At 56.5% G+C, this 115343-nt stretch carries 107 protein-coding genes and 2 tRNA genes (2 of these 109 running past the window's edge); 64 read left to right on the forward strand and 45 right to left on the reverse strand.

All coding sequences use genetic code 11. The features are described 5' to 3' along the window. The 4 genes from rpoD to rpsU all read right to left on the reverse strand — a co-directional run. Positions 1-518, reverse strand: the start of a protein-coding gene (rpoD, locus tag PHACT_RS10960) for an RNA polymerase sigma factor RpoD (RefSeq protein ID WP_070117804.1). 1354 nt of this gene lie to the left of the window's left edge; only the first 518 of its 1872 coding nucleotides appear in the window; its start codon is at positions 516-518; the stop codon falls past the left edge of the window. Positions 519-607: 89 nt separating this feature from the next. After that, positions 608-2476 carry a DNA primase gene (gene dnaG, locus PHACT_RS10965; RefSeq protein WP_070117805.1) on the reverse strand — a complete coding sequence of 623 codons (1869 nt, stop codon included), beginning with the start codon at positions 2474-2476 and terminating at the stop codon, positions 608-610. A 116-nt stretch (positions 2477-2592) separates the two neighbouring features. Beyond that, positions 2593-3051, reverse strand: a complete 459-nt coding sequence (locus tag PHACT_RS10970; protein ID WP_070117806.1) for a GatB/YqeY domain-containing protein — start codon at positions 3049-3051, stop codon at positions 2593-2595. A gap of 67 nt (positions 3052-3118) precedes the next feature. Continuing rightward, on the reverse strand, positions 3119-3334 hold the full coding sequence (gene rpsU / locus PHACT_RS10975) for a 30S ribosomal protein S21 (protein WP_070117807.1): 216 nt from the start codon (positions 3332-3334) through the stop codon (positions 3119-3121). Between the two features lie 168 nt (positions 3335-3502). Between rpsU and tsaD the strand changes: the two genes are divergently transcribed. The 3 genes from tsaD to folK (PHACT_RS10990) are packed head-to-tail and all read left to right on the forward strand — an operon-like array spanning position 3503 to position 5491. After that, a complete protein-coding gene (tsaD, locus tag PHACT_RS10980; RefSeq protein WP_070117808.1) occupies positions 3503-4552 on the forward strand; it encodes a tRNA (adenosine(37)-N6)-threonylcarbamoyltransferase complex transferase subunit TsaD in 1050 nt (349 codons plus the stop codon). 2 nt (positions 4553-4554) lie between these two features. Continuing rightward, positions 4555-4929, forward strand: coding sequence for a dihydroneopterin aldolase (gene folB / locus PHACT_RS10985; RefSeq protein ID WP_070117809.1), 375 nt, complete (start codon positions 4555-4557; stop codon positions 4927-4929). Positions 4930-4969: 40 nt separating this feature from the next. Beyond that, positions 4970-5491, forward strand: coding sequence for a 2-amino-4-hydroxy-6-hydroxymethyldihydropteridine diphosphokinase (folK, locus tag PHACT_RS10990; protein ID WP_070117810.1), 522 nt, complete (start codon positions 4970-4972; stop codon positions 5489-5491). Between the two features lie 51 nt (positions 5492-5542). Here folK (PHACT_RS10990) and PHACT_RS10995 read toward each other — a convergent pair whose 3' ends face one another. The 9 genes from PHACT_RS10995 to PHACT_RS11035 form a co-directional block, all read right to left on the reverse strand. Continuing rightward, complete coding sequence (locus PHACT_RS10995; protein WP_139141512.1) at positions 5543-6961, reverse strand: xanthine permease; 1419 nt, start codon at positions 6959-6961, stop codon at positions 5543-5545. A 125-nt stretch (positions 6962-7086) separates the two neighbouring features. Continuing rightward, entirely contained in the window at positions 7087-7845 is a 759-nt protein-coding gene (locus PHACT_RS11000; RefSeq protein ID WP_070117811.1) for a pteridine reductase, read from the reverse strand. Then, on the reverse strand, positions 7842-9125 hold the full coding sequence (locus tag PHACT_RS11005) for a multifunctional CCA addition/repair protein (RefSeq protein WP_070117812.1): 1284 nt from the start codon (positions 9123-9125) through the stop codon (positions 7842-7844). Before PHACT_RS11005 ends, PHACT_RS11000 begins: the two co-directional genes overlap by 4 nt. Positions 9126-9138: 13 nt before the next feature. Next, positions 9139-9963: a symmetrical bis(5'-nucleosyl)-tetraphosphatase gene (locus PHACT_RS11010; protein ID WP_070117813.1), complete on the reverse strand. Its 825-nt coding sequence runs from the start codon at positions 9961-9963 to the stop codon at positions 9139-9141. Further along, complete coding sequence (gene apaG / locus PHACT_RS11015) at positions 9963-10361, reverse strand: Co2+/Mg2+ efflux protein ApaG (RefSeq protein ID WP_070117814.1); 399 nt, start codon at positions 10359-10361, stop codon at positions 9963-9965. The genes PHACT_RS11010 and apaG overlap by 1 nt, the downstream gene beginning before the upstream one ends. 3 nt (positions 10362-10364) lie before the next feature. Then, positions 10365-11195, reverse strand: coding sequence for a 16S rRNA (adenine(1518)-N(6)/adenine(1519)-N(6))-dimethyltransferase RsmA (gene rsmA, locus PHACT_RS11020; RefSeq protein ID WP_070117815.1), 831 nt, complete (start codon positions 11193-11195; stop codon positions 10365-10367). 52 nt (positions 11196-11247) lie between these two features. Further along, entirely contained in the window at positions 11248-12237 is a 990-nt protein-coding gene (gene pdxA, locus PHACT_RS11025) for a 4-hydroxythreonine-4-phosphate dehydrogenase PdxA (RefSeq protein WP_070117816.1), read from the reverse strand. A gap of 41 nt (positions 12238-12278) precedes the next feature. Next, positions 12279-13613, reverse strand: coding sequence for a peptidylprolyl isomerase (locus PHACT_RS11030; RefSeq protein ID WP_070117817.1), 1335 nt, complete (start codon positions 13611-13613; stop codon positions 12279-12281). Then, positions 13606-16191, reverse strand: a complete 2586-nt coding sequence (locus PHACT_RS11035) for an LPS-assembly protein LptD (RefSeq protein ID WP_070117818.1) — start codon at positions 16189-16191, stop codon at positions 13606-13608. Before PHACT_RS11035 ends, PHACT_RS11030 begins: the two co-directional genes overlap by 8 nt. 137 nt (positions 16192-16328) lie before the next feature. Between PHACT_RS11035 and PHACT_RS11040 the strand changes: the two genes are divergently transcribed. The 4 genes from PHACT_RS11040 to trpE all read left to right on the forward strand — a co-directional run bounded on the left by PHACT_RS11040 (position 16329) and on the right by trpE (position 20438). After that, positions 16329-17438 carry an aminoglycoside phosphotransferase family protein gene (locus tag PHACT_RS11040; RefSeq protein WP_083264528.1) on the forward strand — a complete coding sequence of 370 codons (1110 nt, stop codon included), beginning with the start codon at positions 16329-16331 and terminating at the stop codon, positions 17436-17438. After that, positions 17435-18106, forward strand: coding sequence for an N-acetylmuramate alpha-1-phosphate uridylyltransferase MurU (gene murU, locus PHACT_RS11045; protein ID WP_070117819.1), 672 nt, complete (start codon positions 17435-17437; stop codon positions 18104-18106). The genes PHACT_RS11040 and murU overlap by 4 nt, the downstream gene beginning before the upstream one ends. A gap of 145 nt (positions 18107-18251) precedes the next feature. Continuing rightward, positions 18252-18923, forward strand: a complete 672-nt coding sequence (gene rpe / locus PHACT_RS11050; RefSeq protein WP_070117820.1) for a ribulose-phosphate 3-epimerase — start codon at positions 18252-18254, stop codon at positions 18921-18923. 24 nt (positions 18924-18947) lie between these two features. After that, positions 18948-20438, forward strand: a complete 1491-nt coding sequence (gene trpE, locus PHACT_RS11055) for an anthranilate synthase component I (RefSeq protein WP_070118362.1) — start codon at positions 18948-18950, stop codon at positions 20436-20438. A 365-nt stretch (positions 20439-20803) separates the two neighbouring features. Here the strand turns inward: trpE and PHACT_RS11060 are convergent, their stop codons facing one another. Continuing rightward, positions 20804-21970: an acyl-CoA dehydrogenase family protein gene (locus tag PHACT_RS11060; RefSeq protein ID WP_070117821.1), complete on the reverse strand. Its 1167-nt coding sequence runs from the start codon at positions 21968-21970 to the stop codon at positions 20804-20806. Between the two features lie 82 nt (positions 21971-22052). On the opposite strand from PHACT_RS11060, the gene PHACT_RS11065 reads away from it, so the two are divergent. Together PHACT_RS11065 and lipA are read left to right on the forward strand one after the other, a co-directional pair. Next, on the forward strand, positions 22053-22922 hold the full coding sequence (locus tag PHACT_RS11065) for a DMT family transporter (protein ID WP_070117822.1): 870 nt from the start codon (positions 22053-22055) through the stop codon (positions 22920-22922). A gap of 326 nt (positions 22923-23248) precedes the next feature. After that, the gene (gene lipA, locus PHACT_RS11070) at positions 23249-24298 is read left to right on the forward strand and encodes a lipoyl synthase (protein ID WP_070117823.1); all 1050 of its coding nucleotides are present in this window, start codon (positions 23249-23251) and stop codon (positions 24296-24298) included. 73 nt (positions 24299-24371) lie between these two features. Here lipA and PHACT_RS11075 read toward each other — a convergent pair whose 3' ends face one another. Continuing rightward, entirely contained in the window at positions 24372-25460 is a 1089-nt protein-coding gene (locus PHACT_RS11075) for a diguanylate cyclase domain-containing protein (RefSeq protein ID WP_070117824.1), read from the reverse strand. A gap of 186 nt (positions 25461-25646) precedes the next feature. On the opposite strand from PHACT_RS11075, the gene PHACT_RS11080 reads away from it, so the two are divergent. Beyond that, positions 25647-26564, forward strand: coding sequence for an alpha/beta hydrolase family protein (locus PHACT_RS11080; RefSeq protein ID WP_245730712.1), 918 nt, complete (start codon positions 25647-25649; stop codon positions 26562-26564). Beyond that, positions 26561-27805 carry a kynureninase gene (gene kynU / locus PHACT_RS11085; RefSeq protein WP_070117825.1) on the forward strand — a complete coding sequence of 415 codons (1245 nt, stop codon included), beginning with the start codon at positions 26561-26563 and terminating at the stop codon, positions 27803-27805. The genes PHACT_RS11080 and kynU overlap by 4 nt, the downstream gene beginning before the upstream one ends. Before the next feature lie 16 nt (positions 27806-27821). Here kynU and PHACT_RS11090 read toward each other — a convergent pair whose 3' ends face one another. Continuing rightward, positions 27822-28583: a DUF2306 domain-containing protein gene (locus PHACT_RS11090; protein ID WP_070117826.1), complete on the reverse strand. Its 762-nt coding sequence runs from the start codon at positions 28581-28583 to the stop codon at positions 27822-27824. 175 nt (positions 28584-28758) lie between these two features. On the opposite strand from PHACT_RS11090, the gene PHACT_RS11095 reads away from it, so the two are divergent. Continuing rightward, positions 28759-29403, forward strand: coding sequence for a response regulator (locus PHACT_RS11095; RefSeq protein WP_070117827.1), 645 nt, complete (start codon positions 28759-28761; stop codon positions 29401-29403). A gap of 47 nt (positions 29404-29450) precedes the next feature. Here the strand turns inward: PHACT_RS11095 and PHACT_RS11100 are convergent, their stop codons facing one another. Further along, complete coding sequence (locus PHACT_RS11100) at positions 29451-30923, reverse strand: cryptochrome/photolyase family protein (RefSeq protein ID WP_070117828.1); 1473 nt, start codon at positions 30921-30923, stop codon at positions 29451-29453. Positions 30924-31133: 210 nt separating this feature from the next. On the opposite strand from PHACT_RS11100, the gene PHACT_RS11105 reads away from it, so the two are divergent. The 3 genes from PHACT_RS11105 (at position 31134) to PHACT_RS11115 (ending at position 37283) form a co-directional block, all read left to right on the forward strand. After that, a complete protein-coding gene (locus tag PHACT_RS11105) occupies positions 31134-32111 on the forward strand; it encodes a radical SAM protein (RefSeq protein ID WP_070117829.1) in 978 nt (325 codons plus the stop codon). Between the two features lie 107 nt (positions 32112-32218). Then, complete coding sequence (locus PHACT_RS11110) at positions 32219-33205, forward strand: helix-turn-helix domain-containing protein (RefSeq protein WP_070117830.1); 987 nt, start codon at positions 32219-32221, stop codon at positions 33203-33205. Between the two features lie 139 nt (positions 33206-33344). Beyond that, positions 33345-37283 carry a beta strand repeat-containing protein gene (locus PHACT_RS11115; protein ID WP_070117831.1) on the forward strand — a complete coding sequence of 1313 codons (3939 nt, stop codon included), beginning with the start codon at positions 33345-33347 and terminating at the stop codon, positions 37281-37283. On the opposite strand, the gene PHACT_RS11120 is transcribed toward PHACT_RS11115, so the two are convergent. Next, complete coding sequence (locus PHACT_RS11120) at positions 37280-38065, reverse strand: helix-turn-helix domain-containing protein (protein ID WP_070117832.1); 786 nt, start codon at positions 38063-38065, stop codon at positions 37280-37282. The genes PHACT_RS11115 and PHACT_RS11120 overlap by 4 nt on opposite strands. A gap of 163 nt (positions 38066-38228) precedes the next feature. Between PHACT_RS11120 and PHACT_RS11125 the strand changes: the two genes are divergently transcribed. Continuing rightward, entirely contained in the window at positions 38229-38639 is a 411-nt protein-coding gene (locus PHACT_RS11125) for a hypothetical protein (RefSeq protein WP_070117833.1), read from the forward strand. Between the two features lie 10 nt (positions 38640-38649). On the opposite strand, the gene PHACT_RS11130 is transcribed toward PHACT_RS11125, so the two are convergent. From PHACT_RS11130 to PHACT_RS11140, 3 genes are read right to left on the reverse strand one after another with little or no spacing between them, the layout of a single operon-like run. Beyond that, the gene (locus tag PHACT_RS11130; RefSeq protein WP_070117834.1) at positions 38650-39162 is read right to left on the reverse strand and encodes an RNA methyltransferase; all 513 of its coding nucleotides are present in this window, start codon (positions 39160-39162) and stop codon (positions 38650-38652) included. Beyond that, positions 39159-40013 (reverse strand): crotonase/enoyl-CoA hydratase family protein, encoded by an 855-nt coding sequence (locus PHACT_RS11135; protein WP_070117835.1) that lies wholly within the window; start codon positions 40011-40013, stop codon positions 39159-39161. The genes PHACT_RS11130 and PHACT_RS11135 overlap by 4 nt, the downstream gene beginning before the upstream one ends. A gap of 18 nt (positions 40014-40031) precedes the next feature. Next, entirely contained in the window at positions 40032-40661 is a 630-nt protein-coding gene (locus PHACT_RS11140; protein ID WP_070117836.1) for a class I SAM-dependent DNA methyltransferase, read from the reverse strand. 122 nt (positions 40662-40783) lie between these two features. Between PHACT_RS11140 and PHACT_RS11145 the strand changes: the two genes are divergently transcribed. Then, complete coding sequence (locus PHACT_RS11145; protein WP_070117837.1) at positions 40784-41560, forward strand: SDR family NAD(P)-dependent oxidoreductase; 777 nt, start codon at positions 40784-40786, stop codon at positions 41558-41560. A 44-nt stretch (positions 41561-41604) separates the two neighbouring features. Here PHACT_RS11145 and PHACT_RS11150 read toward each other — a convergent pair whose 3' ends face one another. Then, positions 41605-42090 carry a hypothetical protein gene (locus PHACT_RS11150; protein WP_070117838.1) on the reverse strand — a complete coding sequence of 162 codons (486 nt, stop codon included), beginning with the start codon at positions 42088-42090 and terminating at the stop codon, positions 41605-41607. A 238-nt stretch (positions 42091-42328) separates the two neighbouring features. On the opposite strand from PHACT_RS11150, the gene PHACT_RS11155 reads away from it, so the two are divergent. From PHACT_RS11155 to PHACT_RS11170, 4 genes are all read left to right on the forward strand, one after another. After that, the gene (locus PHACT_RS11155) at positions 42329-42907 is read left to right on the forward strand and encodes an anthranilate synthase component II (RefSeq protein ID WP_070117839.1); all 579 of its coding nucleotides are present in this window, start codon (positions 42329-42331) and stop codon (positions 42905-42907) included. Positions 42908-42935: 28 nt separating this feature from the next. Further along, positions 42936-43967, forward strand: coding sequence for an anthranilate phosphoribosyltransferase (gene trpD / locus PHACT_RS11160; protein WP_070117840.1), 1032 nt, complete (start codon positions 42936-42938; stop codon positions 43965-43967). Between the two features lie 69 nt (positions 43968-44036). Next, positions 44037-44834, forward strand: a complete 798-nt coding sequence (gene trpC, locus PHACT_RS11165; protein WP_070117841.1) for an indole-3-glycerol phosphate synthase TrpC — start codon at positions 44037-44039, stop codon at positions 44832-44834. 77 nt (positions 44835-44911) lie between these two features. Continuing rightward, a complete protein-coding gene (locus PHACT_RS11170; protein ID WP_070117842.1) occupies positions 44912-45631 on the forward strand; it encodes a hypothetical protein in 720 nt (239 codons plus the stop codon). A 2-nt stretch (positions 45632-45633) separates the two neighbouring features. On the opposite strand, the gene crp is transcribed toward PHACT_RS11170, so the two are convergent. Continuing rightward, positions 45634-46269, reverse strand: a complete 636-nt coding sequence (gene crp, locus PHACT_RS11175; protein WP_070117843.1) for a cAMP-activated global transcriptional regulator CRP — start codon at positions 46267-46269, stop codon at positions 45634-45636. A 135-nt stretch (positions 46270-46404) separates the two neighbouring features. On the opposite strand from crp, the gene PHACT_RS11180 reads away from it, so the two are divergent. Next, a complete protein-coding gene (locus PHACT_RS11180; RefSeq protein ID WP_070117844.1) occupies positions 46405-46824 on the forward strand; it encodes an OsmC family protein in 420 nt (139 codons plus the stop codon). Between the two features lie 5 nt (positions 46825-46829). Here the strand turns inward: PHACT_RS11180 and PHACT_RS11185 are convergent, their stop codons facing one another. The 10 genes from PHACT_RS11185 to PHACT_RS11230 form a co-directional block, all read right to left on the reverse strand. Further along, the gene (locus tag PHACT_RS11185; protein WP_169819447.1) at positions 46830-47657 is read right to left on the reverse strand and encodes an HvfC/BufC family peptide modification chaperone; all 828 of its coding nucleotides are present in this window, start codon (positions 47655-47657) and stop codon (positions 46830-46832) included. A 2-nt stretch (positions 47658-47659) separates the two neighbouring features. Beyond that, positions 47660-48532 (reverse strand): MNIO family bufferin maturase, encoded by an 873-nt coding sequence (bufB, locus tag PHACT_RS11190; protein WP_070117846.1) that lies wholly within the window; start codon positions 48530-48532, stop codon positions 47660-47662. A 26-nt stretch (positions 48533-48558) separates the two neighbouring features. After that, on the reverse strand, positions 48559-49080 hold the full coding sequence (locus PHACT_RS11195; protein ID WP_070117847.1) for a hypothetical protein: 522 nt from the start codon (positions 49078-49080) through the stop codon (positions 48559-48561). A 164-nt stretch (positions 49081-49244) separates the two neighbouring features. After that, on the reverse strand, positions 49245-49874 hold the full coding sequence (locus PHACT_RS11200; RefSeq protein WP_070117848.1) for a ubiquinone biosynthesis accessory factor UbiJ: 630 nt from the start codon (positions 49872-49874) through the stop codon (positions 49245-49247). A 14-nt stretch (positions 49875-49888) separates the two neighbouring features. Continuing rightward, positions 49889-50689: a bifunctional demethylmenaquinone methyltransferase/2-methoxy-6-polyprenyl-1,4-benzoquinol methylase UbiE gene (gene ubiE / locus PHACT_RS11205; protein ID WP_070117849.1), complete on the reverse strand. Its 801-nt coding sequence runs from the start codon at positions 50687-50689 to the stop codon at positions 49889-49891. Between the two features lie 5 nt (positions 50690-50694). Continuing rightward, positions 50695-51147 (reverse strand): DUF971 domain-containing protein, encoded by a 453-nt coding sequence (locus tag PHACT_RS11210; RefSeq protein WP_317622263.1) that lies wholly within the window; start codon positions 51145-51147, stop codon positions 50695-50697. Continuing rightward, positions 51144-52514, reverse strand: a complete 1371-nt coding sequence (gene hslU / locus PHACT_RS11215; protein ID WP_070117850.1) for an ATP-dependent protease ATPase subunit HslU — start codon at positions 52512-52514, stop codon at positions 51144-51146. Before hslU ends, PHACT_RS11210 begins: the two co-directional genes overlap by 4 nt. Before the next feature lie 65 nt (positions 52515-52579). Beyond that, on the reverse strand, positions 52580-53122 hold the full coding sequence (gene hslV, locus PHACT_RS11220; RefSeq protein ID WP_070117851.1) for an ATP-dependent protease subunit HslV: 543 nt from the start codon (positions 53120-53122) through the stop codon (positions 52580-52582). Between the two features lie 101 nt (positions 53123-53223). Then, the gene (locus PHACT_RS11225) at positions 53224-53958 is read right to left on the reverse strand and encodes an SPOR domain-containing protein (protein WP_070117852.1); all 735 of its coding nucleotides are present in this window, start codon (positions 53956-53958) and stop codon (positions 53224-53226) included. Between the two features lie 68 nt (positions 53959-54026). Then, positions 54027-56177: a primosomal protein N' gene (locus PHACT_RS11230; protein WP_083264529.1), complete on the reverse strand. Its 2151-nt coding sequence runs from the start codon at positions 56175-56177 to the stop codon at positions 54027-54029. Positions 56178-56399: 222 nt separating this feature from the next. Between PHACT_RS11230 and PHACT_RS11235 the strand changes: the two genes are divergently transcribed. Continuing rightward, positions 56400-56720, forward strand: a complete 321-nt coding sequence (locus PHACT_RS11235) for a chorismate mutase (protein WP_070117853.1) — start codon at positions 56400-56402, stop codon at positions 56718-56720. Between the two features lie 152 nt (positions 56721-56872). Beyond that, positions 56873-57085, forward strand: a complete 213-nt coding sequence (rpmE, locus tag PHACT_RS11240; RefSeq protein WP_070117854.1) for a 50S ribosomal protein L31 — start codon at positions 56873-56875, stop codon at positions 57083-57085. A gap of 148 nt (positions 57086-57233) precedes the next feature. Here the strand turns inward: rpmE and PHACT_RS11245 are convergent, their stop codons facing one another. After that, a complete protein-coding gene (locus tag PHACT_RS11245; protein WP_070118375.1) occupies positions 57234-59681 on the reverse strand; it encodes a penicillin-binding protein 1A in 2448 nt (815 codons plus the stop codon). A gap of 158 nt (positions 59682-59839) precedes the next feature. Here PHACT_RS11245 and pilM point away from each other — a divergent pair, with 158 nt between their 5' ends. The 9 genes from pilM to PHACT_RS11290 all read left to right on the forward strand — a co-directional run bounded on the left by pilM (position 59840) and on the right by PHACT_RS11290 (position 68313). Further along, positions 59840-60790: a type IV pilus biogenesis protein PilM gene (gene pilM, locus PHACT_RS11250; RefSeq protein WP_070117855.1), complete on the forward strand. Its 951-nt coding sequence runs from the start codon at positions 59840-59842 to the stop codon at positions 60788-60790. Then, positions 60787-61413 carry a PilN domain-containing protein gene (locus PHACT_RS11255; protein ID WP_070117856.1) on the forward strand — a complete coding sequence of 209 codons (627 nt, stop codon included), beginning with the start codon at positions 60787-60789 and terminating at the stop codon, positions 61411-61413. Before pilM ends, PHACT_RS11255 begins: the two co-directional genes overlap by 4 nt. 122 nt (positions 61414-61535) lie before the next feature. Further along, positions 61536-62270, forward strand: a complete 735-nt coding sequence (locus PHACT_RS11260; RefSeq protein ID WP_139141513.1) for a hypothetical protein — start codon at positions 61536-61538, stop codon at positions 62268-62270. Continuing rightward, positions 62267-63631, forward strand: coding sequence for a type IV pilus secretin PilQ (locus PHACT_RS11265; protein ID WP_070117858.1), 1365 nt, complete (start codon positions 62267-62269; stop codon positions 63629-63631). The genes PHACT_RS11260 and PHACT_RS11265 overlap by 4 nt, the downstream gene beginning before the upstream one ends. A 117-nt stretch (positions 63632-63748) precedes the next feature. Then, the gene (aroK, locus tag PHACT_RS11270; protein WP_070117859.1) at positions 63749-64291 is read left to right on the forward strand and encodes a shikimate kinase AroK; all 543 of its coding nucleotides are present in this window, start codon (positions 63749-63751) and stop codon (positions 64289-64291) included. A 63-nt stretch (positions 64292-64354) separates the two neighbouring features. Next, positions 64355-65452: a 3-dehydroquinate synthase gene (gene aroB, locus PHACT_RS11275; RefSeq protein ID WP_070117860.1), complete on the forward strand. Its 1098-nt coding sequence runs from the start codon at positions 64355-64357 to the stop codon at positions 65450-65452. A gap of 94 nt (positions 65453-65546) precedes the next feature. Continuing rightward, positions 65547-66611, forward strand: a complete 1065-nt coding sequence (gene hemE, locus PHACT_RS11280) for a uroporphyrinogen decarboxylase (RefSeq protein WP_070117861.1) — start codon at positions 65547-65549, stop codon at positions 66609-66611. Then, on the forward strand, positions 66583-67092 hold the full coding sequence (folK, locus tag PHACT_RS11285) for a 2-amino-4-hydroxy-6-hydroxymethyldihydropteridine diphosphokinase (RefSeq protein WP_070117862.1): 510 nt from the start codon (positions 66583-66585) through the stop codon (positions 67090-67092). The genes hemE and folK (PHACT_RS11285) overlap by 29 nt, the downstream gene beginning before the upstream one ends. A 216-nt stretch (positions 67093-67308) precedes the next feature. Beyond that, complete coding sequence (locus PHACT_RS11290; protein WP_070117863.1) at positions 67309-68313, forward strand: hypothetical protein; 1005 nt, start codon at positions 67309-67311, stop codon at positions 68311-68313. 29 nt (positions 68314-68342) lie between these two features. Here PHACT_RS11290 and bioA read toward each other — a convergent pair whose 3' ends face one another. After that, positions 68343-69671 (reverse strand): adenosylmethionine--8-amino-7-oxononanoate transaminase, encoded by a 1329-nt coding sequence (bioA, locus tag PHACT_RS11295; RefSeq protein ID WP_083264532.1) that lies wholly within the window; start codon positions 69669-69671, stop codon positions 68343-68345. Between the two features lie 6 nt (positions 69672-69677). After that, positions 69678-70451, reverse strand: a complete 774-nt coding sequence (locus tag PHACT_RS16250) for a ComF family protein (protein ID WP_139141514.1) — start codon at positions 70449-70451, stop codon at positions 69678-69680. Between the two features lie 296 nt (positions 70452-70747). On the opposite strand from PHACT_RS16250, the gene bioB reads away from it, so the two are divergent. From bioB to PHACT_RS11320, 4 genes are all read left to right on the forward strand, one after another. Further along, positions 70748-71803: a biotin synthase BioB gene (gene bioB, locus PHACT_RS11305; RefSeq protein WP_070118386.1), complete on the forward strand. Its 1056-nt coding sequence runs from the start codon at positions 70748-70750 to the stop codon at positions 71801-71803. Further along, complete coding sequence (gene bioF / locus PHACT_RS11310) at positions 71803-73059, forward strand: 8-amino-7-oxononanoate synthase (protein WP_070117865.1); 1257 nt, start codon at positions 71803-71805, stop codon at positions 73057-73059. Before bioB ends, bioF begins: the two co-directional genes overlap by 1 nt. Further along, on the forward strand, positions 73046-73750 hold the full coding sequence (gene bioD / locus PHACT_RS11315) for a dethiobiotin synthase (protein WP_070117866.1): 705 nt from the start codon (positions 73046-73048) through the stop codon (positions 73748-73750). Before bioF ends, bioD begins: the two co-directional genes overlap by 14 nt. Positions 73751-73834: 84 nt before the next feature. Next, entirely contained in the window at positions 73835-75625 is a 1791-nt protein-coding gene (locus PHACT_RS11320) for an acyl-CoA dehydrogenase C-terminal domain-containing protein (RefSeq protein ID WP_070117867.1), read from the forward strand. A 75-nt stretch (positions 75626-75700) separates the two neighbouring features. Here PHACT_RS11320 and PHACT_RS11325 read toward each other — a convergent pair whose 3' ends face one another. Both PHACT_RS11325 and PHACT_RS11330 read right to left on the reverse strand, forming a co-directional pair. Then, on the reverse strand, positions 75701-76429 hold the full coding sequence (locus tag PHACT_RS11325; RefSeq protein WP_070117868.1) for a DUF3379 family protein: 729 nt from the start codon (positions 76427-76429) through the stop codon (positions 75701-75703). A 39-nt stretch (positions 76430-76468) separates the two neighbouring features. Then, positions 76469-77041 carry a sigma-70 family RNA polymerase sigma factor gene (locus tag PHACT_RS11330; protein WP_070117869.1) on the reverse strand — a complete coding sequence of 191 codons (573 nt, stop codon included), beginning with the start codon at positions 77039-77041 and terminating at the stop codon, positions 76469-76471. Positions 77042-77171: 130 nt separating this feature from the next. On the opposite strand from PHACT_RS11330, the gene dapB reads away from it, so the two are divergent. The 4 genes from dapB to greA all read left to right on the forward strand — a co-directional run bounded on the left by dapB (position 77172) and on the right by greA (position 83202). Next, the gene (dapB, locus tag PHACT_RS11335) at positions 77172-77978 is read left to right on the forward strand and encodes a 4-hydroxy-tetrahydrodipicolinate reductase (RefSeq protein WP_070117870.1); all 807 of its coding nucleotides are present in this window, start codon (positions 77172-77174) and stop codon (positions 77976-77978) included. Positions 77979-78176: 198 nt separating this feature from the next. Further along, the gene (carA, locus tag PHACT_RS11340; RefSeq protein ID WP_211284393.1) at positions 78177-79325 is read left to right on the forward strand and encodes a glutamine-hydrolyzing carbamoyl-phosphate synthase small subunit; all 1149 of its coding nucleotides are present in this window, start codon (positions 78177-78179) and stop codon (positions 79323-79325) included. A gap of 33 nt (positions 79326-79358) precedes the next feature. Continuing rightward, a complete protein-coding gene (gene carB / locus PHACT_RS11345) occupies positions 79359-82574 on the forward strand; it encodes a carbamoyl-phosphate synthase large subunit (protein ID WP_070117872.1) in 3216 nt (1071 codons plus the stop codon). Positions 82575-82725: 151 nt separating this feature from the next. Continuing rightward, complete coding sequence (gene greA / locus PHACT_RS11350; RefSeq protein WP_070118389.1) at positions 82726-83202, forward strand: transcription elongation factor GreA; 477 nt, start codon at positions 82726-82728, stop codon at positions 83200-83202. Positions 83203-83270: 68 nt separating this feature from the next. Here greA and yhbY read toward each other — a convergent pair whose 3' ends face one another. Continuing rightward, complete coding sequence (yhbY, locus tag PHACT_RS11355; RefSeq protein WP_070117873.1) at positions 83271-83585, reverse strand: ribosome assembly RNA-binding protein YhbY; 315 nt, start codon at positions 83583-83585, stop codon at positions 83271-83273. A gap of 418 nt (positions 83586-84003) precedes the next feature. Here yhbY and ftsH point away from each other — a divergent pair, with 418 nt between their 5' ends. From ftsH to PHACT_RS11435, 16 genes are all read left to right on the forward strand, one after another. Continuing rightward, on the forward strand, positions 84004-85947 hold the full coding sequence (ftsH, locus tag PHACT_RS11360; RefSeq protein ID WP_139141515.1) for an ATP-dependent zinc metalloprotease FtsH: 1944 nt from the start codon (positions 84004-84006) through the stop codon (positions 85945-85947). Positions 85948-85986: 39 nt separating this feature from the next. Next, on the forward strand, positions 85987-86889 hold the full coding sequence (gene folP, locus PHACT_RS11365) for a dihydropteroate synthase (protein ID WP_083264534.1): 903 nt from the start codon (positions 85987-85989) through the stop codon (positions 86887-86889). A gap of 45 nt (positions 86890-86934) precedes the next feature. Then, on the forward strand, positions 86935-88299 hold the full coding sequence (gene glmM / locus PHACT_RS11370) for a phosphoglucosamine mutase (RefSeq protein WP_070117876.1): 1365 nt from the start codon (positions 86935-86937) through the stop codon (positions 88297-88299). Positions 88300-88416: 117 nt separating this feature from the next. Further along, positions 88417-89172: a triose-phosphate isomerase gene (tpiA, locus tag PHACT_RS11375; protein ID WP_070117877.1), complete on the forward strand. Its 756-nt coding sequence runs from the start codon at positions 88417-88419 to the stop codon at positions 89170-89172. 3 nt (positions 89173-89175) lie between these two features. Next, positions 89176-89556 carry a preprotein translocase subunit SecG gene (secG, locus tag PHACT_RS11380; protein WP_070117878.1) on the forward strand — a complete coding sequence of 127 codons (381 nt, stop codon included), beginning with the start codon at positions 89176-89178 and terminating at the stop codon, positions 89554-89556. 14 nt (positions 89557-89570) lie between these two features. After that, positions 89571-89657: transfer RNA gene (locus PHACT_RS11385), tRNA-Leu, on the forward strand. A 189-nt stretch (positions 89658-89846) separates the two neighbouring features. Next, a tRNA-Met gene (locus PHACT_RS11390) sits at positions 89847-89923 on the forward strand. Between the two features lie 415 nt (positions 89924-90338). Then, positions 90339-90788 carry a ribosome maturation factor RimP gene (gene rimP / locus PHACT_RS11395; RefSeq protein ID WP_070118391.1) on the forward strand — a complete coding sequence of 150 codons (450 nt, stop codon included), beginning with the start codon at positions 90339-90341 and terminating at the stop codon, positions 90786-90788. 63 nt (positions 90789-90851) lie between these two features. Beyond that, the gene (gene nusA / locus PHACT_RS11400) at positions 90852-92336 is read left to right on the forward strand and encodes a transcription termination factor NusA (protein WP_070118393.1); all 1485 of its coding nucleotides are present in this window, start codon (positions 90852-90854) and stop codon (positions 92334-92336) included. A 59-nt stretch (positions 92337-92395) separates the two neighbouring features. Next, a complete protein-coding gene (gene infB / locus PHACT_RS11405) occupies positions 92396-94993 on the forward strand; it encodes a translation initiation factor IF-2 (RefSeq protein ID WP_070117879.1) in 2598 nt (865 codons plus the stop codon). A gap of 11 nt (positions 94994-95004) precedes the next feature. After that, positions 95005-95493 carry a 30S ribosome-binding factor RbfA gene (gene rbfA / locus PHACT_RS11410; RefSeq protein WP_070117880.1) on the forward strand — a complete coding sequence of 163 codons (489 nt, stop codon included), beginning with the start codon at positions 95005-95007 and terminating at the stop codon, positions 95491-95493. Positions 95494-95498: 5 nt separating this feature from the next. Then, a complete protein-coding gene (truB, locus tag PHACT_RS11415; RefSeq protein WP_070117881.1) occupies positions 95499-96425 on the forward strand; it encodes a tRNA pseudouridine(55) synthase TruB in 927 nt (308 codons plus the stop codon). A gap of 73 nt (positions 96426-96498) precedes the next feature. Further along, complete coding sequence (rpsO, locus tag PHACT_RS11420) at positions 96499-96768, forward strand: 30S ribosomal protein S15 (protein ID WP_070117882.1); 270 nt, start codon at positions 96499-96501, stop codon at positions 96766-96768. Between the two features lie 105 nt (positions 96769-96873). After that, on the forward strand, positions 96874-98994 hold the full coding sequence (gene pnp, locus PHACT_RS11425) for a polyribonucleotide nucleotidyltransferase (RefSeq protein WP_070117883.1): 2121 nt from the start codon (positions 96874-96876) through the stop codon (positions 98992-98994). A 61-nt stretch (positions 98995-99055) separates the two neighbouring features. Beyond that, the gene (locus PHACT_RS11430) at positions 99056-99697 is read left to right on the forward strand and encodes a tRNA-uridine aminocarboxypropyltransferase (RefSeq protein ID WP_070117884.1); all 642 of its coding nucleotides are present in this window, start codon (positions 99056-99058) and stop codon (positions 99695-99697) included. A 130-nt stretch (positions 99698-99827) separates the two neighbouring features. Further along, positions 99828-102458: an EAL domain-containing protein gene (locus PHACT_RS11435; protein ID WP_169819448.1), complete on the forward strand. Its 2631-nt coding sequence runs from the start codon at positions 99828-99830 to the stop codon at positions 102456-102458. An 8-nt stretch (positions 102459-102466) separates the two neighbouring features. On the opposite strand, the gene PHACT_RS11440 is transcribed toward PHACT_RS11435, so the two are convergent. Beyond that, entirely contained in the window at positions 102467-103189 is a 723-nt protein-coding gene (locus PHACT_RS11440; RefSeq protein WP_070118395.1) for a YebC/PmpR family DNA-binding transcriptional regulator, read from the reverse strand. Between the two features lie 148 nt (positions 103190-103337). On the opposite strand from PHACT_RS11440, the gene PHACT_RS11445 reads away from it, so the two are divergent. The 5 genes from PHACT_RS11445 to phnE (PHACT_RS11465) all read left to right on the forward strand — a co-directional run bounded on the left by PHACT_RS11445 (position 103338) and on the right by phnE (PHACT_RS11465) (position 107490). Next, on the forward strand, positions 103338-103883 hold the full coding sequence (locus tag PHACT_RS11445; protein WP_070117886.1) for an AAA family ATPase: 546 nt from the start codon (positions 103338-103340) through the stop codon (positions 103881-103883). Positions 103884-103992: 109 nt separating this feature from the next. Continuing rightward, positions 103993-104955: a phosphate/phosphite/phosphonate ABC transporter substrate-binding protein gene (gene phnD / locus PHACT_RS11450; RefSeq protein ID WP_317622264.1), complete on the forward strand. Its 963-nt coding sequence runs from the start codon at positions 103993-103995 to the stop codon at positions 104953-104955. Between the two features lie 53 nt (positions 104956-105008). Further along, complete coding sequence (phnC, locus tag PHACT_RS11455) at positions 105009-105827, forward strand: phosphonate ABC transporter ATP-binding protein (protein WP_070117887.1); 819 nt, start codon at positions 105009-105011, stop codon at positions 105825-105827. Beyond that, positions 105824-106678 carry a phosphonate ABC transporter, permease protein PhnE gene (gene phnE, locus PHACT_RS11460; RefSeq protein ID WP_070117888.1) on the forward strand — a complete coding sequence of 285 codons (855 nt, stop codon included), beginning with the start codon at positions 105824-105826 and terminating at the stop codon, positions 106676-106678. Before phnC ends, phnE (PHACT_RS11460) begins: the two co-directional genes overlap by 4 nt. Beyond that, positions 106678-107490: a phosphonate ABC transporter, permease protein PhnE gene (gene phnE, locus PHACT_RS11465; protein WP_070117889.1), complete on the forward strand. Its 813-nt coding sequence runs from the start codon at positions 106678-106680 to the stop codon at positions 107488-107490. The genes phnE (PHACT_RS11460) and phnE (PHACT_RS11465) overlap by 1 nt, the downstream gene beginning before the upstream one ends. 4 nt (positions 107491-107494) lie before the next feature. On the opposite strand, the gene PHACT_RS11470 is transcribed toward phnE (PHACT_RS11465), so the two are convergent. The 3 genes from PHACT_RS11470 to PHACT_RS11480 are packed head-to-tail and all read right to left on the reverse strand — an operon-like array spanning position 107495 to position 110448. Continuing rightward, positions 107495-108673 carry a sensor histidine kinase gene (locus tag PHACT_RS11470; RefSeq protein WP_070117890.1) on the reverse strand — a complete coding sequence of 393 codons (1179 nt, stop codon included), beginning with the start codon at positions 108671-108673 and terminating at the stop codon, positions 107495-107497. A 34-nt stretch (positions 108674-108707) separates the two neighbouring features. Continuing rightward, entirely contained in the window at positions 108708-109082 is a 375-nt protein-coding gene (locus PHACT_RS11475; protein ID WP_070117891.1) for a VOC family protein, read from the reverse strand. Positions 109083-109125: 43 nt separating this feature from the next. Then, positions 109126-110448, reverse strand: a complete 1323-nt coding sequence (locus tag PHACT_RS11480; RefSeq protein WP_070117892.1) for an amidohydrolase family protein — start codon at positions 110446-110448, stop codon at positions 109126-109128. Between the two features lie 169 nt (positions 110449-110617). Between PHACT_RS11480 and PHACT_RS11485 the strand changes: the two genes are divergently transcribed. Further along, on the forward strand, positions 110618-111472 hold the full coding sequence (locus PHACT_RS11485; RefSeq protein ID WP_070117893.1) for a mechanosensitive ion channel family protein: 855 nt from the start codon (positions 110618-110620) through the stop codon (positions 111470-111472). Positions 111473-111481: 9 nt separating this feature from the next. Here the strand turns inward: PHACT_RS11485 and PHACT_RS11490 are convergent, their stop codons facing one another. Together PHACT_RS11490 and PHACT_RS11495 are read right to left on the reverse strand one after the other, a co-directional pair. Further along, positions 111482-112723: a sensor domain-containing phosphodiesterase gene (locus tag PHACT_RS11490; RefSeq protein ID WP_070117894.1), complete on the reverse strand. Its 1242-nt coding sequence runs from the start codon at positions 112721-112723 to the stop codon at positions 111482-111484. Positions 112724-112842: 119 nt separating this feature from the next. Continuing rightward, positions 112843-113703 carry a phospholipase A gene (locus PHACT_RS11495; RefSeq protein WP_211284394.1) on the reverse strand — a complete coding sequence of 287 codons (861 nt, stop codon included), beginning with the start codon at positions 113701-113703 and terminating at the stop codon, positions 112843-112845. Positions 113704-114014: 311 nt separating this feature from the next. Here PHACT_RS11495 and PHACT_RS11500 point away from each other — a divergent pair, with 311 nt between their 5' ends. Continuing rightward, a protein-coding gene (locus tag PHACT_RS11500; RefSeq protein WP_070117896.1) for a carboxylesterase/lipase family protein crosses the window boundary here: on the forward strand, positions 114015-115343 show its 5' portion. The gene runs 267 nt beyond the window's last position; only the first 1329 of its 1596 coding nucleotides appear in the window; its start codon is at positions 114015-114017; its stop codon lies off the right edge, out of view.

Raw genomic sequence — 115343 nt, forward strand, 5'->3', positions numbered from 1 at the left:
AGATAGCCGGTAATGACATCTGTCAGGCGGCGCTCTTCGGCAGTCACCTGATCGTATTCTTTCAGCACATGGGCAACCGTGCCCGGGAAGCTGGACATGGACTTCATCAGCTCGCGCAGGCCTTCTTCAATGCGCTTGGCAATGACAATTTCGCCTTCTCGGGTCAGCAGTTCCACTGTGCCCATTTCGCGCATGTACATACGCACCGGGTCGGTGGTGCGACCGGCCTCGTTTTCCACGGCGGCCAGCGCTGCAGCAGCTTCCGCCGCGGCCAACTCGTCAGTGCCGCTTTCGTCGCCATCGTTCAGCAATAAGGTATCGGCATCCGGTGCGGTTTCAAACACCTTGATGCCCATATCATTGATCATCTGAATGATGTCTTCGACCTGATCCGGGTCCGATATGGATTCGGGCAGGTGATCGTTGACTTCGGCGTAGGTCAGGTAACCTTGCTCTTTGCCTTTGGCAATAAGGGCTTTTAGGCCGGATTGAGGTGAACTCAGGCGCGAATCAGACATAGCTTCCCATTCGGTTTAGATGTAACCGCTTCGAAAATAAAAATCAGCCGGGCATTATAGCCCTTGTGCTGGATGGTTTCCAGTGACAGTCAGTCACCAGGGTCCTCGTTTTTTACTGACCGCAAACGTGGTTTGAGTCGTTCAAGCAACTGGCGGCGTTGATGTTGCTTGTCAGCTTCCTGTCGTAACTGGCGTAACACAAAGCTGAATTCTTCAGCCTGGCCTGCCGCCGGGGTGATTCTCTCGTTCTTTAGCAGTTGAGTCAGGCGTTTGCCGGGAGGAGTGCCATAACAGTGCCCCAGCAATGCGTAGGTAGTTATATCGGGGTCAGATTGCGAGAATTCAAGGAGTTCCAGCAATAAATCCACATCTGGGTCCTGTAGATGGCGCAAGGCCGTGAGATCGCCTTCAACCGTGGTGGCCAGTGTGGGCTGCTGCAGTAGTAATTCGATGGCTATCAGGCCGGCTGGTTTGTTGACGCGTTTGCCGCGTGGTGCCGGATCCGCGGGGGCTTGCGGCTGTCGTCGCTGGCCCGGGCCTGCTGTTGTTGTCGGCACGGCATGAGGTGGTTCGTCCCAGTCTGGTGGGGCGTCCCGGGCAGGAGCCTGCTCCTGCGGTGCTGGTGCAGCGGCCGGCGTCTGTTGCAGCAGGCGGTCAATGGTGTCGCGCTGACTGCCAGTGATCTGTGCCAACTGATCCAGCATGAGTTGCTGGAACAGGCCGCGCGGCAACAGTTTGATCAGCGGGATGCACTGGCTGAACAGGCGGGCTTTGCCATCCATAGTGGTGGCATCAATGTCCTGCTGCATGTGTTCAAAAAAGTAGTTGGACAGCGAGCCCGATCGGTTCAGGCGGGCAAGAAAACCATCGGCACCTTCTTTGCGCACCAGGGTGTCCGGATCTTCGCCCTCGGGCAGAAACAGGAAGCGAATCTGGCGACCATCTTCCATTGCCGGAAGTGACGCCTGAAGGGCGCGCCAGGCGGCAGTGCGGCCGGCGTTGTCGCCATCAAAACAGAATATGACTTCGGGGGCCAGGCGGAAGAGCTTTTCCAGGTGGCTGGTATTGGAAGCGGTGCCCAGTGTTGCCACGGCGAAGTTGATGCCGTGCTGAGCCAGCGCCACAACATCCATGTAACCTTCAACAATGACGAAACGTTCCGGTTTGCGGGCGGCCTTGCGGGCTTCATAGAGACCGTAAAGTTCCCGGCTTTTGTGGTAAACGGGCGTTTCCGGGGAGTTCAGGTACTTGGGTTTGTCATCGCCGAGCACGCGGCCGCCAAAGGCGATGACGCGACCGCGACTGTCACGAATGGGAAACATGATGCGATCGCGGAAGCGATCATAATGTGTGTCCTGACGTTCCTGTTGGCGCTCGGGGTCACGGGCAATGATCAGCCCCGCCTTTTCCTGGATCGGGCGCTTGATTTTGTATTCGTCCAGGTGTTTTAGCAGGTTGTCCCAGCCTGGTGGCGCCAGGCCGATGGCAAAGCGTTTGGCGACTTCGCCGGTCAGGCCGCGCGACTTCAGGTAGGCAACGGCCTTGTTGCGCGCCGGGTGCTGGCGCAACTGTTGCTGAAAGTAAACGTTGGCCTGTTCCAGCGAGCTGAGCAATTCGTTGTTTTCGCTGCTGCGTTGCTGGCCGGCGGCGCTCCGTTCCTCGCGCGGCACGCTCAGGCCGCAATCGGCCGCCAGGGTTTCCACGGCATCCGGGAATTCCTTGTGATCAAAATTCATCACAAAGCCCAGGGCGTTGCCGGCTGCGCCGCAGCCGAAGCAGTAATAGAACTGCTTTTCCGGCTCTACACTGAAAGAGGGGGTCTTTTCCTGGTGGAAGGGGCAGCAGGCGGAATAATTTTTACCGGTCTTGCGCAGTTTGACGCGTTTGTCGATGACATCAACGATGTCTACCCGGCTGAGCAGGTCATCAATAAAATTCTGCGGAATCAGGCCAGCCATGCACGGTAAACCCGGTAGTGATCGGTGGGGTGTTGGCTCAGTGTAACAAACTAGCGTTGCAAATTAATGCAACGCGACAGCCGATGATGGCCCGGGTCGAATACGATCGATGTTGATCAGGCCTGGCCGAGCTTGCTTTTGATCAGCTGGCCCACGGCGCCCATGTCGGCGCGGCCGGCCATCTGCGGCTTGACCGCAGCCATGACCTTGCCCATATCCTGGACGCTGCTGGCACCCGTGTCTGCCAGTGCCTGATTGACGATGGCGTCAATCTCGGAGTCTGACAGCGGTTGCGGCATGAAGGTTTGCAGCACTTCGATTTCAGATTGCTCGATGTCGGCCAGATCCTGACGCCCGGCACTTTCGTACTGGCGAATGGATTCCCGGCGCTGTTTGATCATCTTTTCCAGGATGCTCAGCACACGGGCGTCATCAGGCTCAATCCGTTCATCGACTTCGATCCGCTTCACCTCGGCCAGGGCCAGGCGCACGGTACCCAGGCGAGCTTTATCTTTTGCTCGCATGGCATCTTTCATCGCTTCAGTGAGCTGGAGCTTTAGTGCGCTATCGGCCATAGGGGTATCCAGGATCAGCAGAAACAGGTGCTGCGAAATCCAGTATCAGATCGGCAATCGTGAACAATCAATAGAAGCGCTTGGTCTTCTTGTTGTCGCGTGACAGCTTCTTCAGGTGGCGCTTTACAGCAGCAGCTGCTTTGCGCTTACGGGCAGCAGTCGGCTTTTCGTAAAATTCCTTGCGACGGACTTCGGCAAGAACGCCGGCTTTTTCGCAGGATCGCTTGAAGCGACGCAGAGCCACATCAAACGGCTCGTTTTCTTTCAGTTTTACCATTGGCATAGTGCAGAGACACCTTTGCATTCAATTTAAAAGGGCGCATATGGTAATGCGGCGCGCAGGAAAATGCAAAACCTAAATTGCCCAATCCGGCCAAATACTGGCTTATCCAAGGGGGCTGCCGTATTATTCACGTCTTTTTGCAGCATTTGAACAGGTCAGACAACTTTTATGCGTGTTTTGGGTCTTGAAACCTCGTGTGATGAGACTGGGGTAGCAATATACGACAGTGAACAGGGTTTGCTGGCGGACGCGCTGTACAGTCAGGTAGAGATGCACGCCGTCTACGGAGGCGTGATCCCGGAGCTGGCGTCACGCGATCATATTCGCAAGACACTGCCCATGATCCGGCAGTTGCTGGCAGAGAATAACGTGCCCGCTTCCTCCATTGAGGGGATAGCCTATACCGCCGGCCCCGGGCTGATCGGCGCCTTGCTGGTGGGCGCGGCGCTGGGCCGATCACTGGCCATGGCCTGGGATGTCCCGGCAGTGGGTGTGCACCACATGGAAGGCCACCTGCTGGCACCGATGCTGGAAGCCAATCCGCCCGCTTTTCCTTTTGTTGCCTTGCTGGTGTCCGGCGGGCACACGCAGCTGGTTGCGGTGCAGGGTATCGGGGAGTACACCTTGCTGGGCGAATCACTGGATGATGCTGCCGGCGAAGCCTTTGATAAAGTGGCCAAAATGCTTGGGCTGTCGTACCCGGGTGGTCCTCGCGTAGCCGCGTTGGCGACACAGGGCACCGCAGGAAGATTTGTATTTCCCCGGCCCATGACTAACCGGCCCGGACTGGATTTCAGCTTCAGTGGTTTAAAGACGTTTGTGCGCAACACCGTGGCCGAGCTCGAGGGTGCCGGGTCGGGGAATATCAGTGAACAGGATAAAGCCGATGTTGCGCTGGCCTTTGAAGGAGCCGTCGTGCAGACGCTGGTCATCAAATGTCGCCGTGCTTTGCAGCAGACCGGAATGCGTCGCCTGATCATAGCCGGGGGTGTCAGCGCCAATACCCATCTTCGCGCCGGCCTCGAAGCCATGGTGCAGGCGCAGCACAGTCAGCTGTTTTATGCGCAACCGCGCTTTTGTACCGACAATGGTGCCATGATCGCCTATGCCGGCTGCCAGCGTTTGCTGGCCGGTCAGCGCGAGGGGCTGGAGATCAGTGCCCGGCCTCGCTGGCCCATGGACACACTGCCATCACTCAAAAACCTGTCCGGAATCTGATTATGGATATTGTTTACATCAAAGAGCTGGAAATCAGGACCGTGATCGGGATCTACGACTGGGAGCGCGAAATAAAGCAGACGGTCAGTATCGATCTGGACATGGCGACAGACATCAGACCGGCCGCGGCAACCGAGGATATCAGCAAAACTTTAGACTACAAGGCGGTTTCCAAGCGCCTGATAGCGTTTGTCGAAGAGGCGGAATTTCTGTTAATCGAAACCATGGCAGAGCAGATGGCGGCGATCATTCTTTCCGAGTTTCCGGTTGGCTGGCTGCGCCTCAGGCTGGGCAAGCCGGGAGCGGTCACCGGTGCCCGGGACGTTGGTGTGATTATCGAGCGCGGTCAACAACCCGAGCGTCTCCCGCGGCTCTGACATTCTTTCGCGACACCCGCGATAAAATCTGGACTTTGTTATGTCATTACTTACGCTGAGCCTGGGCAGTAATCAGCAGGCGGATCATCATATCCGGGCGGCGCTGGATGCGCTGCAAGCAGATTATGGCACGCTGCAGATATCGTCCGTGTTTGAAAGCAGGGCGGTGGGGTTTGACGGCAATAATTTTCTCAACATGGTGGTGGCGGTTGACACCGATATGGCGCTGGCCACGGTCAGTGCCCGTATCAAAGCGCTGGAAGCTGAGCATGGCAGGGTCAGGGGCGGGCCACGCTTCAGTCCGCGAACATTGGACATTGATATCCTGACCTACGCAGATTGTGTCGGCGACTATGACGGCATTGTCCTGCCGAGGCCGGAAATTACTGAGAATGCGTTTGTGTTGTGGCCAATGTCACAGCTTTGTGGCGATCTGACTGATCCCCATACCGGGCTGTCCTACGCGACCCTGTGGCAGCAGTATGATAAATCCCGACAGGTGTTATGGCCCATCGATTTTGACTGGCAGGGCAGGCGGATTTCCAGCGCGGTCGACGCTTAACAAAGGCTGTTTCAGTGCCGGGCAGCGAGTGCTGCCCGGCACTGACGTCGATTACAGATCTTTGGCGACAGCCGCTTCAGCAGTCGCCTTGTCGGCAGCGTCTGCGGCTTCTTTCTTGGCGGTAAATACGCCCGGACCCACCACAACCAGGATGGTCGCCAGGCCGGCGAGCAAACCTGTCCATGGATCAAACAGCGAGAAGGCGATGGCTGTCAGGACCATGGCGCCGCGCTCGGTGCTGTCAGTTACCGTGGTCAGCGCAAGCGTGGCGCAGGCAAAACCCGTCAACAGCAATGTTACCGCCAGCGCGATGGGCAGTAATGGCTGCAGCATGGTGACAATGGGCAGCACAATGAACAGGACCGGGAACCCGTAAACATAGTAGGCCGAGATGCCATCAAAAATGGAATCCATCTTGTCGCGACCCGTGACCCAGCGTTTGAGTACAATGACCTGAATACCCGTCCACAGCACACCCTGAGTACCAAAGAACGGTGCCACCACTGCCATGGCGGCGTTGCGAATGCCGGTGGCCATGTGGGTACGGTTGCCGTTGACGTCGAGCTTCTCATCCGGCCGCATTGGCTGAGAATTCTTGATCATTTCATTGCCGGTGACCACATCACCAAAGAACAGGATATAGGTAATGAATGCCAGTGGCAGTGCGTTCAGGAACATGGTGACACTGGGCCAACCGATGTTCAGAGGCGAGGCTTTCTCCCACATGCTGGTCGCATGTGTCGGCACATCCAGCAGGCCTGATTGAATATTGAACTGCATCTCACCGGTGACCAGGCCGACGACGCCGGCGACAACAAAGGCCGGCAGCAGACCCAGCCCGGCAATTTTGGCCAGAATCGGCATTTTTGCGGCCTGGCGCTGGAACGGCTTGGAGAAAGTCAGGAACATGCACAATGCCAGCGCAGAAATGGCGGCAATCGGCGTTGAGTTCAGAGCGCTGGCCGCATCATTCTGGTCAAAAATACGCAGGAAGGCAGCAACCGCTGCCCCCAGGATAATCCCGCCCTTGAGCACATTGGGTACCCAGGCCACCAGTTTCGCCCCCAATCCGGTAATGCCGAGGAAGATCAGCAGGGCGGCGAAATTGAGCGATAGCGCAGTCATCAACTGAAATTGCTCTTCCGGCGTATTGCCTCCGCCCAACACAAACGCAAAGATGAACGGCAACGCCGGTGTCAGCCAGCCCGGTGCCAGCGGATCGCCAAAGATCATCCAGCCGGCAGAAATCAACATGGTGTGAAACATGGCCATGGTGACAGCTTCTTCGAAGCTGAGGCCGAATGAGGCGGTCATGACCGGTACCAGGGCCAGGCCAGTGGCACCGGCAACGCAGATACCCTGCAGAAACTCGGGCAATGCAAAGCGCATGTGGACAAAGGGAATACGGAAGACGAACGGGCCCCATTTGATACCTGGCTGGATCTCTCCCTCTCGGCGTTTTGACAGCATAGTCTGAGTCTCTTTTATTTTATAAGTTATTGACGGACTCACGAATCTTAACCAACAAGACACGACAGGGCAAAGCTATTCGTCGTTGTTTTGAATGCATTCATCATTTTTGCCCGATGACCTGCTCAAGCCAGGCTGCGGCCACCATCAACGCGGATGGTCTGGCCGGTGACATAAGCCGCATCACGCGCCAGAAACAGCACAGTCTGGGCAATCTCTGCGGGTGTGCCGAGACGTTTCAGGGGAATACCGGCAAGAATGCTGGCTTGTTCGGCGTCTTGCGTAGCGCCCTCTTCTGTGTGCTCGGGCCATAATATAGCGCCAGGTGACACAGCGTTGACCCTGACTGAGGGGGCCAGTTCGCGTGCCAGCGACCGGGTCATGGCGCCCAGTGCCGCCTTGGCCATGGTGTAGGCGGAAAAGTCGGCCATGCCGCGATTAACATTGATATCGGTGAGATTGACGATGCTGCCAGCGCTCTTGATGAGGGCAGGCGCCAGTTGCTGACTGAGGAAAAGCGCAGCGCGGGCATTGCTGTTCATCAGATCCAGCCATTGAGTCTGGGTCAGCGACGCCAGGGGGGTAGGGTAGAAGCTGCTGGCATTGTTGACCAGTGTGTCCAGTCGCTGATAGCAGGACAGAGCCCTGGTGCCCAGCGCTGCCAAGGCGTGTTCGTCATTGAGATCGGCCACCAGCACTGAGGCACTGCCGGCGCGATGGCGGTTTAGCTGCGCCGCCAGTGCTTCGGCATCGTGCTGGGAACGGCGGCAGTGAATAATCACGCAATAGCCGGCCTGGTGAAAGCAGCGAGCGATCTCGGCACCGATGCGTTTGGCGGCGCCGGTGATAAGCACCACCGGCGTTTGACCTGAGGGCTGCGTCATTGCTCCGCCCTGAGTCTGGCCAGCGTTTCCCTGACCCGGCCCAGCCGGGCCTGATGCAACATGTTGCGAATCTTTTCCCCTGCGTCGGGGCCGGGAGGCACCGGTTTTTGCTGAAGCAGAGTGGGCACATCAACTTCATCGGCGGCAACAAAACATTGCCAAAGCAGCTCAGCTTGTGGATAGGGCTGATCCTCAAGTCCGGTGCGACCGCGAGCGTCTGCTTCACATACCAGCAGAAATTTTTGCAGGCGCTGGGGGCGGCGAAATGCGTCCAGACCCTCCAGCGTCTTGAGTACGGTGGCGGGTTTCAGCACTTTCATTTGATGACAATGAGTGTGGTACTGGCTGCTCAGGCGGGCGAGGTCTGCGCACTCGGTGGGCACCTTCAGGCGTTGACAGGCGTCTGCAATCGGCGGCAGGCCCTTATGCTCGTGAGCGATGTGTTGTGGCCAGTGTTCACTGGGCGTCAATGCTTTGCCGGCATCGTGCATCAGTGCGGCAAAACGCACTGACAGATTGTCGCTCAGGCGACAGGCCTGCTGCAGACTCATCAATGTATGCAGACCCGTGTCGACTTCCGGGTGCCACGTTGCCGGCTGCGGCACACCAAACAGCTGGTCGATTTCCGGCAGCAATGTGGCCAGTGCGCCACAGTCATGCAATACCGAGATGAACACCTGAGCCTGGTCGGATTGCAGGGCTTTTTCAAATTCCCGCCAGACCCGTTCAGGCACCAGCGCCTCAAGTTCACCGCTGGCGCTCATGGCTTGCATCAGCGCCCAGGTTTCATCGGCGATACTAAAATTGTGATCAGCAAAGCGGGCGGCAAACCGCGCTACGCGCAGCACCCGCAGGGGGTCTTCGGCAAAGGCGGGCGATACATGGCGCAACACCCGGTCACGCAGGTCCCTGACGCCGCCCCAGGGGTCGATCAGATTGCCGTCGGTGTCCCGGGCAATGGCATTGATGGTCAGGTCGCGGCGCTGAAGGTCCTCCTCCAGCGTTACGTCCGGCGTGGCATAGACGGTAAAGCCTTTGTAGCCCGTGCCCGATTTGCGTTCCGTGCGCGCCAGCGCATATTCTTCTTTACTGTCCGGATGCAGGAATACCGGGAAATCTTTGCCCACAGGCGTGAAGCCAGCCTGGAGCATGGCATCCGGGGTGGCGCCAACGACGACCCAGTCGCGATCTGAGTCGGCAATGCCAAGCAGGGCGTCGCGCACGGCGCCACCGACAAGATAGGTTGCAAAGGAATTGATGTTGGCGCGTTGCTGTGTCATGCGCCAGAGTCTATCAGACGCTGAACAGTTTGTGATCTTGCAGGCGCATCATGGTGAGCTCCCGCCCCCAGACGCAGCCAGTGTCCAGGGCATGTACTCGTTCGCGCTGGGTAACTCCATCCAGAGCGGCCCAATGACCAAACAGAATGCTGGTGTCTTCGTTGGTAATCTGCTCGAACTCAAACCAGGGGCGATAGCCATCAGGGGCCTGATTGATACCTTCTTTGATAGTGAGATCGAGTTTGCCGCCAGCGTCACAAAACCGCATTCGGGTTAGATAGTTGGTGATCATGCGCAGGCGTTTTCGCCCGGTCAGCGACTCTTTCCAGCGTGTCGGCTTGTTTCCGTACATTTTATTCAGGAACTTGCGAAAGTCCGGCCCCTTGAGCGCAGCTTCGACTTCGGCAGAGCGGGCCAGGGTTGTTGGCAGATCCCATTGTGGTGGTGTGCCGGCATGAACCATCAGGTAGTTCTGCACGCCGCGGGAACCCAGCACGCTGTCATGATGGGCCAGAGGTTTGTGGCGCAACCAGTCTGCCAGCTCGTTGCAGTCAGGTGCAGCGAGCAATTCGTCCAGCGTGTGCCGACCATTGAGGGTGTCCGGTGTGCATTCATAATAGAGTGCCAGAAAGTGCAGGTCGTGATTGCCCAGTACCACCGTCGCTGAATCGCCAATGTCGCGCAGGTAGCGCAATGTGTCCAGCGACTTGGGGCCGCGATTGATGAGGTCACCGACACACCACAGTTCGTCGGCGCCAGGCTGAAACGCCACCGCCTTGAGAAGCTTGCGCAGGGGCTTGTAGCAGCCCTGGATGTCGCCAATCGCGTAAGTCGCCATCAGTGCACCGAGAGTGGTTGTGAAAGCAGAAATGCCGGTATGGCAGTGTCGAACTGACTGCCGTCGGCATGTTCCATGCGGTAACTTCCCTGCATGGTACCAAATTTTGTGGTGAGCACAGCACCGCTGGTATAGACAAATTTTTGCCCTGGCTGAATCAGGGGCTGCAAACCGACCACGCCGTCTCCGCGAACTTCCTCAACCTGGTCGTTGTCATCGGTGATCAGCCAGTGGCGGGTTAACAGCTTGACCGGGGTATCGCCAAGATTCTCGATGCCAATGGTGTAGGCAAAGGCATAACGGTCGTTGGCCGGATCGGATTGTTCGGTCAGATATTGGGTCTGCACGGAAATATCAATGTTGTGGTCAGCGTCGCCCCGGGTATCGGTCGTGGCCATTGATTACTGCTCCTGTCGTGCGGCACTGAGTGTGTTGCTCAGATTGACATAGTCGGTCAGGCTCAGGTTCTCTGGGCGTAGACTCAGGTCCACGGGCAGGTCGTCTGGCTTTATATCCTGTATCAATGTTTTAAGGCAGTTTCTCAGTGTCTTCCGTCGTTGTGAAAAAGCGGTTCGAACCACATCCTGCAACATGGAGGTGCTGGTCGCAACGAGTTTTTGCTCCCGATGGGGTGTCAGGCGGACAATTGCCGACGTGACCTTGGGCTGTGGGTGGAACGCGCCGGGTGGCACATCAAAAAGATGATCTACCTGGCAATAATACTGGGCCATGATGCCAAGGCGGCCATATTGATTGTCACCGACTTGTGCAGCCAGCCGTTGCACCACCTCCAGTTGCAGCATAAACGTCATTTCGTGAATCAGCGACTGGTATTTGAGCAGATGAAAAATGCAGGGTGTGGAAATATTGTAAGGCAGGTTGCCAACAATGCTGAGGCTGCGTTCACTCGTGGTCAGTGACGCCAGGTCAAATTTGAGGACATCGGCCTGATGCAGGCTGAATGTTGCCACATCGGCGAAACGCGATTGCAACCAGGCTGCCAGATCGCGATCGAGCTCAATCGCATCCAGGCGGGCACCACTGGCGAGCAGGGGTGTGGTAATGGCGCCCTGACCGGGGCCAATCTCCACGATATGCTGCCCGGCACCGGGGGCGATCGCCGCCACAATACGGCGGATAATATTGTCATCCTGCAAAAAATTCTGGCCAAACCGTTTACGGGCTCTGTGCTCTGGCAAGGCAATTGATTTGCCAGTATAGGATGGTGACATAGGGGATCTCTTGATGTTTACCGGATCGTCAATGGAATCGGTGAGTATTGGCTTAGCGCCGTCTGGCCATCTGGCAGGCTGTCTCAATGGCATTAAGCAGGCTGCCACCGTCAGCGCGGCCGGTGGCAGCCAGATCCAGCGCGGTACCGTGGTCGACAGAGGTGCGGATAATCGGCAGTCCCAGCGTGATATTGCTGGCGCGACCGAAGCCTTTGTATTTTAGTACCGGCAGACCCTGATCATGATACATGGCCAGCACCGCGTCACACTGCGACAGATACTTGTCAGTGAACAGCGTGTCGGCGGGCAACGGGCCGACCAGTTGCATGCCGGTGTCGCGCAACTGGTTTAAAACCGGTTCGATAACGTCGATCTCTTCGCGCCCCAGGTGGCCATTCTCGCCGGCATGCGGGTTCAGGCCGCAAACCAGTATCCGTGGGTTGGCGAGACCAAATTTCTCGCGCAGATCCTGATGCAGTATCGCCAGAATATCGCGCAACAAAGGCGCGGTGATGGCATCGGCGACATGACGCAAGGGCAGGTGTGTGGTGGCCAGTGCCACCCGAAGTCCCTCGGTGGCAAGCATCATCACGGTCAGGTCAACATGGCAGAATTCGGCTAGAAATTCGGTGTGGCCGGAAAACGCGATGCCAGCGTCATTGATGATGCCTTTGTGCACTGGCGCGGTCACCATTCCGTGCAGTTCTTTGTCTACGCAGGCCTGTGCAGCACAGCGTAAAGTCTGCAGAACATAGGTGGCGTTGCGGGTATCCGGGGTGCCGGCCTGGCAGGGTGCTGCCAGTGTCACTGGCAGCACATCTATGTGCGAGTTGGCGCGTTTTGTGGCGCTGCCGGGCTGCCAGACTGAGGTGTTCAATGGCAGGCCCAGCGCCGATGCGCGTTGGATCAGCAGGTCGGGGTCAGCAATTGCCACCAGCCCGCAGTCGTCAGGCAATTGACTGACGTTCTGCATCAGTTGAACAAGCAGGTCCGGACCTATGCCTGCCGGTTCGCCGGTCGTCACAGCTAATTGCAATGCCATAAGGTGATGCCGCTTGCGTCAGAGTGTGTGAGCCGAATGGGTCAATTAATGATTTTGACGTACGCTTCGTCGCGGATCTCGAGCATCCAGTTTTCCAGCTCTACATCGAATTTACGTTCACGCAGGGCGTTTGTTGCCTGTTGGCGGCGGTATTCGCGACTCAGATCCTGTTCGCGACGTCCGGTCACTTCGGCAACATGCCAGCCGAAACTGGTTCGGAACGGCTCGCTCAGTTCACCAATGTCCAGCTCGCTGACCACTTCCGCAAACTCCGGGGGCATGCCGCCGTCACTGACCCAGCCCAGATCGCCACCGGCAACCACGGATTGAGTATCATCGGATAGCTGCCGGGCGACGATATTGAAGTCTTCGCCGCCATCGATACGTTCGTAGACTTCCTGCGCCAGTCGGCGAGCCTGATCTTCGGTGCGGATCTCATTGGGCGCGATCAGAACATGGCGGGCCTCAGTCTGCTTGACCAGTCGGTTGGAGTCACCGCGCACATCACTGAGTTTGATCAGGTGAAAGCCATTGGAACTGCGAATAGGCTCGGAGACTGCGCCAGTCGTCATGTCCGGAACAATGTCGGCAAACAGCGTCGGCAAGCGATCCGCTTTACGCCAACCCAGTTCGCCACCACTGACGGCGAACGCCCGCGCTGACCCGGCAGCAGCAGCCTGCTGGGCCTGCATGCGTACATCAGCAAAGTCTTCACCGCCACCGATTTGTTGTCGCAGGTCGTTGGCAAAGGCTTCCTTGGCGCGCTCGACCTCGGGACTATCCGTTGCCAGCACCGGGATCAGAATCTGGTCGACCAGATAGTCGGGCGCCATGGCATCGCGGCCACTTTCCGAGTTCAGGTAATTGCCGATTTCCTGATCAGTAATATTGATGCGCCGGTTGACCATGCCGCGCTGAACTTCGTTGACGGCCAGTTCCTTGCGGATACGCTCACGTGTGGTCAGGTAAACGCCCTGTGATTCAAGCGCATCGACGTATTGCTCAAAGGTCATGTTGTTCTGGCGTGCCATGTCGGTCATGACACGGTTCAGGGTGTCATCATCAAACCGGATGCCAACCCGCTCGGCAAGCTGTAGCTGCAGGCTTTCGATAATCAGGTTCTCCATCACCTGTTCGCGCAACTGGGCAGGGGGCGGCAGCTGCATGTCCATTTCTTCGGCGCGTTGCAGAATTTCCTGCAAGCGTGCGTCATATTCACTTTGCAGTATGACGCCTTCGTCAACCAGAGCGATGACACGATCCAGCACCTGACGTTCCTGGGCAATGACGCTGCCGCTCAGCATTGCCAGAGTGGCGATGGCGCAGATGCTGACGGTCCTGCTGGCCGCTAAAATGTGACGGGTGTACTTATTCATTAACGTCTTGCTCCTTAAAGCCGGGGATGCTGTCTCTGATCAGGTTGCCCAGGCCGCCGCCGGTCAGGTCGCCCAGGCCATGCAAAGACAACTGAAAGAAGATGCCCCGGTTCTGCCTGGAATTCTGCTCAAAAAATTCGTAATCGTTGACCCAGTCGCGGGCGATGAGGCGCATGGTTGCGCAACAGTTACTGTATTCGACCCCGCCAAAGGTTTCAAGGTTCCTGCTATTGCTGTGGTCATAGTTCCATCGACCGAGCAGGCGCCAATTATCGTTCAACGGCCATACCGCCGACAGATCGATCTGTTTGATGCGGGGGTCCAGTAGCGGTGGCGCGTCCAGAAAGACGTCGGTGCGCTCCCGGTAGCGGAAGGCCGCGTTGAACAGCGCATTGTTGGAGGCCTGAAACTGCACCGCGAGGCTGCCTTCATCGATATTGCTGTTCTCCTGATCCCACTGCAGGTCGGCCAGCAGGCGCAAGCCGGGATGGGGCTCGGCGGCCGCTTCCAGCACCAGCGCCGAGCGCTCTGTGTCCAGCGGTTGCAACAACAGCCAGTTCTGCAACGGGCTGTTCAGGGAGACTTTTCTGTCCTCGAAATAGAATATCTGGCCGGCACTGAATCGGGCGCGCTCAATGCCATTGCTGCCAATAAAGCGGGTGGTGACAGCAGCGCTGATCTGGTTGGCATCACCCACCCGGTCAGGGCCGCTAAAGCGGTCGTCACGGAACAGCTGGGCAAAGTTGAAGTTCAGCTGTGCCGTGTCAAAGGTCGGAATCGTCTGCTGTTCTTCGTATTCGCTGTACAGGTAATACAGTCGCGGCTCCAGCGTCTGTGTCATGTTCTCGCTGGCGATGTTCACCGGTCGCTCAAAGATCAGGCCGCTGTCGAGGCTGAACACACCAATGCCGCGATCAGGCGCGTCATCCGTGCCTTCTGCCTGATGGTCAAGCATCCAGCTGGCGTAGCGGTACTTTGCCGTGGGCACAACAAACCAGCCCGGGCGGCGCACCGGCAGGCTGACATAGGGTTCGGCAACAAAGCGCTGACCGGTGACCAGCGCACCGCGCGAAATCTGATCGTCCGACAGTAACGAGGCGTTTAGCGAGCGATCGAAGTTGACGTGGCTGCTGTTAAATCCATAACGCAGGCGGTTGCCCGCCCGGTAATCGCCCTGCAGGCTCAGTTCGGGCAGACGGTCGAAGGGTTTGTTGATATCAATAGACGCGATGTAGCTATCAATAATTTCAATGCGTTGCACGCGCGCATCGGCCCGTAGCTCGTCATTCTGCCAGCGCAGTACGCCTTCCTTGTTCAGGTGGGTACGACTGTCCAGATTAAAGTCGCTGCTGCCCAGGTCGCGAAAATAATCGGCATCGCTGACCGCGTTGAAGTCAACAAAGGTCTGCCAATTCTCGCCCAACCGGCCTTCATGCTGTATGCCCATGAACCAGCGTTTTTCCTGCGGTGGCGTATCGCTACCCGGCTCGTCGGCGCGCGCCGGATCAAAGGTGTCATCCTTTGGCAGCAACGCCAGGTTGATGGTATTCATCGACCACGATGCCAGATAGCGCAGTTCGGCGCTGAGCATGGCACCACGTTTGGTTATGATGCGGGGTGTCAGGGTGGCGTCGTAGTGGGGAGCCAGATTGAAATAATACGGCACTGCCAGATCAACGCCACCATCGCGGCTGTTGCTCAGTGAAGGTGGCAGAACCCCGGAAACACGCTGATCACTGATGGGGAACTGCAGCGTATAGGGATAATAAAACACCGGTACGTCGCGGATGCGCAAGGTGACATCATTGGCATAACCAACGCCGCGTGCGTTGTCCAGGCGCAGGCCCCGGGCCTGCATGACCCAGAACGGATCCATGGGTTCGCAGCGACTGAACTCGCCATTCTCCAGCGTCAGCATGCCGCTTTCGCTGTTGTAGCTTAATTGCGAAGCGGAACCGTGAATCTGGCTGTCGTGGATGACATAGGAGGCTCGCTCGACTTCGTTGACCCCCGTGTTCTGATCAATCCGTGCGCCTTCGCCGGTCACCAGAAAGCCGGGCTCGCGGAACATGACATCGCCCTGCAGGGTCAGAATGTTGGTGGTTTCGTCCAGGTGCAGGCCTTCATCAGCCTGCAATGTCCGATAACCCTGCTGCACACTGACACTGCCATCGACATAAAGCTGGCTGGGCTCGGGCTGCCGGACCTGATTGGGGGTCTCGAGTTCGGTCGGTGACAGATCAGGGTCCTGATCGGAAAACTCGCCGGTACGAGGCGGTTCAACAAACATGCCGCAACACGCGGCCGGCATTTGCTGCTGTCGCGCTTCGTCGAGAGTTGCGCGCGTTTGCCAGTCTGTCAGAATGCCGGGGCTGTTCTCAGTCTGGTTTTGGTTTTGGTCTTGGCTCTGGTTCTGGTCTTGGCCTTGGTTCTGGTCTTGGCCTTGGTTCTGGGCCTGAACATTGACCGAGGCTGCCAGGATCAGGAACGCCGCCAACGCCGGGCCTGAGCGCACAGGTTTGAGCGGAAACAATGCCGCCGCCGGTCGCGAGGCTGATGGTTTTGTCTGCTGTAGCATTGGTGCGGGCGATCCGTGGCAATAGAATAGGGGTCGAACAAATTGGCGGCAGTCTGGATTAACAGCGTCCGCATGATAATTCATTGACGTTTTTATATAAAGCCAATACCGGCAACGCTCGTGGGGCAGGAGCTGACATGGAAAAAGCAGAGGCAAGGCAGCAGCAGCTACAGGACTGGGCTCAGGGAGCAATCCGGCGACAGTTCGGGGTAGACCCCGGTGTGGTGAAGGCCAACGGTCTGGGGGGCGACGCAAGTTTTCGGCGTTATTTTCGCCTCCACCCACAGCTGCCGGAGCTGCCATCCAGCCTGATGCTGGTGGATGCACCACCTGAACAGGAAAATAATCCGGCCTTTCTGCGCGCCGCCAGCGAATTCGGTGCCGCGGGTGTACACACGCCGCAGATCCATGCCCATGATGTGGAACAGGGTTTCATGGTGCTGGAAGACTTCGGTGACCAGTTGTTTCTACCCTGTCTGCAGCAGGCTCAGGCCGAACACGACAGGGTGCGCGTTGACGCACTGTATGGGCAGGCCATGCGTGCATTACTGGCACTGCAGGCAGACCCGGCGCCTACGTCACTGCCGCCTTATGACCGGACATTGTTACATCGAGAGTTGATCCTGTTCGACGACTGGTTCTGTGCCGGTATGCTGGATATGGAGCTGGATGACGACGAACGCGCCATGCTGGACACATGCTGGCGTGTACTCGAAGACGCAGCGCTGGCACAGCCCCAGGTGCGGGTTCATCGTGACTATCATTCGCGCAACCTGATGGTCAGGCCCGGCGATGACGGGGAACTGCATGAAGACCAGGCCCCGGGAGTCATCGATTTTCAGGATGCAGTCATCGGCCCTGTGACCTATGACCTGGTATCGCTGCTCAGAGACTGCTATATCGTCTGGCCGCAGCCGGATGTCGAGCGTTGGGCTGCGACCTACCACGAAAGTGCGCAGGCCCGTGGTATCGTGCCGTCTTCCTACAGTCTGTCCGAATTTATGCAGGATTTTGATTTGATGGGGTTGCAACGCCATATCAAGGTGCTAGGTATTTTTTGCCGACTGGCGTTGCGCGACAACAAACACCGCTACCTGCAGGATTTGCCGGTGGTTATGGACTATGTCTGCCGCGTGGCGGCAAGACACCCATCAATGAAACCGTTTCTGGACTGGTTTCAGGCCGGACCGATGCCGAAGATGCAGGCCCGGCTCGCCGAGTTTGGTTCAACGGAGGCGCAGCCGTGAAAGCCATGATACTGGCAGCGGGCCAGGGCAAACGCATGCTGCCGCTGACACAGACGACGCCCAAGCCATTGTTGCGGGCCGGTGGGCGCAGCCTGATCGAGTGGCACATCCTGCGTCTGCAGAGCGCTGGCGTGACAGACATTGTCATTAATCATCATCATCTGGGCGAGCAGATAGAAGCGGCACTGGGCGACGGCAGTGACTATGCCGTCCAGCTTCGTTATTCACCTGAGGCCGAGCGTCTGGAAACGGCCGGTGGCATCATTCGTGCTTTACCCATGCTGGGTGATGACAGTTTTATTATTGTTAACGGGGATGTCTGGACCGACTTTGATTTTGCTGCCCTGGCACCATTGGCCCCGGACAATGCGTTGGCGCATCTGGTGCTGGCGCCCAACACAGCGCATCATCCGGACGGGGATTTTGGCCTGACCGACGCTGGCCGCGTGTCAATGGATGTGGCGCCACGGCTGACCTACAGTGGTGTCAGTGTCTTGCATAAAGACCTGTTCGCCGGTTACCACGAACAATTTCTGGCGCTGGGTCCGTTGTTGCAGGACGCCATTAAACGTGGCCTGGTTACCGGCCAGCGTCATGATGGCGACTGGCAGGATATAGGCACGCCGGAAAAACTGGCGACGCTGGATGCCCGACTACGTGCAGAGTGACCGGGCCCGGCGTCGGCAAAATGCCGAAATGAACTGAGGCAAGAAAGCCACGCAATTTATGCAGATTGACGTTAAAATGCAGCCCTTGTGGCGTGTCTGTGCGCCAAAACAGACCTGAAAGCGATCAAATTCCGGGAAACTGATTATGAAAGACATGCTTATCGCCCCGTCCATTTTGTCTGCCGATTTTGCCCGTCTGGGGGAAGAAGTAGACGCTGTGCTGGCAGCCGGTGCCGACGTGGTTCACTTTGATGTAATGGATAATCACTATGTGCCTAACCTGACCATTGGCCCCATGGTGTGCAAAGCGTTACGCAACTATGGCGTGACGGCACCGATTGATGTGCACCTGATGGTGAGCCCGGTTGATCAGATGATTCAGGATTTCGCCAAAGCAGGTGCCACGTATATCAGCTTTCATCCGGAAGCATCATTGCATGTCGATCGTTCTCTGCAACTGATTCGCGATGCCGGCTGCCATGCAGGTCTGGTGCTGAACCCGGGTACCAGCCTTGAGTGTCTGGAGTATGTGCTGGACAAGGTCGATTTGATTCTGGTTATGTCAGTCAACCCCGGCTTTGGTGGCCAGAAGTTTATCCCGACAGCGCTGAAAAAACTGCAACAGGTACGTCGACTGATCGACGACAGTGGTCGCGATATTCGCCTGGAAGTTGATGGCGGTGTCACCGTCGACAATATAGCCGAGATCGCCGCCGCTGGCGCCGACATGTTTGTTGCCGGTTCGGCGATATTCAACAGTGACAGTTACCAGCAGACAATTTCAAAAATGCGTCAGCAGTTACAGACTGTTGCCTGAGCGCAGGGGAAAAGCATGACCCGCATGAGTGCCGAACAATTCCAGCAGCTGGCTGCCGAAGGTTACAACCTGATTCCGGTAGTGCGTGAAGTTCTTGCCGATTTTGAAACGCCACTAAGCACTTATACAAAGCTGGCCGATGGTGTACACACCTACCTGTTTGAATCTGTGCAGGGCGGTGAAAAATGGGGGCGCTACTCCATCATCGGCCTGCCTTGCCGCACTGTCATGCGCGTTATTGGCAACCGCATTACTGTCGAGACCGACGGGGAAGTGACGGAGAGCCACGAAACGGATGACCCGTTTGTGTTTGTGGAAGCGTTCAAGGCGCGTTACCGGGTGGCAGAGATAGCGGGTGTGCCACGTTTCAGTGGGGGACTGGTTGGTTACTTTGGCTACGATTCGGTGCGTTATGTGGAGCCGTCTCTGGGCGCCGCGCCGGGTAGCGATGAAATCGACACGCCGGACATCCTGCTGATGGTGTCTGAAGAAGTGGTGGTTTTTGATAATCTGCGTGGCACCATCGCCATCGTCTGCAATACAGATCCGACAGGTCCGGATGCATGGGCCGGGGCACAGGCGCGACTGGACAGCATCGAGGCAACACTGGCGAAACCGTTGGCGTTGCCTGCCGTCGATTCCTCGTCGTCGCCTGTCTTGCAGAGCGAGGAGCAGGATTTCAGATCGAGTTTTGATCAGGCGCCGTTTGAGAAAGCGGTCAACAGAATCAAGGATTACATCCTCGCCGGCGACGTCATGCAGGTGGTGCTGGCGCAACGTATGTCGGTTCCGTTCCGGGGCGACCCGATGCAGGCCTACCGGGCTCTGCGTTATCTGAATCCATCGCCCTACATGGTGTTCTTCAACATGGGTGATCATCACATCGTCAGTGCTTCACCGGAGATATTGGCGCGCGTTGAAGATGGCCTGATCACGGTGCGGCCGCTGGCAGGTACCCGCAAGCGCGGCGCTACCGAAGAGGAAGACCTGGCGCTTGAGCAGGAGCTGCTGGCTGATGCCAAGGAAATTGCCGAGCATCTGATGCTGATTGACCTGAGCCGCAACGATTCGGGCCGGGTGTCAAAGACGGGCACGGTGACGGTGCCCAAGAAGATGTTTGTTGAGCGTTATTCGCATGTCATGCACATTGCTTCTATTGTCGAGAGCGAGATGCGGGACGACAAAACGGCACTGGATGTGTTGAAAGCGACCCTGCCGGTCGGCACCTTGAGCGGGGCGCCCAAAGTGCGGGCGATGGAGATCATCGATGAGCTGGAACCGGTCAAGCGTGGCGTTTACGGTGGTGCCATGGGGTATATTGGCTGGGGTGGCAACATGGACATGGCGATTGCCATTCGCACTGCCGTGATTAAAAACTCGACTTTGTATGTGCAGGCAGGCGCGGGTGTGGTTGCTGATTCGGTGCCACAGATGGAGTGGGAGGAGACGCTGAACAAGGCGCGTGCGATTTTCCGCGCGGTGGCATTGGCTGAACAGGGTCTGCGTTTATCCTGAGGCCCACCAGTGCCAGTGGCAAGGTCTCCGGGACGGGGTAACTGTTTTCGGAGACGCCCACAAGTACATCCCTGTAGGGCTCTTCGGCGGACGTCCCTGTCCGCCGAAGCTCCTCAAACCAGTCACCCCGCCCCGAAGCCCCCTGGATCCGTGGCACTTCCTATCCATTCCCATTGCTGCTGAGTCTGGTACATGCCACTAATATGCCCGGCTTGGATGCTGCCGAAGCCGTCGGGGTGAGGGTGGCTGTTTGAGGAGCGTATGCGACCCTTGGACGGTCGCATCCGAGCCCCCCATGGATGGGTTTACGGGCGTTTCCGAAAGCAGCTACCCTCACGCCGGCGGCATTGCACTGCCCGTTTCACTCAGTAAGAGCGTGGTTGATCGAGGACTTTTTCGGCGATGAAGTTTTTGATCATCTCCTGGCTCACCGGCGCAATGCGCGGAATAAGCACCTCGCGGAATAACCTCTCGACATCATATTCTTTAGCGTACCCCATGCCACCCAGCGTCAACACCGCACGCTCGCATGCCTTGAATGCAGCCTCCGCGGCCAGGTATTTCGCTGAGTTGGCTTCGATGCCACAGCTTTGACCCGAATCGTACAGGCTGGCCGCTTTGCAGGTCATCAGCCATGCCGCTTCCAGCGCCATCCAGCATTCCGCCAGTGGGTGCGCGATGGCCTGGTTCTGACCGATCGGGCGGTCAAATACGATGCGTTCACGAGCGTAGCCAGCCGCTTTTTCCAGTGCGACCTGACCGATGCCGACAGCTTCGGCGGCGACCAGGATGCGTTCCGGATTCAGGCCGTGCAACAGGCAGCGCCAGCCGTCACCCTCGTCACCGATACGGTTGGCCACGGGCACTTCCAGGTTGTCTATGAAGAGTGCATTGGAGTCGACGGCAGCGCGGCCCATTTTGGGAATGCGGCGCACCTCAATTTTGTTGCGGTCCAGTGGTGTGTAAAACAGGGACAGACCGTCGGTGGGTTTTTTGCAATCTGCCAGCGGCGTGGTGCGGGTGATCAGCAGAATGTGAGTCGCGGTTTGTGCCGTGGTGGTCCACATTTTGCGACCGTTGATGATGTAGTGGTCACCGTCACGTTTAGCGCGGGTTTCCAGCGCCGTGGTATTGAGGCCGGCGTCGGGTTCAGTGACGCCAAAACAGGTGCGTTCGGTGCCGGCAATCAGCGGCGGCAGGAAGCGCTGCTTTTGTTCCTCGCTACCAAATACCACAATCGGGTGAGGGCCGAACAGGTTCATGTGGATGGCCGAGGCGCCGCTCATGCCGGCGCCGGAGCGTGTAATGCGGTGCGCCATCAACGCGGCTTCGGTGATGCCGAGGCCAGCGCCGCCGTAGGCTTCCGGCATGGCGATGCCAAGCCAGCCGGCTCTGGTGATGGCGGACACGAATTCTTCCGGAAAGCGGGCATCAGCATCGCAGTCGCGCCAGTACTTCGCGTCAAAGCGGGCGCATAGCTGTGACACGGCTTCGGCAATCTCACGCTGGTTCTCGGTCAGATTAAAGTCCACTGTGGTGTTTCTCCCGTCGATTTTTAGTATGCTGCAACTATCCCCCATCATAGTATGAATTGATTCAGAATTGGACGCCTAAATGCCTGCAGGAAGCATCACCAAAGCCATTGTTCTGTTGATTATTGGCAACGCGCTGGCAGTGGGGTCTGATGTCTTCGTCAAGGTCATGGGCGAAGACGTGCCGATTTTCCAGTTCATATTTCTGCGCAGCCTGCTGTCACTGCTGATATTGCTGCCGTTGTATCGCCGCTTTGATCTGGTCACGCCGTTTGCGGGTCTGCGTGTGCATGCCTTTCGTTCGCTGGCCGGTATGGCAGGCATTTTCTGTATGGTAGTGGCGTTGACGTCGTTGCCGCTGGCGACGGCCAATGCAGTGTTTTACGTGGCACCCATTCTGGTGATGCTGTTGGCGGTGGTGGTATTCCGGGAAAAACTGACAGTGCTCAGTGTGTTTGCGGTGTTCAGCGGATTCGCCGGCATTGTGGTGATCCTGCGTCCGGTGGAGTTCAACTGGGGTGCACTGGCGGCACTGGGCGGGGCGTTGGCATTGGCTGTCAATGCCGTCATGGTGCGGATGCTGCCGGCGCAGCACACCACATTGCATCGTCTGTTCATGAGTTATCTGCTGGTGCTGCCCGTAGCTGCCGCGTTTTTTGTCTGGGAAGGGCTGGCGCTGGAACCGCGCGTGTTGATGGGCGCCATTGGCTCGGGCGTACTGATTCTCGGATACAGCATCACGGTGTTGCTGGCATACCGGGATGTAGACGCCAACCAGGTGACCAGTGCGGAGTACACGGGGCTGATCTGGGCGGTGGCCATTGGCTGGGTGTGGTTTGCGGAGGTGCCGGATGTCTGGTTTGTGGCGGGCAGTCTGATGATTGTGGTGCCGCTGGTGTGGCTGGGGCTGGATCAGCGGCGGCGGGCGCTACGGTACCGGGTGCCGGAATAGGAACTATTTATGGGATGCGTTCTTTCGTCAGGTCGTCGGGGTGGGAGTGGCTGCTCTCGGAGTCGCCCGTAAACCCGTCCCTGGGGGGCTCGGATGCGACCGTCCAAGGGTCGCATACGCTCCTCAATCAGCCACTCCCACCCAGACGACCTTCGTGCAATGGAACCTTCAACTGCAGCCCCCCCGGCCCCGGCGGCGTGACATCTATCACTATCTCAAGAGCCGCAGCCCCACCCCGATGCCCATGGCGAAGGGACAGCCTTATGATGAGCGCTCAAATGCGGTATCATGGTGCATTGGTTTTTTGATCACAGGATCAGCAATAGATGAGTCAGCAGCGCCCACCCTCCATTCCCAGTGGCAGCAAGTTCCGCAGTGAACAAGGCTTTACCGCGATCAAGGATGGCGTGAAAAAGTCCGCTAGCGTCGTGGAACAGGTTGTGCCCGTGTCGCGCAAGCCCAAGTGGTTGCGGGCGCGTATGCCCGGTGGCGAGCGTTTTGAGGCGGTCAAGGCGAACGTGCGCGAGAACCGGCTGAGTACGGTTTGTGAGGAATCCCATTGCCCCAACATCGGCGAATGCTGGAATAACGGCACCGCCACCATCATGGTGATGGGGTCGGTGTGCACGCGGGCCTGCAAATTCTGCGCAGTGGATACCGGTAATCCCGGCGGCTGGCTGGATGTGGATGAGCCCGAGCACGTAGCGAAGTCGGTGGAACTGATGGGGCTGCGCTATATTGTGCTGACATCGGTGGATAGGGACGACCTTGAAGATGGCGGCGCGGCACACTATGCCGCGTGTGTGTCGGCCATCAAGGCGCGCACCCCGCAGGTGACTGTTGAAGCGTTGACGCCGGACTTCAGTGGCGACATGGAGGCGGTTGCCAGAGTCGTCGACTCCGGTCTGGAAGTGTTTGCGCAGAATGTGGAAACCGTTGAACGTCTGACGCACCCGGTACGGGATCCGCGTGCCGGTTATCAGAGAACGCTGGACGTGCTGGCGTTCGCCAAACAGCACCGGCCCACGGTGCTGACCAAAACCAGTCTAATGCTGGGGTTGGGTGAGACGGAAGCAGAAATCCTGGAGACCATGGATGCTCTGCGCGAAATAGGCGTCGACATCCTGACCCTGGGGCAGTATCTGCAGCCGACACGTAATCACCTGAAGGTTGAGCGGTTTGTCAGCCCGGAAGAGTTCAATCGTTATCGTGAGCTGGGGTTGGCCAAGGGGTTTATGGAAGTGGCGGCAGGGCCGTTGGTGCGGTCAAGCTATCGGGCGGACCGGGTATTCGAGAAGAATAACCTGGGGATTCCGTTGCCGGAGCTGCCTGCTCTGGCTGAGAACGAGAACCTGATTCCGCTCAAGGCTGTTTAATCCCTCAAGGCTGTTCATCTCGCTCAAGGCTGTTTGACCCGCTCAGGGCTGCTCGTCTTGCTCAGGGCTGTGTTCAGTGGCCGACAACGATTCTGTTGCGCCCTTCTTCCTTGGCAATGTAGAGGGCTTCATCGGCGCGCTTCAGAGTGGCCTCTATCCGCTCTCCGGGCTGGTAGATTGATACCCCTTGAGAGACTGTTATCCGTTCTCCGTCTGGCAATTCCGGAAAATGCAGATTGGCGACACAGTCCTTGATACGGTCGGCCGTGTGCTGGGCAGCTTCCAGGGTCGATTCGGGCAATATGACAATAAACTCCTCGCCACCAAACCGTCCCAGAAAATCACCTTGTCTCATGATTTTGCGCAACTCGTTGCTGATGCGGCACAAAATCGCGTCGCCGGTATCATGCCCCCAGGTATCATTGATTCGTTTGAAGTGATCCACGTCGAGCATGCTGACACAAAGCTCATGCTCATTGGCCGTGCGGCGCTCGAAGCGGGCGACTTCCTGGGACAATTGGTCCATCAGTGAGCGCCGGTTCGGCAATTGGGTGAGTGGGTCGCGTGCGGCCAACTCAGCCAACAGGACGTTCTTTTCCCGCAAGGTGTTGCGGATACTGGATATGTAGCTGCCCAGGTAGGCGACCGTTACCAGGACTGAGGCGTAGGTGAAAACGATAATGAGTTCAATGCGCCAGTCCATGCGTGACGGGGCAAACAGGTGTAGGGCGGTCAGCAGTGCCAGGTAGCTGGTCAGGATGAAGGCGCTCACTGCCAGCATGCTGCGGCGTGACAATGCGAACGAACCGAACATCAGGCCGCTGATTGCCGTCAACAGAAAGGCTGTCCGTGCCTGGGGGTCAGCGACAAAGTACATGAGAATGACAGCAGGCCAAATCGGTGCGACGATCTGCGCCGCGGTCATGCTGGGGTCTCTAAATCTAAGGTTGACGTTGGCCTTTATCAGTAAGGCAAAGACAAGATTGATGGTCAAAATCATCAGGAAATAGATAGCGGCAGGTAGCATTGGAACCATGCCAAACAGATACAGCCCGACGATGACCAGCCAAGTGCTGAACTGCGCGCCCAAACCCCAGGTCATGCGTTGCAGGCGCAATTTCTGGATTTTAGCGATTGAGTCAACTGCTTCCTGTTGAGCCATCTGATCCTCGTACTCTATATACCGACATACAATATCGGGTATTTTTATTCTTTTATTGGGGCCGTATAGTGTCTTGGCTGTGGCCGGAATTCAAGTGTGCTGACACAGGTACCATAGCCGCGAGCGTCCAAACCGGGATAATATTGAATGCGTTCACGGTTTGTCGTCCAATAGCAGGAATAGTTTATGTCTATAATCGTGCCATCTGATTGGCGTCGCGCGGGGCTGGTTATTGCGACGCTGAGCCTGCTGATATTGTCGATGCCGGCCTGTTCCGTGGCCGCGCAGATCGAATATGAGCCTTCAGCGCCCATCGAATATGAGCCTGTTGCTGCCAATATTGCTTTCAGCGAAGTCGCGGCGTTACCGGTGCGTCAGCCGGATGCCCGTATTGCCTATGGCAGTGATGTGCTACAGGTCGGGCTGTTATGGTTGCCAACAGTCGATACTGGCGATACCGGAACCGATGCCCGAGCGCCGGTAGTGATTCTGATCCACGGTGGGTGCTGGCTCAATGCCTATGATATCACCCATACCTATGCCCTGAGCACAGCGCTGGCGCAGGCCGGGTACGCAGTCTGGTCCCTGGAATACCGGCGCACTGGTGACACCGGCGGTGGCTGGCCGGGCTCGTTCAACGACATTATGGCGGGGACCCGTCACCTGCAGGCGTTGGGCGATCATGCTGTGGACACCGACCGGTTCGTCATTGCCGGGCACTCAGCCGGTGGTCATCTGGCTTTGCTCGCCGGCCGCGAAACGCCGACTGCATCGGCGGTACTGGGGCTGGCCGCGATAACCGACATCAATGCCTATGCGGCCGGCAGCAATAGCTGCGAAACTGCCACGCCGCTATTCATGGGCGGCACACCGCAGGAACGGCCAGATGCTTATCACGATGCCAACCCCAGCGCCCATCCTGCCCATGCCAACACGGTGCTGTTGCACGGAGCAGACGATACTCTGGTGCCGGTTAACCAGGCGCTGATGGTGGGTGCGCGCACGCTGTTTGTGGAAAGTGGCGGTCATTTTGACTGGGTACATCCCGGTACACGCAGCTTCAGAGTGCTATTGTCGACCCTGCAAAGCGTGTTGCCGCAATGACCGCCGGGAGCGAGGACACACTGGTACAGATGGACCGACAGGATCCGCTGGCCGCCAAGACTGCTGCGTTTGATGTCCCTGCTGAGCAGATCTACCTCGATGGCAACTCGTTGGGATGTCTGCCTGTGTCGGCTAAACAGCGTGCCAGGGAAGTTGTCGAGCAGCAGTGGGGGCAGGACCTGATCAAAAGCTGGAATCTGCATCAGTGGATCGATCTGCCGTTCAGTGCGGGTGAAAAAATTGCCAGACTGATAGGTGCGGCGCCAGGACAAACTATTTGTTGCGATTCGATATCCGTCAATATTTTCAAGCTGCTGAGCGCTGCATTGATGATGCATAACGAACGTCATGTGGTGTTGTCCCAGCAGGGCAATTTTCCGACTGATCTGTACATGGTACAGGGGCTTGCCAGGCAACTGGGAGAAGACAGGTGTTCATTACGCCTGGCCGCAGATGATGACATTGCGTCAGCGCTGACGGATGACGTTGCGGTACTGTTGCTCTCCCACGTCAACTTCCGCAGTGGTGCCCTCTACGACATGCAGGCGATCACCGAGCAGGCGCAGGCCAGAGGGATTCTGGTGATCTGGGATCTGGCGCACAGTGCGGGGGTTGTGCCTGTGCAGCTGGATGCCTGTCGCGCCGATTTTGCTGTCGGGTGCGGTTACAAATACCTGAACGGTGGTCCCGGTGCCCCGGCATTTCTGTACGTGGCCCGGCGGCATCAGGCGCAGGCCGCCCAGCCATTAAGTGGCTGGATGGGCCATATGGCGCCATTTGATTTCGACAATGCCTATCAGGCTGCGCCAGGCGTGGCGGGCTTCCTTACCGGTACGCCGCCGGTGATTTCCCTGAGCATTCTGGATGCTGCGCTGGATGTGTTTGCCGATGTGGATGTGGCGCAGTTGCGTCAAAAATCGCTGGCACTGGCTGGCGTGTTTATGCAGCGGGTAGCTCAGTCGCCATTACTGGCCGAGCTGCAATTGCTGTCGCCAGTTGATGAAGCACAACGGGGTGCCCAGTTGGCCTATCGGCATCCGCACGCGTTTGCCATTTGCCAGGCATTGATTGCTCACGGCGTGATCGCGGATTTTCGCGCGCCGGACATTCTGCGAGTTGGCTTCAGTCCATTGTTTCTTCGGTTTGCCGATATTGGGCGCAGTGTTGATGTGCTGAGCCGGATTATGCGGGATGAGCTGTGGCGCGATCCGGCCTATGCCGTCAGGCACAAGGTTACATGAGAATCGTCTCTTGAACTCAGCCAGGTTTGACAGTAAAGCGTTGGCGGTACTTGCGGCTCAGTCTGCCGATTGCGATGCCGCCGATGACGCCCGGCGACACCCAGAACACCACGCCCAGGCCGGCAAAACTGCCACCTTCAAGTAGTGGACCAAGCAGGCTGGCGGCGCCCACTACAAAAAATGCTGTGTAGGCGCCGATGCCTGAGGCGATCAGTGCGCCCAGGTGTTCCACCCACCATTCTCGCGGGTGGGCCAGTTCAGCCTTGAAGCCGTAGCGCAGGAAGCCCGCCGCTACCCAGGTCTCCAGAGCACCAAAGATCAGCATCAGGATATCGCCTCGGCGAGCACCCAGCACCAGTAACGTTACGCCAGCAGTCAGCAATGCCAGACATAACGCGACATGCACCGGTCTGCGCAGGATGCGACGATCCTCTTTGTGTTGAATGACCAGCCAGCCGTGGCGGGTGGTCGCCAGCACCAGGATGCTGAGCGAGAGCAGGAATGTTGCGGCGGCGCGGACCTCGGCACTGAAGGCGTCTATGGCTGCAGGCGTGGTCGTGACGGGGACTGGGTGCGTCACCAGCGGGCGCCACAGATCGAAGGACGTTATCAGTACGCCCGACCAGCCGACGGTGTACATGATGATGGCGAAGATGCGGCCGAAACGTTTGTGGTTAAGGGCACCTTTCTTGCTGATCGCCGGTACCCAGAAGATCACCAGCGCGATGACACCGGCAACAATATGCAGATACAGAGCGGATTGATGAAGCCAGAACATAATGTGAACCTCGGATTGGCAAAGTCGGATAAGGACCTTAATATTGGGGCTTGTCTGTCAACCGGCCTAGTGCCAAAAGCCACAATGATACGGATGACTTATGACCTAGTGATGCCGATTGCGGGTATGGCATACTGTGGTAAAGACTGATTGCTACTCTGCGTCGGAGCCGGAGATGAAAATACGTGTCATGTTGGCTGAAGACCAGAACCTTGTGCGTCTGGGTATCTGCAGTTTGCTCGAGCTCAGCAAGGACATTGAGGTTGTCGGCCAGGTCGAAGACGGTAGTCAGGTCGTCGACGGTATCGCCAGATTTCAACCGGACGTTCTATTGATAGATGTTCGCATGCCGAAGATGACCGGCATTGATGCGTTGCACGCCATGCGCGACGCCGGCTGTATGGTGCCCAGTATCATCCTGACCACCTTCGACGACAGTCAGCTGGTCATGGAAGGTATTGCTGCCGGCGCGCGTGGCTACCTGCTCAAGGATGTGTCACTGGACAGTCTGGTGGGTGCCATTGATACCGTTCACGCTGGCGGGACCTTGATGCAACCAGCGCTGACTGAAAGAATCCTCAAGGGGTTGTCGACCATGGAGCCCCGGTACGATGACACCGCTGCGGTGGAAGCACTCAGTGACAAGGAAATAGAAGTGCTGCGTCTGATGGCCGGCGGCTTCAGCAATCGGGAAATTTCCAACACCATTCACAAATCTGAAGGTACCATCAAGAATCAGGTGTCTTCCATATTGGAAAAGCTGGGCGTGCGTGATCGCACGCAGGCTGTGCTGCGCGCCATCAATCTGGGATTGTTGTGAGTGCAACGCCCGCGCAAGTCGGGCATGCGCGATTCAGGCCGCGCGATTCAGGATAGTGATTTGAAGGCGGCCAGAGCAGCTTCGCGAGAGGCCTTCAAATCGACCACCGGGCTCGGGTAATTCTCATCAAGCCGGACACCGGCACTGCGCAGGATATCCGCAGGCGCCTCGAACGGGGCATGAATGTGTTTGTCAGGGAGCGACGCCAACTCCGGCACATAGCGCCTCAGGTAGTCGCCCGCCTGGTCAAATTTCCGGCTTTGCAGCACCGGGTTGAATACCCGGAAATACGGCGACGCGTCGGCGCCGCAGCCGGCGATCCATTGCCAGCTGGCGCTGTTGTTGGGCAGGTCGGCATCCACCAGACAGTCCCAGAACCAGTCTTCACCGGCGTGCCAGTGCAGAAGCAGATTCTTGACCAGGTAGGAGCCAACGACCATGCGCACCCGGTTGTGCATATAGCCGGTTTGCCAGAGTTCGCGCATGCCGGCATCCACCAGCGGCATGCCGGTATTGCCCTGTTGCCAGGCACGCAATCGGTCAGCGTTTTGTTCCCAGGGGAAGTTGTTGAAGCGTTTTTGAATCGCGACACGGGGCAGGTCAGGGTTGTGGTAGAGCAGTGAGTAGGAAAACTCGCGCCAGCCGATCTCTGACAGAAAATTGTCCAGGTCGTTCTCGAGCCCGCCGGTAGCACCTGCCAGTTGTGCTTCGTGCCATACCTGTCGCGGCGAAACCTCGCCAAAATGCAGATAGGGAGAAAGGCGTGAGACCTTGGCCCGGGCCGGGAAGTTGCGCCCTTCTTTGTACCCCTCCAGGCCTGTGTCCAGAAATTGCTGCAAGCGCTGCCAGGCTGCCTTTTCGCCAATCTGCCAGGTTGCTGCCATGGTTTTATCCCAGGGGATGGTGGGCAACAGGCCCAGTGCATCAATGCCTGAGGGACCTACTCGGCCTTTCAGCCAGGCGCCGCCGGAAATTGATGTTGCATCCACTACAGACTGTTTGAGTCGCCGGGGAGCCGGCAGCGGTTGTGCCGGTGGCTCTGCCTTGAGACAACCGCGTCGGTAGAAGGGTGTAAAGACGCGGTAGGGGGTTTGATCATCCTTGAGAATGCGCCAGGGTTCCCACAACAGTGAGCCATTGCTGCTGTAAACCACCGTGCCGTTGTCGTTCAGCTGTTTCTTGAGCTGACTGTCACGATTGATGCGCCAGGGTTCATAGCAGCGGTTCCAGTAAACATCATCGACCTGGAGGGCTTTTACCAGTCTTGGCATGAGGGTCAATGGGTCGCCCTTCAATACCAGCAGTTGATCCCCCAGTGATGCCGATAGCGCGCTCAGTGAATGGTGCAGCCACCAGCGGCTGGCGCCACCCATGGCCCATTCGCCACTGTTGCTGTCATCCAGAATGTAGACAGGGATGACCGCGCCATTATTGCAGGCCTCATAAAGTGCCGGGTTGTCCGCCAGGCGCAGATCCTGCCGCAACCAGACCAGGTTGATACGTTGTGCTGAAATGATCATGTCCTATGCAAATAATAGATTCGTTGATGGTACGTTGCCAGGGCGCGCAAGGATCATACGACAACCAACAAATCCTTGCCCGAATCTGTTATCTTTTGATTGATCAAGGCTCTGCTGACCGGATGCCCTGCAATCCAGGCGGGCCTTACCCGGGCGTGGTGGTGATAAGATGACCACCGCACGCAATACGGATGACGGAAGAGAGAAATCATGACTAGCACCGGCTTTGTACAGTCGCCCTCGAAGAACGCCAGGATCCCCGCGGTGAACATTGTGTCGCCACGTCATGTGGACAGTTGGACCCATACCCGCGGTGGTGACCCACGTGGATTTATCGACGCAACCCGGCTTCGCGAGTTGTGGATCCATACCGGCACCGCCTGCAATCTGGCCTGTCCGTTCTGTCTGGAAGGTTCCAGACCCGGTGATACCCGGATTCCGGCCATAACACTGGAGGAGCTCAAGCCTTTCATTCACGAAGCAGTGGACATGGGCGTTGAACAATTTTCGTTTACCGGTGGCGAGCCTTTTGTCATTCGCGATTTTGTCAATATTCTGGATTATGCCAGCCGTCATAAACCCTGTTTTGTACTGACCAATGGCACGCGGGTTCTGATGCAGCGTGCTCATCAGATTTTACCGTTACTCGACAATCCGTTTTCGGTCAGCTTTCGCATCAGCCTGGATTACCCGGACGCAGTCCGCCATGATGCCGGTCGGGGCGAGGGCAGTTTTGCCGAGTCCTTGCAGAGCATCCGCTGGTTGCACGAACAGGGCTTCAAGGTGTCAGTGGCGCGGCAGATGCAAGCTGACGAAAACAGTGGTGCGATAGAAGCCCAGTACCGGGATGTTTTTCACCAGCATGATATTCCGCAGGCCGTCGCTTTTACCGCCTTTCCGGATTTTGGGGTACCTGGCACTGAAGATGGCAGCCCGGAAGTGACGGAAAACTGTATGGAGAAATACCCGACCACACAAAGCCGGGAGCACTTCATGTGTACCCATACCCGGATGCTGATCAACACTGAGCGGGGCGTACGGGTGTACGCCTGTACGCTGGTGGATGACGACCCCGACTATGATCTGGGCGGCACGCTGGCTGAAAGCATGGAAACACGCATCATGCTTCGCCATCATCGTTGTTTCAGTTGTTACAGATTCGGCGCCAGTTGCAGCGCGCCGGTTTAAGATACCCGTTCAAGGACAAAGATCATGGTCGATCTCGACAATAGCTATGCGCTGGGGCAGGGGAAGGAAAGCGCCAATACCGGCAGCCATGCCGTGGTCTGCTGCTAGTGGAGCTCCCCGCGGCTGACGTCGCCCCTGATTTTGAGCACCTGAATACAGACGATGCATCGCTGCACGAAAACGCCCAGGCATGGCTTTCTGTCGAATATTCGCAGATTGACGCGGGCGAGTTCAGCGGCCGCATCACCCGTCGTGATCTGGGTCCGGTCACCATTTTTCTGGAATACCAGAACAAGGCGGTACACAAGCGGGCGCAGGTTCCCGCTAATCGTTGTACCATATCCATGATCGATCATGGTCACAATGCGGCTCGCTTCATGAGACACAGCATGGAGCAGAATGATCAGCTTTTTCTGATGCCAGCGATGACGGACTGTGATCTGGTCATTCCCGGTGGTGTCTCCTCGTGTTACGCGGTGATGAATGAAGGTGATCTGCTTGATGGCATCCGGGCGCTGGGTGTTGAGGGTTGGGAACAGGACATTGATGGCCTGCAGGTATACAACTCCAGTAGTAGTCGTCAATTGCTGGAACAATTTGCCAGTATCTCTCTTAATCAGGATTACCTGGCGCCGTCAGGGTCAGGCGATGGGGTTGCCACGGGCCAGCATTTGTTGCATCAACTGGCACTGATTATCCATCAGGCATCCGCCGTGGGCACCAACACTGACAGTGGCCAGTACCTGCGGGAACGCCGGCTGGAGGTGGTACGTAGAACCCGGGACTATATTCTGTCATGCCTGGATCAGCATACCAGCCCGAGCGTCGTGGATATTTGCAAGGGCATTGGGGTCAGCGCCCGTGTGCTGCAATACAGTTTTAATGATTTTATGCAGATCACGCCGGTCGCCTATTTGCGTATCCTTCGCCTCAATAAAGTCAGGCAGCAACTGCTGATGCCCGCCCATGCAATGGTGACGGTCACCGAAGTGGCTACCCGCTTCGGTTTCATGCATCTGAGCAATTTTGCCCGCGACTACGCGGGCCTGTTTGGTGAACGCCCCTCGGTCACACTGCAGCGCAGTCTGCGCTAAGCCTCGTACCATGCCTACTGTGCAGGTGCCAATACCTAAGCTCCCGTGATAAATGCGGAAATGTGATAGTCGTGCTTTCGCTCGGCGTGGATCATGTCTGGTCATTTGCTGATCATTCCTGCATCAAGGGTTCACCGCCATGTCCCGCCTCGTTTCCATATTCGCCTATCAAATCGCCAGAACCATTGTTGTTGGCGGCCTGTTGTTGACAGTTGCCGGCGTAGCATCGGCACAGGACCGGATTTACTGGGATGGCGGCAATACCACGCAGAATGGCGCCGTGGATGGCGGTGATGGCACCTGGGACGATGCTTCCACCAACTGGACCAGTCAAACTGGCGGCGTAAACTACACTGCCGATGGCCTTGGTGCCCTGCCTGACAGGCGGTTCAGCGGTGCGGGCGGCACGGTCAACGTCACCGCCACTACGCCGCAGGCAGGTCGGATGCAGTTCAGTAGCAGTGGTTATCGCCTGCAGGGCGCGGCAGTTGATGTGCAGGGGCGGCTGGTACTGAGCACCGGTACCACCACCACGATCGCAAACGCCCTGACCGCCGACGGTCTGGAGTCAGCCAGCACCGGTGTGCTGATCATCGATGCCACGGGCACGCTGCAAATAGACTCAGGCGAGTCGGTGGCGGCCATTGCCGGCAATATCACCAATAATGGCACGCTGGCGTTCAATCGCTCTGACGACCTCGTCTTGACCAACACTATCAATGGCACCGGCCTTATCCGGCAACAGGGCGCGGGTATCCTGACCTTTAATCGTGCGGGGGCGACTTACAGCGGCAATGTGGAAGTCGTCAATGCCACGTTCAGACCTAATAATGTTGAAATCCTTGGTGTCGTGACGCTGGATGGTGGCACATTGAGGAATCTTCAACCGGCAGATCCGCCCGCCGAAATAGCATTAAGAGCAGGTGGTGGAGCGATTTTTGTCGATGTCCCTACTTTTGGTACCGGCAACAACATCAGCGGCATTGGCAAGCTGACCAAAACCGGGGCCGGTCAACTGCGACTGAATGGCAACAGGACCTTCTCGGGCGGCATGGACATTAACGAGGGCGCGGTGATTTTTCGTGACTCATCTGGCGCGGTAACCACCCCGTTTGGTACCGGTCCGGTCACGGTGGCGGCAGGTGCCCGTCTTGATTTGAGTGACGCCATGACTGTGCCAAATGCAGTCTCGCTGGTAGCAACCAGCGACGTGCGAATAGCAACTTCTTATCCGATAACATTGTCTGGCAACATCAATTTTGGCGGTGGGTCTGAGGCAATAACATTGTTGGGAGGGACTACTGCTGATCAAACCGTGAATTTTTCCGGTGTATTATCCAACGGTGGTTTTCTTGTCGATGCGACTGCCATCAGCAGTGCTCGCACGTTGGAGTTCAGTGGCGCGGGCGCCAATACCTACACCGGCCTCACCCGGTTACAAACGGTCGCTGGTGCCGGTCTGCGTTTCCGCCTGAACAAGAGCGCCAACGTCACGGCGGTTCCCGCTAACCTGACCGTGGACACCGGTACGCAGGTCATTGTCGCTGCTCATGAACAAATAGCGGATACCGCCACCGTACAGCTGGACTCGGGCTCGACAATGACACTGGGTGATGCCGTTGCCGTTACCGAAACCATAAGCATGTTGAATGGTGCCGGTGCGTTGAACCTGAGCTCGCTCAGTGAACTCCGGCTGGGCAGTGGTTCGCTGAGTGGCGTGATCAGCGGCGACGGTGCGCTGGTGAAACAGGGTACCGGCTCCCTGTTGCTGTCGGGCACCAGCACCTATACCGGCAACACCTCGGTAACCGCTGGCCAATTGCAGGTCAGCGGCAGTCTGGTCAGCGCTGTGACAGTCAGCAGTGGCGCTACCCTGTCGGGCGCCGGCACAGTGGGCACGCTGCAGGTGAATGGCGGGGGCACTGTCGCCCCGGGCGCGAGCGCGGGCACGTTGAATACCGGTAGTCTGTCACTGGCTGCCACCGCCATTATCAACATGGAACTGGCTGCACCCGGGACCACCGGTGGTGGCGTTAATGACCTGATACAGGTCACGGGCAATCTTGTGCTTGATGGTGTGCTGAATGTCAGCGACCTGGGTGGACTGGCTGCGGGCACCTACACCCTGATGACTTACACCGGTGCGTTGACAGACAATGGCCTGACCGTTGGCACCACGCCGGCCGGGTTTGTTTACAGCCTTGATGTCACCCAGAGCAATGCCGTCAACCTGATCGTTGCTTCGCGGCAGGCAGCACTGACGCTGTCAGGGTCGGAACTGGATTTCGGCACCCGTAGCATCACCGCAGCAGCGAGTAGTCAGGTGCTGACGGTCACTAGTTCAGGCAATATTTCGACAGTCTTCGCCAGCCCCACAATCACGGGAACCCATGCCGCTGATTTTTCCATCTCGGCCGATACCTGCGCAAGCACGATACTTGTCGTTGCCGCCAATTGCACGATCACCATTACGCAGAGCGGCACAACCGCCGGTATGCGTTCAGCCGTGCTGAATATTCGCTCTGATGCGCACGACAACCCGCATGCCGTGACGTTGAGCGTGCGTAGGGTCGGCTTGCCGACATTGGCCGGTCTGAACGGCATCAGTCGGGACTTCACCACCGGTGCCGGTGCGCTGCGCCTGGATCAGGGCAATGTGACCGTACTGGGTGTGCCAGAGGCGTTGAATCTCGACGGTGGCACACTGCGGACAAGCATGGTGACTGGCGCGAACGCCGCTGAAGATGTGTTCTCATTTGCCAGCGTGGGCGGAGTCAGTCTAAGCGGCACCGCTGCCGGCAGCAACGTACTGGTGGATGCGACGGTGATCGGAACGCTTGAGAATGCAGTCGCTGCCGGCAACGTGCTGGGTGTCACATTCAACACCAATGCCACAGTGGCCAGGGCGCAGACCCTGATGCGTGCAATCACGTATCAGAATATCAATACTGGCAGTCCGGTCACTGGCGTCCGTGAAGCCGAAATCAGCCTGACCTATCTGGGGCAGTCAGTCACGGCCACCCTGTCCATTGATGTGAAAGAAGCGCCTGTTGTGGTGTTGCCCCCGGTTGAACCCTCGACTCCGCCGGTGGTGACCGGCAGTGTAGAGACTGATGTTGCCGGTAGTGTGGACGATCCGGTGACCATCCGGGATGCCACCGTCGATGGGGGTGTGACCCTGACCCATGTCATCATTGGTTCCGGCGTCACGCTGGCCCCCGGCGTGATTCTGGGTGAAGGTGTCATTTTCGAGGCACCCGGCCTGATCCAGGCGTTGCAGCTGATTCCTCCCTTTGGCGCTGATGGGGCCTCGCTGGAACAACTTGCCAACGGCCAGATTCGTATCACAGCCAGTGGCTACCGGGCCCTACTGTTGCCTTTTGCTACTATGCAGGCAAGCGCCGGCCAGTTGCCGGGTATTCACTACGGTGACAATGGCGAGGTCATCCTGATTGCCAGTGGTGGCATGGGTATTCGGCTGTATGCCTTGCACAATGACGGTGAGGCGTTGAGCAGCCTGTTGTCAGGTTCCGGCCTGCAACAGAACGTCACCTCCACCGGGCAGATGCAGGTGACGTCCGTGGTGGCCGGGTCGACGCCGTTGGCCAGTGGTGCCACGGTGGTGGCGCTGTCTGGTGAGGAGGTGTATTTCAGTGCCCGTGCCGATCTTGTTGCGGTACCCGCCGGTACCGCTGCCGTGGCGGGGATTGTTGAATATCCGGTGGCAGGACTGGGCACCGTACAGCAGTTGTCGTCGCTGTTCCTGCCTGAAGAGGGAGAGCTGATGCAGCAGGATCTGATGCCGGCGTCGGCAGATTGGCCGGCATTGCGCGACGCCCTGCTGGCGATGCCGGGCATCACGGCTGTGAGCCTGGACACGCGCGGCGTCATTGACGTCAGTGTTGATGGCATACAATTGCGCGGTGTAATGGATTACACGGTCGTCCGCTCGGCTGCCGGCAGTGGCGCCCTGGTGTTGGATGCCGCAGGGGACCTCACCGGTAACGGCATGGGTGACTACCGCGTGACTTACAGCAACGGTGATCAACAATATCTGTTTATTTATGCTGACAATTAGGCGGATTGGCTGTGTTCGAAAAATAGCCGGGTCTGCTCGTCCGCGGGAAAATAGCTTTCGATCATCAGTTCCTGCAGGCCGGCGTCCAGTGCCGTGCCGAAACTGCTGAGCGTGGAGAACACCTTCAATTGCTGGCCGTGAATGTTCAGCTCGGAGGTCAGCATGGGGCCTTCCCAGGAGTCAGGCGAAGGCGTCTGCCAGTCTCGTGGCGGGTCCATGCTCAGCAGTCTGTCCATCAGTGTCGCCAGCCCTGCCGTTGGTTGGGTACTCAACTGTAGCCGCAGGCGGCGTAGCAGCAAGCTTGCCACAGTATCCCAGTTGGTCAGATAGGCTCGCAGCCCTTCAGGATCAAACATGTGCTCCAGCAAATTGCTGGTTTGCTGCAATCGTTCGATTGGAACCAGCGCGGTCATCAGATTGTGCATAGCGGTATTGCCCATCAGCAGGTTCCATTCCAGATCCAGTACCGCCGCCGGGTAGGGATTGTGTTTATCCAGCATGATCTGCAAGGCATCTCGCACCGGCTGCATGGCGCTGTCATCCAGGGACATATCAGAAAACACTGCTGCATAGCCAAACGCATTCATCAACCGGTTGCAGTCGCGATGGCTCAGCCCCATGACCTCCGACAGCCTGAGCAGCATGTCGCGGCTGGGTTGGGCGCGGCCGGTTTCAATGAAACTGATGTGACGTGCCGAGACCTCAGCCTGCAAGCCAAGATCAAGCTGTGACAGGCGCCTGGCACGGCGGATTTCCGTCAGGACGTGGCCGGTGGCTGGCATGAGTTTTACCTCTCAATAACATTGATGCTGATTCTTGCGCATTAACCGACTCAAGACCATTACTTCCGAGGTAATTGAGTTGCATTGTCATCAGCGGGATCATGCTTTCAGCGTCGATCAAACCTGGTCGGCGTGTGTTCAACGTTGCTAAAGGAGCTCTGTCATGAAAATTCCGAGTCTGACCACTACACTGCTGGTTAATGTTATCTGCTCTGCTACCGCTGGTGCCGTGCTGGTGGTTGCGCCAACGACCATGGCTGGCATCATCGGTGAGGTTCCAGCATGGCTTTGTCAGTTTGTTGGTGTCGGGCTGATGCTGTTTGCCGGATGGGTATACTGGATTTCGCGAAAGTTACCGGAGGCGCGTGCCGGTGTTAGCTGGGTATTTGCGCTGGACATGGTGTGGGTCGTCGGTGTGCCGGTGGTCATGGTCGCATTCGCCAACTACCTGACTTTGTGGGGGCACCTGCTGCTGGGCGGTTCGGTATTGCTGGTGGCGGATTTTGCCTGGCTGGAGTGGTACTGGGTCAGACGCATGCCGCACGACAGTCGACTGCATGCCGGTGCCGCGTAGCCGCCTGATACTATCCATTAAAGACCAGTCGGTTGTTATTGTCGCGATTGTGCTTTATCGCCTCTTCGTTATTGATGTCCGCCATCAGTTTACATTGTCTGTCATACAGAACCACGTTGACCGACGCTGCCAGATTCATGCAGCCGATGGTGGGGACAAATACCACATGATCGGCTGCATCGATGATGGCCTGAGGCAGGGACCCATCTTCCGGGCCGAACACATAGAGAGCATGCCTGGGGTGCTCAAACTGTGGCAGCAGGGCGGCGCCCTCGGCAAATTCCACACAGACCACTTGAGTGTTCTCCGGCAGGTCACTCAGCAGATCAGTCATCTGGGTCAGTGGTATTGTCGTGTGCATGTTCTTGGTATCAGTCTGATATTTTACTGCACGCGAAAATCGCTCGCCGCTATAGCGCACCGAGTTGGCCTGATAGCATCCGGCAGCCCGCATGATGGAGCCCACATTCTCCGGGCTTTTAGGGTTATGTAGGGCGATGATGGTCCAGAGGCGTGTTGTCATTTCTGTCGCCTGTGGTCGAGTTCGCCACTGTCGGCGTCGGTGAACTCAGGTTCACGCTTTTCGAAATAAGCTTTCACCGCTTCGTTCTGGTTAGCCGAGCCAATCAGGCGGTGGATCTCCTGGCGTTCGGCAGCAAACTGTTCAGCAGCTTCCGCCTTGAGCTTGCGGGTTAACAGCCGTTTGGCGGCACGCACCGCATCGGGGCTGCGACTGGCAATCTCAGTGGCAAGCGATTGCGCAGCGACCAGAGGGTCTTCTGATAAATGGGTGATCAGTCCAAGTGCGTGGCCTTCGTCGGCCTGCAGAATTCTGGCGCTATAAACCAGTTCGCGGGCAACATCAGGACGTACCAGTTGTGACAGCATCAGCGTGCCGGTCATATCCGGGATCAGGCCCCAGAACACTTCGCGCACCGACAGCTGGGTGTCCGGGTGGGCAATGCGAATATCCGCACACAGCGCAATCTGCATACCGCCGCCAAGGGCGTGGCCCTGCAGTGCGGCAATAACCGGAACCGGCACCTCCTGCCAGACCCAGCACACCTGTTGGGCCAGGTGAGTCATGGCATCCTCGGCAACCATGGTACCAATGGTCGAGGTCTTGCCATCACGCTGCGACATGCCCTTAAACGAGCCAAAGTCCAGGCCGGCACAGAAGGATTCGCCTTCGCCGGACAACACCACGGCACGCAGGCCTGGCAAAGATGTCAGCGCGTCACCGGCAGCGGCCAGCGACTGGAACAGGGCGTCATCAAGGGCGTTGCGTTTGTCCGCGCGATTCAGGCGTACATCGGCAATGCCATTGTGCAGGTTGACGGTGACGCGGTTGTCCTTGATGCCATCAATGTGCATGGTGTCTCCTGGGGGCGCTCAGGCCAGTCTTGCATAAATAAAAACGTCTGTGGCGTCCGGTAAGTCGTCACTGGTAAACGCCTGACGGATCACCTCAATAATCTCAAACCCGCGCGATTTCAGGGTTTCGATCAACAGGTCGGTATTATGGTAGTAAGTGCAAACCCAGTCTATATTGTTTCTGCTTTGCAATCCTGAGTCGGTGTAATCGCCTTCCATAAAACTGATGTACAGAATGCCGCCGGGATTCAGCATGTCTTGCGCGTCGTGAATGAATTTTGCCACTTCTACCCGTGTCAGGTACGGGAAACAGAAGCCGGCGATAATGGCGTCATAGTGTCCTCCCAGTGAGGCGATCTGCCTGCAGTCCATCACTGTAAAGGTCGCCGTAGGGTTATTGCTTTTGGCAAGCTCGACCATCTTCGGCGACAGATCGATCCCGTGAAGCTTACGTTTGGGGAAATCCTTAAGCAGGAATCGGGCAATATTTCCGGGCCCACTTGCTGCGTCGAGAATCGAAGCCTCGGCAGCCAACAGATCTGACAACGGTCCGTACGTCTCAACGTAGGGGCCATGGTCCATATATTTGTTTTGGTACTCTGCGGCGTACTTGTCAAACGTCGCAATGGTTTGCTTCAGGTCGTCCATTGTTGTTCTCGGGTCAGGGTGGTATTGCACTCCAGGTCCGGTCAAATGACCTGACCGTAAAATAAATTTTGTATCCGGGCTATGCTACCATCAAATTCAACAATCGGAACGAAGGGTTAATCATGAGCAAAGGGTTGTTTGATCTGAGCGGCAAAGTGGCACTGGTCACGGGCGGCAATGGTGGCATTGGTCTGGGTTTTGCCATGGGTATCGCCCGGCAGGGCGGTGATGTGTGTATCTGGGGGCGTAATGCGGACAAGAACCGGGATGCGCTGGCGCAGCTCAAACCCTATGGTACCCGCTGTCATGCCATCAGCTGTGATGTTGTGGATGAAACCGTGGTAGATCAGGCCTTTGCCGAGACACTGGAAGAGTTCGGGCGAGTAGACGGGTGTTTTGCCAATGCCGGTGTCGGTGGCGGCGGTCGCTTTGATGAGCTGACACTGGCGCAATGGCGGCGAGTGATGGCAGTCAATCTGGATGGCCTGTTTTTGACCCTGCGGGCGGCGGCACGACACATGAAAGCACGGGCAGAAGCCGGGGACGCCGGTGGACGCCTGATAGGCACTTCATCCATCGGCGCAAAGCTGGGCATGGTCGGCGGTGAGGCCTATGCCGGCAGCAAGGGTGCGGTATTGTCGATCATGAAAGGGCTGGCTGTGGAGTACGCCCGCTACGGCGTGACAGCAAACTCCGTGCTGCCCGGTCATATCGAAACCGCGATGACCGAAGAAACCTATCAAAGCGAGAAATTCCACAATGCCATCATGCCGCGCGTTCCGGCGCGCCGCTGGGGGACGCCGGAAGATTTTGAAGGTATTGCCGCCTATCTGATGAGTGATGCCAGCCAGTACCACACGGGGGACAGCTTTGTTATCGATGGGGGTTTCATCATCTGACTATTTTGGTTGAGACCGTTGGTTGACACCGCCAGTGCTCGGGCCTACATCTCCCGTAGTGAGTTGTAGGCCTTGCTCATGGCAATGCGTTCTTTTTCTTCACCTGCCTGCAGGTCCGCGAACACATCACGCACTTCCGGCACGTTGCTGCCGTCGTGCAGTACCGTGAGTAATTCCTCGATGTAGCGCTCCGCACGCTGGCCCAGATCATAGAAGTCGTCAGGGTCCAGGTTGGCGGCTGCTTCCGGCTTCAGTTCAGCCTCCAGGTTGCTCAGGAAATCGTTGGGGTCCTCCGGGTACGATATCTGCAACATGGTATCCAGAATACGTTGCGGTGCTGTCTCCTGGTACGACGTCAGGGTTTCCACCAGGCGCAGCTCGCGACGCTGCATTTCTTCCGCCAGCAGTTTGGAGAACTTGTTCTCCATCATGGCGCTCAGACGACCATACATATTGGCCAGCTTCTGATGGAACCGGATCAATATGGTGAGAAGATGGGTCACTTTGTCGTAGCTGGGTACGCGAGTCATGAATTCTCCTTGTCCTTGTCGTGCGTTTCCAATGTGTCTGCCCAGCATACCGGTTTCATTGGCTTTCGTCAGCCCGCGCCAGCAGCGCTCCGGGCAGGTGCTGTACACAGCTTGTCGGTATGGAAAGCGTTGATAGTGGCATTGAGAGGTTTATGTCTGTGCGGTTTTAAGCGAAAATGCAGCACTTGCAGCACCGCTCGACGGCGGGATAGCTGGGTTTTTAGGGGACAGCGGCGATATGATCTTGATGATCGACAATTACGACTCGTTTACCTACAACATCGTGCAGTATCTTGGCGAGTTGGGGGCAGATGTGCAGGTATACCGGAATGACGCGCTTTCGCTGTCAGACATTGAGGCGTTGGCCCCGGCCAAAATCGTGATATCCCCCGGCCCGTGCTCGCCCAGTGAGGCGGGGATTTCCATTGATGTGATCAAACACTTCGCTGGCAACATCCCGATTCTGGGGGTTTGTCTGGGACATCAAAGCATCGGGCAGGCCTTTGGCGGCGACGTTATCAGAGCCCGACAGGTTATGCATGGCAAGCTGTCGTCCATATACCACAACAACACCGGGGTCTTCAGCGAGCTGCCCAGCCCGTTTACGGCGACGCGGTATCATTCTCTGGTGGTCGACAGCAAAACCCTGCCCGAGTGTCTGGAAGTGACAGCCTGGACACAGCTGGCTGATGGCAGCATCGACGAGATTATGGGGCTGCGCCATAAAACCCTGGCATTGGAAGGCGTTCAGTTTCACCCTGAGTCCATCCTCAGTGAACACGGCCATCAGCTGCTGAAGAGTTTTCTGCAACGTTGACATTACAACCAGAACGGGAACGTTTTTCATGGATATCAAACAGTCAATTCGCCGGTTAACCGACAGGCAGGACTTCACAGCGGACCAGATGACCGACTTGATGCGTGAACTGATGACAGGGAAATGTACTGACGCGCAGGTCGCCGCCGTATTGATCGCCTTGCAGATGAAGGGTATCCGGACGCCGGAGTTGCTGGGTGCTGTCCGTGTCATGCGCGAGTTGGCAACACCGGTTGCCGTGCCGCCGGATGCGCACCTGGTAGACACGTGCGGGACCGGTGGTACGGGTACCGACACCTTCAATATTTCAACGTCCGCGGCAATGGTTGCTGCCTGCGCCGGTGCCCGCGTGGCCAAGCACGGTAACCGCGGCGCCACCAGCAAAAGCGGCAGCGCCGACCTGCTGGAGACGGCAGGGGTGAACCTGGCCATCAGTCCGGAGCAGGTGGCAGCCTGTATTGAAGAACTGGGGGTGGGTTTCATGTTTGCACCCGGTCACCATAGTGCGATGAAGCATGTCATTGGTGCGCGACGTGAAATTGGTGTGCGCACGATCTTTAACATGCTGGGCCCATTGACCAATCCGGCGTCGGCACCAAATCAGGTGTTGGGGGTGTTTGACCCGGTCTGGATTGAACCCATTCTGGATGTACTGAAAGAGCTCGGTTCGCGGCACGTGCTGGTGCTGGCTTCGGATGATGGTCTGGATGAAATCAGTATTTCCGCGCCCACGCAGATAGGTGAGCTGCGCGATGGCCACATTGTCCGTTTTACTGTCACACCAGCGGATTTTGGCATGACACAACGCGAGGGCTTTGCCATGTTGCAGGTGCATTCGCCACAGGAAAGTTATGCGTTGGTACAGAAAGCACTGTGTTACGAAGATGAAGCAGCAGGTGATATTGTTGCGCTGAACGCTGGGGCGGCCATTTACGCTGCCAACCTGGTAGATGATCTGCCCGCCGGTGTTGCCCGCGCGCAGGCCATCCTGCGCAGCGGCGAGGCTTTGCAGAAGCTGCAGGCACTGGCACGGTTCAGCTCGGCGATGAGCACAGGCTGAGATAGGTATGCCCCAAAACACTTTTAACCCTTTAAGGTCGCAGGCAGGCTTGATGACGAGAATTCAATTATGAATACCAGCACTATCCTGGAAAAAATCCTGGCGCATAAGCAAGTGGAAATTCAACGCAACCGCCAGCGCAAGAGTCAGGCCTTGCTGGAAAAGCAGGCGGTCGCCAGTGTGTCGGATCGGCGCGGTTTTATCAGCGCCCTGCGCAGTCGAATGCAGGCGCAACAGGCGGCCGTGATTGCGGAGATAAAAAAGGCCTCGCCCAGCCAGGGGCTTATCAGGACAGATTTTGACCCGGCCAGGATAGCCGCTCAGTATGCGGAAGCAGGCGCCACGTGTCTTTCAGTGCTTACCGATGAACAGTTTTTTCAGGGCAGTACTGCCTACCTGCAACAGGCTCGCGCGGCCTGCGACCTCCCCGTTATCCGCAAGGACTTCATTGTTGACCCCTACCAGGTAGCGGAAGCAGGGGCCATGGGTGCCGATTGTATTCTGTTGATTGTGGCTGCTCTGAACCCGCCGCGATTACGTGACCTGGCTGCCTGCGCGACCGAATACCAGCTCGACGTGCTGGTCGAGGTACACAACGAAACAGAACTTGATATCGCCCTGTCAGCCGGCTTCGATCTTATTGGTGTGAATAACCGCAATCTGCACGATTTCCACACCGATCTGGAGACTACATTCCGCCTTGCAGCACTGACGCCAGACGACAAGCTGATTGTCACGGAGAGCGGCATTCGTACCGCGGCTGATGTCAAACGCATGATGTCTCAAGGGATTTACGGATTCCTGATCGGAGAGACCTTCATGCGTGCTGACGACCCGGGTGACAAACTCAGAGAACTGTTCGCCTGACCCTAAATTACTGCGCTTTTCAGCCGATACTGAAAGAAGGTCACTTTTACTTTCCTGGTCTTTCGCGCGGTCTGAGCATGGTTGCTTCATACTTTCTGTCGACGCTGTTTTTGCTGTGCCTGATGCTGGCAGGCCTGTTTATGGCCCAACAGGCGTCACAGCGACAGGGTCAGCATGTCAGCCGCCTGAGTCGTCTTTCTGCACTGGAATCCCGGCGCTCGCAGGTTCATCAAACGGCAAGAGCACTGCAACAGATGGATACCGACGGCGAAGTGCTGGCGTTGTTGTACGGTAGTCTGCTGGATGACCTGCACATGATCAAAACGCTGGACCCGGTGCGAGCCGACCTGGAGAAACAGATCAAGGAAGCCGAGACCGCCAGCAAGCAGACTTCCTCCGGTAACGCCAAGGCGGGTAGTAGCGCAGCGGTGGCCACTGAAGAGGAGCTGACCATGACTCAGCGACATATTCAGCGTGCCATGAAAATCTTTGTATCGATGTACAAGAGCGACAAAATCAGTGCCAGTCAGTATCAGTCGTGCCGGGACAAACTGCGTATGCTTGGTTTGCGGGTTGCGGTTAATTCCTGTCTGTTGATGGCGCAGCGGGCAGTCGACAGTGAGGACGCAGTCAAAGCGATGTCGTGTTTCCGCCGGGCGGAAAGTTTCCTGAGCATGAAGGGCTTGCCGGGCGCAGAAATTGCCGAGAAGCGATCCTACATCAAAGCGGAGCGTGAAAAAGTGATATCGCTTTCAGAAGCAGGGCGTGGACTGCTGTTGATGGCAGCGCAAGAATAGGGTTAGCGGGTACCGTAAACCACAATGGTCTGGCCGCTGACCGCAATCAACTGTTGTTCTTCCAGCGTTTTCAGCACCCGTCCCGCCATTTCGCGTGAGCAATTCACCAGGCGACCCAGTTCCTGACGGGTAATTTTTATCTGCATGCCATCCGGGTGAGTCATCGAATCGGGTTCCCGGCTCAATTCAATTAACGTACGCGCAACGCGGCCGGTGACATCGTAAAACGCCAGGTCTCCAACTTTCCGAGTGGTATTGCGCAGGCGGCTGGCCATTTGTTGGCCAATGGTGAACAGGATCTCGGGGTGCATGCGAATATACTGATTAAATTTCTCATAGCTGATTTCAGCAACTTCACACTCGGACTTGGCACGGCAGCTGGCGCTTCGCGCCTTGCGTGTATCGAACAAACCCATTTCGCCGAAAAAATCGCCGGGATTGAGATACGCAACAATGACTTCCTTGCCCTCATCATCATCCAGTACCACAGACACTGTTCCCCGCATGATGTAATACAGTGTTTCAGGGATGTCGCCTGCGTAGATAAGCGTCTGATTGCGTTCGTATTTTCGCAAATGACTATGGCTTAGAAAATTTTCCAGATCTGCGATGTGGGGGGTGATGGCCATCAATGCCATTAATGTGTTCTCCTGACCCTGATTCCTTGCACAATCCTACCCCATTGTTGAGCGGCTGGCTAACCTTTGACGATGGTCTGTGGTAATCTTGCGACCCGCAGCGACAGGCACGGCTTAAACAGAAGGAGAGGGTTGATGAAGGCAACAGTACGCTGGGTAGACAATGCCATGTTTCTGGGTGAGTCCGGTAGTGGACATACCGTCGTCATGGATGGGCCGGAAGCCAACGGCGGGCGCAATGTGGGCATTCGCCCCATGGAAATGTTGCTTATTGGCGCCGGTGGTTGTTCGTCTTTCGACGTGGTCAGTATTCTGCAGAAATCCCGCCAGGATGTTACCGGCTGTGATGCTGAAGTAACGGCGACACGCGCTGATGCGGTACCTGCGGTCTTCGAAACACTGAATCTGCATTTCCGCATCAGTGGCCGCAATCTCAGCGAAAAGCATGTTGAGCGGGCTGTTGAGCTGTCGGCCGACAAGTATTGCTCCGCTACCATCATGTTGGCCAACGGTGGCGTTAAGGTCACTCACAGCTATGAGATTATCGAAGACTGACCCGGTCAGCGTCTGATCAGTTCGAGTTCAATCGCCTTTAGCAGCAGATTCAGGCTCAACGCAGCAATGTCCTGATCCGGAAACTGTTCCGCCAGCAGCGTGCAGATTGCTGCAAAGTTTTTATCGGTACGCAGTGCAGACAGGAAACAATGCATGGACGCATTGATGCGCTGAAACTGCATTCGATGCTGTACGCGTCTGATCAGATAATAATTGCCCTGCGCCACCGCCTCCGGACTCGCTCGCGTGACGCCAAACGGCACCGCGCCAGGCTGCGCCTGTTCGCTGTCGAGATAACGTTGCATGCCCGCCCAGTAGGTCTCCAGATCAAAATCACTTTGCATCAACGCCCAGTCATCGCGACCCTGCCATTGCATCGCGGGCCACTGCTCAGCAGGCAGCTGTTGTAGCTCGGCAACTGTCAGAGCGGTCTGGTCGGCGCGGTCAAACAGGGATATCAACAGTGTTTCCAGTTCAATGATGTCCAGTAGCGCGGGCAACTGCCCAAACTGCGGGTGCCGGCTGGCGAATGCATGCAGGTTCTCACCCAGCAGGCTCATCGGCCCCGGTCGCGGCATATGCTCGGCCAGATAGTCGAGCCATAACCGGGTGTACACCTCATCACCAAGGGTATGGTAAAGAATCGGGTAGAGTTCGGCTGAAATATTGATCAGTCGCTGGTGATAGGCATTGTTATAAATGCCCAATGCTTCGACTTGCGACAGGCCGTGACGTGGCGCAAACATCTGGCTGATGTCTTCGTTGCTGTCGCGCAGGTCCTGAGGTTTTGTGATCCAGTCCCAGAAAGCCTGCTGTTCGTCTTGCCAGCGCATGGTCATGCGCGCTGTGGGTGATTTGAGGGCTGGTCAGGCGCCGCATTTTCCTGAAGCGCTGACCTTTCCATTAATGCATTTTTTTGCAACTGCCGGGCCTGATCCAGCTCCTGCATCAGCTCAGTAAAGGCCGGAATGTGATCATCACGTTCAAGTAACGTTGCCACCGCCCCGGTATGCACACACGCTTCTTGGTAAAGCGCCCAGACATCATCACTGACGGCCTGGTCGTGGGTGTCGATTATATGACTGACATTATGGGTGTGGCCTGCCAGATGGTACTGCTGAACGCAGTCCGGGCGTATTGCCTTCAGTTGCGCCAGTGGATCCAGGTCCAGATTAAAACTGCTCACATAGACGTTATTCACGTCCAGCAGAATCCGGCAGCCGGTGTTAGCAACCAGCGCATTAATGAAGTCTGCTTCACTCATGTCTGATGATTTGAACTGCAGATAGACGGAAGGATTTTCCAATACAATGGTTTGCTGCAACGTGTCCTGGATCTGGCTGACTTTGCTGCTGACCTGTGCCAGGGTTTCCTGATTGTAGGCGATGGGCAGCAGGTCATGCGACGTGCGGCCATGCAGCCCGGTCCAGCAAAGATGGTCTGACACCCAGGCCGGCTGACATTCGTTGATCAGCTGCCGGAGTTGTTTCAGATAGTCTGCGTCTGGTGCTTCTGCCGACCCGATGTTGAATGACAGACCGTGCAGGACAACCGGGTAGTGCTCGCGAATCTGCCGCAAAATAGCGCGCGGGCGCCCACCGGGTGCGAGATAATTTTCCGTGATCAGTTCAAACCAGTCGACGGCCGGCAGCTGCTCCAGTACATAATCGTAGTGGGGGCTGCGCAGCCCGATACCGAAACCCAGCATAAGCCTCCCCGCAAAAGTGGTCTGCTTTACAGCGACGACAGAACGGTGCCGCCGAGCTTCTCGCACAGTGATTCGGACAGCGCCTTGTCGCCGGTATAAACACCGACAAAACCAATGCCATGGCAGGTGTTCTGTCCAGCGCAGCTATTATTGGCGTTGCCTTTGCAGGCACTGAGGCCGGCACAGGTGAACACATCATTACAGTAGGCGACGTGAACCGCCTCTTCGGCCAGCGTGGTGTCCGGCATTGCGGTCAGGTTGGCTGCTTCGCTGCCACCCATGACCTGACACATGGCTGCCGAGAAATTGGCGTTGCCGGTACTGACAGCGACAAAACCAACCTCGCCGGTGGCGTTGGCACCGGCGCCCGCGTCATTGCCCAGCGCATTACAGGCGCTCTGACCGGCAGCGTGCACGCTCTGGCACAGGCTGATCTTGACCGGGGCGTCCGGGTTCTTGCTTTCCACATCGAACGCGGCCATGGTCGAGCCTGACATCATCAATGCCGCGGCAGCAGATGCCAGCGTGAAACCGTCAGTCGTTTTCATGTCAATTTTCTCCCCAGTACTCATTGATCAGGTAGTGATCAGTGTTTCTGCATTATGCGCTGAACGGGCCTGAATATTGGCTGAACAGGGCAGTGCAGGTGTAATTACGCATTGCGTAGCTGATTGGATTATCCCACCGTAGGGCGCGAATACAAGCGCTTGCGTCAATTTGTCACAAGCTGCTGGAGGCCTTGAATGCGGGCTTGCAGGCGGTCAAGACGCAGGCGCAGGGCGTCCAGTTGCTCGCGCGAATGTTCCACTTCTTCCCGGGTCGGCGACAGCGCGGCTTCTTCTTGGACAAAATCGGTTATGTTCTGCTGCAGCGCACGGCCCGCTTGCGAGACCGCGTCGCGGCTGTGTTGCCAGCCAGTGGTGGCAATGTTGGCACCGATATCGCCCAGAAGCGGGCCGGCCAGATCCTGCCAGTCAATATCAAGCTGGTTGAGGGCTCGGTGCAGACGTTGAATCAGCTGGACGTCGCCACTCAGTTCAATGTCCGGATGGTGAAGCGCTGAGGCCTGATCGTCACTCAGCAGAAGCTGGGTCAGGGCCCGATGACTACCGGTCAGGCAGGCATCGGGCGCATCCTGTGGCGCTGACAGCAACAGGATGCGGTCAGGATTAATGAGCACACTGAGCTGCCAGCGCGGCAGGCTGGAGCAGATCACAGTGATCGTTTTGCCGGCCCCGGCGGCAGCCATTACGTCAATGATATGAGGGTCGCGCGCCAGCAGCCGATTGAGGGCGAATTCAAGTGGTTGCAGTAGCGCGGTGCTCAACAGGGACAGAGCCATGGCTTTTCCAGCCCTTATTTGTAACCAACATGGACGGCGCTGATGCCGCCCAGCAGGTTGTGATATTTGCAGTCCCGGAAGCCGGCGTTCTGCATCATCTCGCGCAGGGTTTGCTGATCCGGGTGCATGCGAATGGATTCGACCAGATATCGGTAACTGTCGGCGTCACCGGTCACGGCTTTTCCGGCCACTGGCCACAGCGTTGACCAGGCATCATAGGCTTTGCCCAGCAACGGATTGACCGGTTTTGAGAATTCCAGCACCAGTGCCCGCCCGCCCGGTTTCAGGGTGGCGTACATGGAGCGCAGGGCGGCGTCTTTGTCGGTGACATTGCGCAGCCCGTAGGCGATGCAGATGCAGTCAAAACTTTCATTGGCAAACGGCAACAACTCGGCATTGACCTGGGCGATGCTGACGTTGCCGGTGATGCCTTTGTCGATCAGCCGGTCACGCCCCACCTTGAGCATGGAGTCGTTGATGTCGGCCAGTACCACGTGTCCGCTGTCTCCAACCAGGGGAGCAAACCGCATCGAGAAGTCACCGGTGCCGCCGGCAAGGTCCAGAACTGTCTGGCCAGCACGCACGCCACTGAGCTCGACAGTAAAGCGTTTGATAACACGGTGCGTACCCATCGATATCAGGTCATTCATGGCATCGTAGCGATTGGCGACGGAGTGGAATACCTGGCCAACGCGCTGGGCTTTGTCACGGGTACTGACCGTTTCGTAACCGAAATGGGTGGTGTCGCTGTCCGCGCTATTGCCGTTTTTGTTGGCACTCTGGTTCTGGTGGGCCTGCTGCTGATCGTCGCTCATAACTGTCACTGTCCGCCGGCATCGCCGGAGTTTCGGGTCGGATCAACAATCTTAATGGCTTGTGTGTCTGCTGGCAACGCATCACGACTGGCGTTTTGTTGCTGCAGGCGTGTCAGGTACTGCTGCCAGCGTTCCTGCTGGTGGGCGCCCAGGTCGTGCAGCGTGTCCCAGCTGTAGATGCCGGAGTCGTGGCCGTCATCAAAGCTCAAGCGGACCGCATATTGACCGATTGCTTCGATGCCAGTCATCTGAACCTGCCGCTTACCCGTCTGCAGGACTTCCCGCCCGACGCCATGGCCTTTGACTTCAGCCGATGGCGAGTAGACCCGCAGCAGTTCCGCAGGTAACTCATAGCGGGACCCGTCGGCGTATTGCAAAATCAGCAGTCCGCTTTTCTTGCGGAGCTGGATGTCCGTTGGTACCGGTGTTGGTTCCGACAAAGTGCGGGTATCGATCACAGAATGAACCGGCTCAGATCTTCGTTTCGTGCCAGGTCGCCCAGGTGTTTCTCAACGTAGTCGCTATTAATGATCAGCGTTTTATCGTCGCCTACAGACAGATCTGCGGCGGTGAAAGACACTTCCTCAAGCAGCCTCTCCATGACCGTGTGCAGACGACGCGCGCCGATATTTTCAGTGCGTTCGTTTACCTCCCAGGCAATTTCGGCAATCCGGCTGATACCGTCGGGGGTAAACGTGACGTCCAGATTTTCTGTGCCCAGCAATTGCTGATACTGCTCGGTCAGCGACGCGTTGGGCTCCGTCAGAATGCGCTCAAAATCATTGGCTGTCAGCGCATCCAGTTCGACGCGAATGGGCAGGCGCCCCTGCAACTCGGGAATAAGATCCGACGGCTTGGAAAGATGAAAAGCGCCGGAGGCAATAAACAAAATGTGGTCGGTATTGACGCTGCCGTATTTGGTGGTGACGGTGGAACCCTCGATCAATGGCAACAGGTCACGCTGCACGCCTTCGCGCGAGACACCGCTATTACCGGTGTCACCGCGCTGTGTCACTTTGTCGATCTCGTCCAGGAAAACGATGCCGGTCTGCTCGGTGACTTCGATGGCCTGGTTTTTTATCTCTTCTTCGTTAACCAGCTTGGCTGCCTCTTCGTCGCGCAGCAGTCGCAAAGCTGTTTTCACTGGCATCCGGCGTGACTTTTTGTTGCGGCCGCTGTTCATGGAAGAAAACATGTTCTTCAACTGGCTGGTCATCTCTTCCAGTCCCGGAGGCGCCATGATTTCCACACCGGCGGGGTTTTCGCTGACACTGATCTCGATTTCCTTATCGTCCAGTTCGCCTTCACGCAATTTCTTGCGGAACATCTGCCGCGTTGGTGACGGTTCAGCGAGCGGGGAGTCGTCCCGGTCTGTTTTGTCAGTGTTGTCAGTATTGTCCCGGCTGCGCGCCGGTGGCAGCAGTGCATCCAGTATGCGCTCTTCAGCGGCATCTTCAGCGCGGTGCTGCACTTTTCGCATCTGGTCTTCACGCAGCATCTTGACGGCGATATCAACCAGGTCCCGAATGATGGATTCAACATCGCGGCCAACATAGCCCACTTCGGTAAATTTGGTCGCCTCTATCTTGATAAACGGGGCATTGGCCAGCTTGGCCAGGCGACGGGCAATTTCGGTTTTACCCACGCCAGTCGGGCCGATCATCAGGATATTCTTCGGTGTGATTTCCTGGCGAATGTCACTGTTAAGTTGCATGCGGCGCCAGCGGTTACGCAGGGCGATAGCAACAGCGCGTTTGGCGGATTTTTGACCAACAATATGTCGGTCCAGCTCGGAGGCGATTTCTCGCGGAGTCATGGTGGTCATTACGTCATCCTGTGGGGCAGGCCAAAAGGCGGCGCCCTGAAAAAGTTACAATCGAGCGGTGCCGATCAGCTCAGTTCCAGTTCTTCAATGAGGTGCTGGTGGTTGGTGTAAACGCAAATATCTGCGGCGATGCCCAGGCTCTTGCTGACGATATCGCGTGCTTCCATGTCGGTATTAAAATACAGCGCGCGTGCAGCAGACAGGGCAAAGGACCCGCCGGAGCCAATGGCCATCAGACTGTCTTCAGGCTCAATGACATCGCCATTGCCGGTAATGATCAGCGATGCGTCTTTGTCAGCAACCACGAGCAGGGCTTCCAGGCGACGCAGGGAGCGTTCCGTGCGCCAGAGCTTGGCCAGTTCGACAGCGGAACGCACCAGTTTACCGTGATGTTTTTCCAGTTGTTCTTCGAAGCGCTCGAACAGTGTGAATGCATCGGCGGTGCCGCCGGCGAATCCGGCCAGCACCTGATCTTTGTATAAACGGCGCACCTTGCGCGCATTGCCTTTGAGGACAGTATTGCCCTGTGATACCTGGCCGTCGCCACCGATCACAACTTTATTGCCACGTCGTACTGATAGTATGGTGGTGCCTCGGAACTGCTCCAAACCGCTTCTCCTGTGGTCGGTTGCCTGTGCCGGTCAGCACAGGCCTGAATCTCGAAAATTGAATGCTGCTGACTGCAGATATGGGGACGGGCGAGTTGCTTTCAAGGTTGGCTGAGCGTGATACGCATGCTTTCAATGCTGTTATTGCGCAGCAGTCGTTCCGCCTGCATCATGTCGTCCCGGGTATTGTAGGGGCCGGCCTGCACCAGAAACAGGGTCCGTCCGGGCAATGTTTCCTGCCTCACGCTCGCGTCGAGACCTATGTTCAGCAGGCGATTGGCCTGGGCATTGGCGGCCGACTGCTGGCGAAAAGCACCCGCCTGCAGCATGAACATGGCGGTGGTGGCAGGTGTGCTTTGCGATGCCGGTTCGGGCGCCGGTGTTGTCGTGCTGGCATTGTCCGGCTCAGCGCCCGTCGCTGTGTCCGCAGCCGGTGTTGTTGTGGTTGCTGGCGTGCTGGCTGTAGTGGCAGGCTGCGCTGGCGCATTGATGGGCGTGGCATCAACCACCACTTCATAATTGGGCAATTCCTGATAAAACTCCAGTTGCAGGCGCGCTGCTTCGCGCTCCTGTTCTGCTGACAGGTTGCTGCCGGTGTCGCCTTCATCAATGGGTTCGGGCGCCATGGTACGCTCGTTGTTGTCGGCGACAACGTTGCTCTGGCCGGGCGCCGGTGGCAACACGCCCGACAGATAGACCAGCAGACTGATGAACAGACCTACCGCAATACCCGTCAACAGGCCTGTTAGCAGCAGTCCCAGGCTGGAGACCTGAGGTTTGGGCTCGGGCTCCGCCAGCGGCGTGCGGGTGCGTTGTTTGGCAAAATCCTGAACCATTGTGTGACCTGTCCTTTTAACGGTTGATGACTGGTTGACGCGTGACGACTGCGTCCTGGTCAATCGGCTTATATCATATCCTGTGGATCAACATCGACTGACCAGCGCACGCTGCGCTGGGTGCTCATCTGTTCCAGTTGCTGACACAGCACCGAGAGCAGGTTCTGCAGGTTGGCGCGATGCGTGCTGCGAAGAATCAATTGCTGACGATAACGATTGGCCCGTTTCTCCATCGGTGCCGGCAATGGCCCACTTATCTGCACCTGATGCCCGTCTGGCATCTGGGTCAGCAACTGCTCGGCCTGCAGGCGCGCCGTGTGCAGAAATTGTGCGGGCGCCGCTGCATTCATTGCTTCGGCGCGGAGCAAGGCCATTGCTGCAAACGGCGGCATGGCCGCAAGTCTGCGCTCGCTCAGCAGTTGCTCTGCCAGCGCATGATACCCCTGATTGATCAGTGTCTGCAGCGATTGATGTGTACTGTGTCGTGTCTGAATAAGTACCTCGCCCACTTTTCCAGCGTCGTCCGAGCGACCTGCGCGTCCGGAAACCTGCACCAGGAGCTGTGCCATAAACTCCTGGCCCCGGAAATCGGCGCTGAACAGGCCACTGTCGGCGTCCAGCACCGCTACCAGAGTGACGGCCGGAAAGTGGTGGCCTTTGGCCAGCATCTGAGTGCCGACAAGAATGCAGGGGTCGCCCTGGTTGATCTCTGCGAGCAGGTCATTCAGGTCGTTCTTGCGACTGGTTGCATCCCGGTCGACACGAATCACGCGGGTGTCCGGGAAGTGTCTCTGCAACAGAGCCTCACTGCGTTCAGTGCCAATGCCAACTGCAAGCATGGATTTACCCTGGCACTCGGGACAATGTGTGTGAACTGGTTGCCGTCGCTCGCAGTGATGGCAGCGCAGGTGGGCCGGCGTGCGGTGCAGTGTCATGCGGGCATCGCAGTGGAGGCACTCTGCTGTCCAGCCGCAATCCCTGCACTGCAGTACCGGGGCGAATCCTCTGCGATTGATAAACACCAGGGCCTGATTGCCTTTGTCGATATGTTGCCTGATCGACTGTATCAGCTCAGACGAGAAACCTTCTTCCAGTGTCTGCTGGGCGGTGTCAAGCAGGCGGGTGACCGGCAACCGGGCATTGCCGGGGCGTCGGGTCAGGCGCAGGTGCTGGTAGCGGCCGCTCAGGGCATTGTGCAGGCTTTCCAGGCTGGGTGTGGCGGAGCCCAGCACAATGGGAATGGATTCGCGTTGCGCGCGCATGACACCCAGGTCGCGGGCCGAATATCGGAACCCGTCCTGTTGTTTGAAAGAGCTGTCGTGTTCTTCGTCTATGACGATCAGGCCCGGCCGTGCCAATGGTGTGAAGATGGCCGAGCGGGTGCCGATGACAATGTCGGCATCCCCCTTTGCCGCCAACAACCAGGCGTTCAGACGCTGGCGTGGCGTCAGGCCGGAATGCATCACGGCAATGCTTCTGTCGACAAAGCGCTGGCGGAATCGGGCCAGCGTCTGCGGCGTCAGACTGATTTCCGGCACCAGCACCAGTACCTGTCGGTTGTGGCTCAGGGTGTCGTTAATGACCTGCAGGTAGATTTCGGTCTTGCCGCTTCCGGTGACACCGTCGAGCAGAAAACACTGAAACTGGTCGCTCATGGCGCAGATGTCGTTGCGGGCCTGTTGCTGCTCGCTGGTCAGTTCATCTTCGCGGTCCGGATGATCGGCCTCAGCCGCGTCGTCGAGCACCGCATCGTTTTTGCGTTTTTTAATGTTGGCCTGTGCCTTGCCGCGCAGGCCGGTAGGCAGCAAGGTGTGCAGGGCATCGCCTACCGGGTGTTGATAGTAGCGGGCCGCCCATAACCAGAGCGACAGCAGGTGAGCGGGAATCAGCGAAGTCTGGTCGAGGATTTCGATGGCGGGCTTCAGTTTGTTGAGATTGACGCTGGTGGTATCGCTGACTTCCAGCAGAATGCCGGTCAGCTCGCGATTGCCAAACGGGACGCGAACCCGGATACCCGGTTGCAGTGAGTCGGGCGCCGTGGTGCTGTCTGTGGGCAGCGTATAGTCGAAACTGCGCCGCAGGGGTGACGGGACCGCGACACGCAAAATGCGGACTGGCTCTTTTGGGCTGAAAGGCTCTTCTGGGCTGAAAGGCTCTTTCGGGCTGAAGGACTCTTTCGGGCCGAAGGGCTCTCCTGCGCTGGCGGGTCTGGCTGACATGTAAACGGGGTTCCGGGCGTGTGCGGTTTGGTCGGCACGCAAAGATGAATGGATATTATGATGGATGTTGTGACGCGTCGGCACATTAAAACCGGCTTGAGCATGCGGCTCAAGTATAACTGGTTTTAGACTGGGCTGGCTTCCATTATACTGTTACCAAGCCTGGTGCAGCAGGTCTAACCGGCGGAACCAACAGAACAAGAAAACAATCACGGAGTGTGAATGAGCAGCAGCCAAGAGCCCAGCAGTGAACTGCTTGAGTTGAGAAAGCAGATAGACCGGCTAGACCAGAGTCTGGTGCTGCTACTGGCCAACCGCTTTGCCCTGACCAGCAAGGTAGGTGAGATCAAAGCCCGTGCCCGGCTGGAGTCTTTTGACCCCAAGCGGGAAGCGCAAAAGCTGTTGGAAATCCGCGATGCCTGTGTCCGGCACGAGTTAAATCCCGACATGATGGCTGATATCCTGGCTCAGATTATGCGTGAAACTGTCAGTAATCATGAGCGCATCAAGGCTGAAATCGCACGGTCTCTTGCGTCCGGCTGATTCTCTGCTACAATGGCGCCCCTTTTTCCAAGGTCTTGCGGCACAAATTCCTGTCCGCAGTCACTGACTCAGGTATGGTGCCAAAGCGCTGGCAGCCCCGTTTTCGGGCTGAGTGCTCTGGTGGCGATGCCAGTTAAATATGAGGTAATACCATGAGAGCCGATATTCACCCAAACTACCAGGCCATCAAAGCTACCTGTAGTTGTGGCAATGTGATCGAAACCCGTTCAACCATTGGTAAAGACATTCTGGTTGACGTATGTGCGCAGTGCCATCCTTTCTACACTGGCAAACAGAAGATCATGGACAGTGCCGGTCGTATCGATCGCTTCAACAAGCGTTTTGGCAACCGTTCACTGAAGTAATCCTCAGTCTGAACCGAAGAACAGTCTGAACCAAAAAACAGTCTGAACCGTAACGCCAGAGTTCCGGAGCAGATTAAAAAATGGCCTTGTCAGCAAACTGCGGCAAGGCCATTTTTTTGTGTAGCGCCAACCGCCATGATGTTGCTGCCTAAAAGATGATCTCTGTCGACAGGCTCTCATTGTTGCTGCGGCTGGGGGAATCGGTTGCCCGGCGACTGTCATTGGCCGGTGCTGTCTCGACCATGAAGACCTCGAACAGGGTATTGGCATCACCGGGGCGGGCAATCTGGCCGCTGTCCCGGTCAATCAGACGGTCCACCAGGCCGTTTGGCCGCGGCATGACATTCTCCGGAGTGCCAGCCAGAGCGGTTTTCATAAAATCTATCCAAATCGGTACGGCGACCGTCGCCCCCTGTTCTGACTCACCCAGTGCTTCCGGCTGATCAAAACCGACAAACACGCTGGTTGCGATATCCCGGTTGAAACCGGTAAACCAGAGTTCAGCCGGGCCATTGGTGGTACCGGTTTTGCCCATCAGGTCGCGGCGCTCAAATTCACGGGATACACGGCGTCCACTGCCTGCTTCGACAACGGTGCGCAGCATGGTGTTCATGATATAGGCAACACGCGGGTCGGTGACGGGTTCGGCAAGCAACGGCGCCGGCACCTGATCGGGCAGCGGTTCGCGTTCCTGGATGTCGATATCACCTTCTCCTTCCAGGAGTGTGGTCGCTCCCGTCACCTGGTTTGATGTTGCCGAGGTGGCCTGTTCCGGGTTGCAGTCCTCGCAGACAGTAGGCTGGCGCGCACGGAAAACCACACCATCAAGCGTTGATATGGTTTTAATAAAGGTGGGTTCGATTCGGTAGCCACCATTGGCAATCATCGCGAACCCTCTGGCCATTTCAATCGGTTTTACGTCCTGACTGCCAAGCGCAAGCGTCAGATCATTGCGTGGAAAGGTGTCGGTGTTGAAGCCAAAACGAGCGGCAAAGTCGAACAGCTTGGCGGTGCCTAACTGATCATACAGGCGCACTGCCGGAACGTTGCGTGAGTCCTTGAAGGCATTGCGCAAGGTGATTGGACCGACAAAGTTGCGTTCAAAATTCTGAGGTCGGTATTCGCCACGGGCAAACGGTGCGTCGTTGATCAACGTCGCCGGACTGAAGCCATCCTCGATCGCGGCACCGTACAGAAAAGCCTTGAAACCCGAGCCCGGCGGGCGCGATGCCAGCGCCCGGTTGACCTGACTGTACTGAAAGTCATAACCGCCTACCAGTGCCAGAATATCGCCATTATCGGGGGACACTGATACCAGCGCACCCTGGATTTCCGGTACCTGCCCCAGTTGCAACTCGCCGCCGCTGCGACGAACGCGAATCAGGTCGCCCACCTCGGCGACATCACTGGCCTGCTCGGGCGGAGGCCAAGCATTGTCGCGACCGATAAACGGCCGTGCCCATTCCAGCCCCGACCATTCAATGGTGTGCTCGCTGCCATCACGGAACACAACATTGAGGCTGCGCGCATTAACCTGAGTGACAACGGCTGGCTGGTGATTGCCATAGGTCGGGGTCACGCTGAGCTCCTGCAGCCAACGTGCACGCGGGTCAACACCAGCAACCGGCAGTTTGGCTTCGGGACCACGGTAGCCGTGACGGCGATCGTAGTAGTTTTCCAGGCCGTTGCGCAGCGCATTGGTTGCGGCCGCCTGCATCTTGCTGTCGATGCTGGTGACGACCTCAATGCCCAGTCGGTAGATGTCATCACCATACAGGTCGAACAATTCCTGTCTGACCATTTCAGCAATATAGGGAGCGTTGACTTCAATATTGCGCTGGTGACGCTGCGCTGCGACCGGTTCCGCAATGGCGGCAGCATGCTGACTGCGATCGATCATGCCCTGCGCCAGCATTTTATTGATGACAACATTGCGGCGGCCTTCGGCGCGCCGCGCATCCGTTACTGGATTGCAGACTGACGGACAGGGCAGCAATGAGACCATGGTGGCGAATTCGCCCAGCGTCATTTCGTCCACGCTTTTGTCGTAGTAAACCGCGGCGGCCGCGCTGATACCGTCTGCACCCTGACCAAAGTAGACCAGGTTCAGATACAGCGTGAGGATTTCCGCTTTGCTCAGCTCCTGCTGTATCCGCAGAGCAAACGGTATCTCCTTGAGTTTTCGTGCGTACACATTGTCGCTGTCAAAGGAGATATTGTTGGCCAGCTGCATGGTGATGGTGCTGCCGCCGCCCAGATTGACACCGCGCAGAAAACCATAAAAGCCACGGACCAGACCACGGAAATCCACGCCTGGGTGAGAATAGAAGCGCGAGTCTTCGCTGGCGATGACAGCCTGAATCATCAGCGGCGGAATTTCCTCATAGGTAATGGGGTCGCGCCGTACGCCTATCTCCTCAATGAGTTTGTGGTCAGCGGTGAGGATGCGCAGTGGCGTTTCCAGCTGCACTTCGCGGTAACTTTCAGCTGAGGGCAATTGCGGGGACAGATACAGGTAGGCTGCAGAAGCCACCATGAAAATGCCACTCAGGCAGAATATGCCAAACCAGAACAGAATTTTTAGGGTCTTTATCATACAGGCAGTCCGTGCGGTGAGATCGAATGACCATGAATCGGCATAATCCGGCGCCAATTTAGTATATACCGCCTTGACCCGAATTTCCTGTGATAAATCCCAGCAAAGTCGATAGAAAACCGCTAAAAACAGCATGGAGACTGCCACGGAGGGCAATCATGCTGGGAATCGATATTGGCACGGCTGCAATCAAACTTGCTTTGATGCGCAGGCGCAGGCGGGCGTGGTGCCTTCAGGCCTACGCAGTGCAGCCACTGCAGAATGCAGCCAATGACGGCGGTCGTCTTGATGGTGTCGACCTGCGCGCATCACTGAAAGCTGCTTTGGCACAGTTGCCGCAGCCATCGACGTTGTGGCCACTGCCAAAGAAAGCCCGGCTTGCGGCAATGGCACTTGACGGCACTGAAGCGATGACCCGCGTTGTCAGACTCGACTCCGGGTTGACCCAACAGGAGATTGAAAACCGGGTAGCGCTCGAGGCTGAACAATATCTGCCATTTCCATTGGAGCAGGCCTGCCTGGATTTTTGCCGATTACCGCAAGGCAATGAAGCGGGTCAGCCCGTGATGCTGGTAGCGTGCCGGCGCGAACGGATCGTAGAGCGAATGGACCTGTTAATGGGCCTGGGCATCCGGCCCGTTACACTGGATCTGGACGCGCTGGCGTTGTGCCGGGCGGCAAACCTGATGGCGTTGCCTGCACCGCAGATTTTGCTGGATCTGGGGGCAGAAGGCTTTCGTTTGCATGCCTATGACAACGGTTGTCTGGTATATAGCCGATCACATGCATCGACACCTGTCTCGGTGTCCGAGGCTGATGCGTCGATCGGAGGAGATGATTTAGCAGCGCTGGCGCAGGAGGTTCGGCGGGCGATTCAGCTTTTTCTGATGTCGACTGCGTGCAAGGGTCGGGCTGAGATTACTCTGGTGGGAGGTCTGGCGGCATGTCCGGGGCTGGCGCAGAGTATCGCCTCTGCCAGTGGCAGCCCGGTCAGTCTGTCGCAGCCACCGTCGGAAGTAATTGCACATGCCCGCATTGATCCCGGGCAGTGGCGCGCGGTGGCGCCGCAATTGTCGCTGGCCTGTGCCCTGGCGATGAGAGTGGCATGATGGCCATACACGACTTTCCCTGGATCAATCTGATGCCGTGGCGCGACGCCAGACAAATGCGTCGTTGCCGGCTATTTGTGGCCAGTTTGACAGGTCTGATGACCATCACGTTGATTGCGGTTGCTGGCGCTGCAGCGCTGGGGTCAGGCCTTGTCTCTGGTCAGGCACAGCGAAACGCCAGGGTAGGCGCCGGCATGACAGCGTTGCAGCAACGCATCGGTGCCGAGAAAACCGTGTTTGCTCAGCATCAACAGCGACAAACAATCAATGCGCGAGCCAGACAGTTGCACGCTGCGCGCATTCAACAGGCCCGTCTGCTGCCCGGCTTGACGACCAGCATGCCGGATGGTGTCCGACTGGATGAGTTGCAATACACCTTGTCGACTGTCGAATTGCAGGGCACTGCCGGGTCCGCTCTGCAAGTAGAACGGTGGCGGTATTTGCTGGAACTGCGAGAAGATGCAGCGCGCGCCGAGTTGCAATTGTTGCAGTTGCTTGAGCGACAGACCCAGACCCAGACCCAGACCCAGGACCAGGCATCAGCGCAAATCTATCGCTACCGTATTATCGTGAGACTTAGCGCCGCCGGATTCGAAACCGGGGCTCCCGGGGCTGTTCCGTGAGGCGGGGGTTAACCGGAATAATCGGTCGACTTGCGCTTGATCTGCGAGATTTTGACTGGTCGGAACTGCGGTTTGTATCTGCCTGCGGTTATTGGCCGACTGCGGTTTATGCGGTGGTGTGTATGGGTGCCATGCTCTTGGTAATGCTGCTCAGTGGCCTGGTGTTGTTGCCGGGTCTGACTGCTTCATGGCGCGCGGCACAAGCCGGTTCGGCTGATCTGGTCAATGAGCGTGCAGCGCTGGTCAGGCAGCTTGCCATGACCTCGGCCAGAAACCTCAGTGCGGTGAGTCGATGTCCACTGTGTGCAGGTCTGCATAGCCATCTGCTGCCTGCGCATCCCATGCCGGTTGTGCTTGATCACCTTGATGGCATCGCGGCGGCACGCGATATTTCGGTGTCCGTGCTCAGCCCCAGCAGAGTGTGGCGGCAGGAATCTCTGCAGGCGTTTGAAATTGATCTCCAGGTAACGGCCGATCCCGCGCAATTGATGTTATTCCTGTCCGATATCAAGAACCTGCCATTCGCGCTTGCCACCAAACGGCTCGACTGGACGCTGACGGCGTCTACGGCCAGGATGATTTTGTTACTGCTGGTGGACAGCGATAGCGATGACAACCTTCAGAATACTGCTAAAGGGCTGCTCACGAAGTCAGTGAATGCACTTCCACCGGACCTCGACAACAACGCAATGAAGGCAGTCGACACTGCAGTGGTGGATCAGCGGGAAGCGGTTGTCAGTGCCGGCTGGCAGCGAATTGCATTTATTCAGCGCGGTAATCGCTATCTGGAGGTGCTGCGTGACACCCACGGGCAGACCAGACGCCATACTGGCAGGAAATCGGAGGGTGCACCATGAATAGACGTTGTGCCGGCCGATTGATGTCGCTGTCGCTGGTATCCGGAATTTGTTTGTTGATGCCGGTGCTGTCACTCGCGGCTGAAATGCCAGTGGCGGCAAACGTCCGGGTCGACAATCAAGCCTCCGCCCAGCAAAAAAGAACGAGCGCAGAGGCCACGCCGATCAGCGTCGAGTTTGACGACCTGGAGCTGCGCACGGCCTTGCAGATTCTTGCGCAGGAACTGGGCTATGAGCTGCTGCTGGACGATGCGGTCAAGGGCACAACCAGCTTTCGGATCGCTGACGCTGACCCACAGCAGGCGCTGAAGGCAATGTTGCAGGGCAGAAATCTTGATATGCGGCTGCGGGCGAATCTGTTGCATGTCGCACCACCTGCCGTATTGCTGGCGCTTGATAATGAAGCAAGGCGACTGCGAGAGGCGACGGCGACCATGCAGACAGAATATCTGCAGATCAACTACGCCTCGGTTGAAATCATGCTTGCGCTGGTGACAGGCGAAGGCGATTCGGCAGGGGGATTGTTGTCGGAACGTGGTTCCGCCAGCATGGATGCGCGCACCAACACCTTGATCGTGCGCGACACCGAGGCACGATTGCTTGATGTCAAAGCCTTGCTGCGTGAGCTGGATGTGCCGGTCCGTCAGGTTCTTATTGAAACCCGTATTGTCAGTGCGTCTACCGAGATCGGACGACAACTGGGTGCGCGCTGGGGCGCGTTCAGTCATACCGCCGCGACAGCGCCCTCAGGTGCGATTGCGAGTGATGATCCTGTCAGTGAGTTTGTTGAGGGTGTCACCGTGCTTGCTGACCATCGGCAAGCCAGCACTATCGCGGCCGGTGTATTGCGTCGGCGACTGATGCTGGAGCTGGAACTGTCTGCACTGGAGAACTCCGGACAGGCGGAGCTGATTGCACGGCCACGCGTCACGACTCAGGACAATGTTCCGGCCAGCATTCGCTCTGGCGTGCGCATCCCCTATCAGGCCCAGGCGGGCGGTACCGCAGGTGGATCGATCACCGAGTTTGTTGATGCGGTGCTGTCGCTGGATGTGACGCCACTTATTACGCCAGATGGGCGCATCATCATGAAGCTTGGTATTCGTCAGGATTCGGTGGCATCGGGCAGTGGCGATGTGCCCGCCATCAATACCAATACTGTCACTACACAGGTGCTGGTCGACAATGGTGACACGCTGGTGCTCGGCGGGATCTTTCGCGACGAACAGACCCGGGAGGAGGTTCGCACGCCATTGCTGGGTGATGTGCCCGTGCTGGGCTGGCTGTTCAGGCGTTCTCAACAGGCAGCCAGGCGTACGGAATTGCTAATTTTCATTACGCCGCAAATTGTTTCGCCATAATAACGGTCAGGTTACTGATAGCGGTGTGATGCCGCTTTTTACTTGAGTTTTCCGGCGCAGACGGGTTAGATTGCGCCCTTGAATTTGCAACCTGCCTGCCAAGGACACCTGACCGCTATGCAAGAAAGCGCCAATCTTTACCTGATCGGCCCCATGGGGGTTGGCAAAAGCACGATCGGGCGGATGCTGGCTGCGGCATTGGACAGGCCGTTTTTCGATTCGGACCGGGAGATTGAAGCACTGACGGGTGCCGACATCCCCTGGATATTCGATGTCGAAGGCGAGGCGGGTTTTCGCGTACGCGAAGAGCGCATGATTGACACGCTGACTCAGCGCGACGGCATCGTACTGGCAACCGGAGGCGGGGCAATCCTGTCGTCCCACAGTCGTGATAATCTCAATAGCCGCGGTACCGTGGTTTACCTGAAGGCATCTATCGCGCAGCAGTTCGAGCGCACCAGCAAGGACCGTAACCGGCCTCTGCTGCAGACGGCTGACCCCTTGTCCCGAATACGCGAATTGATGAAAATACGTGAACCTTTGTACACACAAACGGCGCATATCACGGTGGATACCAGTCGGCGGGGGCCGCGCACCGTTGTCACCGAGATATTGCGTCGTTTGAGTGACTACGAAGCCCCGGAATTACCCGAAACCTGACGCTGGCATGGTTGTCGGCGCGGTGGCGCTCTGTTACCTGAACCCAAAGCGGAAATTAATTGCATGATGAATGTTGATGTTGATCTGGGCGAGCGCAGCTACCCCATCTTCATAGGCCCCGGTTTGCTGTCGCAGCCCGGAATCCTGAGCCCCTATATTAGAGGTGGTCGGGTGTTGGTGGTGACCAACGAGGTCGTGGCGCCTCTGCACCTGGACGCCCTGCAAGCGACATTGGCCGATGCCAGCGATCGCCAGGTTGATGTTCTGGTTCTGCCTGATGGCGAGCACACCAAAACGCTGTCGACGCTGCAGCTGATCTATGATGAGCTATTGAGCAAACGTCACGAGCGCAGCACCACGCTGATTGCCCTGGGTGGTGGCGTTACCGGTGATATAACTGGCTTCGCAGCGGCAACCTACCAGCGTGGTGTTGATTTTATTCAGGTGCCAACAACATTGCTGTCTCAAGTGGATTCGTCTGTCGGGGGCAAGACCGGCGTCAATCACCCGCTGGGTAAAAACATGATCGGGGCGTTTTACCAGCCTCGCTGTGTGCTTGCAGACATAACGGTGCTGTCGACATTGCCGGTACGTGAACTGCAGGCCGGCCTGGCTGAAGTCATCAAATACGGCCTGCTAGGCAACCATGATTTTCTGCTCTGGCTGGAGCAGCACATCGATGCGCTGCTGGCTGGCGACGCGGATCTGCTGGCGCAGGCCGTGAAAATCTGTTGTGACGAGAAAGCGCGCATCGTCGCTGCTGATGAGCGCGAAGGCGGCATGCGTGCACTATTGAATCTGGGGCACACCTTTGGTCACGCCATTGAAGCGGCCATGGGGTACGGCAACTGGTTGCATGGCGAAGCCGTGGCCACCGGCATGGTCATGGCGGCTGACCTGTCATGGCGACTGGGATGGATCAGTGCCGATGATGCCTCGCGTGCCCGTGACCTGGTGGCGCGCGCCGGTCTGCCTGTGTGCCCACCGCCAGAGATGACGGCTGATCAGTTTATGTCGTTGATGTCAGTCGATAAAAAGGTTCAGGCTGGCAAAGTCCGTTTCATTTTACTGCGTGGTCTGGGCGATGCGGTGGTTGAGTCGGACATTGATCCGGACCTGTTGCGGCAGACCCTGAGTGCCGGCGACCGCCTGTGTCGCTAAATACTCACCAGTGATCACGCACTGGCACATCCAGACCGACACCCGACAGCAGTTTACGTGTAAAATACCGCCTCAATATTGAAAGGAGTTGCCTGTGGCACCGCTGAAGAATGACAGATTTTTACGAGCACTGACCGGGCAGTCCGTGGATGTGACCCCGGTGTGGATGATGCGTCAGGCAGGCCGGTATTTACCGGAATACCGTGCTACCCGCAAAGTTGCAGGTGATTTCATGAGCCTGTGTCAGGCGCCGGAAATGGCCTGTGAAGTTACTCTGCAGCCGCTGCGTCGTTATCCCATGGATGCGGCTATCCTGTTTTCCGATATCCTGACCATACCCGATGCCATGGGGCTGGGGCTGTACTTTTCCGAAGGTGAAGGTCCGCGTTTTCGTAAAACCGTGCGCACCGAGCAGGACGTCGAGCAATTACCGATACCGGATATCGCCCGCGATCTTTCTTATGTTACTGATGCTGTATCGTTGATTCGCCGTGAACTTAATGGCTCGGTACCGCTGATCGGTTTCTCTGGCAGCCCCTGGACACTGGCCACCTACATGATTGAGGGCAGTGGCAGTAAAGATTTCCGTCATGCCAAAGAGTTCATGTATAACCACCCGGAACTGATGCATCAATTGCTGGAAAAGCTGGCGCAGACGGTCACGGCTTACCTTAATGCTCAGATAGCCGCCGGCGCACAGGCCGTGCAGATTTTTGATACCTGGGGTGGGATTCTGTCGACAGGTGCCTATCAGGCGTTTTCGCTGAACTACATGAAAAAAATTATTGCCGGCCTCACCAAAGAAGCTGATGGCCGCAAGGTCCCGGTTATTGTGTTTACCAAAAATGGCGGCCTGTGGCTGGACCAGATTGCAGACAGTGGTTGTCACTGCGTAGGTCTGGACTGGACCATGGAAATGGGCCGCGCACGCGCCATGATCGGCGACAAAGTGTCGCTGCAGGGCAACATGGATCCCACTATTCTGTATTCGTCGCCAGCGGCCATACGCGCGGAAGTGGACCGGATTCTGGCCTCTTACGGCGATGGCAATGGCCATGTGTTCAATCTGGGGCACGGCATTACCCCCGGCGTGGATCCGGACAACGTGACGGCCTTTGTTGATGCGGTTCATGAGCTCTCAGCTCAGTACCACCGCTGAACTGATTGCGCGCCACAGTGGTGGCGGCCTCAGTGCTGAGCGCCTGGCGATTGTGTCGCTTGGCGCCAATCTGCCGTCGCGGTTCGGCTCGCCGCGTGCCACGCTTGAGCAGGCTGCTGATAAACTGACAGCGCTTAGCGTCTGGCCCGTCGTACTGTCTCCGATTGTCCAGACTGCGCCGATTGACTGCCCGCCGGAATCACCTGAGTTTTTTAATGCGGTTGCGGTGCTTGATCCCGGCAAAGAGACGAGTCCGTTGCAGTTTTTGCGGACGCTACAGGCGATTGAAACGTATTTCGGACGTGCCCGTACGGGCCAGATAAATGAGCCCCGGGTGCTCGACCTGGACCTGATCTGTTATGGCCAGCATCGGTGTAAATCATCTGAATTGACGTTGCCGCACCCGCGCGCTGCGCAGCGGGATTTTGTTCTGAAACCGTTGGCTGTGATCTGGCCCTCATTTGAGTTGCCAGCCTCTTGATACTGGCTTTTAAGTATGTATACTAAAATGCTGGAATAGGTGAAGACCCGCTGAAAAGACTGCGTTCGCTAAGCAGACTGTGCCCGTTAACAGGACTGACCCTGCAAACTGGGACTGCTGACTGAACCTGATACTGATCTGGGTAAAAGTCAGTAAATGCGTGGTGGCCTTTATCATAACAACACGGAAGCAATACAAGAGCGACATGACAACGCTATGAAACCAGCCCGCCCATACATTATCAGCGCTTTGTTGGCCCTGAGCACTCTGGTTACCATGCCATCGGCTATCGCTCAGGAGTCGGTCAATGACCGGGCTGAGACGGGTATGTTTAGCAGTGCCGCTCGCGCCATATCCAGCAGTGTGGGGCAATGGTTTGGGCTTAACAGACAGGATTCATCCGATGCCGAGCCGGTCAACGAAAACGTCCGGGGTGAAATGGGCGAAGCGGGCCAAAGCGGGCAGATACGGCAAGCAGGACAACCAGGTCAGATAGCACAAGTCGATCAAGTAGATCAAGTTAGGCAAATAGGACAGCTGGGACAAATAGCGCTGCCAGGACAAATGGGGCGGTCGGATGACATAGTCGTCCCGGATCTGTTGCTGGAGGCCTTCCCTGCACTCAGCTCCGCCGATGATGTATTACATTCCCTTGACTTCGGGCGGGAACAGAACTTTCTGGACGGCAGTCCTGCCGTGCCTCAGGAGCTGGATCTCAGTGCCTCCTACATCTGGCAATCGCCTCGTTTCGGGCAGTTCATTGTCAGTACTAATACCACGTATGTATACAACACCAGCCCGTCGGATGTGTCGCTTGAACCCGCCAGACTGACGTCGGCCGAGAAGACTGCTTCAGGGTTCGGGCTGGGTTCAGGCATGGCGCCGGAATTGCAGAGCAGCCTGACGTTCACCTGGCAGATTGGCAATCACACGGCGACCGCTGTTACCAGTTATGTAGATGGGCTGGAAACCTTTGGCATGCTGAGTAACGACACGCTGAACATTGAGCAGCTCAATGAATTGATGGGTGAAATTGCAACATTGGATCTAAGCTACGGTTACAACGTAAAAGCAGGCAAGCAGGGTAATGCCTCGATATCGGTAGGTCTGCGCAGCCAGTTTGATCGCCGGCAGCTGACCCCGGCCATCAATCCGGCGACCGCCCGCATGCCCAATACCCCGAATCGAATGGCTTACGGTACCATCAAGTATCAGTTCTGATTTTGTTCCGCCCCGCCTCTTGGTTCTGACTATCCTCTAATTCCTGCATCTAATTCCTGCATCACGGTGGCGACAGCTGTGCATAGCGTCGACAGCTGCTGCGTCGTGATGATGTACGGTGGCATGATATAAACCAGTTTTCCGAAGGGGCGAATCCATGCTCCGAGTTCCACGAAGCGCGGCTGAATGCTTGTCATATCGACCGGCTGTTTGAGTTCGACAACGCCAATTGCGCCCAGCACTCTGACATCAGCGACGCTCGAGGAATCCCGGCACACAGCCAACTCTGCCTGTAACTGTTGTTCAATGCGGGCAACATTTTCCTGCCACTGGCTGCTTAGCAGCAGCTCCAGACTGGCGCCGGCGACGGCACAGGCCAGTGGGTTAGCCATAAAGGTTGGTCCATGCATGAAGCTGCCGCCGTTTTGCGAAATGGTAGCGGCAACATGCTCAGTGGTCAGCGTTGCCGCCAGCGTCATGTAGCCGCCGGTAAGCGCCTTGCCAACGCACATGATGTCAGGGCTTATGCCGGCATGTTCGCAGGCAAACAGCTTGCCCGTGCGGCCAAAACCCGTTGCGATTTCATCTGCGATCAATAGCAGGCCAAATTCATCGCACAGTTTTCGAGCCTCGCGCACATACTGCGGCGAATAGAAAAACATGCCGCCCGCGCCCTGGACCACCGGCTCCAGAATAACGGCGGCAATGCTTTCGTGGTGTGTGCTCACTATCGCCCGCAGCGAGCTAATATCGGTGTCGTCCCAGGGCTCGTGAAAGCGACTGCGCGGTGCATCGGCGAAGAACTGACGGGTCAGGTTATTCTCGAACAGCGAATGCATGCCGGTTACCGGATCACAGGTCGACATCGCGGCAAATGTGTCACCATGGTAGGCCCTGCGCAAACTCAGCAGACGACATTTCTGTGGTTTGCCCTGTGCCTGCCAGAATTGAATGGCCATTTTTATGGCAACTTCAACGGCAACGGAACCAGAGTCACTGAAGAATACCTTCTGCAGGGGTTTCGGGCAGATGGCGAGCAATTGTTGGGCCAGGCGAATTGCAGGTTCGTGGGTCAGGCCGCCAAACATGACGTGCGACATATGCTGAAGCTGACGGTGAATCGCAGCGTTAAGCACCGGGTGGTTGTAGCCATGCACCGCGGCCCACCATGAGCTCATGCCATCAATCAGTGTCTGGCCATTGGCCAGGTGCAGTTCGCAGCCGCTGGCGCTTTGCACCAGAAATACGGGTGACGGCTCGGTCATGGACGTGTAGGGGTGGATCAGGTGTGCATGATCAAATTGTGCCAGCTGAGCCTGCTCAGCAGCGGACATGGGGGGCAGGTCGGGAGTTGTCATGTTGGGTCAGGATTCCGGTTGATGATTGCTGCGGGCCAGCGCCCACACATCGATTCTGGCGGCAGCGGTGCTGTGCATGACAGCGGCCATTGCCTGCGTTGTTGCTGACGTGGTTACCACATCGTCAATGATTGCAAGACGCATCCCGGGTGTCAACGCGGTGCCGGTGCGTACGCTGAATACGCCCTGCATGTTGTGCAGCCTTGCCTGCGCATCCAGGCCACGCTGTGCCGTGCCGGACCGACGCTGGCAGCTATGCGCCAACACCGGTATTCCTGTGTGCCGGGACAGTCGCCGCGCCAGTAGCAAAGCCTGGTTGAAACCCCGCGCCCTGAGCCGGGAAGGATGCAGCGGTACCGGTAGCAGAATGTCCGGCCAGACCGTTTCGCTGTCCCGATAATGCTGCAGAAAATGTGCAATGAAGCAGTTTGACAGCGCACGGAATTCAGGAAAGCCGCCCCTGTCCTTGAATCGACGAATCATGCTGGACACCGGGGCTTCGTAGGCAAATGTGCAAAGGCAGCGACTGAAAGCCGGTTGTGTCTGACGGCAGCGAAGGCACAAATGAACGGTCGCATCTGAATCTCCTGAAGACCAGGCAGGGCTGGGTTGTGTTGTTACGGTGTCGGTCAGTGCAACACCGCAGGTATGGCAGCCGGGTGGTTGCCATGGCAGCTCGTCTTCGCAGTCCTGGCAGAAACCACGTTGCCGGGCGGGAGCGGTCAGGCATAAAAGACAGGGGGTAGCCAGCACCCGATTGGTGAGATTCTTCCATTTCATGGCGTGGGATTGTGGTAGTTGTTCGCAGTAACTGTATTTGGTTACTGCTTGTGTTCACTATTGTCGCGGCATGTCGTCAACTTAATTGATTGCAAAAAGTTGACAATGCCTTGGGTGGAATTAGAATAGGCCGCAAGTCAGACCACAACCATCGGACAGGCGTGCATTCGCCATTGCAGGAGGTAATGCCTTCTCTGTAAATGCCCTCTCTGTTTTTGTGTCTGTTCATTTACTTGCCTACTTATTATAGCCACCGGGTCGCGCTCGCGCTGTCCGATCAATACCGGGAACACAACATGAATCAAACCGCTGCGGGCATCCGCCATGACTGGACACGACAAGAAGTTCAGGCGCTGTTCGAACAACCTTTCATGGATCTACTGTTTCAGGCGCAATCCGTGCATCGTGCAAATTTTGATCCCAATCAGGTGCAAATGAGTACATTGCTGTCCATCAAAACCGGGGCCTGTCCGGAGGACTGCAAGTACTGTCCGCAAAGCGGTCACTACAACACCGGGCTGGCAAAAGAAAAGTTACTGGCGGTGGCAAAGGTTGTCGAACAGGCCAGGGTTGCCCGTGACAATGGTGCTGCCCGTTTCTGCATGGGCGCAGCATGGAAACACCCATCCGACCGGGACTTTCCTTTTGTGCTGGACATGGTTCGCGAGGTTCGCGCGCTGGGTCTGGAAACCTGCATGACGCTGGGGGCGCTGACTGACGGGCAGGCACAGGCGCTGGCGGAAGCCGGGCTGGATTATTACAATCACAATCTGGATACCTCGCCGGAATATTACGGCGAAATAATCACCACCCGGACCTACCAGGAGCGTCTGGATACCCTCGGGCATGTCCGCGATGCCGGCATGAAAGTCTGTAGTGGTGGTATTGTCGGTATGGGTGAAAACGCCGCTGATCGATATGGTCTGTTGCAACAATTGGCGAACATGCCGGCACACCCGGACAGTGTACCGATCAATAATCTGGTCAAGGTCGCCGGTACACCACTGGATAATGTGGATGACCTGGATCCATTCGATTTTGTCCGTACCATCGCCGTTGCCAGAATAATGATGCCAGCGTCATACGTTCGTCTGTCAGCAGGGCGCCAGGCGATGAATGATCAGGTGCAGGCACTGTGTTTTTTCGCTGGCGCCAACTCCATTTTTTATGGTGAGAAACTGCTCACCACACCACTACCACAGGAAAGTGCTGACCTGGCGCTGTTGGCGCGACTTGGATTGCGCCCGGAGACGAGACATCATCGGGAGTCAGGGCCTGAGCAGTTCGGCGCCGACGAGTCAGCGCCACAGCAGGTGCAGGACAAAGACACCCGCTTTTACGCCGCCATGTAATGCTGGCAACTGACGCTACAAATCCGGCGTTTATGCAGCGCCTGCGCCATCGTCTGGAGCAACATGATCGCCAGGGACTGGTACGAAACAAGCTGCTGCGCGAGGGCCCCTGTCAGCCGGTACAGCGTTTTGCGGATGATGACCTGATCTCGTTCTGCAGCAACGACTATCTGGGTCTGGCCAACCACCCGTCGGTAATAGCGGCACTGCAGGAGGGCGCTTCGCGCTATGGTGTCGGCAGCGGCGGTTCTCATCTGGTGACCGGGCATTGCGCAGCGCATCACGCGCTGGAACAGGCCCTGGCCGAACACACCGGACGCGAGCGGGCGCTGCTGTTTTCTACAGGGTATATGGCCAATGTCGGCGTGATCAACGCACTGATGGGCCAGGGTGGTGTTGTACTGCAGGATGCCCTGAACCACGCCTCTCTGCTGGACGGAGGCTGGCTAAGCCGGGCCCGCTCCATTCGATACCGCCACAATGATATGAGCAGTCTGCAAGACTTGCTGGTGCAACATCAGCATGAACATTGTCTGGTTGTCAGTGACGGTGTTTTCAGCATGGATGGTGATGTGGCGCCGCTGCCCGAGCTGACAGCGCTGGCGTCACGATACGGCGCTGGCCTGATGGTTGACGACGCTCATGGGTTTGCCTGCCTGGGCGCTACCGGGCGCGGTGTAATCGAATTGTTCCCGGAGCACGGCGGCATTGTTTTGTCGCAGGCGCTGCCAGTGCTGGTGGGTACCTTTGGCAAGGCCCTGGGCACGGCGGGTGCTTTTGTTGCCGGCGATGCGGCGTTGATAGCGTATCTGGAACAGTTCACCCGCAGCTATGTTTTCACCACGGCAATGCCACCGGCATTGGCGCTGGCAACATTGGCCAGTCTGCAGGTCAGTCAGACTGAGAGCTGGCGTCGGCAGCGTCTGCAGGCATTAATCACCAGATTCCGGCAGGCCACCAGCGCCATGGCGCTGCCGGTACTGGATTCACACTCCGCGGTGCAGGCGGTGGTGCTGGGTGATATTGATGAGACGCTGGCGGCAAGCGCCGTTATGCGTGATCATGGGTTGCAGGTGTCCGCTATTCGGCCGCCGACCGTACCCCGGGGTGAAGCGCGATTGCGCATCACGCTGAGCGCAGCCCATAGCGATGAACAATTTGATTTGCTGATTCGCGCACTGGGCGCCATTGACGAACAATACAGGGCCCGCCGGGCGAGGTGCCTGGATGGAGGGGGTAAGGATGGAAAAGGCTAGACCGCGTGCGTTTTTTGTCACCGGCACCGATACTGAGGTTGGCAAGACCCGGGTGGCGGCGTCCCTGCTGGCAGCGGCCCGAAACGCAGGGCTGTCGACCGCTGCACTCAAGCCGGTTGCCTCCGGTTGTGACATGCACGAAGCCGGACTGCGCAATGAAGACGCGCTGTTGCTGGCGCAATATTGCACGTTGCCGCTGAGCTACGAGCAGATAAATCCGGTTGCCCTGCGTCAGGCCATCGCGCCGCATCTGGCGGCCGCCAGTGAAGGGCGCACGCTCCAGTTGGATCGACTGGTGGGCTTTGCCCGAGGTGTGTTGATGCAGCGCGCCGATGTCACGGTCGTGGAAGGCGCCGGCGGCTGGCGTGTGCCGCTGAACTCCCGTGAATTTCTGTCCGGATTGCCCGCTGCGCTGAACATGCCGGTGATTCTGGTGGTCGGTCTCAAGCTGGGATGTATCAACCATGCCATTCTGACTGCCGAAGCCATTCTGCGCGATGGTTTGCCATTGGCCGGGTGGGTAGCGAATCACCTCAGTGCGGATATGCCCGCGGCGCACGATAATCTGGCCACGCTGCTTGATGTGCTGCCTGCACCCTGCCTCGGCGAATTGCCTTGGGCTCCGGCAGAATCGCCCGACGACTGCGCCTCGCAATTGGATTTAGGCCAGTTATTGGCAACAAGCGTATAGTTGACGTTGACGTTAACGTAAACTGCCGGTAATTTAGGCATCCAATCCAATCAAGTTCGCTGTTCAAGCAGCCGGAGTCTGACTGTGTCTGATTACAAAGCCCCCGTCCGGGATATGAAATTCGTGTTGAATGAGGTGCTCGCCGCTGACAGGCTGCTGGCCACCATGCCGGGGACCGAAGAAGTTAACGAAGAGCTGATCAATTCAGTACTCGAAGAGGCTGGCAAGGTGGCGGCATCGTTGCTGGCACCGCTGAATCGCAGCGGGGACGAAGAAGGCTGCCAGTTCTCTGATGGCAAGGTGACAACACCATCGGGCTTCCGTGATGCCTATCGTACCTTCGCACAGGGCGGCTGGATTGGCCTGGCCGGCGATCCCGCCTATGGCGGTCAGGGCATGCCCAAGATGCTGGCGGTGTGCTTTGAAGAGATGATCATGGCGGCCAACAGTTCATTGGCGCTTTATGCCGTGCTGAGTGCCGGTGCGTCGCTGGCGCTGGCCCGTCATGGCAATGAGGAATTGAAGCAGGCCTATCTGCCGCGGCTATATGATGGTAGCTGGAGTGCCACCATGTGCCTGACCGAGCCTCATGCCGGCACCGATCTGGGTATCATTAAAACCAAAGCAGCACCGCAGGCCGACGGCAGCTACCAGGTAACCGGTACCAAAATCTTTATCACCGGTGGCGAGCACGACCTGACTGACAACATTATTCACCTGGTGCTGGCGAAACTGCCTGATGCACCTGCCGGACCCAAGGGTATTTCCCTGTTTCTGGTGCCTAAATTCCTGCCTGATGCCAACGGTGAGCCAGGCGAGCGCAACAACCTGGGCTGTGGCTCCATCGAACACAAAATGGGCATCAAGGGCTCGGCCACCTGTGTCATGAACTTTGACGGTGCCACTGGCTATCTGGTCGGCGAGGTCAACAAAGGCCTGGCCTGCATGTTCACCATGATGAATTACGAGCGTCTGACCATCGGTCTGCAGGGCCTTGGTCTGGGGGATGCGTCCTACCAGACTGCGGCGGCCTATGCCAGGGAGCGCACTCAAGGCAGGGCGGCGACCGGGCCGGTAGCACCGGAGCAGTCTGCGGACCCGTTATTGGTGCACCCCGATGTTCGTCGCATGTTGCTGACCATGCGGGCCAACACTGAAGGTGCGCGGGCACTGGCGATGTATGTCGGCAGTCAGCTTGATGTGGCCTATTTTCATCCCGACGAACAGGCGCGTACACGCGCGTCAAAACTGGTGGCGCTGCTAACGCCGATCGCCAAAACAGCGTTCACCGACAAAGGCTTTGAGGCCTGTGTTCTGGGGCAGCAGGTTCTGGGCGGGCATGGGTATGTGCGAGAGTGGGGGCAGGAGCAACATGTGCGTGATGCCCGCATTGCGCAGATTTACGAAGGCGCCAACGGCATTCAGGCGCTGGACCTGATGGGGCGTAAGGTGGTCCATGACAGAGATGCGCTGCTCGACGTGCTGGTTGATGAAATTCGCGACTACATCAAAGCGGAGCAAAATGGCCGTGCCTCGCCTTTCATCGCCACCCTGTCCAAAGCATTGGACTGTCTGGTCAGCACCACCCAGTGGATCCGCGACGCCAGTGCTGAAAATCCCAATGAGGTGGGTGCTGCGTCAGTTGCCTACCTGGAGCTGATGACCTTGATTCTGTATCTCTACATGTGGTCAAGAATGGTGTCCACCGCCAGTGAGGCGCTTGAGAAGGGTGCCAGCGACAAAGATTTTTACACAGCAAAAATCCAGCTGGGCTGCTATTTTCTGGATCGTCTGATGCCGCGCTACAAGGCGCTGGCAGAAGAGATAAAGGCCGGCAGCGACGTGGTTATGGCGATGGATGCCGCCATGTTCTGATGGTGGAGACTTTCGTTCCCCGCAGCGCTTGGTCAGGCTGCGGTGTCGGCACATTGTGGCAACCGGGTGTTGATATCAGATAGACCACTCAAGGCTTTCACGTAACATCTGCTCATACTGGCCCAGGGATTCATTTCTTTCGCCAATGACCGCCATGTTGCCTTCATTGACGGGAATGATGCGTCCCTGAAAACGGTCGTCGCGAAGTTCCACTCGCCGGCTGACCGGCGCAGTCCTGATAAAAACGATCGAGATCGGGCCATGTTCGCCACGCGCCACCAGATGCGCGCTGCGTGAACCACCCAGCGCGCAGAGCCTGGCAAATATCATCTGCATCGTCGCCAGTTCATCGGGTGATGTAAGGGACGTGCCGGAAGCCTCCAGCACGGCTTCAACCTGAGCCCAGCCAATGTCACCACCATCGTCATAATTGCTCTGGTAGCTTGGCGCTTCTTCATGCAGATGTTCCACCAGTTCATCGTGTAGTGCCAGATCCTGAGCGCTGAGGCCGGGCTGAAAAAACAGGTTCAATGTCAACCCTGTTGCCACCACCAGACTCGCTGCCAGCGCCAGCAGCCCCCGGTTGCGTAGCGGTGACGCGGCTCGTGCGTGCTGTGTGAGTTTCTCCTTGAGGCCGACGGGAATATCAACAGCCAGCAGCGTGCGCCGCAGATCCCGTTCAAGCTCATTGAGTTCATCCAGCAGTTGGCGGCGTTCAGGGCTGGCGTCAGCGGCCGTGCGGAGGTCTTCCTGCTGGTCAAGCGGGTTGCTGAATGCGCGCGTGCGAAATTCCAGGTCATCCATCGTGTGAGAGGCTCTTGGCTGTCAATATTTTTATAGGTTTCAGTCTGTTATTTTATCAGTCAGGTCTTCGCCTGCATCTTCTGCGCCGGTGTCGGGCGACAGGATTGTTTTCAACTTACTGCGCGCCCGGAACAGGCGCGTCATGACGGTGTTGTTATTAAGATCGAGAATGTCGGCAATTTCTTTCCCGCTGAAACCACCAATCACCTGCAAAAGTAACGGATCGCGATAATCCTTGCCCAGGCGCATGATCGCCTGATGTAACTCCACCTGATTCTGGCGGTTATCTGGCTCTGGCGTGCCCTCGTCAGCGACAGACACATCGTCAATATCAACCAGCTCGGGGCGGTAACGCTCGTATTGTCTGGCGTTTTCACGCCGCAGAATAGTGAAAAGCCAGGCTTTGGCAGCCTTTTCGCTCTGCAGACTGTCGAACGAGCGCCACGCGCGCAGGAACGTTTCCTGCACCAGATCTTCTGCGATACCTCGATTGCGCGTGAGCCAGAAGGCGTAGCGAAAGACATCCTGATACAGCTCATCAACGAGCGCTTCGTAGCGTCTGCGTCTGTCACTGTCGCTGTTGTTGCGTCCTTGGACCGGTGATTTGCTCATTTTGTTTCGTGCTGGCGTCCTGTTGTTGATGCCCTATGTTGTGTTGATTCATCGTGTTAAGCGTTATACTCGCATATTTTGCGGTACCTGATCAGCAATAACTGGCAAATTCCTAAACTGGCAAATCCTTATGATACGAATAGCAATCGCCGGCGTCGCCGGACGTATGGGCAAAACCCTGGTACAGGCCGTTACCGACAGGGCCGGTGAAGCCCGCGTAACAGCCGGCACGACTCTGGTAGCAGATCCTCAGGCCGGGCAGGACATAGGTCTGATTGCAGGTACCGGCCTGCTTGATATTAAGGCGTCGGCCACGCTGGACCAGTGTGCCGAGAACTTTGATGTTTTGATAGATTTTACGTCGCCTGATGCAACGCTTGAGCACATGGCCTGGTGCCGTCAGCATGGTAAAGCCATGGTCATTGGTACTACCGGTTTTACGGCTGATCAGAAGCAGCAGATCAACGCTGCAGCAACGCAGATGCCGATTGTGTTCGCACCCAACATGAGCGCAGGCGTCAACATCAGCCTGCGGCTGCTGGCCCTGGCTGCCAAAGCGCTGGGCGATGATGTCGATATTGAAATCATTGAGACCCACCATCGTCACAAAAAGGATGCGCCATCGGGCACCGCCCTGCGCATGGGTGAAGTGATCGCCGATGCCCTGGGTCGCGATCTGGACGAGGTGGCGGTCTATGGGCGAGAAGGCATTACTGACGAGCGCGATCGCAAGACCATTGGCTTTGCCACCATTCGCGCCGGTGATGTCGTGGGTGACCATACCGTCATATTTGCCGGCAACGGTGAGCGTCTGGAAATTACCCATAAAGCCAGCAGTCGCATGACCTTCGCCAGCGGCGCTGTGCGCGCGGCAATCTGGCTGGGAAGCAGACCTGCCGGGCTGTACTCGATTGATGATGTGCTGGGGCTCGATTGACGACTGGGCGGGTATAAAAATGACGCCTGAATGCTGTTGTGATCCCGTTTCGGCGTAGACCTCGGCAAGGTTATCCAGTACAATTACGCCTCAGTATGATTAACACTGAGCACAACACCAGACAGCACACCCAAAAGCGGAATGAGAGAGAGCTTTCATTCCGCTTTTTTTCGCCTGTCTACTATCCGGGAGATCACATTGAATAATCCAGCAGTTCTGGCCCTTGAGGATGGCAGTGTCTTCAAAGGCAAGGCTATCGGTGCCCTGGGTCTGGCCAGCGGAGAGGTTGTTTTTAACACAGCCATGACCGGCTACCAGGAAATTCTGACCGACCCATCTTATGCACGTCAGATCGTGACACTGACCTATCCTCATATTGGTAATACTGGCTGCAATGCTGAAGACAGCGAATCGGATCGCGTCTGGTCTGCCGGTCTGGTGATACGCAATTTGTCGATGACGGTGAGCAACTGGCGCAGCGAGCAGTCGCTGGAGGAGTTTCTGCAGTCGCAGAATGTGGTATCGATTGCCGAGATCGACACCCGGCGCCTGACTCGCCTGCTGCGTGAGAAAGGTCCCCTGAATGGCTGCATTCTCAGCGGCGAGGAGCTGGCGCAGAAAGGCGAGGCGTTTGCTGTCGAGCAGGCCAAAGCCTTTCCGGGGCTGAAAGGCATGGATCTGGCGAAAGAGGTGTCCGTCAAATCCAGCTACCAGTGGACACAGGGCGAATGGCAACCACTGGGTGCCGGTTACCCGGAAATGGCGCACGAGAAACCCTTTCATGTGGTGGCATACGACTATGGCGTGAAGCGCAATATCCTGCGCATGCTGGCCAAGCGCAACTGTAAAGTGACGGTGGTGCCGGCGCAGACCCCCGCTGCTGATGTCCTCGCCATGAATCCGGACGGGGTGTTCCTGTCCAACGGGCCGGGCGACCCTGAACCATGTGACTACGCGATCAGCGCCATTAAAACCGTGCTGGAAACCGATATTCCGGTATTTGGAATCTGTCTGGGTTGTCAGTTGCTGGCGCTGGCCTGCGGTGCGCAGACAGTGAAAATGCAGCTGGGCCATCATGGCGCCAACCATCCGGTTCAGAACCTGGATGACGGTACGGTGCTGATCACCAGTCAGAACCATGGTTTTGCGGTGGACGAGGAAAGTCTGCCCGCCAATCTGCGCGCCACCCACCGTTCGCTGTTTGACGGGTCTCTGCAGGGCATTGAACGCACCGACAAACCGGCGTTCGCTTTCCAGGGGCACCCTGAGGCGAGCCCGGGGCCGCACGATATTGCGCCCCTGTTTGATAAATTTGTTGCTCAGATGGAAAAACGCGCCGCGCGCTGATCCGGCCAATCCACATACAGACACGGTTAAGTTATGCCAAAACGTACAGATCTAAAAAGCATTCTGATCATCGGTGCCGGCCCTATTGTTATCGGTCAGGCCTGTGAGTTTGACTATTCCGGCGCCCAGGCCTGTCAGGCGCTGCGCGAGGAGGGATACCGGGTCATTCTGGTGAACTCCAACCCGGCAACCATCATGACCGATCCGGCGATGGCCGATGCCACCTACATTGAGCCGGTGACCTGGCAGATCGTCGAGAAGATCATTGAAAAAGAGCGTCCCGACGCTATATTGCCAACCATGGGCGGGCAGACGGCGCTGAACTGTGCGCTTGATCTTGAGCGTCACGGGGTGCTGGCCAAATACAACGTGGAAATGATCGGTGCGCGTGCAGAGTCGATCGACAAAGCCGAAGACCGCGAACTGTTTGATGACGCGATGAAGGCGATTGGTCTGGAAACACCGCGTCACGGCATTGCCCGTAACATGGACGAAGCGTTTGCGGCGCTCGACATGGTTGGCTTCCCCTGCATCATACGGCCATCGTTCACCATGGGCGGCAGTGGCGGCGGTATTGCCTACAACAAGGAAGAGTTTGTTGAAATCTGTACCCGTGGCATGGAGCTGTCGCCGACCAATGAGCTGCTGATTGATGAATCGCTGATTGGCTGGAAGGAGTACGAGACCGAAGTTGTCCGTGATAAAAATGATAATTGCATCATCGTCTGTACCATCGAGAACTTTGATGCCATGGGCGTACACACCGGTGACTCCATCACGGTAGCGCCGTCACAGACGCTGACCGACAAGGAATATCAGATTCTGCGTAATGCCTCGATTGCGGTGTTGCGTGAGATCGGGGTGGAAACCGGCGGTTCCAACGTGCAGTTCGGCATGTGTCCAAAAACCGGTCGTATTGTTGTGATTGAAATGAACCCCCGGGTGTCCCGCTCCTCGGCGCTGGCCTCCAAGGCCACCGGTTTCCCGATTGCCCGCGTTGCCGCCAAGCTGGCTTGTGGTTTCACGCTGGATGAGCTGAAAAACGAGATTACCGGTGGTGCAACCCCGGCTTCGTTTGAACCGACCATCGATTATGTGGTCACCAAGATCCCGCGCTTCACCTTTGAAAAATTCCCGGAAACCGATGACCGTATTACCACGCAGATGAAATCCGTGGGTGAAGTCATGGCGATTGGTCGTACTTTCCAGGAGTCGATGCAGAAAGCGCTGCGTGGGCTGGAAGTGGGCATCAGCGGTCTGGATCCGATTCTGGATGTTGGTGTCAGTGATGCCATGGATACACTGCGCGGCGAATTGATGGATGCGGGCAGTGACCGTATTCGTTATATCGGTGATGCCTTCCGGCAGGGCTGGACCGTGGATACCGTCGCAGAAATGACGGGTGTGGATCCCTGGTTTCTGATCCAGCTCGAAGACCTGATTCAGGATGAGCAGCGCATCAGCGAGATGACGCTCAAGGACCTGGACCGGGACACGCTGTATGCGCTCAAGCGCAAAGGTTTCTCCGACTCCCGGATGTCGGCACTGTTGCATGAACCTGAGGACAAGGTGCGTGAGCATCGCCACGCTCTGGGCGTGCGGCCCGTTTACAAGCGCGTGGATACCTGTGCAGCCGAGTTCGAGTCAGCGACTGCATACATGTACTCCACTTACGAAGAAGAATGCGAGTCCAACCCCAGCGACCGGAAAAAAATAATGGTGCTGGGCGGTGGTCCCAACCGTATCGGTCAGGGTATCGAGTTTGACTACTGCTGTGTACATGCGGCGTTGGCGATGCGCGAAGATGGCTACGAGACCATCATGGTCAACTGCAACCCCGAAACAGTGTCTACCGATTACAATATTTCCGATCGACTGTATTTTGAACCGGTCACACTTGAAGACGTGCTGGAAATTGTGGCTCTGGAAAAGCCGGTTGGCGTGATCGTTCAGTTTGGCGGCCAGACGCCGCTGAACCTGGCCGCCGGGCTGGAGAAAGTCGGTGTGCCAGTGATTGGTACCAGCGCTGACGCCATCGACCTGGCGGAAGACCGCGAACGCTTCCAGAAGATGATTCAGAAACTGGGCCTGAAGCAGCCGCCCAACTGTATCGTGCGCAGCGTTGAACAGTGCATTACCGAAGCTGAAAAGATCTCCTACCCATTGGTGGTCCGCCCCTCCTATGTACTGGGTGGCCGGTCCATGGAGATTGTTTACAACAAGGAAGAGCTGAATCGTTACATGCGCACCACGGTCAAGGTTGGCAACGACAGCCCGGTGCTGCTGGACTACTTCCTCAATGCCGCCATCGAGATTGATGTCGATCTGGTCAGTGATGGCAAACAGGTGGTGGTGGGCGCCATCATGCAGCATATCGAGCAGGCCGGTGTTCACTCGGGCGACTCAGCCTGTTCATTGCCGCCCTACAATCTGCCCGCCGAAGTGCAGGACCGGATTCGTGAACAGGTCACGGCGCTGGCCAAAGAGCTTAATGTGGTAGGTTTGATGAATACCCAGTTGGCGTATCAGGATGGTGATCTGTACATCATTGAGGTCAATCCGCGCGCCTCCCGCACCGTGCCCTTCGTCTCCAAGTGCATTGGTGTGTCGCTGGCGAAAGTAGCCGCTCGCTGTATGGCGGGTACCTCGTTGGCGGAACAGGGCTTCACCAAAGAAATCATTCCCAAGACCTTTGCCGTCAAGGAAGCCGTCTTCCCGTTCAACAAGTTCCCCGGTGTGGATCCGATCCTGGGGCCAGAGATGAAGTCCACTGGCGAAGTGATGGGTGTGGGTGAAACCTTTGCCGAAGCGTTCTCCAAATCGCAACTGGGGGCAGGAGAGAAGATCGCCAAAAGCGGCAATGTGTTTATCAGTGTGCGTGAAACCGACAAGCCCAAGGCTGCCGAGATTGCACGAAGCTTCCAGGAGCTGGGATTCTCTGTGGTTGCCACACAGGGCACGGCTGCCATCATTGAGGCGGCCGGGCTGCCGGTGACGCGGGTCAACAAAGTGATGGAAGGTCGTCCGCACATTGTCGACATGATCAAAAATGATGAAATCGCCCTGATTGTTAATACGACAGAAGGAAAGCAGGCGATTGCCGACTCATCAACGATTCGCCGCACGGCATTGCGTCATGACGTCTTCTGTACCACCACCATTGCCAGCGCCAGCGCCGTTTGTGAGGCACTGCAATTTGGTGATAACCTGTCTGTGTACACCATACAGGAGCTTCATGCGCGCCTGTAATCCGGTCACAACTGGCGGGTCTGGACAAGTCCGCCGATAGTCCGCATGATATGGTTTATCTGAACAGTGCTGGCGGGTCTCCATGCAGGGGACCCGCCGGTATTTTTTTTATTCCCTGATTTTGACGATCGCTAAGATCTGTGAGAGTGATATGAGAAAAGTGCCTATGACCATGGGTGGCGCGGAGCGACTGCGCGCTGAGCTCAATGAGTTAAAATCCGTGAAACGCCCGGCGATTATCAAAGCCATTGCGGAAGCCCGCGAACACGGTGATCTCAAAGAGAATGCCGAGTACCACGCTGCGCGTGAGCAGCAGGGTTTTTGTGAAGGTCGGATTCAGGAAATAGAAGGCAAACTGGCAGATTCCGAGATTATTGATATCGCCAGCATCCCCGCCTCGGGCAAGGTCATTTTTGGCGTGACCGCGACGCTGCTGAATCTGGATACAGACAAAACCATACGTTATCAGATCGTTGGCGAGGACGAAGCGGATGTGAAAGCCGGCAAGATCTCTGTTGGCTCTCCGATTGCGCGAGCCATTATGGGCAAGGAGGAAGGTGACGAGGTCGTGGTAAAAGCTCCGTCCGGGGATATCGAGTATGAAATCAGCAAGATAGAGCACATCTGATCAGTTAGCCGGGACCAGGCCTGCCTGCATGGCCAGTCTGATCCCGTTAGCCGCTTGCTGGGCCTGTATCAGGCCGGCGTGTGACGCAGGATATTCGACAGTTTCGGATTCGGTTTGGCGGCAGGGCGATAGAGCACGGCTATGTTACCGATTGTCTGCACACAGCTTGCCCGGCCGACCTGACAGATTTCGTCAGCGATTTCTTTGCGGGCATCCCGATCCGCCGCCATTATCTTCACTTTAATCAGCTCGTGTTGCTCCAGAGCGCGATCGATTTCATTGCACACTGTTTCTGACAGGCCTTTCTGCGCCACTGTGACGACTGGCTTGAGTTTATGCGCGATCGAACGCAGCTGTTTGGTATTCAGGGAGCTTGAAGTCATAAAGTGTCCGGCAGTTGCAGCGTCAGGTGGTCTGCACAAGATAAGTCAGATGGGACAGGAGTGTCCGCTGCGTATTGTAACGCAGGCCGATCCGTGGACAAAGCGCTGTGCTTGCATTGCCCGCCGCAACTCTTGGACAATCACAAGCTTCATCTTGTAATATCGGAATCAGCCCCCATCTTTAGGAGGCAGCAGATCAATAATATCAGCCCGCACCTTCCGGCTTATCCCGCCCGGGGACCCAGGCTTTCAGGCTGCCGCAACAAGTATCCGGGATTCGGGGAATAGCAATCCCGCTTACGGCGGTCTTTACTAGTGAAGATCATGGCCGCTAAGAGGTTAAACAGGTTTTTTTGAGCATTACCGGTAGTTTGCAAGCCGGTTACACAAAGAGAAGGGGGATATTCCCTTGAACGATATGGCAAAGAATTTACTGCTTTGGATGGTTATCGCGGCTGTATTGCTGACGGTTTTTAACAATATAAATCAGGAGCCCGCGACAGCGCAGGTAAATTACTCTGATTTTATCCGTGAAGTGCGTGCCGGACAGGTGCGCTCCGTGAATATTGCCGGCGTCAATGTCAGCGGCATGCGCACGGACAATTCGCGTTTCACCAGCACGATTCCGATGATTGGTGATGACCAGCTGATGGATGATCTGTTTAACAACAACGTTGAAATTCGTGCGTCAGAGCCCGAGCGGCAGAGCCTGTGGACGCAATTGCTGGTGGCAAGTTTCCCGATCCTGATCATCATTGCACTGTTTTTCTTTTTCATGCGGCAGATGCAGGGAGGGGCCGGCGGTGGCAAAGGCGGGCCCATGTCGTTTGGCAAGAGCAAGGCCAAGCTGCTGGGTGAAGATCAGATCAAAATTACCTTCGCCGACGTTGCCGGTGTGGATGAGGCCAAAGAAGACGTCAAGGAGCTGGTTGATTTCCTGCGCGAGCCGGACAAGTTCCAGCGATTGGGGGGTCGTATTCCGCGCGGCATTCTGATGGTGGGGCAGCCCGGTACCGGTAAGACTCTGCTGGCCAAGGCAATTGCCGGCGAAGCAAAAGTCCCGTTTTTCTCCATTTCCGGTTCAGACTTTGTCGAAATGTTTGTCGGCGTGGGTGCGTCCCGTGTACGCGACATGTTCGATCAGGCCAAAAAACAGGCACCGTGCATTATCTTTATTGATGAGATCGATGCGGTCGGTCGTCACCGTGGTGCTGGCCTGGGCGGCGGCCATGATGAGCGAGAGCAGACATTGAACCAGTTGCTGGTGGAAATGGACGGCTTTGAGGTCAATGACGGTATCATTGTCATTGCTGCCACCAACCGCCCTGACGTGCTCGATCCCGCGCTATTGCGTCCGGGTCGATTTGACCGTCAGGTGGTGGTAGGGCTGCCTGACATCAGAGGTCGTGAGCAGATTCTTAAAGTGCATATGCGCAAAGTGCCGATTGCCGACAATGTCGACGCGGCCGTTATTGCACGTGGCACACCGGGCTTTTCAGGCGCGGACCTGGCCAACCTGGTTAACGAGTCGGCACTGTTCGCAGCGCGAGCGGGTCGGCGCCTGGTGACCATGGAAGAGTTTGAGAAAGCCAAGGACAAGATCATGATGGGCGCGGAGCGCAAAACCATGGTGATGTCCGATAAAGAAAAAACCAATACTGCCTACCATGAGGCCGGCCACGCCATTGTCGGGCGTCTGGTGCCGGAACATGACCCGGTTTACAAGGTCAGTATTATCCCGCGTGGCCGTGCTCTGGGTGTCACCATGTTCCTGCCGGAAGAAGACCGCTACAGCATCAGTAAGCGGGCGATTCTGAGCCAGATCTGTAGTTTGTATGGCGGTCGGATTGCCGAGGAAATGACGCTGGGAGCCGAAGGCGTCACTACCGGTGCATCCAACGATATTCAGCGTGCCACCGAAATGGCCCGAAACATGGTGACCAAATGGGGGTTGTCGGAAAGACTCGGCCCGCAGATGTACGCCGAAGATGATGGCGAGGTTTTCCTGGGACGCTCTGCCGGTGGTTCGCAGAAGCAGCACTCCGGTGAAACTGCCAAAGTGATTGATGAGGAAGTGAAAAGCATCATCGATTACTGTTACAACAAGGCCAGGCAGTTGCTGGACGATAATCGCGACAAGCTGGAGCTGATGAAAGATGCGTTGATGGAGTACGAAACCATCGATGTTGAACAGATCAATGACATCATGGCCGGTCGCAAACCGCGGCCGCCAGCCGACTGGTCAGACAGTGATAGCGGCTCCGGTTCCGCGCGCGCCGATTCAAATGAGGATGGTCGCGACGGTTCGTCCGATGATTCCCGCTCCGACAAGCCCGTCGGCGGGCCGGTCAGCGATCACTGATCACGGCGCCATTAACCGCGTTCACGGGACGAGCCCCTGATGTCGTCACACCCTGCCGATTCCGGAATCCTGACGCCGCGCTTACAGTGCGGTAGCAGGATTCTGGATCTCTCCAGTCCCCATGTCATGGGGATTCTCAATGTAACCCCTGATTCGTTTTCCGATGGTGGCGCCCTGAATGCGGGCGCAGACCAGCGTGCAGCCGGTTTTTCTGTGTCGGTCGACAAGGCCTTGCGCCATGCCGAGCGCATGGTGGCAGACGGCGCTGCCATCATAGATGTGGGTGGTGAGTCGACCCGGCCAGGTGCAGAGAGGGTAAGTGAGCAACAGGAACTGGACAGGGTTGTACCGGTCATTGAAAGCATTGTCCGGCAGCTGGATGTCATTGTATCTGTTGATACCAGTTCGCCTGCGCTGATGCGGGAGTCGGCGGCGATGGGTGCGGGTCTGGTTAATGATGTCCGTGCCCTTCGCCGTGACGGCGCGTTGGCTGCGGTCGCCGCTACCTCCATGGGGGTGTGTCTGATGCATATGCAGGGGGAGCCCGGGCACATGCAGCAGGCGCCTGACTATGACGATCTGTTGGCAGACGTACTGGGTTTTTTGCGGCAACGGGTTTCGGCTTGCGAAGACGTCGGCATCGCCCGCGACCGCATCTGTCTCGATCCCGGGTTTGGCTTTGGCAAGACGCTGGCGCATAATTACGCCCTGTTGCGCGAGTTGGCGCAGTTGAAGGACATTGGGTTGCCGCTTCTGGCAGGCATATCACGCAAATCCATGATCGGCACTGTGGTCGATCGGCCCGTGGATGGTCGCCTGCCGGGCAGCCTCGCGGCAGCAGTGGTCGCGGTCATGCATGGTGCAAAAATTGTCCGCGTTCACGATGTCGCAGAAACGGTTGATGCCATGAAAGTGCTCCAGGCAGTGCAGGCCCGGGCCTGACTAACGACAGTGCAGGTGATAGCAAAAAAAGGAATAAGAAAACGCATGGGATCAAATACAGGCAAAGAAAAACAGTATTTTGGTACGGATGGTATTCGTGGGCATGTCGGTGAGTACCCGATTACGCCCGACTTCATGCTGAAACTGGGTTGGGCCGCTGGCAAGGTCTTTGCCCGCTCGGGTGGCTTGCGCAGCAAGATTTTGATTGGCAAAGATACCCGAGTATCCGGATACATGTTTGAGGCGGCGCTGGAAGCGGGTCTTGCTTCTGCGGGCGTCGATATCAATATGCTGGGTCCCATGCCCACGCCAGCAGTGGCCTATCTGACGCGAACCTTCAGGGCACAGGCAGGCATTGTTATCAGTGCGTCGCACAATGCATTTCAGGATAACGGTATCAAATTCTTTGCTGGCGATGGTACCAAACTGCCAGACGCAACCGAGCTGGCGATAGAGGCTTATCTGGACAACGATCTCACCACCGTCGCGTCTGACCAGATCGGCAAGGTAACCCGTATCACAGATGCGGCTGGTCGCTATATTGAGTACTGCAAGCGTACATTGCCGGGCAATGCGGTGCTGCAGGGCTTGAATATTGTCGTGGACTGCGCGCATGGCTCTACCTACCACATCGCCGCCAATGTTTTTGCCGAACTGGGTGCATCGGTAAAGGCCATCGGTGTGTCACCCAATGGCATGAATATCAATCAGGACTGTGGGTCCACCGCGCCTGAGCGTCTGGTGCAGGAGGTGCTGGCGCAGCAGGCGGATATCGGTATTGCATTTGATGGCGATGGCGACCGGGTAGTGATGGTGGACCATCTTGGCAATGTAGTTGACGGTGATGAGCTGCTTTACATCATTGCCCGCGACAGGCGTCGCCGCCATGTCGATTTTGGCGGCGTTGTCGGTACACTGATGAGTAACCTGGGCCTTGAACTTGGCCTGAAAGCACTGGATGTTGCGTTTATCCGCACGGATGTGGGTGACCGCTATGTCATGGAGATGCTGAAGAAAATGAATTGGCAACTGGGGGGCGAGTCCTCAGGGCATGTGGTCTGTCTCGACGTCACCACAACGGGCGACGGTATTGTCTGTGCATTACAGGTGTTGGCGGCTATGACGCAGACTGGCGCCAGTCTGCACGATTTGAGCCGGCAGATGACCAAGATGCCGCAGCATATGGTGAATGTCCGGGTTGTCAGCAAGTCTGAGGTGATGTCGAATCCGGTGGTGCTGGCAGCCGTTGCTGAGGTCGAGCGCAAACTGGCGGGACGAGGTCGGGTATTGCTTCGGCCTTCCGGTACCGAGCCACTGATCAGGGTCATGGTCGAGGGTGACGATGAGGCCGTGGTGATTGCACATGCCGAGGCGCTTGCCGATGTGGTCACCGAGTCAATAACATCCTGATCCGGGCGCTGTCGGTAGTTCTTGTAAGGCGCTCATCTTGCAAGGTTGAGGCAAACTGGTTATAGTGGCGCCCCGTTTTAACAATGTCGGGCGCCGACATCGCACAGGGTAGTCAATATGCGCCGCGCTTTGGTTGTCGGAAACTGGAAAATGAACGGTACGCGCGACAGCATCAGTGAGCTGTTGCGTGCTCTGGTGCCGGCTGTGTCGCACGGAATCAATGGCGTTGATATTGTTGTCTGTCCGCCTTCTCCGTATCTGACAGTCGTCGCTGACGCCATCAAAGGCTGTGAAATTGTGCTGGGCGCGCAAAATGCCTGGTGCGAGAATGGCGGCGCTTATACCGGAGAAGTTGCTCCCGGTATGCTGGTTGATTGCCGCGCGCGCTATGTCATTCTGGGGCACTCCGAACGGCGTCAGCAGCTGGCCGAGACCGATGAATTGATTGCGCAGAAATTTGTTGCCGCGCAACGCGAGGGGTTGATACCGATCCTGTGTGTTGGCGAAACGCTGGCGCAGCGTGATGACGGTCATGCCGAAGCGACTGTCTCCGGGCAGATTAATGCGGTGCTTACGGTGGCCGGAGTTGCTGCTTTTGAGCGTGCCATCATTGCTTATGAGCCGGTCTGGGCGATTGGCACGGGCTGTTCGGCATCAGCGCAGGAAGCGCAGCAGATGCATGCTTTTATTCGTACATTGATTGCTGGCCATGATGAAGAGGTGGCCGGCGCAGTGCAGTTGCTCTACGGTGGCAGTGTTAACCCGGGCAATGCAGCGGAACTTTTTGAACAGGCCGATATTGATGGTGGGCTTGTGGGTGGGGCCTCGCTTGATGCGGCGGCATTTATCGAAATTTGTAATAGTGTGAGCTGAATTATGGAAACTCTTGTGGTCGTTGTGCATGTGATTGCCGCTATCGCAATCATCGGCCTGGTTCTGCTGCAGCAGGGTAAAGGTGCGGACGCTGGCGCTGCTTTTGGTAGCGGGGCATCACAGACTGTATTCGGTAGCTCAGGCTCGGGTAACTTTCTGACGCGTTCGACTACTGTCGCCGCGGTCATATTCTTCGCCACCAGCCTGGTGCTGGCGATCTATGCGCAGCAGTACAGTGCTGGCGGACTGAACAATGACTCGCCGCTTGTAAACCCTGATGTGTTGCGTGAGCTTGAAGAATCCGACGTGCCTCAGTTGACGGCACCGGCGACATCGTCAGATGTGCCGCAGGTGCCTGACCAGGCGCCTGAGACAGAGCAGTAACAGAAAAAAATTTGGCCGAAGTGGTGGAATTGGTAGACACGCTATCTTGAGGGGGTAGTGGCCTAATGGTCGTGCGAGTTCAAGTCTCGCCTTCGGCACCAATTGTAGTAAAAGATGGTCAGTTGTTTGACGGCAGGTGCTCGAAGTTGGGCTTCTGGCTCGAAAGTCACTTGACTTTAGGGTGGTCAGGCCACTAGAATACCTGCCCTCAGATAGAGGCTTTGCCAGAAGTCATCTGAGTTGAATAGCACTGCTGATGAGCAAGGTTATTGAGAAGTTTGAAGTTTTGTTGCGGGGTGGAGCAGTCTGGCAGCTCGTCGGGCTCATAACCCGAAGGTCGTAGGTTCAAATCCTGCCCCCGCTACCACTATTGAAGTGAAAGGTAGTAATCAGGCAGCCCGACGATCGGGCTCGGCACTTTAACCGGCGCAGCCGCTGAAGGTCGTAGGTTCAAATCCTGCCCCCGCTACCACTATTAGTGCTACCCAGAGTTATAACGAGCTATCTGGGTTGTCATCTGCAGTAGCTGCGCTGAATGGCCTGGCTCTGTACCAGAGCCCCTTGATGGGGCTTTTTATTAGGTGCAGATTTATGCTGGCGCATTTTTATCGGCGCTGCAGGTTGAGAAAGGTGTGAAAGATGTAGGTGCCAGTCAGACTGGTGCGTACAGGTTCCGCCACCGAAGGCTGTGTGATGACGGCGTCGGTAAGACAAGTATTTTGTTTTTGAGGTGGGCCGCAGGCCCACTTTTTGTTTGTGTCGTAAAAAAGGTAAATGACAAGGTGGTAGCATCAGTCGACATGATCTCTGACTTGCTCCGGCCAACAATCGAGGCCCTGAGTCTGGAATTGTGGGGCGTAGAGCATATTGCCCGTGGGCGTTCGAGTCTGTTGCGCATCTATATTGACAGTCCGGAAGGCATCACCATCGACGATTGTGAACGCGCCAGCCGGCAGGTCAGTGGTGTGCTTGATGTGGAAGACCCTTTGTCCGGTGAATATACCCTGGAGGTTTCGTCTCCGGGCATGGATCGCCCTTTGTTCCGATTCGAGCAGTACGGTCAGTTTATTGGTGACGTGGTGAATTTGCGCCTTCGGACACCGATTGATGGGCGCCGCAAGTTCAAGGGCGTTCTGGAGAAGGCGGAAGCAGATCAGGTTGTGATGACTGTTGACGGCGAATTAGTTGAAATTCCATTCCAGCACATCGACAAGGCTAACATTGCATTCTGATAGGCATGTCAGTTCAGGGCGCCGCTGGGACGATGAATCCGTGTGTAAGGTGACACTACTATGATGAGTAAAGAAATTCTGATGGTTGCAGACGCGGTCTCGAATGAGAAGGGAGTGTCACGCGACGTTATATTTGAAGCCATCGAGGTGGCATTGGCAACGGCGACCAAAAAGCGCTTCGATGAAGAAGAAGTGCAGTGCCGTGTCCATGTTGACCGTAAGACGGGTCTGTATGAATCCTTCCGCGTCTGGGACGTGGTTGCCGATGACGAGCTGGAAGAGCCGGCGGCACAGTTGGCGTTGACAGCTGCGCAGGAAAAAAATGCAGACCTGAACGTCGGCGATGTTTACGAAGAAAAAATTGAAAACACGGAATTTGGTCGTATCGCGGCACAGACAGCCAAACAGGTTATTGTGCAGAAAGTGCGTGAAGCTGAGCGCGACCTGGTTATAGCGGAATACCGCGACCGTGTCGGCGAGCTGGTATCGGGCACAGTAAAGAAAGTAACGCGGGAAAGTGTGCTGGTGGATCTGGGCGGCAATGCAGAAGCCCTGTTGACACGTGACCAGATGATTCCTCGCGAAATGTTCCGTACCGGCGACCGTATGCGCGCCCTGTTGCTGGACGTACGCCAGGAAGTGCGTGGTCCGCAACTTTTCCTTAGCCGCACAGCGCCTGGTATGTTGATCGAGTTGTTTAAAATCGAAGTGCCGGAAATTGCTGAAGAAGTTATCGAGATTCGGGCAGCCGCGCGCGATCCGGGGTCACGCGCCAAAATTGTGGTCAGCACCAATGATGGGCGTATTGACCCGGTGGGCGCCTGTGTAGGTATGCGTGGTTCGCGCGTGCAGGTGGTTTCCAATGAGCTGGCCAATGAGCGAATTGATATCATTTTGTGGGATGATAACCCTGCACAACTGGTCATCAACGCCATGGCACCAGCCGAAGTAGCGTCCATTGTCATGGATGAAGACAGCCACACCATGGATGTTGCGGTGGAAGAAGACAATCTGGCCCAGGCCATCGGTCGCAGTGGTCAGAACGTACGTTTGTCTGCTGAGCTGACGGGCTGGGCAATTAATGTCATGAGCATTGACGAAGCCAACGAGAAGCAACAACAGGAAGCCAGTGCGTTCATCACCACGTTTATGGAAAAACTCGATGTAGATGAAGATGTCGCCGAGCTGCTGGTGAGCGAAGGGTTCACCTCACTGGAAGAGGTTGCGTACGTACCAATAGATGAGCTGTTGAATATTGACGGCTTTGACGAAGATATTGCCAAAGAGCTTCGCGACCGTGCGCGTGATGCGCTGCTGACTCAGGCGATTGCTTCGGAAGAAGGCCTGTCCAGCGCGAACCTGGAAGCCGACTTGCTGAATATGGAAGGCATGGATGACGTACTGGCGCTTGCGCTGGCAGGCAAGGGCATCGTCAGCATGGAAGATCTGGCGGAACAGGCAATCGATGAATTGATGGATATTGAAGGCATGGACGAAGAACGTGCCGGAAAACTGATTATGACCGCTCGAGCGCCCTGGTTTGCGTAAACTGTTTACATAAAACGTTTACCCCAAATCGGGCATCAAGAGTAGACAGGAGTAGCTAAATGGCAGATGTAACAGTCGGTGAACTTGCCAAAGTGGTTGGTGTTACCGCGGAACGGCTTCTGGCCCAGATCAAAGAGGCCGGACTGCCGCACAAGCGCGCGGAAGAACCGATTTCCAATGAGGACAAGAACGCATTGTTGTTGTTTCTGCGGCGCAGCCATGGCGCGTCGGAGGCTATGGACTCCGCTCCCAAAAAGATAACGCTGAAACGCAAAACTGTTGGCACGTTAAAAACATCATCGGGCCAGGGTCGAGGCAAGACAGTCAACGTTGAAGTGCGTAAAAAGCGCACGTACGTCAAGCGTAGCGAACTGGAACCGGAGAAGGCTGAAGAGGCGGAAGTTGTTGCTGCGCAGGGAATGCAGGAACAGGTCGCACCCGAGCCGGCAACCGAGCAGAAAGTTGACGCGCCTGCGCAGTCGGAAGAGTCCGCAGCGGCAGACGCCCCTGCTGAGCCGGAAGCCAAAGAAGAAACCAAAGCGGCCGACAAAAAAGCGGAAAAGAAGGACGACAGCGCTGATGTCGCGGCGGCAGCAACCGCTGAACAGGTGGAGGCGGCACGTGCTGCCAAGACCGGTCAGCCAGGATCAGGCAAAGCCAAGGCGCCGGTCAAGACAGGGCGCAAGGATGATGCCGATGATAAAGACGATGAGAAGAAGTCCGGGTTCCGCAAAAAGACAGCACCCGCCAAGAAACAGGGCAAGACGAGAATCACTGCCGATGACTTTGTTCTCGAAGATAACGATTTTGACAGTGCAGGTGGTCGTGGCCGACGTGGTGGGCCGCGCAAGAAACCTCGCAGCAAGCAACATGGTTTTGAGAAACCAACGGAGTTTATTTCGCGCGAAATTATCATTGGTGAAGCCAATACGGTGCCTGATCTGGCACAGAAGATGTCTCTCAAGTCAGCCGAGCTGATCAAGAGTCTGTTTAAAATGGGTGTCATGGCAACCATTAACCAGGTGCTGGATCAGGACACTGCGACACTGCTGGTGGAAGAATTCGGGCACACGGCCAAGTTCGTGTCCGCCGATGCCATTGAAGATGATCTGTATGAATCCCTGGCGTATGACGGTGGCGCGGAAGCGGTAAGCCGTGCGCCGGTTGTCACGGTGATGGGCCATGTTGACCACGGCAAAACATCGCTGCTGGACTACATTCGCAAGTCGGCTGTCGCCTCTGGCGAAGCCGGCGGAATCACTCAGCACATCGGTGCCTACCATGTAGAAACTGATCACGGCATGATCTGCTTCCTTGATACGCCTGGCCATGCTGCGTTCAGCGCGATGCGTTCGCGTGGCGCGAAAGCAACTGACGTCGTGGTGCTGGTCGTGGCTGCTGACGATGGTATGAAACCACAAACTGAAGAAGCCATTCAGCATGCCCGCGCTGCCGGAGTGCCGATTGTTGTGGCCATCACCAAGGTTGATAAAGAAGATATTGATATCGACAAAGTGACCAGTGAACTGGCCGCCAAAGATGTGATTCCGGAAAGCTGGGGTGGTGACATCATGTTTGTGCAGGTATCTGCACACACGGGCGCTGGTATCAATGAGCTGCTGGAAGCGATTCTGCTGCAATCTGAAATGCTCGAGCTCAAGGCATTTATTGATGCCTCTGGTAAAGGTGTCGTGATTGAGTCGCGCCTGGACAAAGGCCGAGGCCCGGTGGCGTCTGTGTTGGTACAGAATGGCACCCTAAATGTGGGTGACGTGGTCCTGGCTGGTCATGAGTATGGCCGGGTAAGAGCACTCATCGATGAGACCGGCCGTTCAGTCAAGTCTGCGGGCCCGTCCATACCGGTCGAGGTGCTGGGCTTTAATGGTGTGCCCGAAGCCGGAGATGAATTTGTCGTTGTTGTCGACGAGAAAAAAGCAAAAGAAGTTGCTGAATTCCGACTGGAGCGACACAAAGACCATAAAGCTGCGTTGCAGCAGGGCAACAAGATCGAAGCCATGTTCGCGGGCATTGGCCAGGCCGACAAGGGCATTCTTAATGTCGTGATCAAATCCGATGTGCGCGGCTCGATGGAAGCGATCGTGGGTTCTCTGCAGAAGATCGGTACTGACGAAGTTGAGGTCAATGTAGTGGCCTCAGGCGTTGGTGGTATTTCCGAGACTGACGCACATCTGGCGGTAACCTCCAAAGCCATGCTGATCGGCTTCAACGTACGTGCCGACAAGTCTGCACGTGACGTTATCGAGAACGAAGGTGTGAATCTGCGTTACTACAACGTGATCTATGACGTGATCGACGACGTCAAGGCAATACTGGGTGGCATGCTGACACCGGAGCTACGCGAAGAGATACTGGGCGTCGCTGAAGTGCGCGATGTGTTTAACTCACCGAAGTTTGGCCAGGTCGCCGGCTGCATGGTTGTTGAAGGCAGTGTGTTCCGTAACAAGCCGATTCGGGTGTTGCGCGACAACGTAGTGATCTATGAAGGTGAGCTGGAGTCGCTGCGACGTTTCAAAGACGATGCCAACGAAGTACGCAATGGCATGGAGTGCGGCATAGGCGTGAAGAACTACAATGACGTCAAAGCTGGCGACAAGATCGAGGTCTATCAGACCACTCAGGTCGCACGTTCACTGTAAGGGCAGTTTATATGAACAAGCCTTCACCGAGAGCACAGCGCGTCGCGGATCAGATACAGCGCATCCTGGCTGATCTGATCCGACGTGAAATTCGTGACCCGCGCGTGGGCATGGTCTCTGTCACTGGCGTCAATGTCAGCCGTGATTTTGCCTACGCCAATGTGTTTGTCACGGTGCTCAGCAGCGGTCTGGTGCAGGACGGTTTTGGCAGCCAGTTGAAAGACATGGGCGAACTTGACCGGCGCGAGATTGATGACAGCCTTGCGGCCCTGAACAAGGCGGCGGGATATCTGCGCAGCCTGCTGGGCAAGGAGCTGAGTCTGCGCACAACGCCGGCTTTGAAGTTTCAGTACGACGACAGTATTGCCCGCGGCAGCTACCTGTCCACGTTGATTGACAAGGCGCTGGCGGAAGACAGTACACATGATCACTTGCCGGATGCCGGTGACGAGTCCGGAGCAGATGATACTGGCTCCGACAAACCGGAAACAAGAGACTAAAAACTGTGGCCACGGATAGAAAACGGAAAGGTCGCGATATCAGCGGCATTCTGTTGCTGGACAAGCCACAGGGCATGAGCTCCAACGCCTGCCTGCAGCAGGCCAAGCGGCTGTTTCAGGCCAGCAAGGCTGGACATACTGGCGCGCTGGATCCATTGGCGACCGGGGTTCTGCCGCTGTGTTTCGGCGAGGCGACAAAAGTGTCGCAGTTTCTGCTGGAGGCGGACAAACGGTATCTGACCACGATCCGTCTCGGGCAACGTACCAATACCGCCGACGCTGAAGGCGAGGTGATCAGTACGCGCCCGGTCGGCGATCTGAGCGAACAGGCGCTGGTCACATGTCTGTCACAGTTCCGGGGTGATATTGAACAGGTGCCACCGATGTATTCGGCACTTAAGCACAAAGGCCAGCCGCTGTACAAACTGGCGCGTGCAGGGCAGGAAGTGGAACGAAAAAGCAGGCTGATCACGGTACATGATCTGATTCTGCACGAATTTGACGGGTCCTCGCTGTCACTGGAAATCCATTGCAGCAAAGGGACCTATGTGCGTACTATAGCCGACGATCTGGGCGAAGCCCTCGGTTGCGGCGCACATGTGACGGCCCTGCGCCGTTTGCAGGCGGGCGTTTTCCGGCTCCAGGGCTGTGTCACACCAGAGGCCCTGCAGGCGATATTTGACGCTGACGGCACCGAAGGGCTGGATGCCCTGTTGCAGGCGCCCGACTTGGCCATTGAGCATCTGCCAAAGGCGGTCATGTCGGCGCAGATGGCTGCGTATGTTCGCCAGGGTCAGGCGGTGATGTTGCGGCAGATGCCCAGCAGTGGTCTGGTACGATTGTATGACGAAGAAGAATTCATCGGTATAGGCGAGATGCTCGACGATGGTCGGGTCAAGCCACACCGGTTAATAAAGGAGGCCGCCAGGTAACTGTCAGTATGCACGGTTACGCTGGTTGACAGGATGTCTTATCACTTAGCGCATATTATTTTGGAGATTTAGCATGGCTTTAACGACAGAACAGAAAGCAAACATTGTCAAAGAATACGGCCAGGGCGAAGGAGACACAGGTTCTCCCGAAGTTCAGGTGGCATTGCTGACCGAAAACATCAACCTGCTGCAGGGTCATTTCCGTGAACACTCTCACGACCATCATTCGCGTCGTGGACTGATCCGTATGGTAAACAGCCGTCGTAAGCTGCTGGATTACCTCAAGCGCAAAAATGTTGAGCGTTATGCCACTTTGATCAAGCGTCTGGGTCTGCGTCGCTAAGACGCTGTCCTTTTTCAAAACGATGAGAAAGTGAGAAGAGACTCTTGGTAAAATGGATGTTGCTGCAATGCTGCCCGGGTCTCAAATAAAAAACAGGAACAGTTTATGTTTAATATTGTAAGCAAGACATTCCAGTACGGTGATCAGACGGTCACGCTGGAAACCGGCAAGATTGCGCGGCAAGCGACCGGTGCTGTTGTGGTCACCATGGGTGGATCACAGGTGCTGGCAACTGTGGTGGCAAAAAAGACGGCCAATCCAGGTGCGGATTTTTTTCCACTGACAGTTAATTACCAGGAAAAAACCTATGCCGCTGGCAAGATCCCCGGCGGCTTCTTTAAGCGCGAAGGCCGTCCGACAGAAAAAGAGACACTGGTTTCGCGTCTGATTGACCGACCCATTCGTCCCTTGTTCCCGGCTGGGTTCAAGAACGAAGTTCAGGTGGTGTGTACCGTCATTTCTGCGACCAAGGATCAGGATCCCGATATCGCAGCGCTGATTGGTGCTTCCGCTGCGTTGGCAATCTCCGGTGCCCCTTTTCAGGGACCGGTCGCAGCTGCCCGTGTAGGCTTTGACGTAGAGCGTGGCTATGTGCTGAACCCGGATGCCAAGCGTCTGGAATCCTCAGCGCTGGACATGGTGGTAGCAGGTACCGAATCGGCCGTGTTGATGGTTGAATCCGAAGCCAAAGAACTGACCGAAGACCAGATGCTGGGCGCTGTGCTGTTTGGCCATGAAGCCATGCAGTCAGTGATCACTGCGATCAACGAACTGAAAGCGGAAGCTGGTAAAGAAGCCTGGAACTGGGAAGCACCTGCTGTTAACGAAACGCTGACCAAAGCCGTCAATGATGCGTTCGCAGCCGGGATTGCTGAAGCATATCAGGTGTCTGATAAAATGCAGCGCTACGATGCCCTGGGCAAGTTGCAGGCACAGGCAGCAGAGCAGTTCGCTGGTGAAGAGGAAGGTGTCACTCCCGAAGAAGTGAAAGGCGTCTTCAGTAAGCTGGAAAAGAAAGTAGTGCGTAACCGCATTCTTGACGGCTCACCTCGAATCGACGGCCGTGACACTCGCACTGTCCGTCCTATCGAAATAGAAACCGGTGTGTTGCCAAAGGCACACGGTTCTGCGCTCTTCACTCGTGGTGAGACACAGGCTCTGGTCGTTACCACGCTGGGTGCCATTCGTGACTCACAGCTGATCGAAGGCCTGGAAGGCTCCAGAAAAGAAGCCTTCATGTTCCATTACAACTTCCCTCCCTTCTGTGTTGGCGAAACCGGTTTCATGTCGGGTCCCAAGCGTCGTGAAATTGGTCATGGCAAATTGGCCAAACGCGGTGTTCAGGCTGTCATGCCCAAGGAAGACGATTTCCCCTACGCGATTCGCGTGGTATCGGAAATTACTGAATCCAATGGTTCCAGCTCCATGGCCTCTGTCTGTGGCAGCTCGCTTGCCATGATGGACGCAGGTGTTCCTCTGTCGGCCCCGGTGGCAGGTATTGCCATGGGTCTGATCAAGGAAGGTGAACGTTTCTCTGTCATTACCGATATTCTGGGTGATGAAGACCATCTTGGCGATATGGATTTCAAAGTTGCTGGCACCGAGAAAGGCGTGACCGCCTTGCAGATGGATATCAAAATCCAGGGCATCAACGAAGAAATCATGGAAATTGCGCTGAACCAGGCGCACGAAGCACGTATCCATATTCTGGGCGTGATGAACAAGGTGTTGCCAACGGCACGCGAAACCGTGTCCGAAAACGCGCCTTCCATGGCCATGATGAAAGTTGATTCAGACAAGATTCGTGATGTGATCGGTAAAGGCGGGGCAACTATCCGTTCAATTACCGAAGAAAGTGGCGCCTCGGTTGATATCGATGATGACGGCAATATTCGCATCTACGGTGAAGATGCTGCGTCACGGGATCTGGCCATTGAACTGATTCAGCGTATTACTGCGGAAGCCGAAGTAGGGCAACTGTATATGGGCAAGGTTGCCCGTATTGTCGATTTTGGTGCTTTCATCACCATTCTGCCAGGCAAAGATGGTCTGGTACATATTTCCCAGATCTCTTCAGATCGCGTGGAAAATATTGGTGAGTACCTCAGCGAAGGTCAGGACGTATTGGTCAAGGTCATGGACCTCGACGCACGCGGCCGTATCAAGCTGAGCATCAAGGAAGTGACTGATGAGGACAAGGCGGCATACGCTGCTGACGCCGAGTAATCTGCTATATATCTCCGTAGCCGCCGCCCGGGTCGGGCGGCGGTGACCTGGAGCGCTTGTTATGCCTCGAGTCACATGCCCCGCCTGTTTTCGTCCCATTGCTTACTGTTATTGTTCCCGTCTTCACGCCATCGCCAATTCATGGCCGGTGTTTATTCTGCAGGATGTGCGAGAAGCAGGACACCCGATTGGCACGGCCAGAATCGCATCTCTGTCATTGAACCAGGTGGAGATGGTGACGCTGGATCCGGACAGGCCTGATTCTGCGCCTGATCTGTTAAACAATGCTTTTCACCGACCTTTGCGCAATCCCGCCCTGATTTACCCGGGAGCGGGTGCCAGACAGGTGTCTGAGCTTGGCCCTGACAGCGCATTCACGGAGGCCGCACAGGGGCTGCGTAGCGACCTGCTGTTCATTGATGCGGACTGGGGGCGCAGTCTGCGTATGTTGAAGGTGTTTCCGGCGCTGGCTGCCTTGCCGACATTTATGCTCGACGGATTGCCCATTTCCCGCTATCGTATTCGTAAACAACCAACACCTGATGCGGTGTCGACACTCGAAGCCATTGTGCATACGCTGAACCAACTGGAGCCCGAAGCCGGTTCCAGCGCCATGCTGAGCACCATGGACTGGATGATTGATCAACAGATCAAGCGAATGGGCGACAACACGTTTCAGCACAATTATTCTGCCTCGCCTTAGTCTGACGGTGACGACAGCAATATCGACGACACGGGTGAGATGAGTCCAAAGTCATTGCCGTAGCGCAATATTTTTTATCACCACACCTGCTAAATGCTCCAGATCTACACATTTCCAGTAGTTAATGAATATGGCAATTTTGATGAATGGCAAACACGTAGTCAGAGCAGCGATAGCGTTGTTGATGCTCTGTGCCGTTCTGTCCACCACAGTTCAGGCCCAAACCACCTTGCGAATGGGCAGCAACGACAGTCCACTCAATGCCATTCCGGGTGCAGTTCAGCGTCCCGGGGGAATGTTCGGTGGGCTGCTGTCTGAAATCGCCCAGCGCGAGAACTGGCAGATCGAGGTTGTTCCCTGTCAGTGGGTGACCTGCCTGCAAATGCTTGAAGAAGGCACAATCGACATTCTGCCCGATGTTAGCTACACCCCGGAACGAGATCTGCTATTTGATTTTCATCAGACTGACGCTGTGCTGAGCTGGTCACAGGTTTATGAACGCAATGGTCTTGACCTGATCAACCTTCTTGATCTGAATGAAAGCACCATAGCTGTTCTGGATGGATCGGTTCAGCAACGCTACATGATGGAGCTGGTCGACAGTTTTGATCTGGCAGTGGATTGGCTCATGTTCGATTCGCTGGCGGCGACCTTTGATGCGGTTGCTTCGGGGTTGGCCGATGTCGCCGTTGCCAGTCATTTCTATGGTGACAGAATGGCCGTTCAGTTTGGTCTGGGGCGAACCCCCATCATGTTCCAGCCCAGCCGTATTTTTTTCGCAGTACCGGCAGGGATGCACGCAGATGTACTGTCTGTTATCGACAATTATCTGGTGCAATGGAAGTCCGATGACGACTCCCCTTATTACAGCCTGCTTCGGGAATGGAGCGTTGAGCCAGCAGGCGCAACGGTACCGGTGATTGTCTGGTGGATTATTGCGTCGCTTTCGTTAGCCCTGGTGGCAACAACCCTGTTCGTGATGCTGTTACGCTTCAAGGTCGCCGAGAAAACCCGGAACCTTATGGCGAGTGAATCCCGGCTTAATACCATCCTCAATAGCGTTGATGCCTACATCTATATCAAGGATGACAATCTGAGATACCGTTATGTCAATCGTAAGGTATGTGAATTATTTGAACTTCCAGTCGATAATATTCTGGGCAAGACAGATGCGGACTTTTTCGACGAGAAGACCCATGCACAAGTGATGCAAAATGATCTGCTCGTTATCAAGAGCGGAGAGCGTGTCGCGGATGAAGAGCCCAGTACGCTGATACGAGGTCACAAGCAATATGAATTTTTGTCTGTCAAAATTCCATTGCGCAACCCGGACAATAGCATTTATGCCCTCTGCGGGATTTCAACTGACATAGCCGAACACAAACAGGTTCGCGACCAACTTCACCAGTTGGCATTTTACGACTCTCTGACGGGGCTGCCGAATCGCCGCCTGGTGCTGGACAGGTTGGGTCACGCCCTGGCCAGCAAAGACAAGACCGGGTACGAAGGGGCGCTGTTATTTGTCGATGTTGACGACTTCAAGGTTGTTAACGATACGCTCGGGCACGAGGTCGGTGACCAGTTGCTGCAGTTGATCGGGGAGAGGCTCGAGCGGGTCATGTTGAGTACTGACACAGCAGGGCGGCTCGGTGCTGACGAATTTGTGTTGATCGTAGAAGATCTGGCAGTCGCCGCTGATGAATGCCTGGTTCGCGTGCGCGACATGGCTGTAGCCCTGCTCCATCAATTGAATCAGCCCTTTGACCTCAACGGCACTGATCATGTCTGTGCTATCAGTATTGGCATTGCCATGTTCTCGGATACCAATGATGGTGATGTTGAGGCCCTGCTTAAGGCTGCTGACCTGGCGTTGGGAGCTGCCAAGAATGAAGGCAATGCTGTACGGTTCTTTAATTCGGAAATGCAGGTAGAGGTTACCCGTCGTACCCGCATTGAAACGGCATTGCGCAAGGCACTTAGGCAAGGCAGTCTCAATTTCCATTTGCAATCGCAGGTGGATGAGTCGGGTCGGATATTCGGTATGGAAGCCTTGCTGCGATGGCATGACCCGGAGCTGGGGCAGGTCGCTCCATCTGATTTTATTCCAGTGGCTGAGACCTGCGGGCTCATTGTGCCATTGGGCGAATGGGTGATTGAGCGGGCGTGTGAAATGCTGGCAAGCTGGCAATCTGATCCGCTTATGTCGACACTCACACTGGCGATAAATATCAGCCCCAGGCAATTCCATAACGAACGCTTCGTTGATCACGCCGTCAAATGTCTGGAGAAAAACCAGATTGATGCTACCAAACTCGAACTCGAAGTGACTGAAGGTTTGTTGATCGAAAACGTGGCCGCTACCGTTGACAAAATGGACCGGCTGCGACAATTGGGTATTCGCTTCTCTCTTGATGATTTTGGTACGGGTTACGCATCACTGGGGTATCTGAAGAGACTGCCGCTGACGCAATTGAAAATAGATCAGTCATTCGTGCGCGACCTGCTGGTTGACGCCAATGACGAAGCTATAGTCAGGACCATTCTTGCCCTGGGCCACAGTCTGAACTTGCGGGTGCTGGCAGAGGGCGTAGAAACCGATTTGCAGGCTGAGCGGCTACGCGAAATGGGATGCAGGTTCTTTCAGGGTTATTTCTTCAGCCGCCCGCAGCCGGAGCCCAACTGGCGCGAGCAACTGTTGTTGACTCAGGGGTCTGACGACAAACCCGGCGTCCGCCCGGCCGACGATCACTCCGGTACTTAGTCCGTTACTTAGTCCGTTACTATGGCGTTGTGATAGACGTTCTGTACGTCATCCAGGTCGTTGAGCATGTCCATGAACTTCTCAAACAGGGCCACGTCATCACCGGTGATTTCTGTGCTGGTCTGTGCCAGAAACTGAATTTCATCCACTTCAAATTCAATATCGCCGAAGGCGTCCAGCAGTGCCTGACGAGCTTTGGCGTACTCAGTGTGCGGTGCAAAAACAGTGATCAGGCCGTCTTCGTTTTCAATGTCGGTAACATCTACATCGGCACCCAACAATGATTCCAGTACGGCGTCTTCGTCATTACCGGAAATGGCCAGGATGGCGCAGTGGTCAAACATGTGGGCGACACTGCCCTGGGCGCCGATCTTGGCCTTGGTCTTGGTAAAGCACAGCCGGACATCGCCAAAGGTACGATTGGGATTGTCGGTCAGGCATTCCACGATCACCATGCAATTGCCCGGGCCAAACCCTTCATAGCGCGCCGCGGCGAAGTCTTCGCCGCCGGTGCCGCGTGCTTTTTCCAGTGCCTTGTCGATGACATGGGTGGGTACCTGGTCTTTTTTGGCGCGCTCAATCAGTCCGCGCAACGTGAGATTGCCATCGGGGTCGGTACCGCCGGATTTGGCGGAGACGTAAATCTCGCGCGCATACTTGCTGTAGACCTTGGTTTTGGCGGCCGCTGTTTTGGCCATGGACTCTTTTCGGTTCTGGTAAGCTCTGCCCATTGGATGTACCTGATTAAATTGGGTGAATCTGATTTCGCGAAAACGGAAAGCAATATCTTTATCAAAAATCGAATCATACACGCAGCGGGCCGGTCAAATCCATTGTAGACTGCGCTTTTATTGATGTAACGGGTGGTTAACCTCTGTCATGACCAAGACCAAAATCTTTGTCCCTGTCTGGTTTTTGTTTGGATTGTCCGGTAGTGGCAAGTCCTTTGTCGGTGACGTGATTGGTCGTGTCAGGGGCTGGCCGGTGTACCACGCGGATGACGATATAACGGCTTCCATGCGCAGCGCGCTGGCCGCATCACAACCCTTTACCGATGCCATGCGTGACGAATACTTCATCCTGTTGGCGGATCGTATTCGTGCACGGCAGGCGCAGTCTTCACCGCATAAGCCGCTGATCGTGACGCAGGGTGCCTACAAACAGCGCAGCCGACAGTTTTTGCAGCAGCAGGTGCCGGGACTGGCGATGATCTGGGTAGACGCACCGGGCAGTGTGATTTTGCGTCGACTGCAGCAGCGTGCGGCCGGGATAACAACGGCCAGTGCGGCGGCGCTGAGACAGGACTTTGAACTCCCGCCATCTGATAGTCTGAAAATAGTCAATGATAGGGGCGAGGACCATGTACTGGCGCAGTTTGAGGACTGCCAGGCGCAGTGGTTGACCCGTCCGTCGCAGGTGATATGATCGAGTGCTGCCCGGAAGCTGGGCTGCGGGCGGTCAACAGCGGTGTCGCGTCTGGCAAGACGTCAGAACCCCATAATAATCGGAAGTAGAAGAGTTAACGGGAGTACCAGTGCCTACACGTATCGGCAGTTTGCGCGCATTGGCGATGACAGCCCTGTTATCGATGCTGATGACTCACAGCGCGCAGGCGCAGTTGTCTCCTCGCTATCAGGACAGTAATCGGGATCTGGTAGCAGACCTGCCTGCCGACGAATCAGACTGGCGCGATCCACGTATTCTGATATTTGCCTACACACCGGTGGAAGACCCCGCGCTATATACCCAGGTCTGGGATGAGTTCATCACTCACATGGAAGGTCTCACCGGCAAGGAAGTCCGTTTTTTCCCGGTGCAGTCCAATGCTGCACAGCTCGAAGCCATGCGTGCCGGGCGTCTGCATGTAGCTGGATTTAACACAGGTTCCACGCCGGTTGCGGTCAATTGTGTGGGTTTTGAGCCCTTTGCCATGATGGCGGCAGAAGATGGCAGTTTTGGTTATGAGATGGAAATCATCACCTATCCCGACAGTGGTATCGAGACGCCAGCGGATCTGGCGGGGCGTCAGCTGGCATTTACCTCGCCTACCTCCAACTCGGGGTTCAAGGCACCATCGACCCTGTTGCTCAGCGAGTTTGGACTGAATGCGGGCGACGACTACCGTACGACCTATTCAGGCAGTCACGATAATTCGATCCTGGGCGTCGTCAACAGTGATTATGAAGCGGCAGCGGTAGCCAATGAAGTGCTGCGTCGCATGCAGGGACGAGACGTAGTGAGTGCTGAGCAATACCGTTCGATTTACAAATCATTGACCTTTCCTACCACCGCCTATGGCATCGCGCACAATCTGCATCCGTTATTGGCACAGCAGATACGGGACGCATTTTTCACCTTTGACTGGGAAGGCAGTGCCCTGCAACGCGAATTTGCCGATGCCGGCATGGCCAGTTTTATCCCCATCAACTATCAACAGCATTGGCAGGTCATTCGAAATATCGATGAAGCCAATGACACCGTTTACAACTGTGACTGAGGTCAACCGGGTGTCAGCGCAATACAACAATAATGAACACGACAGAGGCACGCATGCTTAAACTCACCGGGCTGAGCAAACGCTATGATACTGGCGACCTTGCTTTGAATGATATCAACCTGACCGTGCCTGCTGGTCAGGTAATGGCGCTGATTGGCCCTTCGGGTGCCGGCAAAAGCACCTTGATTCGATGTGTGAACCGGCTGGTGGAACCGAGCCACGGTACCATCGAGCTGGATGGTCAAGACGTGACCCGTGTTCGAGGCGCCAGGCTTAGACAGACGCGGCGGCAGATTGGCATGATTTTTCAGAACCATGCGCTGGTGGAGCGCCTGTCAGTGATGGAAAATGTGTTATCCGGGCGGCTGGCTTATGTGGGTTTCTGGCGCAGTTTCTTTCGCCGGTTTCCTGCCGATGATATCAGGCAGGCATTTAATCTGCTTGAGCGGGTTGGACTGCAGACCCAGTTTGATAAACGCGGCGATGCGCTGTCTGGTGGACAAAAGCAACGGGTGGGCATTGCCCGAGCGCTCATGCAGCAACCCAAATTGTTGCTGGTCGATGAACCCACGGCCAGTCTTGACCCCAAAACCTCGCGCCAGATCATGCGCCTGATCTGCGACCTGTGCCGGGAGCAACAACTGGCCGCCATCATCAATATTCACGATGTGGTGCTGGCACAACAATTTGTTGATCGCGTGGTTGGCTTGCGCGGCGGGGAACTGGTTTTTGACGGCGATCCGAAAGACCTGAGCCCGGATATTCTCACCAGCATTTATGGTGAGGAAGACTGGTCGGTGGTCGATGACGATGATGACACCAATGATTCATCTGCACCTGCTGGCGTTGATATCGCAGGCGCACACCCATGAGCGTATCCAGTTCGGGCAGCGGGACATTATCTGCCAGTGAACAACAACGCATCGATCATGCCCGGGCCGGGCAATGGCGACCGCTGCCGCGGGTACGCAAGGCGCATTGGCGCTGGTTTATCAATCTGAGTGTCATTCTTTATCTCGTGCTGGCGTGGTTGAGTGTGGACGTCAACTGGGGCCGGGTTGCTCAGGGTATGGAACGCGGCCAGGAGTTTGTTGCGTCTTTCCTGCAGCCGGATTTCACCAGTCGTGGCGGTGAAATCCTCACCGGATTGTGGGAAAGCCTGACCATGACATTCACTGCGACCGTCATTGGCGTTGCGTTGGCGATACCGGTGGGCCTTGGCGCGGCGCGCAATATAGCGCCACTCCCGGTGTATTTTTGCTGTCGTGCGATTATTGCTGTCTCCCGTACTTTCCAGGAAATCATCATTGCCATTCTGTTTGTCACCATGTTTGGTTTTGGACCACTGGCCGGGGTCATTACACTTGCGTTTGCCACCATTGGTTTCATGGCCAAGTTATTGGCTGAGGATATTGAGGATACGCAGAAAGAACCACTGGAAGCGATACGGGCGACCGGGGGTGGCTGGTTACAATGGATAAACTACGCAGTGCAGCCTCAGGTCATGCCTCGCCTGATCGGCCTGTCGCTGTACCGGCTGGACATCAATTTTCGCGAGTCGGCGGTCATTGGCATCGTCGGTGCCGGCGGTATCGGTGCGACCCTGAATACTTCAATTAACCGATACGATTACGATACCTCGGCGGCAATTCTGCTACTGATCATTGTGATTGTTCTGATGAGCGAGTACCTGTCCGGGTATGTGCGCAAGTGGACCCAGTAATGCCAGTCAAACATGTCAATAACGTGCCGGTCTGGCAGCGCCGTGAACCGGCAAAACAATATGCCATCTGGGCCGGCTGGATGTTGGGCGGCATGCTGTTTCTGCTGTGTTGGAAAGTGATCTCGGACAATACCATCTGGGAATTCATGTACGATGCAGGCACTCAGGCAGGCAGCCTTATCGGCCGCATGGTTCCGCCCGACTGGAGCATTACCGGTTCATTGATGCTGCCGCTGTGGGATACCATCAATATCGCCACCGTCGGCACTGCGCTTGGCATTCTGATTGCTTTTCCGCTGGCATTTCTGGCAGCCCGTAACACAACCCCGCATCCGGCGCTGAGAGCAGTGGCACTGGGTATTATCGTCAGTTCCCGATCGATCAATGCGCTGATCTGGGCAATGTTGCTGGTGACTATCGTCGGGCCCGGTATATTTGCCGGTATGCTGGCCATCGCGCTGCGATCAATCGGGTTTGTCGGAAAGCTTCTGTACGAAGCCATAGAAGAAATACACCCGACACCTGTCGAGGCATTGTCATCCACCGGAGCGGCGCGTACGCAGGTACTGGCGTACTCGGTGTGGCCCCAGATTATGCCAGCGTTCGCGGGAATCAGTGTCTATCGCTGGGATATCAATATTCGCGAAGCGACCACGCTGGGGCTGGTGGGCGCCGGGGGCATTGGGCTGCAGATGAATGCGGCAATCAATAATCTGGCCTGGGGACAGGTCGCCACCGTGTTTGTGTTGATCTTCGCCACCGTGATCGTTTCCGAGTGGGTATCAGCGAAGGTGCGGCACGCAGTTATCTGAGGATTCAGGCTGCGTCGGATTCGGCAGGGTCAATTGCGCTCTGATGTTGCGTGTCGCAAGGCAGGCTAATCTGTAACAGAAACCCCTGCTTGTCCGATTGCCATTGCACACTGCCACCGGCCTCTTCAATGCGTTCCTTGATGCCTTTGAGGCCATTGCCTGCGACGATTTTCTGCCGTTTGTGACCGTTGTCCCGCACCTCCAGCAGGTAGTCGCTACCGGTGGGGCGATTGAATGCGATCACGCACCGGTTGGCGCCGCTATGTCGCAATACATTGGTCAATGCTTCGCGTGTGCAATGCAGAAGCGTCTGCGCCAGTTCTATCTCACCCAGCGTGGCATTGAAATTGAGTTCTATGTTTATACCGGGGATGTCACTGACCAGCTTTTTGACCGCGTCCCGGAAGTTGATCGGTTCATCTTCGCGCAGTTCGCTGACCGCCGTACGCAGGTCGCCTAACAACAGTTTGCCCAATGCCAGCGCCTGTTCGACTTTCTGTTTGCCGGGCTCTTCGGTAATGTGCGTCGCCACTTCCAGCTGCAGTATCTGAGCGGTCAGGTGGTGGCCCAGCAGGTCGTGCAGGTCCCGTGCAATACGCAGGCGCTCGCTTTGCCGCGAATGTTCGGACAACAGTTCCCGGGTCGCCACCAACTCCCTGTTCAGGGCTGCAGTCTCTTCGCGCAACTCCTGCTCGCGGCGTGCCCTGTGCGTCGCGATGACGGCAAAAACATGAAACAGGGCAAGTGTGACCGACCCGGTCACTGCCAGCATCAGGTCCTCATCACCCCAGTGCAGAACCTGACTGGCAGTGAAAATCAAAACGCTGCCCAGCAAAAGCCAGCCAGTGGTTCGTATAGGAAAGATTTCGGTGGCCTGAACAATCCAGACGATACCCAGAATCGCCACAAAACTGATATCCACCAGAAAATACAGAAGTACAATGGCGGCAGCTTCCAGCCACAAGACAGACAGCAGGCGCTGTCGTGACAATTCCGCCCAGGCTGAGGAGAATGCCATAAAACAGAAGATACTCAGCAGAAATAGTGCGCCTATCAGCGACAGTGTCGAGTTCCACTGGGCTGAGGCGTCGGCCAGCAGGTAGATGGACAGTGCGCTGACAATGATAAGCACAGCGCCGCCAGTGAGGCTTTGCGCACGATTGCTGTTGAGGAAACTGTCCATTTAATTATGACCAGATATTAAGGAGCGTGTGAGATCAGTCTTCGCCTGAACCAATCAGTAGCGTGTTCCCTTCGCTGTCGCGCAATAATGCAAAGCTCTGTTCCGGATTCCACGGTGCTGGCTTGGGTGGTTGCATGCCGTGCACACCACGGGCGCACAGATCTTCATACGTGGTCTCAACGTCGTCGACTGCCAGCACCAGACTAGGTACTTCATTGACCAGGTCATTCTCCCGCTGGGTCAGCAGAATGGCGGTTTCCGCACCGGGAATGCCGAGCTCGATCCAGCGCCAGCCGGTTTTGTAGGGTGTATTCTGCAATATTCGGAAACCAAGCTTTTCAGTATAGAAACGCATGGCGCGGCGTTGGTTGCTAACCGGTAATTGCGTGAACTTTATAAACTGCAACATCCTGGAGCCTCGTTCAGGTCAAATCGTGTGTTTCATTGCCGCCTTAGCGCGCCAGAGGTACTGGCTTGCCGGCGATCCATACTTGCTCCAGGGAGCGAGTATGGTTGATGTCCTGTGATGGATCTTCACCCAGAACCAGCAGGTCGGCCCATTTACCGACTTCGAGCGTGCCTGTATCGGTCAGCCCCATACAGGTTGCTGCGCCACCCGTGGCGGCGTGCAGAATCTGCATGGGATCCATGCCGGCATCCTGCATCATCCACATTTCAAGGTGTTCAAAGTAGCCCTGGAATCGCGCGGGCGGACCGCTGTCAGTGCCCATGGCTATCTGCACGCCTGCATCTGCCAGCATTTTAACATTGGTCATGGCAATGGGTAGCGATGCTTTGTATTGCTGAGCAGCGGTACTTTGCTGTATCCGTTGCTGACGTTCTGGATCGCGCAGCGTTTCAATTACTTGCGGATCAACACCTGCGAGGAAAAACGGGTCGGCAAAAAAAGCCGGCTCACTCTCATAGACATAGGTCGACAGCTCGCGTGTCAGTGTTGGGCTGTAACATAGATTGTGCGTTCGCATCAGATCGATAAATTCAGCGTCCACATGCATGTCGCGGACACTGTGCGCGATAAAATCAGCACCGGCGCGAATCAGGTCTTTGGTGTCCTGCAGGTAATAGGTGTGAACAGCGAGCGGGATGCCATGATGGTCGGCGCGTTCGCTGATTGCACGGTAGACTTCAGGTGACATCTTGGGTGTGCGGCCCAGATTATCGTCAACCCGGATCTTGATAAAATCCGGGTTCAACTCTGCGGTGTCATCGACCACGGCTCTGCCGTCATCCGGCGTTTGCGCTGACAGCACCGGCCCGGCGACGAACAATCGTGCACGCTCCAGTGCTGCTGTGTCCTGTTGGTCCCGCAACAGGAAACCCTCTGCTTCATCATCGCCGAGACTGACAACCGTGGTGATCCCATAGCCTGCGTATAACTCGAGCTGGCGAAGCAGGTTGCCCCGGTTGTAATGACCGGACTCAAGACCGCGTACGGCACCGACATGACCATGAGTGTTGATAAAACCGGGCGTCAGGGTTTTGCCGTCCAGCGACTGTCGTTGCGCGCCCTCTGGAATGACCACGCTATCAGTGGCGCCGACGGCCGTGATACGGCCATCAGTGATAACAATAACCCCGGCGTTGATCGGGTCAGCGCCGGTACCGTCAATAATTCTTACATCTGTCAAAGCGATCGGTGCGGCGTTGGCGGGTGAAAGAGCGCTTAGTGCTCCGCACAGAGCAAATACCCAGGTCAGGGAGTGTTTACCTGCAGGGCGGTGTAGGCGACTGATTATTCTGGCGCTGACATTCATGATTGATTCCTGTGCGCTCACGGTTAGTCGTCATTATGCGATTGTCAGTTCGGCTTCGCAACTTTGGTGCCGCTTTCCCGGTCCCGCGCTGGTTTTCCAGATTGACAGCGGCGCGCGATTTGTAGGTTAATGCCAAATTGCCTGTTGCAATCATTAGAGGAGCAGTTTCATGGAGTCATTACAAAATCTGGATCTTGACGGTCTGAACCTCAGCACTGAGGTATTGTTGACCTTCGCCATGACTTACGGTCCCAGGATCATCGGGTTTGTGCTGACGCTTGTGCTCGGTCTGTGGCTGGCAGGATTTGCTGGTCGGATTGTGAAGGGGGTGCTGAACAAAGGAAAAGTGGACCCGTCATTGGGCTCCTTTCTGAGCAGCCTGCTGTCCATTCTGCTCAAAGTGCTGGTGTACATCACGGCGCTGGGTGTACTCGGTATTGAAATGACCTCTTTTATTGCCATTCTGGGCGCTGCTGGCCTGGCGATCGGTCTGGCGCTTTCAGGCACACTGCAGAACTTCGCCGGCGGTGTCATGATTCTGTTTTTCAAGTACTTCAAAGTGGGTGATTTTATTGAGGCGCAGGGGTATATGGGGTCTGTCAGGGAAATACAGATATTTGTCACTATCCTGACAACAGCTGACAATAAAACCATCATTCTGCCTAATGGGCCACTTGCCACCGGCTCGCTGACCAATTTTTCGGCGCAGCCAACACGTCGTGTGGACTGGACGTTTGGCATTGCCTATGGTGATGACGTCGATAAAGCCTATGGCGTGTTGAGACGTTTGATCGCGGAGGACGAGCGCATCATGCAGGACCCGGAGCCATTCATGGCAGTGTCGGCACTGGCAGATAGTTCTGTCAATATCGTGGTCAGAGCCTGGGTCAATGCCGCTGATTTCTGGCCGGTACACTTCAAAATGAATGAGATGGTTTATAAAACCTTTGATAAAGAAGGGTTGAACTTCCCATTCCCGCAGCGCGATATACATGTGTATCAGATGGGGCCACCTGACGCGTAAGCGGGCGGACTAGCGTTCGAATAGTATGTCGCAGCAGATAATAAAATCGTCGCCTTCTATTCGGGTCATCACTGACAGGGTGATGCACAACGTGCCGTCAGAGATGGAAAAATAAGGTGGAGTGATCTGCATGTTGCCCGGATTATTCACCGCGTTGACAAAATAGTCGCGTCGTTTCCAGCTTGCCCCGTGCGTGTCTGACAGGGCACGCAGACGATTACGTGTGGACAACTCTATGTTTGGTGAGTTCAGATTAGAGTGACACTGGCTGCCATCAGGTGTCAGTTGATACAGGCGGATAGTGCGGTCCAGCCTGAACATGTCCTCGGCTATCTCTGCCACATGCGCTTTTTTCTGTGCGCCGATGGTCAGCGCAGCAAACCGGTGGCTGTAAGGAGATAACAGCAGTCTTTCCTTCTCGCTGCTGCGCAGCGCCAGTTCATCAAAGCTGTTGTACAGGGATCGCCAAAGGCCGCTGCGAGTGGCCACCGATTCGGACAGCAAGAACGGATGTGCAAAATAGAAACCCTGCACCAGATCCACCTGCGCGTCCATGGCGGCCACCGCTTCATTCTCGGTTTCGATACCTTCAGCCAGAACGATGCACTGACAGTTGTGCAGCATGCTGGTGACGCCCTTGAGCAGATCTTTGACGCTGGGGTCGACACCGGCCTTCTGCAACATGCCTCTGTCGAGTTTGACGATGTCTGGCTGGATGCGCCAGATACGCTCAAAGTTTGAGTGACCGGCACCAAAGTCATCGATGGCAATCAGGAATCCCATTTCTTTGTAGTCCCTGATCTGCGCCTCCAGTTGCAGTTCATCGTCAATCGTGGATTCAAGGATTTCGATAACGATGCGGTTGGCGTTGTAATTTTTCTCTTCCAGCAGCCGGGTCAGGAACGCGGTAAAGGTCGCTTTCTGTGAAAGTGTCTTGGGGTCAACATTCAGGAAGAGCCAGGCATTGGGCGGATCAATGGCGTAGAAATTCTCCAGGTGTATCAGCTGACAAAGTTTATCCAGTTCGATGATCGTGTTCTGCTCCCGGGCGCCAAACAGAATCGCGGGAGGTATGATCTTGTCTTCATCGGTGATGGCGCGAGCCAGACCTTCCAGTCCAACGATTCGGCGATGCGCAAGACTATAGATGGGCTGGAACGCGGAAATGATCCGCAGGTCGCCATAGTGTCCGCAGCGATTACCGCGGAAATAGCCCAGTTCATGTCCGGTTTCTGTCGTTGATTGCGTCATTGCGGCTCGCAGATGGTATGTGTCATGTCAATGCCGGTTGGATTGCTTTTTCCCCGTCGGGCAAGGCGAGATGGTCCGGCGCTAATGTGATGCGCGATAAGTAGTTAAAAGTTAACATGTTAACGCGACAGAACGTCCAGTGGAAAGTAAAGGCCGGCACGCAAACTGCGCATTTTCTGGTTATAGGAAATGAGCGCCTCGCCATAACCTTCATAGTAGCTGATAAAGAATGCACTGTTCACCCAGGGGCGCCGGTAGCTTATATCAAGCTGGTAACTGTATTTCTCAACCGCATCACCTTTGCTGACCTTGAGGCGGATGCGTGTGCGCTCATTGGGCCTGAACTTGAGTGTGGTTTCGCTGTGGCCCAGATAGTCAGTAATGTCTTGGTTGTTGGTTTCATCGCCCACGACCCGCCACAGCTTCAGGTCGACGCTTAGCCTGGGCGTCAAGTCAAACTCCTTTTTGACATAGATGCGGTCCCAACTGCGCGAGTCCACTCCTTTCAGGCCATTCGACTGATGTTCGATGCCGGCAGTATCGATAAATGGAAATCTGGCAGCAAACGGTTGCTGTGGATGGTTGAACTGCCAGAATATTTCCGGATTATAATTATGCTCCGCGAACGGCGAGGAGTCTTCGGCGGCGTTCCACCAGGATCTTTGCGAGTAGCCGAATCCCAGGGGTGCGAGGAATTTCAGGTTGGTTATTTCATCAAACAGGTTGAACGCCAGCCCCAGTTCAAACTTGATGTCGAGTTCCTCACCGGTGAAAGGTGTTGAGCCGTCAGCGTTACGGGCGCGACCGAAGATGATGTAATTGTCCTTGTATGGACGGAAAAAGCGGCCCAGTTCATCGGACGGCAATAGAACAGCATCGTTGTCGTCCGGGCTGGCCGAGTCGTCAGCAGCTACGTCCGCGACAGGCGTCATTTCGTCAGACGGCAATAACTGACGGCATAGTTCAAACAGTGAGGCCACGCTTCGACTGCGATGTACGGGCCTGACCACCTGTTCCTGCACACAAAACTGAATATCTGAGAGGGTGCTGGTCTCGGCGGGTTGTGCGACAGAATTTGCGCAAACGAAAAGCGCTGACAGGCCGGTCAGTGCCTGCCTGCGGCGAACCGTAAATCGATTTGACGGGCCCGGCCGTAACGCGGCGGACATGGATTGTGTAGGCATAACCGCCAGTTTACCGCATGCACTTGTCAAATACACGACAGCAATGCCAGACTTGAGAGATGACGACTGACAACGCTTATGAAACCCGGAAACGAGGACAGGCTCCAATGACAACAAGAAAACCATTCAGCGCCGCCCGGCTGGTATGCTGGCTCACGGTTATGCAGATCGCCTTTGTGGTCGCTCCGGTCAATGCGCAGAGTACTTCAACCATGCAAGCGGTGGCGGAGACAGCGCATGGTCGACTGCTCGGGGTACCCTCGCAACGGGCTCCATCGGTCAATGTGTTCAAGGGTATCCCATATGCAGCGCCGCCAGTGGCGCAGGGCCGCTGGCAACCTCCTGCACCGGTGGCGAGCTGGACGGGTGAGCGCATGGCCGATACATTCGGGCCGGATTGCATGCAGCAACCGTATCCGGAAGGGTCTTTTTTCTACCGCCCGGCACGCTTAAGCAGTGAAGATTGTCTCTACCTCAATGTCTGGACAGCGGCGGAGTCCGGCGATGCGCGCCCGGTCATGGTATGGCTGCATGGTGGTGCATTGACTCGCGGTTCCGGTGCCATCGACACTTATGACGGGGCGCGACTGGCGCAGAAAGACGTGATTCTGGTGACAATCAATTATCGGCTTGGTGTGTTTGGCTATTTTGCGCATCCGGAGCTGGTTGCCGAATCGCCCAGGTTCTCCGCCGGCAACTACGGTATTCTCGATCAGATACAGGCCTTGAAGTGGGTGCAGGAGAACATCGCGGCATTTGGTGGTGACCCTGAAAATGTCACTGTATTTGGTGAATCTGCCGGTGCCTGGAGTGTGAATTTTCTGACGGCGAGTCCGCTGGCAAATGGCTTGTTCCACAAGGCCATCGCCCAAAGTGGGGCGCGCCTAGACCCCAGGGTAGAGCTGGATCGTCAAAGCAGTGCCGGTGCCTCGGCAGCGGCTGCCGGCAGCCAGCTGGCTGAGCAACTGGGAGCAGGGGATTTGCGTGAGCTGCGTGCCATACCCGCGCGTGATTTACTGGACAGAGCCGCTGATGAAGGTTTTCGCACCGATGGTATCGTTGATGGCTGGGTCATCCCGGAGCAGCCCTACGCCATGTTTTCTCAGGGTCGCCAGAACAAGGTGCCGGTGCTGGTCGGATTCAACAGCGAAGAAGGCACGACGCTGGGCGCAGCCGCAACATTGCCGGATTCGGCCGGCGCCTATGAAGCCCGCATCAGGTCTGTTTATGGCGACCTGGCGGAGATGATACTGGAGGTCTATCCTGCCGACGATATTCGCAAATCCACGCTGGATAATTATCGTGACAGTGCTTTTGGCTGGAACATGGTGACCTGGGCCAACCTGACGCGCAACGTCGACGAGTCGGCGTATCTGTACTTCTTTACCCACCGGCCTCCAGGGCCCCGGGCTCAGGAGCTGGGCGCGTATCATGCA

Source organism: Pseudohongiella acticola (genome assembly GCF_001758195.1).
GTDB lineage: Bacteria > Pseudomonadota > Gammaproteobacteria > Pseudomonadales > Pseudohongiellaceae > Pseudohongiella > Pseudohongiella acticola.

Coding starts and splice junctions, on each gene's coding strand:
- dnaG (WP_070117805.1), bottom strand. CDS start 2,476: ATGGCTGGCCTGATTCCGCAGAATTTTATTGATGACCTGCTCAGCCGG.
- PHACT_RS10970 (WP_070117806.1), bottom strand. CDS start 3,051: ATGGCCGATAGCGCACTAAAGCTCCAGCTCACTGAAGCGATGAAAGAT.
- rpsU (WP_070117807.1), bottom strand. CDS start 3,334: ATGCCAATGGTAAAACTGAAAGAAAACGAGCCGTTTGATGTGGCTCTG.
- tsaD (WP_070117808.1), top strand. CDS start 3,503: ATGCGTGTTTTGGGTCTTGAAACCTCGTGTGATGAGACTGGGGTAGCA.
- folB (WP_070117809.1), top strand. CDS start 4,555: ATGGATATTGTTTACATCAAAGAGCTGGAAATCAGGACCGTGATCGGG.
- folK (WP_070117810.1), top strand. CDS start 4,970: ATGTCATTACTTACGCTGAGCCTGGGCAGTAATCAGCAGGCGGATCAT.
- PHACT_RS10995 (WP_139141512.1), bottom strand. CDS start 6,961: ATGCTGTCAAAACGCCGAGAGGGAGAGATCCAGCCAGGTATCAAATGG.
- PHACT_RS11000 (WP_070117811.1), bottom strand. CDS start 7,845: ATGACGCAGCCCTCAGGTCAAACGCCGGTGGTGCTTATCACCGGCGCC.
- PHACT_RS11005 (WP_070117812.1), bottom strand. CDS start 9,125: ATGACACAGCAACGCGCCAACATCAATTCCTTTGCAACCTATCTTGTC.
- PHACT_RS11010 (WP_070117813.1), bottom strand. CDS start 9,963: ATGGCGACTTACGCGATTGGCGACATCCAGGGCTGCTACAAGCCCCTG.
- apaG (WP_070117814.1), bottom strand. CDS start 10,361: ATGGCCACGACCGATACCCGGGGCGACGCTGACCACAACATTGATATT.
- rsmA (WP_070117815.1), bottom strand. CDS start 11,195: ATGTCACCATCCTATACTGGCAAATCAATTGCCTTGCCAGAGCACAGA.
- pdxA (WP_070117816.1), bottom strand. CDS start 12,237: ATGGCATTGCAATTAGCTGTGACGACCGGCGAACCGGCAGGCATAGGT.
- PHACT_RS11030 (WP_070117817.1), bottom strand. CDS start 13,613: ATGAATAAGTACACCCGTCACATTTTAGCGGCCAGCAGGACCGTCAGC.
- PHACT_RS11035 (WP_070117818.1), bottom strand. CDS start 16,191: ATGCTACAGCAGACAAAACCATCAGCCTCGCGACCGGCGGCGGCATTG.
- PHACT_RS11040 (WP_083264528.1), top strand. CDS start 16,329: ATGGAAAAAGCAGAGGCAAGGCAGCAGCAGCTACAGGACTGGGCTCAG.
- rpe (WP_070117820.1), top strand. CDS start 18,252: ATGAAAGACATGCTTATCGCCCCGTCCATTTTGTCTGCCGATTTTGCC.
- trpE (WP_070118362.1), top strand. CDS start 18,948: ATGAGTGCCGAACAATTCCAGCAGCTGGCTGCCGAAGGTTACAACCTG.
- PHACT_RS11065 (WP_070117822.1), top strand. CDS start 22,053: ATGCCTGCAGGAAGCATCACCAAAGCCATTGTTCTGTTGATTATTGGC.
- lipA (WP_070117823.1), top strand. CDS start 23,249: ATGAGTCAGCAGCGCCCACCCTCCATTCCCAGTGGCAGCAAGTTCCGC.
- PHACT_RS11075 (WP_070117824.1), bottom strand. CDS start 25,460: ATGGCTCAACAGGAAGCAGTTGACTCAATCGCTAAAATCCAGAAATTG.
- PHACT_RS11080 (WP_245730712.1), top strand. CDS start 25,647: ATGTCTATAATCGTGCCATCTGATTGGCGTCGCGCGGGGCTGGTTATT.
- kynU (WP_070117825.1), top strand. CDS start 26,561: ATGACCGCCGGGAGCGAGGACACACTGGTACAGATGGACCGACAGGAT.
- PHACT_RS11090 (WP_070117826.1), bottom strand. CDS start 28,583: ATGTTCTGGCTTCATCAATCCGCTCTGTATCTGCATATTGTTGCCGGT.
- PHACT_RS11095 (WP_070117827.1), top strand. CDS start 28,759: ATGAAAATACGTGTCATGTTGGCTGAAGACCAGAACCTTGTGCGTCTG.
- PHACT_RS11100 (WP_070117828.1), bottom strand. CDS start 30,923: ATGATCATTTCAGCACAACGTATCAACCTGGTCTGGTTGCGGCAGGAT.
- PHACT_RS11105 (WP_070117829.1), top strand. CDS start 31,134: ATGACTAGCACCGGCTTTGTACAGTCGCCCTCGAAGAACGCCAGGATC.
- PHACT_RS11115 (WP_070117831.1), top strand. CDS start 33,345: ATGTCCCGCCTCGTTTCCATATTCGCCTATCAAATCGCCAGAACCATT.
- PHACT_RS11120 (WP_070117832.1), bottom strand. CDS start 38,065: ATGCCAGCCACCGGCCACGTCCTGACGGAAATCCGCCGTGCCAGGCGC.
- PHACT_RS11125 (WP_070117833.1), top strand. CDS start 38,229: ATGAAAATTCCGAGTCTGACCACTACACTGCTGGTTAATGTTATCTGC.
- PHACT_RS11130 (WP_070117834.1), bottom strand. CDS start 39,162: ATGACAACACGCCTCTGGACCATCATCGCCCTACATAACCCTAAAAGC.
- PHACT_RS11135 (WP_070117835.1), bottom strand. CDS start 40,013: ATGCACATTGATGGCATCAAGGACAACCGCGTCACCGTCAACCTGCAC.
- PHACT_RS11140 (WP_070117836.1), bottom strand. CDS start 40,661: ATGGACGACCTGAAGCAAACCATTGCGACGTTTGACAAGTACGCCGCA.
- PHACT_RS11145 (WP_070117837.1), top strand. CDS start 40,784: ATGAGCAAAGGGTTGTTTGATCTGAGCGGCAAAGTGGCACTGGTCACG.
- PHACT_RS11150 (WP_070117838.1), bottom strand. CDS start 42,090: ATGACTCGCGTACCCAGCTACGACAAAGTGACCCATCTTCTCACCATA.
- PHACT_RS11155 (WP_070117839.1), top strand. CDS start 42,329: ATGATCTTGATGATCGACAATTACGACTCGTTTACCTACAACATCGTG.
- trpD (WP_070117840.1), top strand. CDS start 42,936: ATGGATATCAAACAGTCAATTCGCCGGTTAACCGACAGGCAGGACTTC.
- trpC (WP_070117841.1), top strand. CDS start 44,037: ATGAATACCAGCACTATCCTGGAAAAAATCCTGGCGCATAAGCAAGTG.
- PHACT_RS11170 (WP_070117842.1), top strand. CDS start 44,912: ATGGTTGCTTCATACTTTCTGTCGACGCTGTTTTTGCTGTGCCTGATG.
- crp (WP_070117843.1), bottom strand. CDS start 46,269: ATGGCATTGATGGCCATCACCCCCCACATCGCAGATCTGGAAAATTTT.
- PHACT_RS11180 (WP_070117844.1), top strand. CDS start 46,405: ATGAAGGCAACAGTACGCTGGGTAGACAATGCCATGTTTCTGGGTGAG.
- PHACT_RS11185 (WP_169819447.1), bottom strand. CDS start 47,657: ATGCGCTGGCAAGACGAACAGCAGGCTTTCTGGGACTGGATCACAAAA.
- bufB (WP_070117846.1), bottom strand. CDS start 48,532: ATGCTGGGTTTCGGTATCGGGCTGCGCAGCCCCCACTACGATTATGTA.
- PHACT_RS11195 (WP_070117847.1), bottom strand. CDS start 49,080: ATGAAAACGACTGACGGTTTCACGCTGGCATCTGCTGCCGCGGCATTG.
- PHACT_RS11200 (WP_070117848.1), bottom strand. CDS start 49,874: ATGGCTCTGTCCCTGTTGAGCACCGCGCTACTGCAACCACTTGAATTC.
- ubiE (WP_070117849.1), bottom strand. CDS start 50,689: ATGAGCGACGATCAGCAGCAGGCCCACCAGAACCAGAGTGCCAACAAA.
- hslU (WP_070117850.1), bottom strand. CDS start 52,514: ATGACCACCATGACTCCGCGAGAAATCGCCTCCGAGCTGGACCGACAT.
- PHACT_RS11225 (WP_070117852.1), bottom strand. CDS start 53,958: ATGGTTCAGGATTTTGCCAAACAACGCACCCGCACGCCGCTGGCGGAG.
- PHACT_RS11230 (WP_083264529.1), bottom strand. CDS start 56,177: ATGTCAGCCAGACCCGCCAGCGCAGGAGAGCCCTTCGGCCCGAAAGAG.
- PHACT_RS11235 (WP_070117853.1), top strand. CDS start 56,400: ATGAGCAGCAGCCAAGAGCCCAGCAGTGAACTGCTTGAGTTGAGAAAG.
- rpmE (WP_070117854.1), top strand. CDS start 56,873: ATGAGAGCCGATATTCACCCAAACTACCAGGCCATCAAAGCTACCTGT.
- PHACT_RS11245 (WP_070118375.1), bottom strand. CDS start 59,681: ATGATAAAGACCCTAAAAATTCTGTTCTGGTTTGGCATATTCTGCCTG.
- pilM (WP_070117855.1), top strand. CDS start 59,840: ATGCTGGGAATCGATATTGGCACGGCTGCAATCAAACTTGCTTTGATG.
- PHACT_RS11255 (WP_070117856.1), top strand. CDS start 60,787: ATGATGGCCATACACGACTTTCCCTGGATCAATCTGATGCCGTGGCGC.
- PHACT_RS11260 (WP_139141513.1), top strand. CDS start 61,536: ATGGGTGCCATGCTCTTGGTAATGCTGCTCAGTGGCCTGGTGTTGTTG.
- PHACT_RS11265 (WP_070117858.1), top strand. CDS start 62,267: ATGAATAGACGTTGTGCCGGCCGATTGATGTCGCTGTCGCTGGTATCC.
- aroK (WP_070117859.1), top strand. CDS start 63,749: ATGCAAGAAAGCGCCAATCTTTACCTGATCGGCCCCATGGGGGTTGGC.
- aroB (WP_070117860.1), top strand. CDS start 64,355: ATGATGAATGTTGATGTTGATCTGGGCGAGCGCAGCTACCCCATCTTC.
- folK (WP_070117862.1), top strand. CDS start 66,583: ATGAGCTCTCAGCTCAGTACCACCGCTGAACTGATTGCGCGCCACAGT.
- PHACT_RS11290 (WP_070117863.1), top strand. CDS start 67,309: ATGAAACCAGCCCGCCCATACATTATCAGCGCTTTGTTGGCCCTGAGC.
- bioA (WP_083264532.1), bottom strand. CDS start 69,671: ATGACAACTCCCGACCTGCCCCCCATGTCCGCTGCTGAGCAGGCTCAG.
- PHACT_RS16250 (WP_139141514.1), bottom strand. CDS start 70,451: ATGAAATGGAAGAATCTCACCAATCGGGTGCTGGCTACCCCCTGTCTT.
- bioB (WP_070118386.1), top strand. CDS start 70,748: ATGAATCAAACCGCTGCGGGCATCCGCCATGACTGGACACGACAAGAA.
- bioF (WP_070117865.1), top strand. CDS start 71,803: ATGCTGGCAACTGACGCTACAAATCCGGCGTTTATGCAGCGCCTGCGC.
- bioD (WP_070117866.1), top strand. CDS start 73,046: ATGGAAAAGGCTAGACCGCGTGCGTTTTTTGTCACCGGCACCGATACT.
- PHACT_RS11325 (WP_070117868.1), bottom strand. CDS start 76,429: ATGGATGACCTGGAATTTCGCACGCGCGCATTCAGCAACCCGCTTGAC.
- PHACT_RS11330 (WP_070117869.1), bottom strand. CDS start 77,041: ATGAGCAAATCACCGGTCCAAGGACGCAACAACAGCGACAGTGACAGA.
- dapB (WP_070117870.1), top strand. CDS start 77,172: ATGATACGAATAGCAATCGCCGGCGTCGCCGGACGTATGGGCAAAACC.
- carB (WP_070117872.1), top strand. CDS start 79,359: ATGCCAAAACGTACAGATCTAAAAAGCATTCTGATCATCGGTGCCGGC.
- greA (WP_070118389.1), top strand. CDS start 82,726: ATGAGAAAAGTGCCTATGACCATGGGTGGCGCGGAGCGACTGCGCGCT.
- yhbY (WP_070117873.1), bottom strand. CDS start 83,585: ATGACTTCAAGCTCCCTGAATACCAAACAGCTGCGTTCGATCGCGCAT.
- ftsH (WP_139141515.1), top strand. CDS start 84,004: ATGGCAAAGAATTTACTGCTTTGGATGGTTATCGCGGCTGTATTGCTG.
- folP (WP_083264534.1), top strand. CDS start 85,987: ATGTCGTCACACCCTGCCGATTCCGGAATCCTGACGCCGCGCTTACAG.
- glmM (WP_070117876.1), top strand. CDS start 86,935: ATGGGATCAAATACAGGCAAAGAAAAACAGTATTTTGGTACGGATGGT.
- tpiA (WP_070117877.1), top strand. CDS start 88,417: ATGCGCCGCGCTTTGGTTGTCGGAAACTGGAAAATGAACGGTACGCGC.
- secG (WP_070117878.1), top strand. CDS start 89,176: ATGGAAACTCTTGTGGTCGTTGTGCATGTGATTGCCGCTATCGCAATC.
- nusA (WP_070118393.1), top strand. CDS start 90,852: ATGAGTAAAGAAATTCTGATGGTTGCAGACGCGGTCTCGAATGAGAAG.
- infB (WP_070117879.1), top strand. CDS start 92,396: ATGGCAGATGTAACAGTCGGTGAACTTGCCAAAGTGGTTGGTGTTACC.
- rbfA (WP_070117880.1), top strand. CDS start 95,005: ATGAACAAGCCTTCACCGAGAGCACAGCGCGTCGCGGATCAGATACAG.
- rpsO (WP_070117882.1), top strand. CDS start 96,499: ATGGCTTTAACGACAGAACAGAAAGCAAACATTGTCAAAGAATACGGC.
- pnp (WP_070117883.1), top strand. CDS start 96,874: ATGTTTAATATTGTAAGCAAGACATTCCAGTACGGTGATCAGACGGTC.
- PHACT_RS11430 (WP_070117884.1), top strand. CDS start 99,056: ATGCCTCGAGTCACATGCCCCGCCTGTTTTCGTCCCATTGCTTACTGT.
- PHACT_RS11435 (WP_169819448.1), top strand. CDS start 99,828: ATGGCAATTTTGATGAATGGCAAACACGTAGTCAGAGCAGCGATAGCG.
- PHACT_RS11440 (WP_070118395.1), bottom strand. CDS start 103,189: ATGGGCAGAGCTTACCAGAACCGAAAAGAGTCCATGGCCAAAACAGCG.
- PHACT_RS11445 (WP_070117886.1), top strand. CDS start 103,338: ATGACCAAGACCAAAATCTTTGTCCCTGTCTGGTTTTTGTTTGGATTG.
- phnC (WP_070117887.1), top strand. CDS start 105,009: ATGCTTAAACTCACCGGGCTGAGCAAACGCTATGATACTGGCGACCTT.
- phnE (WP_070117888.1), top strand. CDS start 105,824: ATGAGCGTATCCAGTTCGGGCAGCGGGACATTATCTGCCAGTGAACAA.
- phnE (WP_070117889.1), top strand. CDS start 106,678: ATGCCAGTCAAACATGTCAATAACGTGCCGGTCTGGCAGCGCCGTGAA.
- PHACT_RS11470 (WP_070117890.1), bottom strand. CDS start 108,673: ATGGACAGTTTCCTCAACAGCAATCGTGCGCAAAGCCTCACTGGCGGC.
- PHACT_RS11475 (WP_070117891.1), bottom strand. CDS start 109,082: ATGTTGCAGTTTATAAAGTTCACGCAATTACCGGTTAGCAACCAACGC.
- PHACT_RS11480 (WP_070117892.1), bottom strand. CDS start 110,448: ATGAATGTCAGCGCCAGAATAATCAGTCGCCTACACCGCCCTGCAGGT.
- PHACT_RS11485 (WP_070117893.1), top strand. CDS start 110,618: ATGGAGTCATTACAAAATCTGGATCTTGACGGTCTGAACCTCAGCACT.
- PHACT_RS11490 (WP_070117894.1), bottom strand. CDS start 112,723: ATGACGCAATCAACGACAGAAACCGGACATGAACTGGGCTATTTCCGC.